The following is an 89,161-nucleotide window of genomic DNA, read 5'->3' as shown; positions in this document are numbered from 1 at the left end:
CTTTCCGGGAACGCCGTGAACCCGTCCCTGGGGGCTCCCGGTTTGACATCCTGTCAAACAGGGTCCCGGAAAGGGGGCCACGCCAAGACGCTCCGAGGTAAGCCGCGATCGCGGCTTGCTTGGGGGGGGATTGGGGTTAGAGCGTCAACAACCAGGCCATCACCAGGCCGCCCAGCACCACGCCCACGAGCAAACCATTGCGGAACGCCCGACCGGTGTCGCCGGCGCCCTCGCCGCGCACGCTCTCGCGCAGGCGCTGGCGCGCCCCGGGTTCCGGGTTGGGCGGCTGCTCCGCCTCGAAGTCCCGCACCACGGCACGGGCGCGGGCCTCGTCGTCGTCCGCCACCCAGACGCTGGCCAGACCGGCGGCGGGCAACTCGCCCACCGCGCCCTGCAGCATGTCGCCGCGCACCTGGGCCATGATGCCGGCCTGCTCCATGAGCCCCGCCACCATGTGCGCCTCCAGGCCGTCGCGCGCTTCGTAGACCCGTTTCATGCTTGTCTCCGCCGGCTTTCCGGCATCATTATCACGCCGGCCCGGCGCCGGGCAAAGCGACGCCGGCGCGCCCAGCGGTTACCATAGGAGCCCATGCTGCACATCGCCCTGTACCAACCCGAGATTCCGCCCAACACCGGCAACATCATGCGCCTGGCCGCCAACACCGGCGCCATGCTGCATCTGATCGAGCCACTGGGCTTCGAACTGGACGAGAAACGGCTGCGCCGGGCCGGGCTGGATTACAGCGAATACGCGCGCGTGGAAGTGCACCGGGACTACCCGGCGTTTTGTCAGGCGCTGGCGGGGGCCCGCCAGTTCGCGCTCACCACCAAGGGCGGGCCGGCGCCCAGCGACGTGGCCTTTCAGGATGGGGATGTGCTGCTGTTCGGCCCGGAGACCCGGGGGCTGCCGGCGGACCTGCTGGCGGCGATGCCGGCGGAGCGCCGGCTGCGCCTGCCCATGGGGCCCAACAGCCGCAGCCTCAATCTCAGCAACGCGGTGGCGATTACCTTCTACGAGGCCTGGCGGCAGCTGGGGTACCCGGGGGCGGTGCGGTAGCTACTGCACCGTGGCGCCGTCGGCGCCGGCCTGCTGCTGTTGGCGCTGCTGCTGGTAGAGCGCCTCGAAATTGAGCGGCTGCAGGATCATCTGCGGGAAGGAGCCCTTGGACACCAGGTCGGAGACCACTTCGCGCACATAGGGGAACAGCACATTGGGGCAGTAGGCGCCGAGCAGCTGATCGCGCTCCTCGCCGTCGATGCCCACCAGGGTGAAGATGCCGGCCTGCTTCACCTCCGCCAGATAGAACGTCTTCTGCTCGTCCTCGGACTTGGCGGTCACGGTGACGGTGACTTCCACCTCGTACTCGCTGCCCTCGCCGATGCGGCGGGCGGCGTTGTTGAGCTGCACGTTCATCTTCGGCTTCCAGTCCTGCAGGAAGATGTCCGGCGCCCCCGGGCACTCGAACGAAGCGTCCTTGAGGTAAACGCGCTGCAACTGGAAGGTTTTCTTCTCTTCTTCGGCCATGGTCCTTCTCCGTTATCCGGCGAGCAGTTCGTCCAGTTCCCCCGCCCGCTCCAATGCGAAAAGTTCATCGCAACCGCCCACATGGCGGTCGCCGATCCAGATTTGCGGCACCGTGCGGCGGCCGCTGCGCGTCATCATTTCCTGACGCGCGCCGGGCTCGCGGTCCACGTCGATCTCGTGCACCTCGGCCTCTTTCCGCGCCAGCAGCTGCTTGGCGCGGACACAGAACGGGCACCAACGGGTGCTGTACAGGGTCACCGTGGCCATGGGATCAGCCCTTGGCCACCGGCAGGTTGTCGTTGCGCCAGGCGGTCACGCCGCCCTGCATGCGGTACAGCTCGGCGAAGCCCTTGCCGCGCAGCTGGCGGCCCAGATGGGCGGCCTGGTTGCCCATCTTGCAGGTCAGGATCACCGGCTTGTCCTTGTGGCGCTCCAGCTCCCCCATGCGGTCGGTGGTCTGGCTGGCGGGGATGTTCAGGCTGCCGGGGATGTGGCCGGCGCGGTATTCGTCCGCCGGGCGCAGATCCACGATCACCGCTTCCTTCTGGTTGACCAGGTTGGTGGCCTGCTGGGGCGTGATCGCCTTGCCGCCGCGCCGCGACTCGATCACGAAAAACGCCGCCCACAGTACGAAGAAGGCGGAAAACAGAAGGTAATGATTGCTGGCGAATTCGATCAGGCGATCCATACTAGGCCCCGTTGACGCGTTGGCCGCCTTGTTGGCGGAAAATCGGCGCCAAGTATACACATCACCGGTCGGTTAAGGTAAAACCCGCAGCCATGAAGCCGCTTTTTCTCTTGATATTGCTCCTGCCGGCGCTGGCGGGGGCGGACCAGCCCAGCGAAGCCGACCTGGAAGAGCTCAAGGACCGCATCGAGGCGCTCTCCGAGCAGCAGCAGGAGGAGGCGTCCCAGCGCGATGACCTGCAGGCCCGCCTGCGCGAAACCGAAACCCGGGTGGGCGAGCTGACCCGCCAGGGCCGCGAGCTGGAACGCGAGGCGGGGGCCGCCCGCGACCGCCTGCTGCGGCTGGAGGCGCAGCAGGCGCGCCTGGCCGGCGAAAAGCGCACCCAGTTGCGCTGGCTGGCGCGCACCGTGCGCACCAGCTACCAGAGCGGCCGGGAAGCACGCATCAAGCTGCTGCTCAACCAGGAGCAGCCGGATCGCATCGCCCGCCTGCTGCGCTACCAGGAATACATGCAGCGCGCCCGCACCGACCGGCTGGCGGTGCTGGAGGACGAACTGCTGGACCTGCGCCGGGTCGCCAAGGAGGTGGACAGCGCCCGCGCCAACCTGCTCGACCGCCGCACCGAGCTGGCCAACAGCAAGCAGGAGCTGGAGGCCGCCGCCAAGGAGCGCGAGCAGGCCCTGGCGAAACTGAACCGCTCCCTGGAGCAACGGGGCGGCGACATCGAGCGCCTCAAGGCGGACCAGCAACGCCTGGAGAAACTGCTCGCCGAAATGCAGCGCAGCCTGCCGGCGGTGCCGCCGCCGGAGCGCGGCGAGCCGTTCGGCGAGCTGGCCGGGGAACTCCCCTGGCCGGTACCGGGTCAGGTGGTGGCGAGCTTCCATTCCGCCCGCGAGGGCGCGTTGCGCTGGGAGGGCGTGGTGCTGGCCGCCGACGAAGGCACGCCGGTGCGCGCCATCCACCCGGGCCGGGTGGTGTTCGCGGACTGGATGCGCGGCTACGGGCTGCTCACCATCGTCGACCACGGCGGCGGTTACCTGACGCTCTACGGCTACGCCCAGAGCCTGCTGCGCGACGTGGGCGAGTGGGTGGCCACCGGCGACACCCTGGCCCTGGCCGGGCGTTCCGGCGGCAACGCGCGCAATGGTTTGTACTTTGAAATCCGCCGCAAGGGGCAGGTGGTGAACCCGGCGCGCTGGTGCGACCGCCGTGTTACACTGCCGCCCATTGCCCGCAATGATTGAGATCCTGCCCCCGGATCGGGGGCGCCCAGCCTTGGGGATACACATGCTGCACACTTCCCGTGTACTGCTGCGCTCCGCGCTTCTTACTCTGGTGTTCATTGCCCCGGCCGCCCAGGCCAAGGACCCGCGAACCGATCAGCGCGCCGAGCAGGACGGCGTCCCGGTCACCGAACTGCGCGCCTTCGCCGAGGTGCTGGAACGGGTGCGCGGCGCCTACGTGAAGGAAGTGGACGAGAAGGAACTGATCCAGGCGGCGATCCGCGGCATGCTCATGGAGCTGGACCCGCACTCCGCCTACCTGACGCCGGATCAGTTCGAGGACCTGCAATCCACCACCAGCGGCGAATTCGGCGGCCTGGGCCTGGAAGTGACCATGGAGGACGGCTTCGTCAAGGTGGTGGCGCCGATCGACGACTCCCCGGCCAGCCGCGCCGGCATCCAGGCCGGCGATCTGATCCTCAAGATCGACGACACCTTCACCAAAGGCATCGGCCTGGCCGACGCGGTGGAACTGATGCGCGGCGAAGCCGGCACCAAGGTAACCCTGTCGGTGCTCAGCGAAGGGGACGAAAAACCCCGCCCGGTGACCCTGGAGCGCGACCGCATCCAGGTGGAAAGCGTGAAAAGCGAGACCCTGGAACCGGGCTACGGTTACCTGCGCGTCTCCCAGTTCCAGAGCCGCACCGGCCAGGACGCCAAGGCCGCCCTGGAACAGCTGATCGCCAAGGGCGACCTGAAAGGCCTGGTGCTGGACCTGCGCAACAACCCGGGCGGCGTGCTCGGCGGCGCCGTGGAAGTGGCCGACCTGTTCCTCGACGGGGGCCTGGTGGTCTACACCCAGGGCCGCGATCCGGCCAGCCGCAACGACTACGAAGCCAGCGCCGGCGACCTGCTCGACGGCCTGCCCCTGGTGGTGCTGGTCAACGGCGGCTCCGCCTCGGCCTCCGAGATCGTCGCCGGCGCCCTGCAGGACCAGGGCCGCGCCGTGGTGGTGGGCACCCGCACCTTCGGCAAGGGCTCGGTGCAGACGGTGCTGCCGATCAGCGGCGACAGCGCCCTGAAGCTCACCACCGCCCGCTACTACACGCCGGACGGCCGCTCCATCCAGGCCGATGGCATCCACCCGGACATCCCGATCCAGGTGGCCAGCGTGGAGCTGTACCAGGAGCGCGGCCCGCGCGAGTCCGACCTGCCCCACCACCTGATCAACCAGGACGGCGAGGACCCGGACGCCGAGGGCGGCGAGGAACCGCTGGCCAGCCGTGACTACCCGCTGTCCCAGGCCCTGTCCATCCTCAAGGGCATCAACCTGGCGGAGCGCCGCGGTCGGAATGACGGCGCCCGCCGGGCCAACACCGACACCGCCTCCCAGTGAGACACGGCGTCGCCCTGGTGGCGGCGCTGCTGACCGGGCTGCTGGCGGCGACGCCGGCCCCGGCGGCGCCGCGTATCGCCATCATCATCGACGATCTCGGCTACAGCCGACCCGCCGGCGAGGCGGTGATCGCCCTGCCCGCCCCGGTGACCTGCGCGGTGATTCCGGAAACGCCCCACGGCCGCCGGCTTGGCCGGCAGGCCGCCGAGGCCGGCAAGGAAGTGATGATCCACCTGCCCATGGCCACCCTGGACGCCCGCGCCCTGGACCCGGGCGCGCTCCACGAAGGCATGAGCGAGGCGCAGATCGGCGCCGTGCTGGACCGCGCCCAGACGCTGCTGCCCGAAGCGCGTGGGCTCAACAACCACATGGGCAGCGCCCTCACCGCCGAGGCGGCGCCCATGACCCGGCTGATGGATCAGTTGCGTCGGCGCCACCTGTTCTTCGTGGACAGTCGCACCAACGCCGCCACGCTGGCGGAGCGCAGCGCCCACCGCGCCGGGCTGCCGGCGGGGCGCCGGGACGTGTTCCTGGACAACCGGCGGGATCTGGCCCACATCAACGAGCAGTTCAACCAGTTGCTGCGGCTGGCGCGCCGGCGTGGCCACGCCATCGCCATCGGCCACCCCTATCCAGAAACCCTGGATTATCTGCGTCAGGTGCTGCCGCTCATGGAGCAGGCCGGCGTGGAGGTGGTGCCGGTGTCCCGGCTGCTGGCGCCGCCGGCGGCTTCGGTTGGCGCGGCACCGCGCCCGCCCGGTGCCGCGCTGACCTCGAATCCCTAGGAGCGACCGATGCCGGTAAGGCGGCTGTAGCCGAGCATCAGGAAGCCGAACAGGAACATCAGCACGCCGTACACCGCCGCCGGCACCGACATGGCGTCGGAGTGCAGCAGGGTGAGCGTGACCATCAGCCCCAGGGTGCCGTTCTTGATGCCCAGCTCGATGGCCACGGTGAACGCCTGGTCCCGGGGCAGCCCCATGAGCCGGCCGCCGGCCATGCCCAGCACCAGCCCGATGATATTGAGCAGTACCACCGCCATGCCGCCCTGGCGCAGCAGCACCAGGGCTTCCTCGCCCAGATCGATAAGCAGTAGGGCGATCACCGCCACCAGCACCAGCAGACCGAATATGCTGACCAGCTTCTCGCCCTTCTCCGCCCAGCTTTGCCGGAAATGGCGGATGGTCATGCCGATGCCCACCGGAATCAGAATGATCACCACCAGGGTAAGGATGGTGCGCAGCACCGGCAGCTCCAGCACCCGCTCGCTGTCCTGGAAGTGGCCCAGGGCCCAGCTGGTGAACATGGGCAGGGTGACGATGGTGATCAAGCTGGCGGCCACGGTGAGCACGATGGACAGGGCCACGTCGCCGCGCCCCAGGAAGGCGAACAAATTGGAGGTGGTGCCGCCCGGGCAGGCGGCGATGATCACCAACCCCACCGCCAGCGCCGGCGACAGATCCAGGCTCATGGCCAGGCCCATGCCCACCAGCGGCAGCAGGATGATCTGCGCCACCAGGCCGTAGACGGTGGCGCGCGGCGCCACCAGCACCTCGCGGAAATCCTTGGGCGTGAGGGTGAGCCCCATGCCCACCATGATCAGAAAGAGCGCGGCGGGGAGCCCCACGGACACCAGAGCGGCCTGATCCATACGATGATCCTTTTGTTGTTTTCGGGACGATCGTACCTTAGCGGGCCGCCCCCGGCCATCAGGGGGAGTGGTTGAGCATCAGGAATTCCCAGGTGTTGTTGCGCGTCATGGGAAAACCGATCCAGCCCGCTCGCGGTTCCCGGGCGTGGCGCGGCTCGCCGGCGCGCGGGCTTTCCCCGGGGCCGGCCAGGGCCACCAGCTCGGTGAACCAGGTGGCGGCGTTGTCGAGCAGGTCGGCGGCCTTCCGGTTCAGCAGGCTGGGGTAGCCGGATTCCACCCGCGCCTTGAGCACCACCCGGCCGGCCTCCGGCGCGTACCACAGCAACTCCCGGGTGAAGCCGTCCACCTGGCCGTCGCCGCCGTTCTCGATGCGATCCAGACCGCCGCCTTCACCGCTGGCCTGATCCTTGCGCCAGGCGATCTCGCGGCTGATGCGCAGCGCCTTGAAGGTGCCGGCGCCGACACGGATGGTTTCCACCGCGCTCACCTTGCTGGTGACCCGGGTGCGGTAGCGGTAGCGCCAGTGGGCGCCGTCCGCCGCCGGCACTTGCACCGTCTGCTCGGTGCGGTAGCGCCACACGTCCCCGGGATGCAGCGGGAACCGCAGCAGGGGGCCGTAACTTGCATCCACCGGCTGATAGCGATCCAGGTCTTCTTCCAGGGTGACCTGCCCCTCGCCCACCCGGTAGCGGGCCCGGTCGCCGTTCTTTTCGGTGAGGGTGAGCGCCACCGGTTTGGCGTCGTTGAAACGGTACAGCCAGGTGGTGCCCGCCTCGGGCAGGGTACGTTCCACTTCCCGCAGCGCCTCCGGCACCCCGGGTTTGCCATCCTCGTCGTGGACCACCAGATCGGCGCCGATTTGATAGCGGCCCTGGTATTCGCCCGCGTCATCGTAGCGGCTCACGGTGACCACGCCGGTGTCCTGGTCCACGTCGAACCAGCGCCCCACCGGCTGATCGTCCCGGTAAAAGTGCTGGGCCAGCCAGGTGTCGCCACGCCGGCGGCTGGACTCGCCCTGGCGCTTGCCGTCGCGGTAATGGGAGACCCGCCGCACGCCCTCGTCGTCAACGAAAATCTGTTTGCCATCCTGCTCGTACTCCGGCAGCAGATGCCGGTCCCGCTGAATCAGGTCGCCGTCCTCGTTGTACCGCTCGCGGAGCGACCATTGGCCGGCCTGATCGAAGGTCAGACGCTTCACCAGATGGCCGTTCTCCAGGGTCTCGCTGATCCGGCGTCGATCATCCTCGAACACCCGGGCGACCATGTTGCCCTCGGCGTCGTAGTTCAGGCGCACATCCTCCAGGCCGCCGTCCTCGGCGGGCCGGGTGTAGACGCGCGCCATCAAGGAGCCGTCTTCCCGGTATCGTCTTTCCCGGAAGGTGCGCTCGCCCTTGTCCGGCAGGCGCTCCATGGACAGGCTGCCACCCTCGTGGAACGCCTTGAGCAGATCGTACCCCTCGGGCTGGTAGTCACGGATTTCCCGGACATTGCCGTTCTTCCAGTAGTAGCGGGCCTTGCCGGTGATCAGGCCCCGGTCTCCGTAGCGGCCTTCCAGTTTCACCTCGCCATTGTCGTGGTAATAGGTGAAAGGGCCTCGCAGGTTGCGCTTGGCCAGCAGCGGCACCGCCTCCGGATCGACCAGCCGGCCCTCGAAGAACACGCTGCCGTCGGGCCGGTGCACCACCACGCGCCAACCGCCCTCCGTTTGCTCCAGGGGCCAGTGCAATTGATACGCCGGCTCTTTGTCGGTGGGAAACCAGTCCTCGTCCAAGGCGCGGGTATCGGCGCCGGCCAGGGAGCTCAGCAGCAGGGCCAGCAGGCCGGCCAGCATCGGGCGTCGGGGAAACATGGGCATTCTTCCTTCAGGGCCGGACCTTGCCGCGCAGGGCCTTGGTCTGGCCACGGCGGGTTTTCTTGTCCATGCGTTTGTTGCGGGCCGCCTTGGAGGGCTTGGTGGCCTTGCGTTTCTTGCGCTCCACGGTGGCGCTCTGGATCAGGGCGCGCAGCCGCTGCAGGGCGTCGTCCAGGTTCTTCTCCTGGGTGCGGAAGCGCTGCGCCTTGATCACCACCACGCCGTCGCTATTGATGCGGCGGTCGGACAGCGCCAGCAGACGCTCCTTGTAGAACTCGGGCAGGGAGGAGGCGGCGATATCGAAGCGCAGATGGATGGCCGAGGCCACCTTGTTGACGTTCTGGCCGCCGGCGCCCTGGGCACGGATCGCCTGCCAATCGATCTCCGCTTCCGGAATGGTCACGTTGTTGGAGATTTTCAGCATGATTCTTCCTTGCGTTGCCGGTATCGCGGCGTTCCGCTTCAGCCGCGATTGGCCCTGGCCAGAAACCGATCCAGCGCATTGGCGAAGGTCTGCACATCGGCCTTGCCCAGCGACGACGGCCCGCCGGTCTCGACCCCGGCGGAGCGCAGCTCCTCCATGAAATCCCGGCGGCCGAGGTGCTCGCGGATGCTCTCCGCGTCGTACAGGGTGCCGCGCGGATTGAGCGCGGTGCCGCCGGCTTCCACCACCCGGGCGGCCAGCGGGATGTCACCGGTGATCACCAGATCCCCGGCCCTCACCCGGTCGGCGATGTGATCGTCCGCCTTGTCGAAACCGGACGCCACCTGCACCGAGTGGATGTGCGGCGAACGGGGCGCCCGGATGTGGTGGTTGGCCACCAGGGTGGTGGTCACCGCCAGGCGGTTGGCGGCGCGGAACAGCACATCGCGGATCACCGCCGGGCAGGCGTCCGCGTCCACCCAGATCGTCAGCGCCACGATTACAGCCGCATCTCGATGCCGGCCCGGGCCATGTAGTCCTTGGCCTCGGCGATGCTGTACTCACCGAAGTGGAAGATCGAGGCCGCCAGCACCGCGTCGGCGCCGCCCTGGATCACGCCGTCCACCAGGTGCTGCAGATTGCCGACGCCGCCGGAGGCGATCACCGGCACCGGCACCGCATCGGAAATACGCCGGGTCAGGGCGATGTCGAAGCCGTTCTTGGTGCCGTCCCGGTCCATGCTGGTGAGCAGGATCTCGCCGGCGCCGTAATCGGTCATCCGTTTCGCCCACTCGATGGCGTCGATGCCGGTGGGCTTGCGACCGCCGTGGGTGAAGATCTCCCAGCGGTTGCCCTCGCTCTCGCCGCTCACCTTCTTGGCGTCGATGGCCACCACGATGCACTGCGAACCGAACCGCTGGGCCGCCTCGCGCACGAAATCCGGGTCCTTCACCGCCGCCGAATTGATGCTCACCTTGTCGGCGCCGGCGTTGAGCAGGTTGCGGATATCCTGAAGGGTGCGCACGCCGCCGCCCACGGTGAGCGGGATGAACACCTGGCTGGCCATGCGCTCCACGGTCTCCAGGGTGGTGTCCCGGTCCTGGTGGCTGGCGGTGATGTCCAGGAAGGTGATCTCGTCGGCGCCGGCCTCGTTGTAGCGGCGCGCCACCTCCACCGGATCACCGGCATCGCGGATGTCCACGAATTGAACACCCTTGACCACGCGGCCGGCGTCCACGTCGAGACACGGAATAATGCGTTTTGCTAGCGCCATGATTCGTTCTCCAGTCGGGCCGGCATGATACCGCGATGGCGGCGCCGGCTCACCCCATGATTAGCAGCGAGGCGGCGCAGGCCGCGAACAGCAGCACGAAAGAGAGGTACATGGCCAGCAGCGGCCAGAACCGGCGCCGCCACACCAGGCGCAGGCACTCCCGGGTGGACAGCTTGCGCGCGCCGCGCAGCGCCGGCGCCACCAGGCGCCGCATGCGCCAGCGCGGAAACAGGGGCATGGCGCGGGTGCCCACCGGCACGATCACCTCGCCGATCACCAGCATGGTCGGGTGGTAGGCGATCTCGGCGCGGTGGCCGGCCACCCGGCGGCCACGGGCATCCTGCAGCAGCAGCATGTCACCGTGCACGCCCACCGCGCAGCCGGCCACGTAGCGAAACATCAGAAAGGCGCTCAGGCCCACCAGGACTATCACCAGCCCCAGCGGCAGCATGCCAACCAGGGGCTTCGGATCCTCCATCCCGGCCGCCAGAACCCCCATGGACCACAGCACCAGCACCGGCAGAACCAGGTACAGCCAGCGCAGCCGCACCAGCCCCACCGGCGCCAGCCAGTGCTCGCCCCGGGCCGGCTTTTCGTGGCGCCAATCGTGCAAGTCATCGCCGCGAAAGCTCTCCGGCAAACGGTGGCGGTCGTGCCAGAAGGCAAAGGCGAGCCCGGCCAGCACCAGGGCCAGGCCGCCGTACAGCAGAATGTCGCTCCAGCGACGCCAGTATTGGAAGCGCTCCCGGGCGCCGGCCAGCCCCGGCAGGGCCACTTCTTCCAGCGGATCACCCTCGGCGTCCAGGCGCCACAGGCGGCGCTCGCCCCGGTCCGCCACCAGGGCACCTTTGCCCAGCGGCGCCAGGGACAGCAAATCGACCAGACCAGCGGCGCCGCGCCCCAGCAGGTTCCAGTCGCCGTCGTAGCGGTACAGGCGGCTCTCTTCCAGGTTGTCGCGCCCCACCAGCAACCAGTACTGATCGCCCACGCGAATCAGATCCGTGGGCCAGCGGTACAGCAGGGTGGGCTGAATGCGGGCCACCGTGCGCACGCCGTCGTCCGCCAGGTTCACCGCGGCGATCCGGTGGTGGTTGGTGTCGGCCACCAGCATCCGCTCCGGCTCGGCGAGCAGCCCGTTGGGAAAACGGAAGTCGCCCAGCCGGGGCGCCGGCTCGGCGCCGTTCTCCAGGCGCCGGATTTCATGGTGGCCACTGTCCACCACCCACAGCCGCTCCCGGTCGGGCCGCCAATACAGGCGGGCCACGCCGGCGAGGCCGGGAGCGTGGGCCAGGAACCGGCAATCCCCCGCCCGCCGGCAGCGGTACAGCCCCTCCCCCTCGGCGGGCGGCGAGGCCGGCGGCGCCAGACGCAGAAAGCGCAGCAGATTGCGTGAAAAGGACGGCCGCTCGCCGCCCAGGTAGACGATCACGCTGTCCGCGCCGGTGACGGCCAGGCCGCTGTACTCGGACAGGCCGGGAATCACGAAGGGCGCCCCCGTGGTGCCCTCCGCGTTGACCGGATAGAGGCGGTCACCGAACCGCACCAGCACGCCGCCATCGGGCAGGGGCGCCATCTGCGTGGGCATCGGAACGGAATGACGCCGGTCCAGGGCATACACCCAGGTCACCAGCCAGGAAATGAACAGTGCGATAACGAACGCGGCCACCGCGGGATGCACCGCGCCTTCCTTACGGGCCATGATTCCCCCCTTCCCTGGAATGGTCGTGATGGACGGGCGGCCTTCCCCCAGGCCGTCTTCGCGTCCCTCACCTTGTTGTACCGATCCGACGCGCGAATACAAGTGGACCGGTCACGAAACGCCTTCCCTGGCGCTCCGATTCGGCGGTTTCAGCCGCGCTTGGCCGAGAGTTCGTCGGCCAGGGCCTGGCCTTTCCCGAAGTCCAGGGAGCCCTCGTAGATGGCGCGGCCGGTGATGGCGCCGGTGATGCCGGTGGCGCGGCTCTCGCACAGGTTGCGCACGTCCTCCAGGTCGGTGATGCCGCCGGAGGCGATCACCGGGATGGAGATCGCCTCGGCCAGGCGTTCGGTGGCTTCCACGTTGACGCCCTGCAGCATGCCGTCGCGGCTGATGTCGGTGTAGACGATGGCGACCACGCCGTCGTGCTCGAACTGGCGGGCCAGGTCCACCACGTCGATGTCGGTGACCTCGGCCCAGCCGTCGGTGGCGACCTTGCCGTCCTTGGCGTCCAGGCCGACGATGATGTGGCCCGGGAACTGGCGGCACATGTCCTTGACGAATTGCGGCTCCTTCACCGCCTTGGTGCCGATGATCACCCACTGCACGCCGGCGTCCAGGTAAGCCTGGATGGTCTCGGGGGCGCGGATGCCGCCGCCGATCTGGATCGGCAGGCCAGGGTGGGCACGGGCGATGGCGTTGACGATCTCGCCGTTCACCGGCTCGCCGGCGAAGGCGCCGTTCAGGTCCACCAGGTGCAGGCGCCGGGCGCCTTTTTGCACCCAGTGGTCGGCCACCGCCACCGGGTCCTCGGAGAACACGGTGTCATCGTCCATGCGCCCTTGCTTGAGGCGCACGCATTTGCCGTCCTTCAGATCGATGGCGGGAATCAGTTGCATGGGGGTCTCTCTGTCACGAAATCCGTTTTGAATGGCGGGCGTGGAAAATCAAGGCTGCCAGCGCAGGAAGTTGGCCAGCAGGCGCAGGCCGGCGTCGGCGCTTTTCTCCGGGTGAAACTGCACCGCGAACACATTGTGCTTGGCCACGGCGGCGGCGAAGGTCAGCCCGTATTCGCAGCGGCCGGCCAGCTCCTCCTCCGGCAGCCCGGTGGCGCAGTAGCTGTGCACGAAGTAGAAGCGGCTGTTGTCGTCGATGCCGTCCCAAACCGGGTGGTCCACGGTCTGCTGCACCTGGTTCCAGCCCATGTGCGGCACTTTCAGGCGCTGGCCGGTCTCGCCGAACTGCTCGCCGAAGAACTGGACCCGGCCGGAGAACACGCCCAGGCAGTCGACGCCGTCGTTCTCCTCGCTGAAGTCCATCATCGCCTGCATGCCCACGCAGATGCCGAGCACCGGCTTGTAGGCATCGATGGCGTCGAGGATGGCCCGGTCCAGGCCGGTCTCGGTGATCACGCGGATGCAATCGCGGATCGCGCCGACGCCGGGGAACACCACCCGGTCGGCGCCGCGCACCACATCCGGATCCCCGGTGATAACGATGCGCTGGCCGTCGGCGGCCATTTTCTCCAGCGCCTTGCCGGCGGAATGGAGATTGCCCATGCCGTAATCGACCACGGCCACGGTTTCAGTCATGGGAAGCCCTCTATTCCGGCTGTTCGCTCAGGGTGCCCTTGGTGCTGGGCGTGACGCCGTCCATGCGCGGGTCCGGCTCCACCGCCATGCGCAGGGCGCGGCCGAATGCCTTGAACACGGTCTCGGCCTGGTGGTGGGCGTTCTTGCCGCGCAGGTTGTCGATGTGCACGGTGATCATGGCGTGGTTCACCAGGCCCTGGAAGAACTCGTAGAACAGATCCACGTCGAAGCCGCCGATCTGGCCTCGGGTGAATTCCGCGAACATCTCCAGGCCGGGCCGGCCGGACAGGTCGATCACCACCCGCGACAGGGCCTCATCCAGGGGCACGTAGCTGTGGCCGTAGCGGCGCACGCCCTTTTTGTCGCCCCAGGCCCGGGCCAGGGCCTGCCCCAGGGTGATGCCGATGTCTTCCACGGTGTGGTGGGCATCGATGTGCAAGTCACCCTCGGCGTGGACGTCCAGGTCGATCAGGCCATGGCGGGCCACCTGATCCAGCATGTGCTCCAGGAACGGCAGGCCGGTGTCCAGCTTGCTGTGTCCGGTGCCGTCCAGGTTGACGCTGACGCGGATCTTGGTTTCCAGGGTGTTGCGCTCTACGGTGGCGCGGCGTTCGCTCATCGGTACCTCCAGAATGCGGAACCCCGTATTATACGTACCCCCCGCGCCCCTCACCAGCGGGCGCCGACATCGCGATTGGAGGCAGTATGCCGATCACTGTGGAATTTCACCCGTCACGGCCGGAACTGGCGCAAACCTTCGCCCAGGTGCTGCGCGACGACCCGGACCACGCCGCCGAGCTGGAGCTCACCCTGCAGGAAGGCGCCGCCCACGGCAACGAGATCGTCGCCGCCCATTTCAACGGTCGCCCGGTGGGCGTGGCCGTGCTGCACGGCGACAACCTGGCCTGGATGGTGGTGCACCCGGCCACCCGTGGGCGCGGCGTGGGCCGGGACTTCCTGCGCGGCATCGAGGCGAAACTGGGCCACGGCGTCACCCTGCCCGACAAATGCCGTTAGCGGCCTTCGGCCGCGATGAAGGATTCAGGATGCAGGCGCGGTGACGGCCAAGCAGCCCTGCGACGCCGTACCCGCGCTTCAGCGGTTCCGCGCGGGGCCGGAGCGATCAGATCGCACCGAGCGATCCTCGCGCCTGAATCCTGAATCCTGAATCGTCCTTTCAACTCAGCGGCAGGCGGATCACCAGGATAAAGCCCTGGTCCGGACCGCCGCTTTCCGCCCAGATGCGCCCGCCGGCCTGCTCCACCATCACCCGCGCCATGGCCAGGGACAGGCCGTAGCCCTCCTCGTGGTGGCGCGAGCCCATCACGAAAAACGGCTCGAACAGGCTCTCCAACTGCCCCGGCCCGGCGCCCCGGCCGCCGTCGGCGATGCGGATCTCGGCCTCCTCGGACAGGGCCCGGCCGGTGATGCGGACCCGGCCTTCCGGGTGGCTGAAACGGATGGCGTTGTCCAGGGCGATGGCCAGCACCTCCTGGAGCTCCGCCTCGTTGGCGCGCACGCACAGGCCCGCCCCCACCCGGTTGTCCACGGTCAGCCGGCGCCCGCGCAGGGCCCCGGCGCGGCTGGCCAGCAGCGCCTCCAGCAGCAGTAACGGCTGGCAGCGCCCCAGCAGGGGCGGCTGGTGGCGGTCCGCCAGATCAAAATAGCGCAGCGAGGTGCTGACCATGCCCACCAGCCGCTGCTGCCCCTTGCGCACCAGGGCCCGGGCGTCGGCGGCCTGGTCGTCGTCGCCCAGCCCCTCGGCGGCGCCGATCCAGTTGATCGGCGTGTTCAGCTCGTGGCTTACGTACTGCAGGAAGGTGGATTTGTCCCGGTTCATCTGTTCGATCTCGCGCACATGGCGCTCCAGGCTCTCGCGGGCCTCCTGGAACAGCTGGTTACGCTCCTGCTCCAGAAAACGAATGCGATCGCCCAGGGCCAGGGACAGCATCACCACCACCCAGAGCGCGCCAATGTGCGGCAGCATGGTGATCACCGAGACGTAGGGCACCCAGTCCAGGTTGCCCAGCACGAAGATGAAGATCAGCCCCAGGAACACGAACCAGGCCGCCACGTACAGGCGCGCCGCCCGGTAACCCCGGGACCACACCGTCCAGCCCAGCCAGCTGAACAGCAGCACCGTGATCACCACCAGCAGGGTGGACAGGTAATAGGACCAGGGCGCCGGAATCAGCAGCTGCACCACCAGCAACACCGCGATGCCCAGCAAATAACCGCGTATCAGCCGGTCGTAGCGGGGGAAGCGCTCCTTGAGGCCGAGAAAATGCCGCGAGTACATGGCCAGCGCCGGCGTGCAGATATAGATGCCCAGCCAGTAGTACTCGTTGAGCTTGGGCACCTCCGGCCACAGGAACTGCAAGCCAAAGCCGTTGATGTTCAGGTTGAACACCGTGATGCCCACCAGAAACGCCACGAAATACAGGTACACCGGCTCTTTCAGGGACAGCGCCAGCAGGGCGTTATAGATCACCATGATCAGCAGGCAGCCGTAGAAAACGCCGTACACCAGAATGTCCCGGTAGGTGTACTCCACAAGGCCGGTGGCGCTGTACAGCATGGGCGAGAGGTTGATGGCGCCCTTGCCGCTGATGCGCACATAGTAGTCCCGGGACGCCGGCGCGCCGCTTTCCAGGGGGAAGATGAAGGCCCGGTGGTTCATCAGGCGATGGTGGAACGGCAGGGTGTCGCCCATGTCCACGCGCCGGTAACCGCCGTCGGCGGTGGGCGCGAACAGGGTGATGTTGTCCAGGATCGGGTAGCGCTCCACCAGGTACCAGTCCTCGCCGGCCACGGCGCCGGCGTCCAGGGCGAAGCGCAGCCAGATCACGCTGCCGGTGAAGCCGAAATTCAGTTCCGCGGAATCGTTGGCCCGGAAGCGCGACGCCAGGCGGCCGCGCACGGTCTGGAAGTCCCAATGCCCCTCCGGGTCCACCAGCACCTCCATGGAGCGCGCCACCTCCACCTGGTCGCGGTCCCCGGACAGGGTCACCGGCTCCGCCCCCCGGGCCAGAGCACACCCCAGTAACCCCAGCAGAACCAGGATATTACGGAACTTTAACAAAAGCGGCTCCCCAAAGCGTGATACTCATTCATACGTTATGATGTCCCGCAAACATAATCCCGGCCCCTGGTCCGAGGCGCAAGGAGAGGCTCGTTATGGCACGCGCGATTAAAATCGTGGTCATCGTCCTGGTGGCCATCGTGGTGTTGCTCGCCGCCACGGTGTTCGTGATCACCCAGGTGATCGACCCCAATGATTTCAAACCGCAGATCCGTGAGCAGGCGCTCACTCAGGCCAATCTGGAGCTGGAGATCCCCGGCGAAGTGGACTGGCAGTTCTGGCCCTCCCTGGGCGTCAGCCTGGGCCGCACCGAAGCGCGCCTGCCCGACGAGGAAGAGCTGTTCGCCGCCATCGACAGCGCCAGCGTCAGCGTGGCGGTCTGGCCGCTGCTGTTCGGCAACGTGGAAATGGACGGCGTCACCCTGGACGGCCTGGAAGTGAACCTGGTGGAAACCGCCGACGGCGCCAACTGGGAGAAAATCGGCCCGCAAGAGGACGCCGAGCAGCCCGCCGCCGAGGAGGAGCAGCCCGCCGAGGACAGCGAAGGCGGCACCCTGGACATCCCGCTGACCATCCCCAGCGTGGCCATCACCAACGGCCAGGTGAGCTACCGCAACACCACCGACGGCACCGACATCCGCGTGGAGCACTTCAACTTCGAGGCCCAGGACGTGAGCCTGGACGAGCCCTTCCCGATGCAGTTGTCCCTGCGCTACCAGGACCAGAGCGACGTGCGCGTGGACCTGAGCCTGGACACCACCCTGGCCGCCAACCTGGACAGCAACCACTTCGTGCTCGACCCCATGACCCTGGACGCCCAGATCGGCGGCCTCACCGTCAACCCGGTGGACGTGCACCTGGAGCAGAAGCTGGACGTGAACCTGGACGAAGACCGCGCCGCCCTCTCCGGCCTGGTGCTGGAAGCCGCCGGCACCCGCACCACCGGCGACGCCACCGTCACCGGCCTCACCGGCGACATGAAGGTGGCGGGCCAGATCAAGACCGCCCCCTTCGACGTCAACGCCGCGCTTAAGTCCATCGGTGAAACGCCCATCGAGACCCGCGACGACGCCGCCCTGAGCAAAGTAGCCCTGGACGCCACCCTGGCCGGCCCCGCCGGCAGCGTCATGGTGGACCCGCTCAAGGTCACCCTGGACAGCAGCACCCTGAGCGGCAAGGCCGGCCTGGATAGTCTGGACACCGGCAAGATCGTCTTCGACCTGGTGCTCGACAAGATCACCCTGGACGGCTATCTGCCGCCGGAAAGCGGCGACGATAAAGAGGAAACGCCCACCGGCGCCGGCGGCGGCGCCGGCAAGCAGGCCGGCACCGAGCAGCTCTCGGAAGCCGAACTGATCCCGGTGGAAAGCCTGCGCCCGCTGGTCATGGACGGCCGGCTCAAGGTCAACGAGCTGAATTTCGAAACCATCCAGGCCAAGGACCTGGCGTTCAAGGTCACCGCCAACAACGGCGTGCTGCGCCTGGCCCAGGCCTCAGGCCAGACCCTCAACGGCAGCTTCACCGGCAGCGGCAGCCTGGACGTGTCCGGCAACACGCCGCGCATCAACTACAAGCAGAACGTCACCAGCATGCAGCTGCAGCCGCTGGTGACCCTGGCCCTGGGCGAGGACCTGGCCAAGGGCCTGTTCTCCCTGGACATGAACTTCAGCGCCGCCGGCAACAGCGAAAAAGCCCTGGTGCAATCCGCCAAGGGCAACGCCACCGTCAACCTGGCGGACGGCACCGTGCGCGGCCTCAACCTCTACAACACCCTGGTGGGCGGCGTGAACGACATGCTCGGCCGCTTCCAGGGCCTCAGCGCCCTGATCCCCAACCAGGAATCCGGCAAACTGCCGAGCGCCCTGTCCGAGGACACCAAGATCATCGACCTGACCACCAAGGCCAGCCTCGACAAGCAGGTCGCCAACCTGGACAGCCTGGAAGCCAAACTGGAAAAAGGCACCCTCTCAGGCAACGGCTGGCTCAACATGCTGACCCAGGAGTTCGACCTCAGGATCGGCATGCAGTCCCCGGAACTGGGCGGCAGCAAATACCTGGAGGACGTCACCTGGCCACTGCGCTGCCAGGGCAGCCTGGCCGGCAGCCCCGCCAAGTGGTGCGGCGCGGACCGGGAGGGCTTCGCCAAGATCGCCCAGCAGGCCGCCACCAACGCCGCCAAGAGCAAGCTGAAGGACAAGCTCGGCATCGACGCGGAAGGCGACACCACCGAGGAAGTGCTCAAGAACGCCGCCAAGCAGAAAGCCGAGGAGAAAATCCAGGAAGAGCTGGGCGACAAGCTCAAGGGGCTGTTCAATCGCTAAGCGAAGGATGAGCGAACCCGCCTTCAGCGACGCCGTGCTGGCCTGGTACGACCAGCACGGCCGCGACGACCTGCCCTGGCAGCACCCGCGCACCCCCTACCGGGTGTGGGTCTCGGAGATCATGCTCCAGCAGACCCAGGTGACCACGGTGATCGGCTACTTCGAGCGCTTCATGGCCACCTTCCCGGACGTGCATGCCCTGGCCGCCGCCGACGTGGACCAGGTGCTGCACCTGTGGACCGGCCTGGGCTACTACGCCCGCGCCCGCAACCTGCACAAAGCCGCCCGCCAGCTGGTGGACGAGTACGGCGGCGACTTCCCGGCAACCGTGGAGGAAGTGGCCAGCCTACCCGGCATCGGCCGCTCCACCGCCGGCGCCATCCTGGCGCAAAGCCGCGGCGTGCGCGCCCCGATCCTGGACGGCAACGTCAAGCGGGTGCTCACCCGGCTGCATGCCGTGCCCGGCTGGCCCGGCAAGAAGCCGGTGGAAAACCGCCTCTGGGAACTGGCCGAGCACCACACCCCTCACGAACGCCTGGCGGACTACACCCAGGCGGTCATGGACCTGGGCGCCACTCTCTGCGTGCGCCGCCCGGACTGCCCGCGCTGCCCGGTCATCCACCTCTGCCAGGCCCACGCCGACGGCAACCCCCAGGACTACCCCGGCCGCAAACCGGCCAAGGCCAAACCGGTGCGCGCCGCCCGCATGCTGATCCTGCAAGCCGGCGACGGCCGCGTCTGGCTGGAACCGCGCCCGCCCAGCGGCATCTGGGGCGGCCTCTGGTGCTTCCCCCAGCTGGACGCGTCATCCGACAGCCCGGACGACGCCCAGCACGACGCCCTGGAACGCCGTGGCCTGGCCGCCCGGGACCAGGAAAGCCTGCCCGGCTTCCGCCACACCTTCAGCCACTTCCACCTGGACATCGAGCCCCGCCTGATCCGGGTGGACAGCCACGGCGAGGCCGTGCAGGATGCCGAGGGCCGCTGGGTGAGCCCCGCCGCCCCCGGCGAACTGGGCCTCGCGGCCCCGGTAAAGAAACTGCTCGACCAGCTCCACGGCCCCCGCCAACGGGGCCTGCTGTAAACCGAACCAGCGAGGAAGCCATGACCCGCACCGTCTTCTGCCGCAAGCACCAGCAGGAACTGGAAGGCCTGGACAAACCGCCCTTCCCCGGCCCCAAGGGCCAGGACATCTACGAAAACGTGTCCCGCGCCGCCTGGCAGGAATGGCTCCAGCACCAGACTCTGCTCATCAACGAGAAACACCTGAACGTCATGGACCCCAAGGCCAAGGCCTTCCTGGACGAACAGCGTGAGCGTTTTTTGAACAACGAAAGCGTAGAAAAAGCAGAGGGTTACGTTCCCCCCACCAAAGACGCCAATCAATAGCCCCGCGCCCTTGACGGGGCCAGGGCCAGCCGCTTTAATACGCCCCCACGCCCGGATAGCTCAGTCGGTAGAGCAGGGGATTGAAAATCCCCGTGTCGGTGGTTCGATTCCGCCTCCGGGCACCAGACATACAAAAAGGCCCCTGCTCTCACCAGAGCAGGGGCCTTTTTGTATGTCTGGCAATCCGGCGGTTGGATGATGAACCACCGCCTGGTTCGACCAAACGCACCGCGTTTGGCGACGAGCGCGCAGCGCGAAGCCCGAAGGGTCGGAACAGCCCAAAGGCTGTTCCGATCAATCCGCCTCCGGAATGGAAAGCCCGCTCGCAGAGCGGCGCCTTTTTGCACCCGACCCCCTGCGGCCTCCCGCACCGTCCAGCCACCAAACCGTCATTCCCCAATACCCTCCCCGTAGCCCCACCCACTCAACAACAACCACTTAGCGGCCCCCCTGGCCCGGTCGGATTCCCGCTGCCCTTCCCCGCACCCCCTGACAACGATCTGTCGTTTTCCGGAAGCGCAAAATTATTCGTAATGGAACCAAAGCGACATTCGCTCTCGATAGCGTGATTCATGCGGCACCCGCCGCGGGGATTACTCATAAATCGCACCCAATATCGAGGGAATGACTCATGAAGACCATCATCAAGAAGGCGGCCCTGGCCGCCGCCATCATCAGCGCACCGCTGGCCGCTTCCGCCACCGATCTGGTCGGCGGCGGCGCCTCTCTGCCGGCACTCGCCTACATCGGCGACGGCTTCACCACCACCAACCCGGAATCGCGTCTGTCCACCGACGCGGGTCTGTTCGCAGGCTTCGATCCGACGTTCACTCCGTACCAGCAAGTCGGCGTAACCCCTGACTCCATCTTCTCCGTTTTCCAGGGCGCCAACCCGTCCCACACCGCCAGCTACTGCCAGACCGGCAGCGGCACCGGCAAACGGGTTCTGGTGGGTGTCAGCGGCTTCAGCGCCGACGGCGACTGCCGTGACTACAGCGCCAGCCCGGTGGGCTTCAGCGCCCCGGCCGGCCAGAGCCGCCCGGACTTTATCGGCTCCGACGCTCCGCTGACCGCCGACAACGTGGATGACTTCGTCAACGGCCCCAACACCGCCGGCGACGGCATCTTCCAGATGCCGGCCCTGGGTGCTCTGATCGCGCTGCCCGTGAACCTGATCGGCAGCTCCCGCCCGGATCTGTCCAACCAGCAGGTGTGCGAGATCTTCTCCGGCATTTCCCAGACCTGGAACGACGTGGACAGCAGTCTGCCGACCCAGCCCATCCACGTGATCGTGCGTCAGGACACCAGCGGCACGGTGTTCGCCTTCACCCAGTACCTGGCGGCCACCTGTAACGGCAACTTCGGTGTGGCATCCGACTTCTTCAAAACCTCCGAGAGCTTCACCGCCGCCATTTCCCCGGCCAATCCCGCCAGCCTGTACGCCAACTACAGCGAAGAGTCCGGCAACGCCGGTGTGGTTTCCGGCGTCGGCGCCAATTCCTGGTCCATCGGCTTCGCCAACCTGGCCAACGTACTGGACGCCAGCCAGGACTACGCCGACGTGAACAGCACCGACCCGGCCACCGTCACTTCCGTGAACTACGGCATCGGTGACCTGCTGGCCGACACCGTTCTGGGCGATGTAGATGAGGACACTGGTCTTCCGCATACCCAGGCTGTCTCCGACATCCCGGTTAGCAACCCCAGCACCCCGGACGGCTGCGTGAACGTGATCGACCCGGCCGCCCAGCTGGATCAAGGCTACCCGATCGCCGCGGTCACCAACCTGCTCGGCTACACCGCGAACAACGCCGATCCGCAGGCCCTGCGCGCCCTGGTCCGTGAAGTGGTAAGTGGCTCCGGCTCCCTGCCCACCGGCTATGTCCGCCTGGGCACCGCCAACGCCATGGATCAACTGGCCGGTACCTGCATCAACTGATCGCAATATCAACGCACGCCAGTGCGGAGGGCGCCTACCCGGCGCCCTTTTTTTATGAGAATTGAACGCCACGGCCGTCCCTAGAAAGGACGTGAATCCCGACCCAAAGCCAGCCCCAGAACGGCGTATAACTGTCGGGAGAGCATCGCCTTGGTGACAGCGTGCTGGCGATTACGGGCGTGGAGTTTATGGCAGGCGCGATGAATATGACTGGAAACGGTGCGCTCGCTGATGCCCAGGGAAGCACCGATTTCGATGTTACTCAGACCTTCGCTGGCGCCACGCAGGCAGGCACGTTCACGGTCGCTAAGAGGTTCCGGTGGTGGTTCGTCGTCGTCGGCTTCAGCCAGGAAGCGCCCGACGCGATCCAGCACCACCCGGCCCAAAAGAGTGGCGCAGGGCAGGTAGCGGCGCACATGCGCCCAAGCATCATCGTCATCCTGGTCCAGGGCCAGATCCAGCCAGGCGAGAATGCCCGGCCCTTGCAACAGGGGGACGGTGCAACCGGCGCGTAATCCCAGCGCGGCGCGCTGGCGCATGGTCACCTGGTAGCCCCGGGCCTGGAAATCCGGCCGCGCCATTAGGCCACGCCAATCCAGCGGCAGACTCTCCGCCAGCGCGTACTGGGCCAACGGGTCGGTTTCCAACGGCCAGGCCGGGGCCGGTTGCTCGCAAGGCAGGTTGTGCAGCACCAGGGTGCGGGTGCGTTCCAGCTCGGCGCCCAGGCAGGTGAACATGTAGTAGCGGAAACCGTGGGCTTCCACCAGATAACTTAAGCCGGCCCGCAGCCTGCCCAGGGTCGTGACCCGGGCCAGGGACAGTATCTGGCCAGTGGCATCCTGTTCGTAGAACATCCGTGTCCCCCTTGCCTTTATTATCGTAAATACAAGCGCCACCCCAGTGCGGGGCGGCGCTGTTCAGGTTTACAACATGCTGCGGCGCTCCGCCTCGGTGAGTTCGGCGCTTTGCCGTTCGTCCAGGGCGCCGGCGCCCAGCACCCGCACCGCGCCATCGGGCCGGTAATCCGTGGCACCGGCGCTGCGGTCCCGTTCAGGCACCAGCCGCTCCTCGCCGTAGCCGAGGATCTCCACGGTGATCACCGAGGGCCGGTTGCCGCGGTTGCCACGGCTCACCTGCTCCGCCGCCTGCACCGCGCTGTTGGCGGCGTTGGTGGCGTTGGTGAGGGCCCCCACATTGACCCGCGCCACCGCCGGCAGGCCGCTGGACTCGCCCTGCACCTGGATATTTTCCGCATTGACCACTTGCAGGGCGGCGATGTTCACATTGCCGGATACCCGAATACCCGCCTCGCCGGCATCGATCACCCCCAGCGGCGCGATCAGGTCGATATCGCCGGGCGGCACTTCCGGGATGGGGGCCAGGGTGGCGATACCGGCACCGGTGGTCGGCGCCACCGGCGACAGGCTCACATTACCCAGGCCGTCGTAGACCCGGCGCGGCGGCGTGTACACCAGGGTGGTTTTGGCGCCACGGCCGGCGTTGATGTCGCCGGCGGCGGACCAGGCGAAGATGTCGCCGCCGTAGGTGGTGAAAATGCGCGATAGGCCCAGGGCGATATCGCCCTGGCTATATAGCTGGATATCGCCCCGGCCCTGGGTAAGGATGCCGTTGTCGCCGCCCTGCGGGCGCACGCCGTCCACGCCCACGATCAGATCGCCGCCGGGCACCAGCATTTGGATATCGCCACCGCCCTCGGTGCGCACCAGGCCGGAATATTCACCGGTGGAGAACATGGTGTAATCACCTTGGTAGCCGGAGGTGCCCGCCTCGCTGTCCACCTTGGGCAGGAATGTAGAGATAACACGACGACCGCGCAGGTAGCTGCCGGTGCGGTCACCATCAGCATCGTTGTATTCCCGACCGCCGGCGCGCAGTTCCGCATAGTAGAGCTCGCGCAGGAAGATGCGTTGTTGTTCCGGCGACAGCGCCTCGAAATACGCCAGCGCGGTAGTGCCGTCCAGGGCGGCATCGCCGTAGCGGTCTTCCAGCCAGGAACTCAGCTCCTGATCGTAAACCTTGACCACCTTGTCCGGCTGGTCCGCCAGGGGCCGGCCCGGATCGGCCAGGTTGGCCGGGTTCAGGTAGGCGTCGATCAGCGCCTGATAATCCGGGCCGTCCGCGCCCATGCCCACGTTGATGGCAATGCCCGCGCCGCTGCCGATGTCGCCGGAAAGGCCCGCCATGCTGCGCACCCAGCCCCTATCCGCCTGGTAGAAGTTACGGCCCGCGGTGACCTCCAGTGTGCCCGGCCCTACCGCGGCGGCGTCGATATAGATCAGGTCGCGGCCCGCCTCGATCAGGGACACGTCCGTCGAGGCGTTGTGACCGAAAGCCGCCGTCCGACGCTGGAAGGTACCGTCGAGGTTCACGCCCAAGCCCACAATATCGCGACCGGCACGAATCCAAGCCGGCCGGCCCAGCAGCCCCAAGCTTCCCGTGGACGGCAAGGTTCCATAGCCCAGGTTGTAGATATCGCCGTCCACCGCGTAGAAGCGGGTCGGCGCCAAACCAGAAACGTCGTGGGCATCTTCATGCGCCTCGACCCCCAAACCAAAGCGGTAAATGGAATCCGCGGCGAGCACCTCCACCCCCCCATCCAATGAAGGACGCACTTGAATGCTATCCCCCGAGTTACGCGTTCCGTAAATAGAGCCTTCGGACGCCACCAGACTGAGAGTGGAGGGGGCCTCGATACCCGTTGATAGGCTGCTCATCGTTATGTCCCCACCCGCCGCGAAAACGGAGGTTTTTGTCCCGTCGGTCCATAGCCCGGCGCCCGGCAGACCGGCGGTCGGGTTCAGGGTCCGGAATACCGCGTCCCCCACGCTCAACAGACGAGCCGCGCCATCACCCTGTGTCACTGAAAGAAGGCCGTAGGCATTAACACGGGCCCTGGTGATCAGATCGTCCGGCCGAGGATCAGAGTTGCCTGGCACCTGAAACGTCTGCCAGGTCTGCCCGATGGCGCCGGCCCGCACCCGGATATCACCACGCAGATTGGCCACGTTACTTCTCGTACCGTCCCGCAAAGGATTGATCGCCCCGGCGCTGACGCGAAGCTCGCCACCCCCGGTTTGCCGGACGGTACCGTCCGCGTCACGCCAACCGCTGGCGCCCACCACCAGGTTCAGGGCCCCCACCGGTGTGGCGTCGGCACCGATAAAGGCGTAGGTGCCAAGCTGCTCGCCGGCGGACACCGACAGATTGCCGCCCCCCAAGGCCCCGATGCCCTGGAACGTGGAGAATTTGGGCCTGGAGTAGGTATATTCTTTGCTATAGGTGCCCGGATGAATCCACCAGGCCTCCAAGGCGCCGTCGGCGGCGGCGCCCTGAGTCCAAAGCCAGTCCGACGCTGGCAGATCGCCACTCAAATCGCCGCTGGTATAGCCATGGAGGTTGCGACCGGCCTGTACCAGCACCTCGCCACCGCCGGTCAGGAAACCGGCCTGCACATCGGTGACCGCCTCGGAATCCTGGTACTCGGCATAGCTCGCTCCCAGCTCTCCCCCGTCCGGGCGGGCCACGTCGGGCACCTCCCCGGCGGGCAGCGCATTGCCGGCGGTGTAGACACCATAGGCGGAGTCATGCCGGTAATCCCTGGCGGCAAGCAGTTCCAGATCCCCCTGGCCGGTGCGGATCACACTGGTGACTGGCCGTTCGTCGTTGGTGATGCCCCGGAGTACCAGAGGTGCATCGGGATTATCCAATACCAGGTCTCCGGCCAGGGCCCCGGCACGCACCGCGCGCCGGCTGGCGGAGGCCAGATCGGCGCCCGCCACCATGCGGATATCCCAGGACTCCTGGCCCTGGTCCAGCACCGGTGCCAACGGTTGCAGGGGCACATTGATCGTTTCCGATCCGTTGAGACTGGAAATTCTGAACCCCTCGGGAAGAACCATGCCGGCTGTCAACTTGATCTCTCTGTTCGTCTCCGTGAGAGGCAAGCTAATACTTTGATACCTGGAAAGATCGGTTCCGGCGGGGATGGTATCCACCTGAATCTGCGGCGACAGGAAGAACACATAGCCGGCGGCGAATTCCGTCCCGGGCGGCGCGAGAAACGTAGCCGAGGTGCCCGCGGGGACAACCCCCGGACCATAAGTTACCCCCGTACGAAGATCCCTGACCGCAACGGGTAACACTACATCCGCCGCCAAAACACCACTCACGACGGTCTGTACGGCAATGACCGCGCTTTCCTCAATTGGAACCCCGGCAGGGAGGGCCACCTGAGAGGGATTGATCGCGAAGGGAAGGCTCCCGTCCACTTGAGAGATGTTCCATCCACCTGCCAGGATCAAATCCTGCGGCAAAATGTAGTCCGACTGGAAACGATTAGCGGTATCCAACAGACCCGGCTCCAACTCGAAGTCCACGAGAATTTCACTGTCCGGGCTGGTCAGCGGCACGCCGAAGCCGTCGCTGATATTGCCGTTCACGGTGAGATCGCCGCCGGCCCGCAGGTTGAACACGCCGGCGGTGCCGGAGCCCCTCACATTCGGGTCCACATCCGGACCGTAGCGGTAGTTCGCCAGGTCCAGATCCCCTTCCACGCGCAGGTTACCGTCCTCCGTGGCGGAGACAATCTCCACGCCGGGGCGCAACTGGAAGGTATCGGTGGCGTCGCGCAGGCCGGCCAACCGTGCCATCAGGTCGGCATTGGCCAGCGCGCCGTTGACGAAGATCTGGCTGTCCTGGTGAATGCCGTCCATATAGGCTTCGTCGACCACCTGAGTGGTGCCGTCCTCGGCGTCCACCGGGGCATCGTCGTAGGTCCAGAAGCCGTTCACCGCCAGTCGCTTGGCACCGCGCACGGTGAGCGGGCCGCCGGCGTCCACCGCCACGTCGTCGCCCTGGCTGCCGCCCAGACGGGGAGCATTCAGGTTGATCACGCCACGGGCCTCGCCGCCGGCACTCACGTCCAGGGTGGCGCCGTCCGCCAGCACCAGGCGGCCATCCCGGGCGGTGAGGTCCAGGGTGGCCCGGTTGCTGCCCTCAATGGCGCCGCCGTGGCTGTCGCGTTTGAGCGTGTCGCCGCTGGCGTCGAGCAGCGCGCCGCTCTCGATGGTCAGATCGTCGCGGGCGGCCAGCCGCAGGCTGCCGGCGTGGTCGCCGCCGGCGCGGACCGTGCCGGCCACGGTGAGGCTGCCGCCATCGGCGGTCACGGACAGATGACGCGCCCGCAGTTCATCGCCGATGACCAGGTCACCGCTACCCAGGGTAAAGTCCCGGCGGTAATCGAAGCCGCCGTCGCCAAGCCGCTGGTTGAGGCCGACGAAGTCGAGGATGGTCAGCCCCTCCACCTGAATCGAGCCGCCTTCGAAGCCGTTGTCCGGCTGATCCCCGGCGCGGGCGATCAGGTCACCTTCCAGCGCCACCTGCCCGTTGGCGGCGGTGGCCTTGACGGTGCCGGCGTCGCTGCCCCGGGCGGACACGTCCAGGGTCGCGCCGGCGGCCTGGCGCACATCGCCCTGGTGACTTTCCAGCACCACATCACCGCCGAAGCTGTGGCGGGTCACATCGAAGAAGGTCACTTCCCGGCCGGCCACGTCCAGGACGCTGCCCGCCGCCAGTTGCACATCTTCCTCGGCGCGGATTTCAATATGCCCGCTGGGCGCCGCCACGGTGCCGTCGATGCGCACCCGGTTGCCGTCCAGGGTGAGCCGCCCGCCCAGGTCCAGGCTGCTCCGGTCCACCGGTTCCGCGCCGTCCGGTCTGGCCACCGTCAAATCGCCGCCACTGCGGAAGGTCATGTCGGAACGGGCCCGACCGGTGAGCACCGGCGCGTTCAGCGTCAGGTTACCGCCCTGATAGTCGCCGTCGCCGATCGCCCGCTGGTATACCGAGAGCTGGCTGGCCCGTTCACTGCTGATGCGATCCGAGGCATTGAAGGTCACGTCCGCGAAGCCCAGCATCCATCGCTCAAGGGTCAGGTTGGTCGATTCATCGGTGAGCGGCCCGTTGAATCCGAACAGCACTTCATCGGCGTCCACCTGGAAGGCCCCCGTGCCGGTGCCGGCACCGCCGTCGATTACCGGGCCTGGCTGCGCCGCCACCGGATCGGCGCCTTCCATATAACCCAGCCCGCTCCAGGTGAACCGTTCGGTGCGAATGGTGGCGGTGTCCCCGTCTCCACCCAGGCCGTAGATGGCCGGTGTGATAAAGCGCAGATCCGCGCTGGATTCGCCAGTGCCCGGGTCGAAGGTATCCAGACTGACCGGCCCGATGAAGTTAATGGAATTGGAGGCCTGGAAGCTCAGGCTTTCGATGCCGGGCCCGTCGGCCGGGCGCAGCAGACCGTCGAGCACACTTTGAGTCAGCCGCCAGCCGGAGGACAGCACACCGTCGGAAGCAGCCTGCGCGAGCGCCGCGTCGGTGCCCACGTTGATGTCTTCCACACCCAGCAACAGGTCCCGGGCGCCCAGGGAAATATCACCGATTTCCGCGCCGCCGGATGCCAGCAGCGCCACCGAGCCTTCCCCGAACAGCGCCGCGCCGTCCTCGACCCGCAGGCGGCCGTCGCCGCTGGCGCCGCCGAAGGTCATCAGATCATTGCCGACCACCAGCAGAGCCTGATCCTCGGCCGGAGCCAGAACAATACCGTTGGCCGCGGTCCAGCCCGCCGCCTCGAAGCCCCGGGTGTCGATGGTGGCGCCGGATTCCACCACCACGTCATCGGCACCGTTGACCTGCCCGCCCAGCACCACGGTCCCCGCGCGCAGGGTGGCGCCGGAACGCACCACCGTGGACACCCGGTAGGAATCCAGTCTGCCGTCGAATGACGGCGCGCTCACCCCCAGACCGAGAATAGTGGCGCCCAGGGCGTTGATGTCGTCGTCCACCAGGGTGATTCGGTCCCCCGCGCCCTGCCCTTTCTCGGCCACCACCTCCAGCGGTTTGCCGGTAAACGCCACCATGCCGCCGGCGCCGCCCTCGACCTGACGGTTGCGTAGCTCCCCGTCGAAACGAAAGACCTGTTCCCCATCGTCCCGCGCGCCACCGAAATCGAAGGTCAGACTACGCATGTCCTCGGGAATCAGATACGGCGCCCGCGCGGCACCGAACTCCGCCTGACGGTTCAGCACCCATTGCGTCAGCGTGGTCTCATCAAAGTCGCCGTAGCGGCGTACCTGGGCGCCGGACATGATCGAGGCCCGGCGCGGCTGCCGGGCCAGCAGCCCGGTATGCGCCACCCCCAGATAAACGCTGGCATCGTACAGCCCGGGCGCGCTGCTTCGAACACCCCGGTCGAAACGCTCGGAAGCCCCGAGTTCCACCCGGTACCCACCGGGCATAAGGGCGTATTCGGCGGGCAACAGGGTATAGGTGCCCGCTGGCAGGCCAGGCACGCCGGCGCCGATGGTTATCCGCTCACCCACCCGGGCGGGCCCGGCCAGGGCCGGGTCGATCGGCGCCACATCGCCGTAGTGGCCCGGGACGATGGCATACACTTCGGCATCACCGTCGCCAGCGTGCCAGGGCGCCGCATTGGCCAGGGCGGTATCAAGAATATTCACCGAACCCCGCTGGCCGGACCGGAACCCGACGCCCTGGAGCACGCCGCCGGCGGAGGTGTCCACCACCGCGCCTTCCCGGGCGAGGAAAGTGGCGACATCGAAGACGATGCCACCGCCGGTACGCTGCCTCTGGGCGGCGTCGGAATTCGTGTCGTCAAACTCAACCTTTTCGCCGTCGTAGTAGTAGTTGATGCCGTCGGTGGTGTACCCGTAGGGCAGGATCAGACCATCGGCACTGATCGAGGTGATGCTGTTTGCCCCTAGCGCCACATCCACGTGCACATTACGGACGTCATAGGGCGGGTTGGCCCCGCTTCCGAAAGCGGTGTTCACGACGTCCGTCCCCACCGAGATCAACCCCAACGGCGCCATCACCGCGCCGTTCTGTTCGATGTTCGGTGCCAGTAAATACAGCGCACCGAATACCGAAGGTGGCAGATCCGCGGTCCCCTCCCCACGCCGCCGGATACTGAGCACGGCGTCGCCGGCGTTTTCGATGTCCGGATTGATATCACCGACTCGCAGGGCATTATTGGTGCTGTGGGTAACCGGATAGAGGCGCTCGGCGATCACCTCCAGCTCGTGCTGCGCGGTCAGCACGGCGTTGTCCATCCGGATATCGCCCCGGCTGTCCAGGGTCACCCGCGCGAAGCCCGGCAAATCCACCTCTGCTTCACCGCCGCCGAGCAGTCCCCGGGTACCATGCCCGCCGAAGGTCACCGCCCCCTGGCCCAGATCGATCAGGTCCGCGCTCACCGAAAAGCGGCTGCTCTCATGGGTGAAATTCGGTGAGATATGACCATTCTCGAACTCGAAGAACGGACCGGTGCCTTGCTGGTTGCTGCTGCCGGGGACCTTCGGCAGCTCGGTACGACCGGCCAGCCTGACGTAGGGCGCGGCCAGCGCCACCTGGATATCCCGGGTTTCCGGGGCGGCGCCGATCACGGCGGCGGACAATTCAATCTTGCCGCCCAGGTCGAGGCCGGTGTCGCCCTCGAACAGGATCGCGTCTTGGGCCCACAGCGACAGGCTATCAACGCCCCAGGCCTCGATGTCCTCGCTGTCGAACCGGGCCTGGCCGAAACGCAGGGCGGAATCGTCCTTGCCGGCGGTCAGGTCCGAGGGCAGACCGGACTCAATGCCCTCGCCAACCACGATGGTACGCAACTCGGTTTGGCGTTCGTCACCGATGTTCACCGGCAACGCGATGGTTTCCAGCATCACATCCAGGCGGCCACCGGCGGCGCCATCACCGCCGCTTTCGGCACGCAGCTCACCATCGAAATAGATGCCGGCATTGGAACGCATCGCCAGGCCGCCGGCGTCGCCGGATACCGTGGTGGGTCCTTCGAGGCCCAGATCCAGGTCCGCCTGCGCGCCGGACACGTCGATGACCGCGCCATCCCGGACAATGATGAACTGATTGTTGACCGGATAAAGGCCCTCCACCTTTTCCTCAGGCAGGTTGCTGCCCAGGGTCACCTGCCCGCCATTCAGTACCTCTCCATAGCGCCGGCCTCTCAGGTCGGTGCCGGTGTGAGCAACCCCGGAAACGTCCAGCAGCGCGTTCTCGCCGATCCAGATGGAACGAGCCGGTGTCGCCGCCTGCAGTTGAGCATCGCTGGACGGGTTGAGAATATCGATACGCCCGGCCCGGGCCCTCAGGGTACCGTCCACGGTGGTCTGGCCACCGCGAAGCACAATGGATTGCTCCGGGTCCACCTGGACGGTGGCACCTTCGCCCACGGTAATCGCGCCGGGCCGGCCCTGACTCTCGGACCGCAGGGTGAGGCTGGCCCCGCCCCGGCGGACCACGCGTCCATCCCGCTCCGGAAGGACCTGATAAAGAGGCGGCGTCCATTTCTCCAGAGCTCCCTCGCGCGTCGCCGCACCGCTGGCTCCCATCCGGAAACGGTATACCGGCATGGTCACGTCGATGCTCGCCCCTTCGGAAACGGCCACCCCTTTATGGCCGTTGACGTCATAATGAGAAAAGCCGCGCTGAAAATCCTCGGCGGCCAGTTGCAGCACCGGCTTCACCCGCACATCGCGACTCAGCACGCTGCCCGCGGCCAGGGTTTCACCGGCGGCGAAGACCACATCGTTGGGCAGCGGCATACCCGCCGGCAGCGTTTGCTGGCTGGGCTGCACCGGAATGCCGTTGGGGAAGGCATCGGCGGGCACGATGTAATCGGCAGGCAAGGTGCCGATGGAGGCGCCCACCACATTGGTGATCACCGATCCGGCCGGCACCGTCTGATTGGAACCATAAACCGTCCCGCCGACCAGCACCCGGAAGGTGCCGGTGGCTGACTCGGGTATGGTCCAGTCCGCCGCCAGGGTCAGCGTATTGGTGGGGCTGATGGTGATGGCGCTGTTACCGAGCGCCTCGCCGGGCACGGCGACGGTGCGTTCGTACTGATAGTCGAACGGCAGGGTCTGGCCGGCGGCGATGACCACTTCCTCCAGCAAGGTCAGGTCCACCGGTGCCTTTTCACCGGCGGCGAGCAGCCCTCTGGTTTCGAAGGCATCGCCGCCCACCACCACCGCTTCCCCGGTGCGTAGCGTGAGCGTGCCGCCGCCGTCCACGCCGAAACCAAGCAGATCTCCATCCAGGGTCAGCACACCGCTCCGCGGCGTGCCGCTGTTTTCATTGACGGTGGTGGCGGCGCTCAGGGTGATGTCGCCGCCACGGCCGCCCATCAGTTCGCCGTCGGCGTCCACGGCGCCGCCGGAGGAAACATCGATGCGGCTGCCCAACTCCAGGGTGACATCCTGGCTGGACAGGACCTGGACGCGACCGCCATCGCGGTGCGCCAGGGAAGCCCGGAATGGTTCACGGCGCTGATTGCTCCACAGGCCCCGGGCATCCAGGAAGCCTTCAGCGCCCAGGCGCATCCGGGTTTCGCCGTCCGCGCCTTCCAGGGCGGTACGCACCAGGGAACCGGTGTTGTTGTACGCCTCGAGAATATTGGTCAGCGTAATGTCACCGCCACGCGCGGTAACGGTGCCATCCACGTCCACCTGGCCGGAGGCCAGGCGGACGTAGCCGCCCGGGGTGACGGCCAGGTCGTTGTCCACACGGATGGCGCCGGCCGACACCAGGTCCACGCCGCCCAGACCCTGCTGGTTGAGGTGTTCGGCATCCAGCCAGACGGTGTTCAAGCGCTCGCCGAGTTCCGCGTCCCGGTCGAGCTGGTCGGCGATGGCGTCGAAGTCGCCGATGCGCACGTCGGATTCGAAGCCGCCGGCGAGTCCCTGCACGCCGTAGCGGCCGAGCAGCAGGCGGCCGCCGAGGGCGACGCTGTTCTGGGCTTGCTGGTAGCCGTCCAGGCCGGCGTCGCGGGCGCGGTCCTGGCGTTCGCCGTTGTAGACGCTGGCGTCGATATCGCCGTCAAGAACGGCGGTGGGCGCGCTGACGATGAGCTGGCCGGCGTCGCGGCCGGTGACGTAGCCGTTTTCCACCCGTTGTTCGCGGACCACCGCCGGGTTGTAGTAGCCGTCGGTCTGGCCCCAGCGTTCGCTGTGGCGCTGGTAGCCCCGGTAGACCCCGGTGTAGCGCATATAACCGGGGGCGTTGGCGGCGTTGTAGACGCGACCGTCGGCGCCCATCAGCCAGGTCTGGCGCACATAGCCGCCGGCCACGTTGAGGGTGCCGCCGGACAGGTTGACGCTGGAGCCGCTCTGGCTGATCACGGCGTCGCCGTGCAGGCGCACGGTGCCACCGGCGGCGGCCCATTCCCGGGCGGAGTGTTCGCGGGTGTCCAGGTAGCCGCTCACTTCCAGCAGGCCGCCGGCGGTGTACCAGCGGTCTTCTTCATAGCCACCGGTGCCGGCGGGCACCAGGATCAGTTCGCGGCGGTCGATCCAGATGTCCTCGTTCTTGAGGCCGTCGTCGTCCCGGTTGATGGGCGAGTCGCGCAGTTCGTTGCTTTGCACGTTCACCAGGACGTTGTTGGCTTCCATGGCCACGCGTACGCCCACGGCACCAGAGACATCCACTTCGGCACCGGTTTCCAGGCGCACCCGATCCTCGGCGGCCACGGCGATCTGGCCGCCGGTGGCCTGGGTGAGGGAGTCCTTCTCGAAGATCACGTCGCCGCCGGAGACGATCTCCACCCGGGACTGGTCACGACGGTCCGGCAGATCCGCCAGGTTGTCGAAATGGCCGTCGGTCATCTCGTCGCGGAGCAGGTCCTGGTCCGCGGATTCCTCGATAAGCTGCTGGCGGCGGCTGTCCGTGGCGGTGCCGCTGTCCTCGTCGATGAGCACGGCTGTGACGCTGTCCGCGCCCAGGGTGACGCTGCCTTCGGCGTCGCTGGCGGCATTGAGCAGGTGCACCGTGCCGCGGGCGTCCACGCTGGTGGTCGCCACGGCCACCCCTTGCTGGCGCACGTCGTGACCGGTGAGGGTGATGTCACCCTCCGGGGACAGGATCAGGCCTTCGTTGGTGACCTGGCCGGCGTCGCTGCCGACATCCAGGGAGGTGGCCACTTCGTTGCCCCGGGTGGTGGAGGCGGTGTTCTGTTCGGTGCCCTGCCCCTTGCGGATATAGAAGTCGTCACCGGCGGCCAGGGTAGTCTGGCCCCGGTCGGTGACGATCTCACCGCCGTTGTTGACGCTGCGCCCCAGGAACATGGCGTAACCGCCGCCCTGGGTGCTGGTGCCCGGCGCCCGCGTGGTGATGCGCGCGCCCGCCTGGATGTCGATGTCGCCGGCGGCATCGGTGAACACCGGCTGGGTGCCCTCCTCATCGAAGTAGATACCCCGTTCGCGGAATTGTTCGTCGCTGATGTCGGCGGCGGCGGCCACCAGGTTGCGCGCGTTGACCTGGCTGGTGCCGCTGAACACCACGCCGTTGCGGTTGGCGATCATCACCGTGCCTTCGCCCTGAATGCGCCCCTGGATCTGGCTGGGCCGGGCCTGGGGATCATTGACCCGGTTCAAGGCCGCCCAGTTGGACTGCTGCTGGAAGTCCACGGTGGTGTCGCGGCTGACGTTGAAGGTCTCCCAGTTGAGGATCGCCTTGTCGCCGGTCTGCTTCACGGTCACCGTGATGTGGCCGTCGCTGCTCACCTGGGTGGGCGCGTCCGCGTTGTGCCAGCCGGCGGTGCCTGGATTGGTGTCCACCTTGAGGCCGCCGTCGGCAAGGCCATCGGGAATCCCCGAGGCGGCCTGCCGGGCCGCTTCCCGGGCGGCCTCCTGGGCGGCCCGTTGCGCGGCCAGGGTATTGGCGGTGCGCCGCAGGTTGTCCAGGGAATGCTTGAGCTTCTGCGCCGCGCGTTGTTCCGCCAGGGTCCGCACCCCGCCGCTGTGTCGACCGCCGGCGGTGGCGGCGGCCTGCGCCGAGGCTCGCGCCGCCGCCTTGGCGGCCATCCAGTCGGAGCCCATCACCCGCGGGCCGGCTTCCGCCAGGGTGACGGAGCCCATCGCCAGCACCACGGCCACGGCACGGGCCAGGGGTTTAACGGCGAAGGGGGCGGCGCCGGAACGGTTCGCCGGCGACGTCGACGGGGCGGCATGCTTCAGCTTCATGGATTGACTCTCTCAACGCGGACGGGAAATGCACCGGCGTTGTTTCAATGGTCGCCGGGTTACTTGGCATAGACGTTCCGGGAAGCCGCCGATTGAACCGATTTCATGGAAAATTCATAAAACCGGCGTGGCCGCGCCGTGCCACCCCGCCGGCCCGGGCACTTTTTCTTTCGCCGTGAAATATTTCCGCCACAAAAGACGGCCATAATGCGAAATTGCGCATTCATATCAGTTGTGCTTCCCGATTAATGAAAAGACTTTTGGGCCGTGGCCAGAGCCGCCGATAAACGTTGTTGGGTTGCAGCCCGCCGTGTGGGCCGGCTGATGGCGGTGGGGTTTCTGTGTTTGGGGATGGCGGCGTTCGGCGACACCGGCGAGCAAGACTTCGACCTGCCGGCGCAGCCCTTGTCCCGCGCGCTTGAGCGATTCAGCGAACAAACGGGGGTGTCGATTTTGGTAACCAGTGATCTTACCCGCGACAAACAATCCGGCGCCGTGCGCGGCCACTTCACCGCCATGGCGGCGCTGAGCGGGCTGCTCGCCGGAACCGGCCTGCGGGCCCGGCGCATCGGCGAATCCGCCCTGACCCTGGTGCGCCAGGACAACGGCGGCGAGAACGGCGACGCCCCCCCTGCCCCGGCGCGGGTGGCACCCGCCTATGCCACCGCCCTGCGGCGGCACTTCAGCGAACGGCTGTGCGACCGGCTCGGCGACCAGCTTGGCCGGGTGCGGGTGGCGGTGCAGCTGTGGATTTCCCCCCGGGGCCGGGTGGAAAAAGTCCATGTGCTCGATTCCGAGGACGCGCCGCGCTGGGGCGACACCATCCGCGACGGCCTGCTGGGCAGCCAGTTGGCGCCGCCGCCCGCCGGCCAGCCCAACCCGGTGACGGTGCTGATCACGCCCTCCGACGAGGCCGCGCCCTGCGCCGGCCGGCGGGAGGGCTGACCGTGCCGGATACCCTGCATCAGCCGCTGCGGGATCTGTTCCTGCTGCGTTACGACGAACTGCGGCAACGCCTGCGCCAGCGTCTGGGCTCACCGCAACTGGCCGAGGACGCCCTGCACGAAACCTGGCTGCGCATCGAGACCCTGCGCGACGGCACCGTGGTGCGCCACCCGGCGGCCTATGTGTTCCGCATCGCCTTGAACGTGGCCGAGGAACAACGACGCAAACAGGCCCGGGTTATGAATCTGGACGAGGTGGAAGATCTCTACGCCATGGCCGACGAGATGGCCGATCCGGCCCGGGAAGCCCTGGGCGAACAGGAGATCGAGCTGTTCCGGCGCGCTCTGGCGGAGCTGCCCCGGCGGCGCCGCGCCATCGTTACCGCCGCGCGGCTGGAGGATACTCCCCACGCGGACATCGCCCGGCATCATGGCGTGTCCCTGCGGACCGTGGAAAAGGAATTGCGCGCCGGCCTGGAGTATTGTTGTCAGCGTCTGGACCGCGAGTACATTCAGCGGTTCGGCCCGAAACGGAAAGAGTCCCCGTGATCATGCATGATTCCTCCCGCGCCGGCGCCAGGGACCGCGACCGGATCCAGCGTGAAGCCCGGGAATGGCTGATTCTTCTCGAATCCGGTCGCGCCACCGCCGCCGACGGCGATGCCTTCCGGGAATGGTGCGCGCGCAGTGCGGAACACGCCCGCGCCTTCTCCCACTGCCGGCGGGTCTGGAGCGGCATGGGCGAGGCGGCGCGATCGCGGCCCGACAACGTCACGCGCCTGGAAGAGCGGCGCCGGCCGGGGCTCAGCCGGCGCGCCTTTCTCGGCGGCGCCGCCGCGGCCTGCGCCGGCTGGGTGGTGATGCGCTCGCCCCTGGACCTGTGGCCCGGCGCCGAGGTGCTCACCGCCGATCTTTGGACCGCCACCGGCGAGCAACGCGAGGTGGTGCTGCCGGACACCGCCACCGTGCAACTCAACACCCGCACCCGGGTGGATCTGCAGCGCCGGGACGGCGCCGTCACCGGCCTGGTGCTGCGCGGCGGCGAAACCGAGGTGACCACGCTGCCGGACACGCCGGCCCGCTTCACGGTAAGCGCCGGCAACGGCCACGTTGAAGCCCGCGGCGCGCGCTTCAATGTGCGCTACACCGACGACCGGGTGCGGGTAACCTGCCTGATGGGGGAAATCACCGTGGCCCATGGCCGCGACCGCTCGCGGCTGCGGCCGGCCCAGCAGGTGGTCTATAACGAAACCCGTCTGACCGGGGTCACGGCGGTGGACCCGCAAAGGGTGAGTGCCTGGCGCCAGCGCATTCTGGTGTTCGATGGCACACCGCTGGCGTCGGTGGTGGAGGAAGTGAATCGCTACCGGCCGGGCCGCATTCTGCTGATGGACGAGGCCCTGGGCCGCACTCCGGTGCAGGCCTATCTGTCCCTGGACCGGCTGGAGGACTTCGCGGCCCTGGTCCGCGAAGTCCGGGGCGCCACCGTGCGCGACCTGCCCGGCGGCGTGTTGATCATCAGCTAGCGGCGGGCTCTCCGGCCTCGGCGTCCTGTTCCGGGGCCCGGTAATTGCGCAGATACAGCAACAGCTCGCGCATCAGCCGGTCCCACAGTTCCACGCTGGTACGCAGGTGCCCGCGGCTAACGCCGCCGGCCACCAGCACGTCCATCTCCAGCACCAGAAAATCGCCCTGCTGACCGAGGCGGCCGAACCGCTTACTCCGGTTCCAGGTGGCCACCATGCCCTCCGGCAGTACGCCATCGATGCGCAGGGCGCAGCTGAGGGTAAAGTCCAGCAGCCGCTCCGCATCCTCCACCTGGGGGTTACCGGGGCGTACCGCGAAGCCCACGCCCTGGCTGGCGCTGAGCAACTGGCGCAGGCCGTTTTGCTCGCTTTCGTTGGTGCGGTAACCAGCTTCCCGGAGCAACTCGGCCAGGTCGCCGAGGGTCACGCTGTCGATTATCGGGGTTGCATCACTCATTGGAATCTCGCTCCTCGGATTGGGACGGGGTCGGCTGATCCTCCGGCGCCGTCGCCCCCACCTGGTTGTTGTAGAGGCGGTCGCCGAAGTCCTGGGCCCGGTTCTCGAACTCCACCCGCGCCGACGCCGCCAACGGCTGGCGCATGCGGAACAGGCTGCCGGCGCCCAGGCTTTCGTAGGCGTCCAGGATTTCCCGGCCGGCCTTGAACAGGGCGTCATTGCGGGCCACGCAGGTTTCCAGGGCGTCCGCCTGGGCCTGGGCGCGCTGGGCCAGTTGCCGCCGTTGCGCCTCCTTGTCACGGGCCATTTCCAGCAGTTCGTCGTAGGCGGCGCGCACCTTCTGGTTCTGCTGGCGGCTTTCGGCGAGACGGCCACGGCTGGCCCGTTGCTGGCTCTCCAGCCGGCCCTGGCTGGCCTCGAGGCGACCGCGCAGGGCCGCCAGTTGATCCAGCGCCGCCTGCCGTTCCGCTTCCGCCTGGCTCACCCGGTTCTCAAGTCGCGCCTGGTTGGAACGCAGCGTCTGCAACTCCTGGCGGGTGTTGCGCAGTTCCGCGCGCAGCCGCTGTTCCAGGCTCTGGTCGGTCTGCGCGATGGCCGGCAGGCTGAGCGCCAGCAACAGGCCCGCCAGCATCAGAGCGCCGCCACGGCGTGGCGCTTTCAACACTTTCGACGGCTCTTGTGTTTTGTTCATGACATTCCTCCCGCGCGCCGCTCAGAAGCGCGCGTTGAGTTCCAGTTGCAGGACATCGATGGCCAGCGGTTGCCCATACACCTCTTCCGCGCTCAGCCAGCGGCCACGGGCGGACAGGTCCGGGGTGAACGCATAGCTGCCGCCCAGGAAGTAGCCCTTGGCGTTGGTACCACCGAGATGGAAGGAAGAGTCATTGAAGGCATCCGGCAGGGCGTCCGGCTCGATGTACTTATAGCCGAAGAACACTTGCCAGTTGCCGGCCCGGGCCAGGTCCAGATCATCACCAAAGGCGGCGTGCACCATCCAGGCATCGGCGCCGCTTTCCAGTTCGCCGTTGGTGTCGAAGTTGTTGAGAATCAGGCCGTCCGAGCGCTCGAACATCTCGTCCTCGTCGTAGGCCAGGTTGTGGATGTAGTTACCCGCCAGGCTCAGCTCATAGTCATTGAACAGGGGCGTGCGCCAGCGCAGGTTGATGTCGAGGAGCTGGAACTCCGACGCCAGGCCCACCAGTTGCGGCATGGCGGTGTCCGCCTCGTTGCCGGGTTCGAGAACGATGTCGCGCAGCAGGAAAACGCTGTTGCCCTTCTGCATGAAGGCCGGCGCCGACCAGTCCGAGCGGCAGCTTTGATAGCCGGCGTAGAGGGGGCACGGGGACGAACGCTGGCCCTGAATATTGTCGAAATCGTAGTAGGCCAGGGCGGCCAGGAAACGCCGGTCCTCCTGGAAGCGCCAGTCGATGCCAAGCTGGGCACCGAACAGCCATTTGTCCTCGCTGGCTTTCTTGTTCTGTTCGTCGGACGGGAAGTCATCGGAGATGTAGCCCAGCGGGAAGGCGCCCAGGGTGCCGAAGAAGGCGCCGTGCTCCCCCACGGACACATCGTTCCAGCCCGCCGAGACGCCGTCGAAGCCCAGTTCCCCGGAGTAAAGAATGTCCGTGGAGACGAAGGGGTTCTTGGCGCGGCCGGCGGTGAAGGTCCAGATCCCCGGGTGCCAGCTGATCCAGGCCCGGTCCAGCCAGATGTCCTTCTTGCTCAGGCCGCCGCCCAGGGTCTGGGTGGTGGACACCGGACTGTCGCTACTGCCGGTGGCCAGGCGCAGGCCGGTGCGCCATTGCTTGCCCAGGTCCGCTTCCAGGCCGAAGCGCGCACGGACGCGCAGCAGGTTCTCCCGGTCCTGACGGGTATTCAACAAGGGTGGAAAGACGTTCGGGACGGAAATGTCGTACTCGGTGTCGTTCCATTCCTGGTAATCGGCCACCTGGTCGCTGTTGTCGTTGGCGCGGAAGCGGGACTCGTTGCGCACCCGCACGTCGCCGGACCATTCCACCCGGGAGACCCATTCCGGGAAGGTGTTGGGCGCCGCCCAGTTCTCCTCCTTGGCCTGGGTGATCACCTCTTCCTTGACCTCGGCGCGGATCCCGTCGCGCACGGTTTCCGGAATATAGGGCACGCGCACATCCCCTTCGCGCACGTCCGGTTCCCGGGCTTCCTGTTCGGCCCGGGCTTCCCGGCGCGCCTGCTCCATCAGAGCCCCGGCCTGCTCCTCGGTGATCACGCCCTGCTCCACCAGCAGGCGGATCAGATGCACGGTGGTGTTGCCGGACACGGCCGGCGACGCTTGCGCCTGGTCGCCGGTCTGCGCCTGGGCGGGTCCGGCCAGGGCGGCCGCGACCGCCAGGGCCAGCGCCCAGCGGTTGAATTGCCTGTTCATGCTAAAGGGCTCCTGAAAAAGATCGTGTTTGTGGCTGCCGTGTTGATGGCCGCGAGGTCGTTGTTCATCCCGGCCGCCGTCCCTGCAGTGACATGCGCACCGGCAAGGTCAGTGACCGCGGCGGTTTCTGATCCAGCGCGTCCATGTCGCGCAGGGCGTTCACAATCCGCCGGTCCACGTCCTGGTCGCCGCTGGAGGACAGCATCTCCACCCGCGTGACCCGGCCGTCCGGGTCCAGCCAGAGATTCACCTCCACCCGATAGCTGAGGTGGCGAATGTCCCGGTTTTCGCGCAGCTTCCGCTGGAAGGCGTAGGACAGGTACTGGCCGTAGGTGGCGTTGCCCGCCGCGCCGGCGCCGGAGCCGCCCATGCCACCGCCGCTGCCGGCGCCGATGTTGAAGGCGTCGTTGCCGGCCTGGGACTCGCCGTCAATCTGCATCGCCTCGGACAGGTCCTGGGACGGTGAAGGCGGTTCCTCCGGGGTGGGTTCCTCCACCGGCGTGGGCTCCTCGGGCACCGGCTCCGGTTCCACCTGCTCCTCCGGTTCGGGCTCCGGTTCCGGCTCCGGCTGTTCCTCCGGCGGCGGTGGCGGCGGCAACGGCACGACCATGTCCTGCTTGGGCACCTGACGGCGCACGCCGGCGGTCTGATTGGCCCAGTACCAGATCAACGCGCCCACCAGGGCCACCGCCAGCACCACGCCCAGGGTGGTGGCCACGGCGGCGATGCGGCGGTTGCGCGCGGCGTCCCGGCGGCTCGGTTTCGGTGCTTGCTGTGGCATCTCGTTCGGGTCCGTCCAATCAGTTCTTGGGTTTACCGGTGACCAGGCCCACCTGGGCCAGCTCCAGGCGGCGCAGGACGTCGAGCACCTCCACCACTTTCTGGTACTGCACCGCCGCGTCGCCGCGCACCACCACCGGGAAATCCGGGTTGGTGGCCTTTTCCGTGCGCAGCCGGTCTTCCAACTCGTCCAGCGTCACCGGGTAGGCGTCCAGGAAAATCTGGCCGTCGTTGTTCACCGACACCGCCTTGGTCTTGGGCTCGGACAAGGACACCGAGGCGCTGGCCTTGGGCAGGTCCACCTGAATGCCGGCCACTTGCGCGGTGGCGGTGAGGATGAACATCACCAGCACCACCATCAGCACATCCACCAAAGGCGTGATGTTGATGCCATCCACCGGGCCGTCCTGTTCGTCGTCGTCCATGGAAGCCTTAACGGAAGCCATGCGGTTCTCCTTATGCCAGGGCGTCCCGGCGGCCGACCGACAGGTCGGCCGCGACGGACGGCGAGTGAGGGGAGCCGGCGCCGCGCAGTTCCGCCAGACGGGTCACGAACTCGTCCAGGAACACGCGCATGTCGGAGCTGATTTCCCGGTTGCGGCCGTTCAGGCGGTTGTAGGCGAACAGCGCCGGGATGGCGACGAACAGACCCGCCGCCGTGGCCAGCAGGGCCGCGGCCATGCCCGGAGCCACCGCGTTGATGTTCACGTTGCCGGCCATGGCGGTGCCCAGGAACACCACCATGATGCCCAGCACGGTGCCCAGCAGGCCGATGTAGGGGCCGCCGGCGATGGCGTTGGAGAGCACGCCCAGGCGGTGGCCCAGGGCGCGGTTTTCATTGGTACGCACCGCGTCCATGGAGGCGCGGATGGCTTCCAGGGTTTCCGAGGAAATGCGGTCGGTGTCGGCGCCCTGCTCGCGGCGCACGCGCAGCTCGCGCACCGCCACCTGATAGAGCCGCCACAGGGACGAGTGCGCCAGGCGCTCGCCCAGGTCCCGGTCATCAGCCAGAACTTCCAGGCGGGTGCCAACGCCGGCGAAGGCGTCGCGGAACTCGGCGTTGGCCTCGTCGGTACGCCGGGCCTGGCGGAATTTCTGGAACATGACCACCCAGGTCTGCACCATCATCAGCGCCAGCACACCGATGATCACCCAGGCATCCACCGGCACCGAGGAGAGCAGGAAACCCAGGGCACCGAAGCCGAACCCGGATTGCTCCTCGTCCACGCCGAACACCAGCAGCCGCGACTCCGGCCCCTGGGACAGGGCGCTGGCGCGCAGCAAAGCGGGGGACCGTTCCACCCGGGACAGGCGCACCTCGTCCATGGCGCCGGTGAAGCCGGTGGCCGGCGCCAGGGCGGCCGGCGTTTCACCTTCCCCGGCATCCGCCAAGGCGGCGTCGGTGGCGCCTTCGCCGTTGCCTTCCCCGGCATTTTCCCCGGTACTGTCATTGGCGCCTTCAGCGCCACCGGCCACGCCCGCCCGGTAACCGGGCACGTCACCGCCCAGGGCGGCGACGCCGTTGAAGGCCGGCAGCGCCACCGCCATCTGGCCCGCCTGACGGCCATTGAGATAAAGCGTCACGCCCCGGGCGCCGGCGGTCACCGCCAGGTGCTGCCATTGATCGGCGGCCAGCGGCTGGCCCCGCTCGCTGCGCTGGCCGTTCACTTCCACGAAGGGCACGCCGTTGGCGATACCGATCAGCAGGGCATTGCCGCCCTGGCGGCGGGCGTAGAGAAGCTGCTCGCCGGCGGCCTGGGGCGCCTTGATCCAGGCACTGAAGCTGAAGGCGCCGCCGGCGGTTACCGCCAGGGACGGCGAGGCCGGCAGCATCAGCGGCTCACCACTGAATTGCGCGGCCTGGGCGATCACGCCGGTGGTGGTGCCGGGCACCGGGTTGGTGGAATCGTTGTTGTAGGCGGTGGCGTCATCGGCGCTGCCGCCCGGCGCGCCGTCGAAGTGATAAACGCCGGCGTAGTCGGCGTCGAATACCTGATTGCTGTCCGGCAAAGGCGCCTGCGGATTGCCGTAATACATCCAGATGTCCTGGCGGGCTCCGCCCTGGATCTCCGGCACGTCCACCCAGATGTAAGCCACCCCGAGCAGGGCATCGAAACTCTCTATGCGATGGTTGAGCACCGTTTCATCGTCACCGAGCACGAAACGCAGGTCGGCGCCGTTTTCCTTGACGCCGTCGAAGCTGAAGTTGCCCGTGTGCAGGCGGACCAGCACCGGCACCCGCCCCACCCGCTCGGTGATAGCGGCGCCTTCCTGGGTGGTATCCACGGTGATCTGCTTGCGGTAGCTCCAGTCTTCCTGCCACCAGGCCTGGGCCAGAGCCGGCGCCAGCGCCCCCAGGCAGGAGAGAATGAGTATGAGTAGACGTTGTCGCATGGTCAGGCACTCCGAAAAAAAGCAATTGGGTCCGTTGTCGTTAAGGTCTTCATGGCATGGCGTTCAAAAGCGCGCGGTAACGCTGAAGTGCACCCGGGGGTCGTACTTCTCGGTGTCGCCGGTTTCCGCCAGCGGGTAACCCAGATCCACGGAGCCGCTGACGTAATCCCACAGCTCGGCGCGGGCGCCAACGCCGACGCTGGCCAGGTCGAAGCGGGCTTCCTGTTCCGGCAGCGGATCACGCAACTGCAACTGGGCGCCTTCCCCGAACACATGGAAGCGCAGCAGGCGCCAGGGGTTGCCGAACCAGCCGTCCAGGGACGGGGTACGCAACTCCAGGCTGGCCAGGTAGCCGTCGTCGGCGGCCTGCTCGGCGGCCAGGTACCCGCGCACCGAGCCGGCGCCGCCCACGGCGAATTGCTCGTTGGAGATCAGCGGCCCGGAGGCCGCCTGGCCCCGTACCTTGCCGGCCAGCACCCAGTTCTTGAGCTGCCACTCCAGGTTGGCGTCCGCCTTGAGCACGGCGAAGTCCGGGCTCGCCTTGTAGCGCTTGTAATCGAATTCCCGCCAGCCGCTGCCACCGGAGGGAATCTCGTCGGAGGCGGTCACCAGACTGAGATTCAGGAAGCCCTGGTAGTCGTCGGTGAAGAAGTAACCGTCGTAGGAGAAGGTGAAGGGGGCGTATTCCAACGGCACCTGGTCCTCCTCGCCACCGAAACGCAGCGCCTCCTCGAAATCCTTGAAGTCGATGCCGGCGGTAAAGGAATGCCCCCAGGTCCCGTCGAAAGGCAGGCTGTACACCGCCGCGATGCCATAGGAGTGGCCCCGGCCCAGCACATTGGTGCCGCCCACCGTGGCCACGTCGCTGTCCGAGGTATAGCCGCTGAGCCGGGTGGACCAGCGGTCGCTCAACGGCGCTTCGTAGCTGAAGGACCAGACCTCGGCGTTGTCGGTATTTTCCGGCGCGGTGAAAAAGGTCAGGGAAGCACTGTGGCCACGTTGCCAAAGGTTGGAATGGGACAAGGTTGCGACCGTGCGCAGCTTCTCGGTGTCGGCGCTGTAATCGTTATTCAGGGTCAGGCTGGCGTTCCAGGGCCGCTGATCCTCCACCGACAGGTCCACATCCATGGTACCGGGTACTCGTCCTTCCTTGACCAGCGGCATGACCTGACGCTTGCCGGAGCGGTTGACCTTGGTGAGCTGTTCCTGGACCAGCTCGAAATCCGGCACCACGCCCCGGCTAAGCGCCGGCACCTCCTGGCGGATCGCCAGCGGCGAATGGTACTTGGCGCCCACCACCCGCACCCGTCCCACGGTGACCTCGGAAACCAGCAGATAGACCACCCCGCCGGACACCTTCTGCTCCGGGAGCTCCACGTACACCGATTGATAGCCCCGCTCCTGGTAGGCCTTCTGCAGGGCCGCGCGGGCGCTCTGAATGTCGCTCAGTGTCCTGTCCGGCCCAAGATACGGATACACCGCTTTCTCGATGGCGCGGTTATCCAACACGGTGTTACCGCGAACGATGTACTCCCGAATGGTAACGGTGGTGGTGGCCGCCTCCTGGGCGGCCAGCGGCGGGCTCAGCAACAGCAGAATAAAAAGCCATGCGCCCCCCTTGGTGATAAAACCTGACGTTCTTCCGTGCGCATCAAACATGGGCAAAGGACTCGGCACTAAAAAAGAGGCAGTGATTCAGTTAACAGTTTTAAGACGTGGCCCGCCCACCATGACCGAACTTTTGTCACCAAAAATTCATAACGCCGGTTAGAGGATTACAGCGGCGGACGCGAAAAAATCCGCCGCCCGGCGAAGGGCGGCGGTCACCTGATTGCCGACCGTGTTCCGTCTTTTTATAAATGGAATGCTCCGATCAACAGAGAACAAGACTGTTTCAGCGTGGCGAAACCGTATTCATTTCATAAAAAATTCATCCGGCTTGCGTGGCCCGACATTGTGGCGCCACCGGGATGGCGGCAAGGTAGGCCGGACCCGGAACAGGAAGGAATGAAGCAGGATGGCGGCACACCACGACCCCATGGGTCCGCGGTGCCTGGCGACGGCACTGGCGGGCATCGCCCTGCTGGCCACGCTGGCCGGGGCCGCCCCGAATGATGGCGGTGGAAACGACGACGCGCCGCCCTGCATCACCGTGGAAGTGAACGGCCAGCGCGCCCTGCCCTATGAGTGTTACCAGGAAAAAATGGCGCCGAGCCATGCAGGCGAGCAGGTCCGGAACCGACCACGGCTGAACGCCGAATCGGTGATTCACCAGTCGCCCAACCGCAGCGGACAATTCAGCCGTTCCACCCTGCGTAACCGGATGGGCAACACTCTCGGGCAGGGCGTCCGGCCGCAACGCCCACCCCGGCGCGAAGCCCCTCCGCCCTTGCTCCGCTAACCCCGACCAATCGGCACCCCTGAAACCTCCTGGTGCGCCCCGCTCCCTATGCGTGCAGCCCAACCCCAACCACCCCCTCCCTCCCAACCCCAAACCCTCCTTGCAAATCAACAAGCTACGCTCATTCTTTAGCCGCCCGATTTTTGGCACAAATGCTGCTTAGACATGTATAACCACGGACAGAACCGCGCCGGCGTGTCCCGCCCTCCGGTTCCGCCCGTCCCAGGCACCACGATGACGGGAGGCGTCATGCAGCTGAGCCATTTCAAAACCCTGTGGGGACATCCGGGCGACGTCGCCGACGCGGCGCGGCTGGCGGTGGACGCCGGCTTCCAGGGCCTGGAGGCGCCCCTGCCAACGGACAACGGCGAACGCGACGCCCTGGGCCGCGCCCTGGCCGCCTACGGCCTGCGCTGGATTCAGGAAATCTGCACCGCCGGCAGCTATGTGCCGCGCCGCCAGGCCTCGGTGGAAGAGCACCTGGCGGATTTCGAGGCACAACTGGCCGCCGGCCGTGAATTGGGCGCCGAGTTCGCCAACGTAATGGGTGGCTGCGATGCCTGGTCCATCGACGACAGCGTGCGCTTCTTCTCCGAGGCCCAGGACATCGCCACCGGCCTGGGCGTCACCGCCAGCTTCGAAACCCATCGCGGGCGCAGCTTTTTCTGCCCCTGGAACACGGTGGCGATTCTGGAGCGCGTGCCGGAGCTGGCGGTGACCTGCGACTTCAGCCACTGGGCGGTGGTGTGCGAGCGCCTGCCGGACACCGAGTGGGACAGCATCGAGCGGGTCGCCGAGCAGGCCCTGCATGTGCACAGCCGGGTGGGCTACGACCAGGGGCCCCAGGTGCCGCACCCCGGCGCGCCGGAATTCGCCGGCGCCCTGGCCGCCCACCAGCGCTGCTGGGAAGCGGTGTGGTCGTCCCAGCGCCGGCGCGGCCTGAGCACCACCACCATGACCCCGGAGTTCGGCCCGGACGGCTACCTGCACACCCTGCCGTTCACCGGCGCGCCGATCGCCGATCTGTGGGACCTGAACCGCTGGATCGCCGACTGCGAGCGCCGGCATTTCCAGCAGTGGTCCGTGCCCCATGACCTGAAACGCCAGGCGGTTTGAGGAGGTTTCCCATGGCAATGATCAAGTCCACCCTGCGCCACCCGGACGGCCTGGCGCCGAACGCGGCGGCGCTGGCCTACATCCTGGTCACCTATGTGGGCGGCTGGCTGCTGATGGCCCGGCCGGGCTGGCTGCTGCCCGCCCTGGGCGTGCTGGCCTGCGCCCACGGCATGGTGGTGGCCGCCTATCTGATTCACGACTGCGCCCACAACGCCCTGTTCAAGAACACCGCCTACAACACCCGCCTGGGCAAGGCGCTGAACTGGATCGCCGGCGGCTGCTACGGCACCTACGAGGATCTGCGCTACAAGCATCTGCGCCACCACGTGGACAACGCCGACACCATCGCCTTCGATTACCGCGCCTGGCTGAAAGCCCACCCGCGCACCGAGAAGCTGGTGTTCGCCCTGGAATGGGCCTATGTGCCGGCGGTGGATTATCTGATGCACGCGGTGCTGATGGTGGCGCCCTTTATCGGCTACGGCGACCCGGCGCAGCGCAAGCGCACCGCCGCCGTGCTGCTGGTGCGTCTGAGCCTGCTCGCCGCCCTCGCGGTGTGGAGCCTGAAAGCGGTGCTGCTGTATTTCGTGGCCTATGCGTTGCTGCTTACGGTGCTGCGTTTTTTCGATGCCTTTCAGCACAACTACGACATCATCGCCACGCTCAACGACAAGGAAGCACCGCTGCCGCACAAGGGCGACCGGGAGTACGAGGAAAGCAACACCTACACCAACCCGATCTCGCGGCGCTGGCCGGTGCTCAACCTGCTGGTGCTGAATTTCTGCTACCACAACGCGCACCACACCAAGCCCACCCTGCCCTGGTACAAGCTGCCGGCGGCGCACCGTGAACTGTACGGCGACGACTTCGCCCAGACGCTGCCGTTCAAGGATCAGCTGCGCAGCTACCACCGCCATCGTCTGGACGGCATCCACGCGGAGACCTACGGCCAGGTGGAAGCCACCCGGGCGATTCGCGAAGGCAGCGCCGTGCCGGTGTACGGCCTGAGTTTCCTGACCGCATTCTGAGGAGGCTGGCGATGACCGCGTCATTACGGGATTCCATCACCACCGGCGACGCCCCGGCCCGGCCGCCGGCGCCGGCCCTGAAGCGCCGCTGGCTGGATTTCGGCCAGCATCTGGACTGGCGCCGCCGTGTGCTGCTGGGGCTCACCGGCTGGCTGCTGTTCGTGTTCGGCTGGTACCTGGCCGCCCACGCCGGGCTCGCGTCCGAGCGGCTGTTTCCCGGCCCGGTGGCGGTGATGCGCGCGCTCACCGATCTGTTCGTGGAGCAGGGCTTTCTCGGCGACGTGCTGTCCAGCATCCGCCGCATCCTGATCAGCTTTTCCCTGGCGGTGGCCATCGCCCTGCCCCTGGGTTTGCTAATGGGCGCCTTCGCCCGCATCGACGGCCTGCTCAATCCGCTACTGGGCGCCTTCCGTTACCTGCCGGCGCCGGCGTTCATTCCACTTCTGCTGATGTGGCTGGGCACCGGCGACAGCCAGAAGATCGCCCTGCTGCTGATCGGCGTGGTGTTCTTCCTGGCGATCATGCTCGCCGACGTCACCCGCCAGGTGCCGGCGGCCTTCATCGAAACCGCCAAGACCCTGGGCGGCGGCCGCCGGGTGGTGCTGTGGACCGTGGTATTCCGCCATTCCCTGCCCGGTTACCTGGACACCTGCCGGCAAATGCTGGCGGTGAGCTGGACCTATCTGGTGATCGCCGAGATCGTCGCCGCCACCGACGGCATCGGCGCCATGATGATGCGCGCCAAGCGCTTCGTGCACGTGGACGACATCATGGCGGGCATCGTCACCATCGGTTTGCTGGGCCTCGCCTTCGACGCCCTGTTCCGTCTCGTTTATCGCTGGCGCTTCCCGTACCTGCGCGGGGAGCACCAGCGCTGATCCGCTTTCCCTTGCCAAGAGGCTTTTCATCATGCGACTGATCAAGCTGCTGTTACTGACCACTTCGCTGTGCCTGGTTTCCCTGGGCGCCCGCGCCGCCGAGCCGGTGCGCCTGTCCCTGTTCTCCTGGCCCGGTTACGGGTTCTGGTTCATCGCCCAGGAGAAGAACCTGGCGCCGGACCTGGATCTGGAAATCAGCGTCATCGAGGACCCCTACGAAAGTTTTTCCCTGATGACCTCCGGTGGCCTGGACGTCACCTCCAGCACCGCCGAGTACGGCCCCATCGCGGCGGACAAGGAGGTGCCCATCAAGATGGTCACCTACACCAACCCTTCCTACGGCACCGACAAGATCGTGCTGGCCCCGGGCATCGAAAGCGCGCGGGACCTGAAAGGGGAATCCGTGGCGGTGCTGGTGGGCGGCCTGACGCAGATCTTCATGGGCATCTGGCTGGAGCAGAACGGCGTCGGCTTCGATGAGGTGGAGTACACCAACCTGATCATGGACGACGCCGTGGGCGCCCTGGTGGGCGGCAACGTGGCCGCCGCGGAATTCTGGGAACCCTTTGGCTCCCACGCCCTGGACGCACTGCCGGACGCCACCGTCGCCGCCACCTCCTCGGAAGGGGACTGGATCGAAACCGCCCTGCTCGGCGACGCCATGTACATGAGCGACGCCTTCCTGAAGGAACGCCCGGAGGTGGCCGCCAAGACCCTGGACGCCTACTTCAAGGCGGTGGCCTGGTGGAAGGAACACCCCGCCGAGGGCAACCAGATCATCGCCAAGCATCTGGGCTTTCCCCTGGCCGACGTGGAAAAAGTGATCGGCAAGGACGGCAAGATCCACAAGGGCGGCATCTGGGTGTTCGACGCCGCCGAGGCCGGCCGCTTCATGGGCGTGGCGCCCGGCGAGCTACCCCTGGGCCTGAGCAACGGCCAGATCGGCCAGCACTGGGAAACCACCACCGACTGGTGGCTCAAGTTCGGCCTGGTGGACGAGCGCCATCCCATGGAAGCCGGCGTTAACCTGGCGCCGCTGAAAGCCATCACCACCGACTGACATGTCGACCAACGGAGGACCCGCCATGCACAACGGTTCCGGTTTGATCATCGAAAACGCCGGCAAGACCTTCCGCGCCGGCGGCCGCGATCCCCGGGTGGCCCTGGAGGGCGTGTCCCTGCACCTGCCGCCGGGCCGCGTGGGCGTGCTGCTGGGCCCGTCCGGCTGCGGCAAGTCCACCCTGCTGCGCATGGTGGCGGGGCTGGAGGAGCCCACCACCGGCGCCCTGTCGCTGAACGGCCGGCCGGTCACCGGCCCCGGCCGGGACCGCGGCATGGTGTTCCAGAGCTACACGTCCTTTCCGTGGCTGACGGTACGTCAGAACGTGGCCTACGGGCTGAAGATCACCGGCGACAGCTCCAGCCTGCGTGAAGGCGCGGTGGAGCATTTCATCCAGGCGGTGCGCCTGGAGGACGTGGCCGACGCCTACCCCCATGAACTGTCCGGCGGCATGCGCCAGCGGGTGGCCATCGCCCGTACCCTGGCCAACCATCCGGAGCTGCTGCTCATGGACGAGCCGTTTGGCGCCCTGGACCCGGAGACCCGCTGGCAGATGCAGGAACTGCTGCTGGGTATCGTGCGCAAGGAGCGCACCACGGTGCTGCTGGTCTCCCACGACATCGAGGAAGCGCTCTACCTGGGCGACGTGGTGTTCTTCCTGTCCAGCCATCCGGGCCGGTTGCGGGAAGTGATCCGGCCGGATTTCAAGAAGGAGGTGCCCGCCGGGGACCGCGAAGCCTTGCTCGACCATCCGCAATACCGGCGGCTGGACATGCACATCCGGCGGCTGATGAGCGAGGAAGGCACTACCCGGGCGAGCCCGGTGGCGGAAGCGGCGGATCGCGGCTAAAGCTTCAACAACTCAATCAACCGCTCGGTGAAGAATGGAATCTCTTCTTCCAGGCTGAACAAACGCGGCGAGAACAACCAGGTCTGCGTCACCCCCATCAGGTGGGTGTAGCACAGCAGCCCCAGCTCCTGGGCACCGTGGCGGCGGGGAATATCGCCGTCCTGCTGGGCCCGTTCCACCTGCCCGGCGAGCACCGACACCAGGTCCCGGGTCAGTTTGCGCTCGCGGCGCAGGGTGTGATCCAGGTTGTTGGTAAGCTCGGTTTTATTGAGAAAAATCTCGAAGGACTGGCGGTAGCGGGTGTCCTCCACCAGCAGACGCAGCCAGCGGTCGGCGAAGGCGCGCAGCACTTCCAGCGGCGGGCCCTCGGCGTGGCGGGTTTCCTTGGTGAGCGCCAGCAAGGGCCCCTGGGACAGCAGCAACACCGCTTCGAACAGTTCGTCCTTGTTCTTGAAATGCCAGTAGATCGGCCCCCGGCTGAAGCCCGCCTGGGTGGCGATGTTGGCCAGGGTGGTGTTGGTGTAGCCGTTACGGCTGAACAACACCAACGCGGCATCGAGAATCTTGAGCCGGGTTTGTTCGGCTTCTTCCTTGGTGCGTCTCATTCGGGCAATCAGGCTCCGTACCGGCGGTGGGGATTCAACAAGAAAGGGTAAAGCGCCCGGCGATTACCGCCAAGCGCTCACCGGGCGAGGCGTGGTTCAGAACATCTTCAGGTAACGGCGCACTTCCCACTCGGAAACCTGGTTGTGGTACTGCTCCCATTCATCCCGTTTGAAATCCACGAAGGTGTCGAACATCAAATCGCCAAATACTTCCCGGGCCAGCGGGTCCGCCTCGAAGGCGTCCACCGCTTCACCCAGGGTGCGCGGCAACATCTCGATGCCCATTCCGCGAATTTCCGCGCGGCTGTAGTCGTTCATGTTCTCCCGGTGTGGAGTGCCGGGTTCCAGCTTCTCGCGAATACCTTCCAGGCCGGCGGCGAGCATCAGGGCCGCGCCCAGGTAGGGGTTGCCGCCGATGTCCGGGGCGCGGCATTCCACGCGGCCGCCCTGGGAGGGAATGCGCAGCATGTTGGTGCGGTTGTTGTTCCCGTAGCAGCAGTACACTGGTGCCCAGGTGGAGCCGGACATGGCGCCGCGCTGTACCAGCCGCTTGTAGCTGTTCACCGTGGGCGCGATCACCGCGCAGATGGCGCGGGCGTGTTTCAGCACCCCGGCAATGAAATGGTAAGCCAGGGGCGAGACGCCACAGCCGTGGGGGTCGTCGCCGTCCGCCTCGAACAGGTTGCGGCCGGTCTCCAGATCCGCCAGGGACATATTGAAGTGCGCGCCGCTGCCGGTGCGGTCGGCGAACGGCTTGGCCATGAAGCTGGCGAAGGCGCCGTGCTTGCGGGCGATCTCGTTGGCCATCATGCGGAAGAACACCAGCCGGTCCGCCATGTTCAGCGCATCGGTGTACATGAAGTCGGTTTCGAACTGGCCGTTGGCGTCCTCGTGATCGAAGGAATACACGTCCCAGCCCTGGGCGTTCATGGCTTCCACGATTTCACCGACGATGGGCAGGTTGTCCATCAGCGGGCGCGGGTCATAGCAGGGTTTGTCCAGATCGTCCCGGTCGCTGACCGGCGCGAAGCCGCCGTCTTCGGTATCGCGGAACAGGAAGAATTCGGTTTCGATGCCCAGATTGAAGCCCAGCCCCAGTTCCGCCGCCGCTTCGAGCTGGCGCTTGAGAATGCCGCGCGAGCAGGCCTGGAACGGCTGGCCGTTAAGGTGCAGGTCGCTGGCGAACCACACCAGCTCCGGATTCCAGGTGCACGGCGTGGCGGTGGCCGGGTCCGGCATGGCCGCCACTTCGTCGTCGTTGATGTCCTGGGGCACGCCGTCCAGGGCCGCGCCGGTGTACAGCTCGGAACCGGTCAACATGCGATCCAGGTGGGCAAGGGGCACGAACTTGCCCTTCACCACGCCGTGGATGTCCACGTAGCTGGCCATGGCGTACTTGGCGCCCTTGTCGAGCAGATCCCGGGCCAGATCGTCGGCGTTCGGGGCGGAGGCCGCGGAGGGGCCGTTGGCTTTGGCGTTCATCATGTCTCTCCAGACGTTACCGCGCGGAAAATAGGTACAGGCCTTGCATTCAATATACATGCCAGCTTGTATATATAATCCGGAGACCCACCCGTGACAGTGATCGAACGGCACATCCAACTGGGCGACTGGCCCCTGAAAAGCGGCGGCGTGCTGCGCGACGCCCGCCTCACCGCTCTGCAGGCCGGCACCCTCAATGCCCGGCGCGACAATCTGGTGCTGATTCCCTGCTACTACGGGGGCACCGCCCGGGGCAGCCTGCCCCTTATTGGTGCGGGCAGCCCCCTGGCCGACGGCGATTACTGCGTGGTGCTGTTCGACCTGTTCGGCAACGGCGTCGCCACTTCACCCAGCAACGCCCATCCTTCCCAGCGCGGCCACCGCTTCCCGTTGGTGGCCCTGGAGGACAACGTGGCCTCCCAGGCCGCCGCCCTGGAAGCCTGGTTCGGCCCGGCGGAGATCGCCCTGGCCACCGGCTGGTCCATGGGCGGCATGCAGTCCTATCAATGGGCGATTCATCACCCCGAGCGGGTCCGGCGCCTGCTGCCGGTGTGCGCCACCGCCCGCTGCTGGCCGCACAACCGGGTGTTCCTGGACGGCGTGCGCGCCGCCCTGCAAGCGGACGCCACCTTTAATGGCGGCGACTACCAACAACCACCGGAGGCTGGCCTGCGCGCCTTCGCCCGGGTCTACGCCGGCTGGGCCTACAGCCAAGCGTTCTTCCGGCGCGGCCTGTACCGGCGGTTGGGCTTCGACAGCATCGAGGCACTGCTGCGTTTCTGGGAGGAGGACCATCTGGCCCAGGACGCCAACGACCTGCTGGCGGTACTCGCCGCCTGGGAAGCGGCGGACCCGGGCGATGGCGACCTGGCCACCGCCCTGGGCGCGATCCGCGCCCGGGCCCTGATCCTGCCGTCGCGCACCGACCTCTATTTCACCGTGGACGACGCCCGCCACGAAGCCGGGCTGATCCCCGGCGCCACCCTGGAAGTCCTGGACTCGGACCTGGGCCACGCCGCCGGCGCCCCGGGCCGCGACCCCGCCAGCACCGCCGCCTGGTTCCAGGCCATGGCGCGCCTGCTGGCCTAGGGCCTGTTCACACTACTTGCATCGCGCCTGCTGGGTGTCATTTTGGACCTCCAGCCAGGCGGAGGGAGCGCGCGACCGACAACGACGCTGGAGGCCAAAAGGGCGCCAGCCCTTCGGATTGCGGCTATAAATCCACCCCTCCGCGTTACTCGTCGTTCATTTGGAGCCACCAAACTTCTCTCCTCGTGCCTTGATGGGTGGATTTATAGCCGCAACAGGTGCGAGGCAAGTAGTGTGAGCAGGCCCGAACCGCAAGCACCACCGGTGTTCCGGATACTCCGCTCATAGTACGATTCAGGATCACCTTCGGCGGAAGCCGGGTATGGAGCAGGGAGAACCAATCAGGTGGCCCGTGGACCGAGTTCAGATAAAAGAAGTCATAAAGCCCGCCGACCAGGGATTCAGTCGCCCTTTCCTGTGCCGCGGCGTCGATAATGACTTTTATTATGTGAAGGGACGGAATACCACGCCGGACAGCATGTACAAGGAATGGATATGCGCGCACCTGGCAACCGCCCTGGCGCTGCCCATTCCTGAATTTCGCATCGTCGAATTGGATCCGGAACTGGTCGAGGCGCTGTCCCCCGATCTTGCCCCAATCGGCAGTGGGCCGGCCTTCGGCTCCAGGAAAGTACCACGCGCCCTTTGGCTCGAACCGGCATCAGTCAACCAAGTCCCCGCTGCTCTTCAACGACGAGTGGTGGCTTTTGACTGGTGGATTCGAAACTCGGACCGCACCCTTCACAATCCCAATCTGTTATTCGATCAGGAGTCACTGGTGGTATTCGACCACAATAATGCCTTCGACACCGATTTTGATCCGGAGGACTTCCTGGCGAACCACATTTTTAAGGATGAAGCCCGCAACCTGTTCTCCGACTACATTGAAAGAGAGTTTTTTCGGGAGTGTTTTGAGCGGCACCTGCCAATCTTTGACGAGGCGTTCGATACGGCGCCGCCAGAATGGAAATGGTACGATAGCGACGCTACGGTACCGGGCAATTTCGCTCCGCGACCCTGCAAAGAGGCATTAGAAAATTGCCTGAATAGAAGTTTTTGGAATATACCATGAAGCGCTTCGCCTGCAAGTACAGCGTTATTCAGTTTCAGCCCTACCCGGAAACCGGCGAGTTCGCCAACGTCGGCATGCTGCTCGTTTGCGAAAAGACCGGGTTGCTCGATTTTCGTCTGGAAACCAGGAGAACGTCCAGGTACACCGCTTTCTTCCAGAACCTGGATGTGAAGCTTTACCGTTTCGCCACCGCCAATCTGGCCCGGGAATTGGAGCGCGTCCGGGATCTGGTCACCGGCGGCGGCCAACGCGACCTGATGGCGGCTTTCGAAGGGCTGATCCATCCGCGAGAAACGATTCTGCGCTTTGGTGCTCCAAGGGTCGTGCTCACCGAAGACCCCAAAGCGGAACTGGACGCGCTGTTCGAACATTACGTTCGCCACGGTTTTGCAAAAGATGCCAATTACGAGGCACGGCTGGAGAAAAAGGTCAGAGAAAGCCTTAAGGGCCTGAATCTCCCGGCACCGTTCAAGACAAGAAAGTTGGGCACCGACGTATACAGCGTTCAGTTTCCGCTCGTTCAGATGATCAATGACAGAGCGGCCAAGGCCATCAAGCCTCTTTATCTCGGCCTGAAAACACCGAACGCTATCTATGACCATGCCGACCGGTGGAGCGTTAAACTAAAGCGCCTCGAACACTTTGGTCTGAAGCCCGAAAAAGTGCTCTTCGCTATCCAGGGGCCCCGCCCCGGCGATAGCACGGATGCCAAGAAGCGGCACTTCGCTTTCCAGGAAGTTCAGGAAGACCTTGCCCAATACGCCGAGATTGTTCTCGATCAGGACCATGACAGTCGCCAGGCAATCCGCGACTTCGCCATTCAATAAACATTATCTCAAGACAAGCGGCAGCCGACGCCATCGAACCGCCCCCGCCGTAGGAGCGGCCGAGCGGCGCTCCGCTTTAGCCGCGATCAGCCTGGGAGCCATCGCGGCTAAAGCCGCTCCTACAAAAGCCCTTCTACCTTTAAACGCCACCCAACGCGGGGTTATTGCTCCGGGTCGCGGTGGGCCACTTCGGTGCCGTCGTTGGCGTCGGCGGGGAAGTCGAAGTAGGCGGCATATTGATTGCGGAACCGGGTCAGCTCGTCGCTGGCCAGTTGCCCCTTGGTGGGCAGCGGTACCTTCATGGCGTTCACCGGCCGGCCGTTCATGCGCAGTTCATAGTGCAGGTGCGGCCCGGTGCTGCGGCCGGTGTTACCGCTCAGGGCGATCACCTGGCCCTGGCGGACGGTGTCGCCGGGGTGTACGCGCACCTTGCTCAGGTGCATATAGCGGGTGCGGTAGCCGTTGCCGTGGTCCAGCACCACATAGTTGCCGGCCAGCAGCCCATGGGTGACGCGGCGTACCACGCCGTCCGCCGGGGCCGCCACCGGCGAGCCGGTGGGCATGGCGAAGTCGGTGCCGTAATGGGGGCTGATGCGACCGGTGATCGGGTGGTGGCGATGCAGGTTGAACGGTGAACTGATGCGGTAGTGGTGCGATTCGGCGAACGGATGACGCCAGAAGCTGGGCAGCAGGCTGGTGCCATCGGGCCGGTAGAAGCGGTCGTCGTCGAAGCGGGCGGCACTGGCTTGCAGACGGGCGCCTTGGTAATCGAAGCCCATCAGCTTGGCGGAGTAGGCGCGCTCGCCGCCGTCCAGCCGTTCCACGTCCACCAGCAGGGAGAAACGGTCGCCACGGCGGGCCTGGCGGGACAACGGCAGCAGCTCGGCGAGCTGGGCGCTCACCGAACCGGCGGCGCCGGCGAGGGCCGGCTGGCCGGCCAGGGCGGCGGCCAGGGACGTCCGAACGATGCCGGCCACGCGCACCCGGTGGCTGGCCCGCTCTTTTTCCAGCACCTGGCCGTGGATGGCGTCGCCGTCCAGATCCCATTGGTAACCCTCGGCATCGCTCTCCCAGAGCCGCAGAGCCAACAGGCGGCCGTCACTGTCGGCGCGCCATTCCAGGTGCTGGCCCGGGCGCAGACGGTTGAGCCGCTGGCCCTGATCGGCGTCCTCGATAAGCCGGTAGAGAGTGGCCGTGGGCAGTTGCCATTGTTCCTTCCACAGATGGGTCAGCAGATCGCCCTGCTGAATGGTGTAGTGCTCCCAGGGCAGCGGCGCCGGCGTCGGGTCCAGGTTGTGGAAGTCGGTGTCGGCGGCCAGCCGCAGCAGCGCCTGGTCGGTCATCGGCGGCGGTTCCGGGCGCGGGTGATAGCGCCACCAGAACGCCACGGACAGGGCGATCAACAGCGGCGGCAACAGGACGGACGGCCAGGACAGCGGCGAACGGGACATGGCGTTCCCCCAAGGGCGGGTGACGGACGACGAAGACGCCGATGTTATAGTATTACAGCGCTGATTTGAACGCGCCGCCGCCGGATCAGAGCGTGCTCAGGTCCACGCTCACATGGGCGGCCACCACCTTCCAGCCATCCTCGAACCGCACCCAGGTCTGCATCTGCCGCCCCACCCGCTCGGTGACACCGTCACGGAATTGGGTACTGACCGTGGCGTAGTCATCGCCGAAGGTGGTGATCACGGTGTTGAACAGCTTGCGGCCCGGGCCGACCGGCTGGCACTGGCGCCGGTAGCGGGCGATCTCCTCGCCGCCGTGCAGGTTTTCCGCCACGCCGTAGCGCACCGTGGCGGCGTGGTCCCAGAAGTAGCCGTCCAGCACCGCCAGATTGTTGTCCAGCAGCGCCCGCTCGTAGTCCTCGAAGGCGGTGCGTACTTCCGCCACCGCCCGGGGCCGGTTGATTTCCGGTGAAGCCGTCATATCAGGATTCCTCTTTCGTGGCCTGTGTCAGGGCCGCGTCCAGGGCGGCCAGGCCGGCCACCTGGCCGACGATGCCGCCCTGGGCCACGACCATTTCCAGGGTGGCCCGTTTGAATTCAGGGAAATAACTTTCCGTGGCGTCCTCGATCAGCAGGCCGCGATAACCCCGGTCACAGGCCTCGCGCATGCTGGTCTGCACGCACACTTCGGTGGTGACGCCGGCGAACAGCAGGGTCTCGATGCCGGCCTCGCGCAGCCGCCGGTCCAGGCCGGTGGCGTAGAACATGCCCTTGCCCGGCTTGTCGATCACCCATTCGCCGTCCAGGGGCGCCAGCTCCGGCACGATCTGATTGCCGGGTTCACCGCGAATCAGAATCCGGCCCATGGGCCCCGGGTCGCCGATGCGCAGGCCGGGCTTGCCCTGCTGGTGTTTGGCCGGCGGGCAATCGGACAGGTCCGGGGCGTGGGATTCGCGGGTGTGAATCACGGTGAGGCCATGACGGCGCGCCAGCGCCAGCAGCTCCGCCACCGCCGGAATGATGGCGCGCAGGGGCGTGACGTCGTTGCCCAGGGCGGCGCCAAAGCCGCCGGGGTCGAGAAAATCCCGCTGCATGTCGATCACCACCAGGGCGGTGGTGGCCGGGTCGAACCGGTAAACGCCGGGGCGCGCCGCCACTTCGATCATGACGCCTCCCGCTCGCCGCCGCCGGCCATGTGCGCGCCCAGCTCGGCGCGGTCGGCCCGGCCCGCCGGGGTCTCGAACACCAGCTCGCCGTCGTGGATCACCAGGATGCGGTCCGCCAGTTCCAGCAGTTCGTCCAGGTCCTCGCTGAGCAGCAGCACGGCGGCGCCCCGGTTGCGGGCGTCCATCAGCCGCTGGTGGATCATCGCCACGGAGGCGAAGTCGAGACCGAACACCGGGTTGGACACGATCAGCACGCGCACCTCCTCGGTGAGCTCCCGGGCCAGCACCGCGCGCTGCACGTTGCCGCCGGAGAGGGTGCCGATGGGCCGGTCCGGGTCCGGCGGCGTGACCTGGAAACGCTCGATCAGGCCACGCGCCTGCTCGCGGATCACCCGGCGGCTGACCCGCCAGCCCTGGCGGCGGATCGGCGCCTGGTCGAAGCTGCGCAGGGCCAGGTTCTCCGCCACCGACATGCTCGCCACGCTGGCGTTGCGCAGCGGCTCCTCGGGCAGGCTGTGCACGCCCCGGTCAAGCATTTCCCGGCGGCTGGCATGGTAGGGCTCGCCGTGCACGCGCACCGCGCCGGCTTCCCGTTTGCGCTGGCCCAGCAGGGCCTCGGTGAGTTCCCGCTGGCCGTTGCCGGAGATGCCGGCCACGCCCAGGATCTCGCCGGGCCGCACCACGAAGGAGGCACCGTGCACCGCGCGCACGCCCTTGTCGTTGTTCACTTTCAGGCCGGCCACTTCCAGGGCCGGCGCGCGCTCCGGGTCCACCGGCGGCCGTTCGCCGGCCACGGTGCGGTCATCGCTGCGCCCCATCATCCATTCCGCCAGCGCCTCGGGGGTGGTGTCCGCCACCTTGCAGCTGCCCACCAGGGCGCCCTTGCGCAGCACGGTGACATCGTCGGCGAAGGCGGTCACTTCGCGGAATTTATGGGTGATCATCAGCACCGACACCTGGCCGTCGTGGGCCAGATCGCGCATCAGCCCCAGCACTTCATCCGCCTCCTGGGGGGTGAGCACCGAGGTGGGTTCGTCGAGAATGATCAGGCGCCGGTCCAGATACAGCTGCTTGAGGATCTCCAGCTTCTGTTTTTCGCCGGCGGCCAGGGCCGTCACCGGCCGGTCCGGGTCCAGCTTGAACGGCATCCTGTCCATGAAGGCGCGCAGTCGCTCACGCTCCGCCTTCCAGTGAATGCGCGCCGGCAGATCGCCGCGCGCCAGCACCAGGTTCTCGGCCACGGTGAGGCCGGGGGCCACGGTGAAATGCTGATAGACCATGCCGATGCCCAGGCCATGGGCGTCCCGGGGCAAACGCACGGCGTACTCCCGGTCGTCCACCAGGATGTTGCCCTCGTCCAGGGGCGAGTAGCCCACCAGCCCCTTCACCAGGGTGCTCTTGCCGGCGCCGTTCTCGCCCAGCAGGGCGTGCACGGTGCCGGCGCGCACCGTCAGGGACACCTTGTCCAGGGCCCGGAACGTGCCGAAGGTCTTGCTGGCGCCGATGGTTTCCAGCTTCAGGGCACGCATGGTCACAGTGCTCCCAGGCCGTCCAGCAGGGCCTTGGAATCGGCCACGCTGCCGAACACGCCGCCCTGCATTTTCACCATCTTGATGGCGGCGTCATGGTTGCCTTGATCGGTGGCGCCGCAGCAGTCCTCCAGCAGCAGGCATTCGAAGCCCCGGTCGTTGGCTTCGCGCATGGTGGTGTGCACGCACACGTCCGTGGTGATGCCGGTGAGAATAATGTTGTCGATGCCACGGGTGTTCAGAATCAGCTCCAGGTCGGTGGCGCAGAACGAGCCCTTGCCGGGCTTGTCGATGATCACCTCGCCGTCCAGGGGCGCCAGCTCCGGAATGATGTCCCAGCCCGGTTCGCCGCGCACCAGGATGCGGCCACAGGGGCCGGCGTCGCCGATGCCGGCGCCGATCCGTTGCGAGCGCCAGCGTTTATTGGCGGGCAGGTCGGCCAGATCCGGGCGGTGCCCCTCGCGGGTATGGATGATCATGAAGCCCCGTTCGCGCAGGGCCGCCAGCACGCTTTTGATCGGTTCGATGGGCGCCCGGGTCAGGGACAGGTCGTAGCCCATGCTGTCCACGTACCCGCCCTTGCCGCAGAAGTCGGTCTGCATGTCGATGACGATCAGCGCCGTGTTGTCCGGGCGCAGATCGCCGTTGTACGGCCAGGGGTAGGGATCGGCGGTGATGAAGTGCTCGCTCATATCAGTGGCCTCCCGGCTTGTAGGTCCGTTCCGGCGGCTCGAAACCAAAGGCGCGGCCGTCGGTGTGTTTCACCTTGTCTTCCCAGGGCAGCCGGTAACGGCCCGCCGCCAGGTCCTGCATATAGGTGTAGGGGCAATCGCCGGCGCCGCCTTTCACCGCCACGTAGCCGCGGTGGCCGAACTGGTAGATGTTGTTCTCCACGCCCCAGTGCTCGCGGGCTTCGCGCACCAGGTCCGGGCGCAGCTCGCAGCAGACGATTTCGTCGGCGCGGCCGCCGCCTTCCACCAGGGGCACCCCGTCGAAATCGACGAACATGGCCTCGCCCATGGAATCGAAGGTGCCGTCGGAGCCGCACATGCAGACGCTGGCGGTTTGCATCAGGTTGGTGAAGGCGTTGGCCTGGTTGGTGATCTTCCAGGAGTGGCGGATCGGCGCCGTATAGCCGGCGGTGCGGATCATGATCTCGGCGCCCTTGTAGGCACACTCCCGGGCCATCTCCGGGAACATGCCGTCGTGGCAGATGATCAGCGCCAGGGTCGAGCCGTTGGGCCCTTCGCACACCGGAATGCCCTGGTCGCCGGGCTCCCAGGGTTCCACCGGCACCCAGGGGTGCATCTTGCGGTAGTAGAGTTTCAGCGCGCCGGTGTCGTCGATGATCAGACCGGAATTGAACGGGTTGCCGTTGGGGTTGGCCTCCATGATCGAGAAGCAGCCCCAGATTTTATGATCGACGCAGGCCTGCTTGAGCGCCGCCACTTCCGGGCCGTCCAGGTCGCACATGATGTCCGGCGAGGTGTCCATGGACAGGCCGTGCAGGGAATATTCCGGAAACACGATCAGGTCCATCTCCGGCATGGAACGCCGGGCCTTGCCGATCATCTCGATGACGCGTTGCGTCTGTTGCCAGAGTTCATCGCGGGTGCGCGGATCGGGCAGCGCCAGTTGCGCCAGCCCCATCACCACGCCGTTGGGGGTTTTGTTCAAACCGGAGAGTCCGCTGGACATGGGAATACCTTCTCTCGTCGGGTTATCGGTTCAGGCTGAGTTCGCCGGGCGCGCCGCTCAGGGTTCGGTCCGGCCGGCAGGTGATCACCATCACCGCCAGGGTCAGCACATAGGGAATGGCGTTGAACAGGTAGTAGCCCCAGCCAATGCCGATGGCCTGCAGGGCCGGGCCCACGGCGCCGGCGGCGCCGAACAGCAACGCCGCCCACAGGCAGTTGATCGGTTGCCAGCGGGCGAAGATCACCAGCGCCACCGCCATCAGGCCCTGGCCGCTGGACAGGCCCTCGTTCCAGCTGCCCGGGTAGTACAGCGACAAATAGGCACCACCCACGCCGGCCAGGAAGCCGCCCACGCCGGTGGCCACGATGCGCACCCCGGCGGCCCGGTAGCCGAGCGCCTGGGCGGAATCCTCGTGGTCGCCCACCAGCCGCAGCACCAGCCCCCAGCGGGTGCCGCGCAGGCCCCAATGCAGCACGAACGCCAGCGCCACGCCGATAAAGAACAGCACATTGACGTTGAGCGCCGAGCGCACCCGGGTGTCGTCGCTCCAGCCACCCAGAGGAATGGACGGCAGCATGGGCGCGCTGGGTTGAATGAAATCCTTGCCCAGGAAAAACGCCAGGCCGGTGCCGAACAGAATCAGGGCAATACCGAAGGCGATGTCGTTGACCCGGGGCAGCGAGCAGATCACGCCGTGCACCAGCCCCAGGCACAGGCCGGCGCCACCGGCGGCGAGCACGCCCAGCCAGGGCGAACCGGACAGGTAGGACACCGCGTAGCCGGTCATGGCGCCGGTGACCAGGATGCCTTCCAGGCCCAGGTTGATGCGCCCGCCTTTTTCGGTGAGGCATTCCCCCAGGCTGACGAACAGAAAGGGCGTGCCCACGCGGATGGCACCGGCCAGCAGCGCCAGCAGGAAGATCGACAGGTCGGACTCAACCATGGCTGGTTTCTCCTTTTTCCTCGAGCCCGGCGCGCGGCGCCGCGATCCAGTGCCCGCGCAGCCACAGGCGCCAGTCGCCGGTGCGGCGGGTCAGGGTTTCCCAGGCCAGCAGGTTGATGAACAGCATGCCCTGCAGAATCAGGGTGGTGGCGTCGGGCAATCCCAGGCGCCGTTGCAGCAGGCCGCCACTGGCTTCCAGACCACCCAGCAGGATCGCGCAGGCGATGATGGCGAGCGGATTGTGGCGGGCGGCGAAAGCCACCAGGATGCCGGCGGTGCCGTAGCCGGAGATCAGCGCGGTGTTGGCGCTGCCCTGCACCGCGCTCACCTCGAACATGCCCGCCAGGCCGGCGGCGCCGCCGCCCAGAACGCAGGTAAGCAGCACCAGCCGGTCCACCGGCAGCCCCAGCATGCGCGGCGTGCGCGGGTTGCCACCCACCACCCGCAGGGCGAAGCCGATCACGCTGTAGCGCACCAGTACCCAGGCCAGCACGCAGGCGACGATGCCCGCCACCAGGCCCCAGTGCACATAGAAGCTGTCGCTGATCACGCCGATCTGATAGCTGCTATCCAGTGGCGGCGTGGACGGTTTGTTGAGGCTGTTGGGATCACGCAACGGCCCTTCCACCAGATGCCGGAAAATCGCCAGACCAATGTAGGAAAGCAGCAGGCTGCCGATGGTCTCGTTGACGCCGCGCTTCTGGCGCAGCCAGCCGCTCAGACCGATCCATAGCCCGCCGGCCAGCATCGAGGCCACGCCCATGGCGATCAGCATCGGCCAGGCCGGCAGCGCCGGCAGCCACAGCGGCGTCACCGCCGCCGCCAGGCCACCCAGCACCAGCGCGCCCTCGCCGCCAATGATGATCAGCCCGGCGCGGGCCGGCAGCGCCACGCACAGCGCCGTGAGCATCAGCGGCGCGGCCCGCATCAGGGTGTTTTCCCAGGCGAACAGCGAACCGAAGGCGCCTTCGAACACCAGCGGCCCGGCCTGCCAGGCGGGCCGGCCCTGGATCAGCAGGAAGGCGATGAACAGCACCGCCGTGGTGACCAGGGCGCACAGCGTGGGCAGGGCCGGCAGCAGCAGCACGCCGGCCCGCCCCAGCCAGGGTTTCAGCATGACGGGCTCCCGCTAACGCGCGCTCGCTCAGATCTGGCCACGCACGCCCTCCACCAGGTAGTCCATGCGCTCCAGTTCCACGGCGGTTTGTTTGTAGTCGGTGCCGTCCGGGATCACGATCTCGCCGCCGTTGTTCTTCAGCGGGCCGCCGAAGATCACGAAGTCGCCGCTCATCATTTCCGCCTTCACCGCGTCGGCGTTCTTCTTCGCCTCGGCGCTGACCTTGGGTCCGTAGGGAGAGGTTTTCACGAAGCCTTCTTTCAGGCCGCCGCGCAGGAAGTTGATCATCGGCTCGCCGGCCTGGGCCGCCTGCACGTGTTTCTTGTACGGCGTGACCCAATTCCATTCAGCGCCGGTGAGATAGCCTTCCGGAGCCAGCGCCGCCTGGCTGGCGTGGTAGCCGCAGGTCATCACGCCGCGCTTCTCGGCGGTTTCCACCAGCACCTTGGGGCCGTCCACGTGGCAGGTGAGCACGTCGCAGCCGCTGTCGATCAGGCTGTTGGCGGCTTCCGCTTCCTTCACCGGCAATGACCAGTCACCGGTGAAGATCACCGAGGTGGTGATGTCCGGGTTCACCGAGCGCGCACCCAGGGTGAAGGCGTTCAGGTTGCGCAGCACCTGGGGAATGGGCTTGGCGGCGATGAAACCGAGCTTGGCGGACTTGCTCATGTGGCCGGCCACCACGCCGTTCAGGTACTGGGCTTCATCGATGTAACCGAAGAAGCTGCCCACGTTCATCGGGTGCTTGCCCTCTTCCCAGAGGCCGCCGCAGTGGGCAAAGCGCACATCGGAAAAGCGCCGCGCCACCTTCAGCACGTGCGGGTCGAAGTAACCGAACGAGGTGGGGAAGATCAGGCTGGCGCCGTCCTGGCGGATCATCGCTTCCATGGCCCGTTGCACGGCCACGGTTTCCGGTACGTTCTCCTGCTCCACCACCTTGATGCCGGGCATTTGCTTGATCACCGCGGCGGCTTCCGCGTGGGACTGGTTGTAGCCGAAGTCATCCCGCGCGCCCACGTACAGAAAGCCCACGGTGAGGTCGCCGCCACCGGCGGCGCGCAGCAGGTTCACGGGCAAGGCGGCGGAGGCACCGAGGAGGCCGGCGGCCTTGAGGAAATCACGACGCTTGAGTTGAGACATTGAGCTGTCCTTTAACGCTGGGCGCGCCGGTACACGGCGCGGGGAGGGTTGGAGTGCATCCTGGAATGCATGTTGGTATACAAGTAGCAGTGTTCATGCCAAATCATGAAAACCCTGTTTTCACAGGGCTTTCAGACGCCCCCCTCCCACTCAGCCCGGCACTGCCGGCACCGCTTGTGTGCAAGAAAGCGGTTTCCGCACCACCGGCGGGCACGGCAATCAGCCGCGCACCGCCCAGAAGGTAAGCCGCCGCTCCAGCCATTCGAACGCCTGGTACAGCACGATGCCCATGGCGCCCACCACCACCAGGCCGGCGAACACCAGCGGCACCTCGAAGCGGCTGCCGGCCACCATCATCATGTAGCCGACGCCGGCGTTGGCGGCCACGGTCTCGGAAATCACCGAGCCCACGAAGGCCAGAGTCACCGCTACCTTCAGGGCAGCGAAGAAGTACGGCAGGGTGCGCGGCAGCCCCACCTTGCGCAGCACCGTGAGTCGGTTGGCGCCCAGGGAGCGCATCAGGTCGTTGAGTTCCGGTTCCACCGTGGCCAGGCCGGTGGCGATGTTGACCACGATGGGAAAGAACGAAATCAGAAAGGCGGTGAGGATCGCCGGCACCGTGCCGATGCCGAACCAGATCACCAGGATCGGCACCAGGGCCACCTTGGGAATGCTGTTGAACGCCACCATCAGCGGGTACAGACCGGCGTAGATTTTTTCGCTGGCGCCTACCGCCAGCCCCAGCAGTACGCCGAAACCGATGGCCAGCGCCAGCCCCACCAGGGTGGTCATCAGGGTTTGCAGGGAGTGCTGCAGAATCGGCTCCCACTGCGCCACCAGGGTGGTGGCCACCAGGGACGGCGCCGGCAGAATGAACGTCTTGATCTGGAAAGTGCGCACCACGCCCTCCCACATCAGGAAGGCGCCCAGGGTCACCAGCCAGGGCAGCACCCGGCGGTTGAGCATCCAGTCAGCCATGGGCGGGCTCCTCGGTGTTTCGCGTTTCCACGGTTTCGCGCACTTCCACGATGTGCCCGCGCAGGCGCTGCACATACTCCACGAAGTCGGCGTCGAAGGTGCCCTCCACGGTGCGCGGCCGGGGCAGCGCGATGTCCTCGCGGTGCACGATGCGCCCCGGGCCCTTGGAAAACACATAGACGGTATCGGCCAGGTAGACCGCCTCGCGCAGATCATGGGTGACCAGCACGGTAGTGGGGCGGCGCTCCCGCCAGATGGACTGCACCAGGCCCCAGAGGTCTTCCCGGGTAAAGGCGTCCAGGGCGGCGAAGGGTTCGTCCAGCAGCAACAGGTCCGGTTCGTGGATCAGGGCGCGGCACAGGGAGGCGCGCTGCTGCATGCCGCCGGACATTTCCCAGGGGTAACGGTGGGCGTATTCGCCCAGGCCGAGGCGTTCCAGTAACGCCAGGGCGCGCTGGCGGTATTCGGCGCGGCGGGCGCGAAACCCGGTGGGCCCGCTCACCACCTCCAGGGGCAGCAGCACATTGTCGAGCACCGTGCGCCAATCGAGCATGGTGCTTTTCTGGAAGGCCACGCCGACGGCGCCCCGGGATGCCCCCGGCGCCGCGCCGCCCACGGTGACGCGGCCGCCGGTGGCGGTTTCCAGGCCGGCGATCAGCCGCAGCACCGAGCTCTTGCCGCAACCGCTGGGGCCCACCAGGGCGACGCTGCCGCCGCTGGGCACGGTCAGGGAAATGTCCACCACCGCCGGCGTTTCGCTGCGCGCGTAACACAGGGTGGCGTTGTCCAGTTCGATAAAGCCTTCGCTCATTGCGGTTTCTCCACGATCACCGCCAGCGGGCCGCCGCCGTCCGGCCCCTGATGTTCGGCGCCGCCGGACACGAACAGGGCCAGGTCGCCGGTGCGCCCACCCAGCACGCCGCCCACCAGGGCGCGGGCATGGCGGGTGGCGTTGATGTCGCTGTCGTCCCACATGGTGTGGCGGCGGCCACGGATCTCGCCGCTGCGCGACGGTTCCGCCTTGGCCAGCAAGGCGCGCAGCTCGCCGCCGCCCAGGGGCGCCAGGGCGCGATCGAGAGCCTCGCCGTCTAGAGCGTCGGCCATCACGTCGTGACCAATGCGCAGGGCCGGGTCCCAGCCCGGGGCGTTGCCCAGCACCAGGATCTCGTTGCGCATCAGCTCGATGCCGGCGGAGGTGCTGGCGCGGCCGGACCAGAGTGCGAAGTCATGGCAGATGGCGGCGTCGCTGAGCGCGTGCTCGTCCACCTCGCCCAGGGCCAGGGCCACGCCCAGGGCCGAGGCGCCCCGGGAATAGCCCATGGATTCGTAGGTATCGGTGGTGGCCACGGTGGCGCCGCGCTGGCGCGCCTGCTCGCAGCGGGCGGCGGTGAGCAGCGGGCATTTGATCTGCACGTAGTGCACGTCCCCGGCCCGCTCGATGCCGGCGCTGGCCATGGCCCGGCGCACCGCCTCGGCGGTGGCGCGTACCTGGTCCAGGCGGCCGATCTGTTCCGGCGCGAACGTTTCGGTGAAGGCGATGCCCGCCGCCAGACCCGGCTGCTCCGGCACCGGCGAAGCGGCGTCGTCCACCTCGAACACCAGCCAGTGCGGCGACAGGCCGCCCTCGGTACCCCCGGACATGACGAAGGCGATGCGCTCGGCCACGGTGTCCTCGGGCAGAGCCAGGCGCTCGGCGAAGAAGCGCTTGAGCACGGTGGTGGCGAAGGCCCGGGTGAAGTCGTTGACGCAGCCGTTGCCCTCGGTCTTGCCGAGCACCGCCACCACCCGTTCCGGGTGCAGGCGGCCATCGGCCAGGGCGTCGCGCAGCGGCGTCAGGTCATCCGGGCCGGCGCAGGGAAAACGCAGAACACGGGTTCTCATTGCGCCACGCTCCGGTCCTTCAGGGCGTCCAGGAATTCACCGTCGAACACCTGTTCCGGCGCCGGCGGGTTGTCCAACTCCAGGGCTTCCGCCACCACGTCGATGGACGCGGCAAGCCGCTCCGGGTCCACCGCGCCCAGGCCGTTTTCCTTCACTTCCTCCGTGATCAGCTGGTTGTCGATCAAAAAGCGCATGCGGCGCTCTTCCAGATCCACGTTGATCAGGCTGTCCTTCTTGCGCAGCGCCTGGGCGGCGGCCAGCGGGTCATCAATGCTCGCCTTGAGGCCGCGATGGCTGGCGCGCACCAGGCCCTGGACCACCTCCGGCTCCTCCTCGATCATGCGCTCGGTGACGATCAGGCCGTTGCTGTACAGCGGCACGCCGTAGTCGGAGTAATAGAAGATGCGGATGTCGTCCTCGTCGATGCCGAGCTTGAGCAGGTTCGGCAGGGCGCTGGGCGGGAAGCCGGCGATGGCGTCCACCTTGCCCTGCACCAGCATGGCTTCACGCAGATTGGGGGCCACGTTCTCGAAGCGGATGGCGTCGCTGTCCAGGTCGGCGGCTTCGGCGAACAGCGGGAACATGCGGTAGGCGGAATCGTTGGCCGGCGCACCGATCGCCTTGCCTTCCAACTGTTTCGGCGTCTCGATGCCGGATTCCTTGAGGGTGATGATCGCCAGCGGCGGCCGGTTGTAGATCATGTACACCATGCGCTGGCGGTTGTCCGGATGGCGGGCGTTGAATTCGATCAGGGTGTTGATGTCGCCGAAGCCGGCCTCGTAGCTGCCACCGGCGATGCGCGTGATCACCGCCGAGGAGCCCTCGCCGGCGTCCACGGTGACGTCCAGGCCCTCTTCCTCGAAGTAGCCGCGCTGGGCGGCCAGAACGAAGGGCGCGTTGGAGGCTTCGAAGGCCCAGTTGGCGGTGAAGCGCACCTCGCGCTCGGCGTGGGCGGCGGACGCCAGCGACAGGCTCAGCGCCGCCAGCAGCCCCAGGAAGAAAAAGACGGGCCGGGGCCGGCCCGCGGACGGTAACAAAGCGGTTCTCGGTTGCATGGAAATCTCTCTCCTCGCGCCCGGCCCCATGCCTGGGCGTTCAATGCGAGGCAAGATAGAATTCCCGGAGCGAGGCCGACCAGCGTTATTTTTACCGCATAGCGCTGCCTTTTCGGCATCACCACCTCGGACAACGCCGGACCATGCCCCATGCAGAACATCCGCTTTCTTCGCTACATCGACGCGGTCGCCCGCAGCGGCTCCATCCGCAAGGCCGCCGAACAATTGAACGTGGTGTCCTCGGCGGTGAACCGCCGCATCCTGGACATCGAGGAGCAGATCGGCACGCCCCTGTTCGAGCGCCGCGCCCGGGGCGTGCGCCTTACCGCCGCCGGCGAGCTGTTCGTGGCCTACGCCCGCAAGCAGATGGCGGAGCTGGAACGCACCCTCTCGGAAATCGAGGACCTGCGCAGCCTGCGCCGGGGCGAGGTGCGCATCGCCGCCATCGAGGGCATGGCGGCGGAAATGCTGCCCCGGGCCATCCATACCTTCCAGAAGACGCACCCGAAGATCCGCTTCACCACCTTTATTTGCGGGCGCGAGGAGGTTTATCAGTACCTGAAGGAATTCCGCGCCGACATCGGCCTGGTGTTCAACCCGCCGCCGGACCCGGAGATACGCACCCTGATGGACGTGGAGCAGCGGCTGTGCGCCTTCGTGTCGCCGGACCATCCGCTCACTGATCGGGACAAGGTGCGGCTGTCCGATTGCGTGGCCTATCCGCTGGCGTTGCCGGACCGCACCCTGGGCGGGCGCGCCTTGCTGGATGAATTCCTGGCGCGGCGTTCGCTGCGTCTGGAGGCGGCGCTGGAGTCCAACTCCTTTGAGATGATGCGCAACTTCGCGGTGAAGAGCGGCGGCGTGTGTTTTCAGATTCAGATCGGCATGCCGCCTTCGCATCTGCCCGGCGGCATGCGCGCTCTGCCGCTGGCGGATCGGGGATTGAGCCGGGGGCGGCTGGTGTTGGGCATGGAGCATTCGCGGGCGCTGCCGGTGGCCACCGCCCGGTTCGTGGAGCACCTCAAGAACGAGCTGGCCGACGCCGTCGGCTGAATGTTGGGGTGGCGCGCGTCCCGGTGTGACGTCCCGGTGTGACGTCTCGGTGCGGGCCCTCCAGCGGGGCCGCGTCTCGGTGTGGGCCCCTTTCCGGGAACGTCGTGAATCCGTCCCTGGAGACTCCCGGTCAAACATCCTGTTTGACAGGGTCCCGGAAAGGGGCCCACACCGAGACGCTTCGAGGTAGCGTCCCGCGCGGCTCCGTAGGATGCCGTCGCCAGTTGGATATGGTTGTAGGAGCGACTTTAGTCGCGATTCACGCCCGTGCCATCTTCATCGCGACTAAAGCGGAACGCCGCCCGGTCGCTTCTACAACTACCACGCCCAAAGAAGCCGTCGCGTTGAGGATCACCGGTCAGGCCGCCGCTCCACGGCCGCACAAAAACGGTGCCGGGCGCCCCGTGATGAAGCAGGAAGCGGGGAGCGGGTCCGCGCGGGCGGGTCGGGCTTGCCGCCGCCAGCGCCCGTGAACGCTGGCCCCGGGACGTTCGCCGGCAAGCTGGCACCGGCCTTGCACCGTTCAGCATACCTACTGGTATACAACGAGGTATGCGAACGTGCTTGGCTGGACCATCGATCAATGGCGCTCCGCCTACCGGCGTAAAAAGCTGACGCCGGTTGCCGCCATGAAGGCGCTGTCCGCGCAACTGCAGGACAGCGAACGGGCTCTCTGGATTCACCTGCTCGACGAATCCAGTCTGCTCGCCCAGGCGGAGCGCCTCAGCGATCCGTCCCTGCCTCTGTACGGCGTGCCCTTCGCGGTGAAGGACAATATCGACGTGGGCAGCCTGCCCACCACCGCCGCCTGCCCGGCCTACGCCTACACCGCCAAGGAAACCGCGCCGGCGGTGCAGGCGCTGCTGGACGCCGGCGCCATTCTGGTGGGTAAGACCAACCTGGATCAGCTCGCCACCGGCCTGGTGGGGGTGCGCTCGCCCTACGGCGAGGTGCCCAACCCGTTCAACGGCGACTATGTCACCGGCGGTTCCAGTTCCGGTTCCGCCGCCGTGGTCAGCCTGGGGCTGGTGCCCTTCGCGCTGGGCACCGACACCGCCGGTTCCGGCCGGGTGCCGGCGGCGCTCACCAACATCGTCGGCCTGAAGCCCACCAAGGGCAGCATGAGCACCCGGGGCGTGGTGCCGGCATGCCGTACCCTGGATTGCATCAGCGTGTTCGCGGTGAGCGTGGACGACGCGGAAACCGTGTTCGATATCTATAAGGGCTACGACGAACGGGACGGCTACGCCCGCCACGCGCCGTCCGGCGTGCCCACCGCCTTGCCGGAAAAACCGCGCCTGGGCGTGCCCAAGGAGACACCCTGGTTCGGCGATGACCAGGCCGCCGCCGCCTGGCAACGGCAACTGGAGGAACTGGACGCCATCGCCGAGCTGGTGCCCATGGATCTGGAGGTGCTCCACGAGGCCGCCCGCCTGCTCTACCAGGGCCCCTGGGTGGCGGAGCGCTATACCGTGGCGGAGCCGTTGCTGGATCAGCCCGACGCCCTGCTGCCGGTGATCCGCGACATTATTCTGCCGGCCCGGGACATGAGCGCCGCCGACGGTTTCCGCGCCCAGTACAAACTGGCCGACCTGCGCCGCCAGGCGGACCAGCTGATGGCGGACATCGACGCCCTGGCGGTGCCCAGCACGCCGGGCATCTACACCCGGGCGGCGGTGAACGCCGACCCGGTCACGCTCAACAGTCAGCTCGGCACCTGGACCAACTTCGTCAATCTGCTCGACATGTGCGCCCTGTCGCTGCCCGGCGGGCTGCGCGATGAGGACCGCCTGCCCACCGGCATCACCCTGATCGGCCCGGCCTGGTACGACGCCGCCCTGGCGGAGTTCGGCCGCCGCTGGCAGCGCCACCGTCCGTGGCGGGCCGGCGTCACCGACCAGCAGCCGCCGCTGCCGCAGGCGGAAGACGACAAGGAACGGGACGACGGCACCGTCACCGTGGCGGTGGTGGGCGCGCACCTGTCCGGCATGCCGCTGAATTACCAACTCACCGAACGCAACGGCGTGTTGCTGGAAACCACCCGCACCGCGCCCTGCTATCGCCTGTACGCCCTGGCCAACACCACGCCGCCCAAGCCCGGCCTGATCCGCGCCGACGACGGCGCCGCCATCGAGATCGAGCTGTGGAAGCTGCCGGTCACCGAGTTCGGAAGTTTCGTGGCGCTGATCCCCGGCCCGCTCGGCATGGGCACCCTGGAAACCGAGGACGGCCGCCAGGTGAAAGGCTTCATCTGCGAAGGCTGGGCGATTCCCGACGCCAAGGACATCACCGCCCAGGGGGGCTGGAGAAACTACATAAAGGGGTTATGAAATGGCTTTGAAGAAGGTCCTGATCGCCAACCGCGGCGAGATCGCGGTGCGCATCTGCCGCACGCTCAAGAGCATGGGCATCGCCTCGGTGGCGGTGTACTCCGACGCCGACCGCAACAGCCAGCACGTGGCCGCCGCCGACGAGGCGGTGGCGCTGGGCGGCCAGACCGCGGCGGAAAGCTACCTGCGTACCGACCTGATTCTGCAAGCGGTGAAGGACACCGGCGCCGACGCGGTGATCCCCGGCTACGGCTTTCTCTCCGAGAACGCCGACTTCGCCGAGGCCTGCGCCGCCCAGGGCGTGGTGTTCGTGGGGCCGACGCCGGACCAGCTGCGCCGCTTCGGCCTCAAGCACGAGGCCCGCGCCCTGGCGGAAGCCGCCGGCGTGCCGCTGGCGCCGGGCACCGACCTTCTGCAAAGCCTGGATGACGCCAAACAGGCCGCCCACCACATCGGCTACCCGGTGATGCTGAAAAGCACCGCCGGTGGCGGCGGCATCGGCTTGAGCCGCTGCAACGACGAGGCGGGACTGGTGGCCGCGTTCGAATCCGTGAAGCGCCTGGGTGAAAGTTTCTTCTCCGACTCCGGCGTCTTTATCGAACGGTTCGTGGCCCGCGCCCGCCATATCGAAGTACAGATCTTCGGCGACGGCCAGGGCAAGGTGCTGGCCCTGGGCGAACGGGAATGTTCCCTGCAACGGCGCAATCAGAAAGTGGTGGAGGAAACCCCGGCCCCCAACCTGCCCCAGGCCACCCGGGAAAAACTGCACGACAGCGCGGTGCGCCTGGGCGAATCGGTGAACTACCAATCCGCCGGCACGGTGGAATACATCTACGACGACGAGCGCGACGAATTCTATTTCCTGGAGGTGAACACCCGCCTGCAGGTCGAGCACGGCGTCACCGAAGCCGTGTTCGGCGTGGACCTGGTGGCCTGGATGCTGAAGCTGGCCGGTGGCGAAAGCGTGCCCCTGGACCAGGACTACCGGCCCGATGGCCACGCCATGGAAGTGCGCATCTACGCCGAGGACGCGCTCAAGGATTTCCAGCCCAGTCCGGGCGAGCTCACCGAAGTATCGTTTCCTGAAAATATCCGCCTGGACGGCTGGGTGGATACCGGCACCGAGGTGAGCCCGCACTACGACCCGATGCTGGCCAAGGTGATCGTGCACGGCGCCGACCGCGCCGCCGCCCTCGACAACATGCGCGACGCCCTGGCCGCCACCCGCCTGTCCGGCATCGCCACCAACCTGGATTACCTGCGCCAGATTCTGCGCGACCCGGCGGTGGCGGAGGGCAAGGTTTCCACCCGCTATCTGGAAAGCTTCCAGTACACGCCCACCGCCTTCGAGATCGTCGACCCGGGCACCTACACCACGGTGCAGGACTACCCGGGCCGCGCCGGCTACTGGGACATCGGCGTGCCGCCGTCCGGCCCCATGGACGACTACGCGTTCCGGATCGGTAACCGCATCGTCGGCAACCACGCCAGCGCCGCCGGCCTGGAAGCCACCCTGGTTGGCCCCTCCCTGCGCTTCCACAGCGACACCGTGATCGCAATCACCGGCGCCGGCTGCGACGCCACCCTGGACGGCGAACCGGTGGCGCTCTGGCAACCGGTGGCGGTGAAGGCCGGCCAGACCCTGGTTACCGGCAAGGTGACCAGCGGCTGCCGCACCTATATCGCCGTGCGCAACGGCATCGACGTGCCCGACTACCTGGGCAGCAAGTCCACCTTCGTGCTCGGCCGGTTCGGCGGCCACGGCGGACGTACCCTGCGCAAGGGCGACGTGCTCTCGATCTGCCAGCCGCGACTGGCGGGCTGCCCCACCCCCGCCCCGGAGCATGAACCGGCGGCGCCGGATGCCGCGCTGATTCCGGATTACCCGCAACAGTGGGAAATAAAGGTGCTGTACGGCCCCCACGGCGCGCCGGACTTTTTCACCGAGGAGGCCATCGAGGAATTCTTCAGCGCCGACTGGCAGGTGCACTACAACTCCAACCGCCTGGGCATCCGCCTGGTGGGCCCGAAGCCGAGCTGGTCCCGCACCGACGGCGGCGAGGCCGGCCTGCACCCGTCCAACATTCACGACTGCGAATACGCCGTGGGCAGCGTCAACTTCACCGGCGACTTCCCGGTGATCCTCACCAAGGACGGCCCCAGCCTGGGCGGCTTCGTGTGCCCGGTGACCATCGCCAAAGCGGAACTGTGGAAGGTGGGGCAATTGAAACCCGGCGACAGCATTCGGTTCGTGCCGATGGCGTTCGATGAGGCGCTGGCATTGGAGAAAGCGCGGGATCGGGCGATTGAGACCCTGGAGCCGGAAGGCGCCTGGGAAGAGCCGGTTACCTTGGGAGGATCGCGACTGAAGTCGCTCCTACAGCAAGACTCCACGTCGGCGACGATGTTGGCCGAGCTGGACGCCACCGACCAGGCACCGCGCATCACCTACCGCCAGGCCGGCGACAAATACATTCTGATCGAGTACGGCGACAACGTGCTGGATCTGGACCTGCGCTTCCGCGTCCACGCCCTGATGGAAAACCTCAAGGGCGACCGGGTGGAGGGCATTCTGGAACTGTCCCCGGGCGTACGCAGCCTGCAAGTGCACTACGATTTCCGGGTGATCCACCAGACCGACCTGGTGAAAACCCTGCTGGCCCGGGAAGCCGCCATCGGCTCCGTGGCCGACATGGTGGTCACCTCCCGGGTGCTGCACCTGCCCCTGGCGTTCGAGGATAGCGCCACCCTGGACGCGGTGAAACGCTACCAGGAAACCATTCGCAGCGACGCCCCCTGGCTGCCCAATAACGCGGAGTTCATCCGCCGCATCAACGGGCTGGATTCCATCGAGCGGGTCAAGGAGATCGTCTACCAGGCCAGCTACATGGTGCTGGGCCTGGGCGACGTTTACCTGGGCGCCCCCTGCGCCGTGCCGGTGGACCCGCGCCACCGGCTGATGACCTCCAAGTACAACCCGGCGCGCACCTACACCGCCGAGGGCACCGTGGGCATCGGCGGCGTCTATATGTGCATCTACGGCATGGATTCCCCCGGCGGTTACCAACTGGTGGGCCGCACCCTGCCGATCTGGAACAAGCACCTCAAAAACCGCCAGTTCAAAACCGGTGAGCCCTGGCTGCTGCGCTTCTTCGACCAGGTGCGCTACTACCCGGTCAGCGAAGACGAGCTGGCGGGCATGCGCGACGCCTTCCGCGAAGGCCGCCTGGAAGTGGAGGTTACCGAGGAACAATTTTCCCTGGCGGATTACCACCGCTTCCTGGACGACATCGAACCGGAGATGGTCGCCTTCCGCGAAAACCAGCAGGCCGCCTACCAGAAGGAAGTGGCCCGCTGGCAGGACGAGGACGCGCAAATCGAGTCCGCCATCCTGGGCGGCGGCGGCGCCGACATCGGCGAGGTGGACGGCCACCTGGTGAGCGCCGAAATCAGCGGCAACGTCTGGAAGCTGCTGGTTGAGGAAGGCGCCACCGTGGCGGAAGGTCAGACCCTGGTGATCGTGGAAGCCATGAAGATGGAATTCGAGATCACCGCCAGCGCCGCCGGCACCGTCACCGGCCTGCACTGCCAACCGGGCGCGATCATCAACGCCGGCGATCCGGTGGCGGTGATCGACACGGACGTGGCCTGAAGGAGCGCCCCATGAAGATGGTCCTCAAACCGAACCCGCGCGAGAACCTGGCCGAGCGCATCTACCGCCAGCTCAAGCAGGACATCTTCGATTTCCGCCTGCTGCCCGCCGACCGCTTCAGCGAGAACGAGATCGCCGAGCGCATGGGCGCGTCCCGCACGCCGGTGCGCGAAGCCCTGTTCCGCCTGGAACGGGAAGGCTACGTGGAAGTGCTGGCGCGCAGCGGCTGGCAGGTCAAACCCTTCGACTTCAAATACTTCGAGGAACTCTACGACGTGCGCACGGTGCTGGAATGCGCCGCCGTGCGTCGCCTCTGCGAACAGGAAGGTCCGTCGCCGCAGCTCGAGGAGCTGACCCGGCTGTGGACCACGCCCCCGGACCAGCGACCGACCCAGGTGGGGCCAGTGTCGGCGCTGGACGAACGATTCCACGAGGTTCTGGTGGAAGCCGCCGGCAATCAGGAAATGGCGCGCATCCATCATGACCTCACGGAACGGCTACGCATCATCCGCCGGCTGGATTTCACCAAGCCGCCCCGCATCGACGCCACCTACCAGGAACACGCCGCGATTCTCGAGGCGATCGCCCACCGGCGGGTGGAACAGGCGCAGATGATGCTCAAGGCCCACATCGAGGCCAGCCGCAATGAAGTAAGAAAAATCACCCTGCATATGCTCCACGAAGCGCGCGCCCAAGGCGACGCCCGGGAGTTCGGTACGGATCGGTAACTTCAACAAGGGGAACATCATGAGCATGAAACGGAACCTGAAACGCATCGCCCAGGTGGGGATCGCCGCCGGCGCCATCTCCTACAGTGGCCTGGTGAGCGCCGCCAACACCATCAAGGTGGGCGTGCTGCATTCACTCTCCGGCACCATGGCGATCAGCGAATCCACGCTCAAGGACACCGTCCTGATGATGATCGAGCAGCAGAACGAAAAAGGCGGCGTGATGGGCAAAAAGCTCGAACCCGTGGTGGTGGACCCGGCCTCGGACTGGCCGCTGTTCGCCGAGAAAGCCCGCCAGCTTCTCACCCAGGACAAGGTGGACGTGATCTTCGGCTGCTGGACCTCGGTGTCGCGCAAGTCCGTGCTGCCGGTGGTGGAAGAGCTCAACGGCCTGCTGTTCTACCCGGTGCAATATGAAGGCGAGGAATCCTCCAAGAACGTCTTCTACACCGGCGCCGCGCCCAACCAGCAGGCGATTCCGGCGGTCGACTACCTGCTCAATGACCTGGGCGTGGAGCGCTTCGTGCTGGCCGGCACCGACTATGTGTACCCGCGCACCACCAACAAGATCCTCGAGGCCTACCTGAAATCCAAGGGCATCGGCGATGAGGACATCATGATCAACTACACGCCGTTCGGCCATTCCGACTGGCAGTCCATTGTCTCCCGCATCAAGGAATTCGGCAGCGAAGGCAAGAAGACCGCCGTGGTTTCCACCATTAACGGCGACGCCAACGTGCCGTTCTATAAAGAGCTGGGCAACCAGGGCATCGACGCCGCCGACATCCCGGTGGTGGCCTTCTCCGTGGGCGAACAGGAACTGTCCGGCATCGACACCGGCCCGCTGGTCGGCCACCTGGCCGCCTGGAACTACTTCGAGAGCGTTTACACGCCGGAGAACAATAAGTTCATCGACCAGTGGCACGACTACATCGGCGACGACAGCCGCGTCACCAACGATCCCATGGAAGCCACCTACATCGGCTTCAACATGTGGGTGAAAGCGGTGGAGAAAGCCAAGTCCACCGACACCGATAACGTGGCCAAGGCGATGATCGGCATCGAAACCCCCAACCTCACCGGCGGCACCGCGGTGATGAACAAAAACCACCACCTCTCCAAGCCGGTGCTGATCGGCGAGATCCAGGACAACGGCCAGTTCGCCGTGGTCTGGGAAACCGACGGCCTGGTGGCCGGCGACGCCTGGTCCGACTACCTGCCGGACTCCAAGAACCTGATCGCCGACTGGACCGCCCCGATCAACTGCGGCAACTACAACACCAAGACCAAAACCTGCGGCGGCCAGACCGCCCAATAAGCGAACGCCAACGATTCGCGACCCGCGGGCCGGCGCAGGCCGGCCCGCCTTTTAACGGACGGATTTCGAGGAACCACGATGCAAAGGGTTCTGCTGATTGTATTGCTGTGGCTCGGCGCCACCGGCGTGGCGGGCGCGCAGGCGCCCACCGACGATCCGGCGGCGGCGGACCCGCCCTCGGTGAGCGACGCGCTCGCCGACCTGAAAAGCCGCGACTTCGACATCAAGGGCGCGGCCATTGAAACCATCGCGCGCTCCGGCCACGAGCGGGCCGAGGCCCTGCTGCAGGCACTGCTGGATCGCGGGCTGGTCCACGACCGCGCCCACGACCGCATCGCCCTGGGCGAGCAGGCCGACGGCGGCTGGGCCCTCACCGACCCGCTCACCGGTGACTCCCTGGGCCAGGTGGACGCCCGCGCCGCCCGCCCGGTGATCATCAACAACCGGCTGCGCGAACAGATCCGCAACCTGCAGGCGGTAGCCGCCCTCTCCAATCCGGACAGCGGCCGCCGCCGCCAGGCGGTGCAACGGCTGATCGGCAGCGCCGACCCGACGGTGATCCAGGCGCTCCGCGAACGCCAGGCCAAGGAAGACAACACCGCCGTGGCCGACGCCATCGACACCGCCCTGAGCATCGCCGTGCTGCGCGACCCGGACAGCGACCTGCACGCCCGGCTGGCCGCCATCGACGCGGTGGCCGGCAGCCTGGAGCCGGCGGTGAAAAACGTGCTGCGCGACCGCGCCACGCAAACCGACGCCGCCGCCGAACGCAACGCGGCGGAGAAAGCGCTCAAGGCCATCGACGCGCGCACCGCCCGCTACGAAACCGCCGATACCATTTTCTTCGGCCTTAGCCTGGGCTCGGTGCTGCTGCTGGCGGCCATCGGCCTGGCCATCACCTTCGGCGTCATGGGCGTGATCAACATGGCCCACGGCGAGCTGATCATGCTGGGCGCCTACACCACCTATGTGGTCCAGCAGATTTTTCCCCAGGGCCATGAATGGTCCCTGCTGATAGCGATCCCCGCCGCCTTTCTTGTCTCCGCCCTGGTCGGCATCGTCATCGAACGCTGCGTGATCCGCTTTCTCTACGGCCGCCCCCTGGAAACCCTGCTCGCCACCTTCGGCGTCAGCCTGATCCTGCAGCAGGCGGTGCGGCTGATCTTCTCGCCGCTGAACCGCAGCGTGGTGACCCCGGACTGGATGAGCGGTGCCCTGCAAATCAACCCGGTGTTCTCGCTCACCTACAACCGGCTCTACATCATCTTCTTCGCCCTGGCGGTGTTTCTCACCCTGCTTACCGTGCTCAAGAAAACCCGCCTCGGCCTGCAGGTGCGGGCCGTGAGCCAGAACCGCATCACCGCCCGGGCCATGGGCATCCGCAGCGAACGGGTCAACGCCCTCACCTTCGGGCTCGGTTCCGGCATCGCCGGCATCGCCGGCGTGGCCCTGGCCCAGCTCACCAACGTGGGCCCCAACCTGGGCCAGGCCTACATCATCGACTCCTTCATGGTGGTGGTGTTCGGCGGCGTAGGGAACCTGTGGGGCACGCTCACCGCCGCCTTCGGCCTGGGCATCGCCAACAAGTTCATCGAACCGCTGGCCGGCGCCGTGCTCGCCAAGATCATGGTGCTGGTGTTCATCATCCTGTTCATTCAGCGCAAACCGCGCGGGCTGTTCCCGCAGCGCGGTCGGGCCGCGGAGGATTCATGAGACATTCCGACTTCAAGACCGCGCTCACCGACCACGCCGCCAAGCTGTTCCTGGGCGTGCTGTTCGGCGCGGTGATCATCGTCGCGCTGCTCAACCTGCTGGTGCCGGCGGACTCCGCCCTGCACGTGAGCAGCTACACCGTCACCCTGCTGGGCAAGTACCTGTGCTACGCCCTGCTCGCCCTGGCCCTGGATCTGGTATGGGGCTACTGCGGCATTCTCAGCCTGGGCCACGGTGCCTTCTTCGCCCTGGGCGGCTACGCCATGGGCATGTACCTGATGCGCCAGATCGGCGACCGGGGCGTCTACGGCAACCCGGAGCTCCCGGACTTCATGGTATTTCTGAACTGGGATCAATTGCCCTGGTACTGGCACGGTTTCGACCATTTCGGCTTCGCCCTGCTGATGGTGGGTCTGGTACCCGGCGTGCTGGCTTTCGTGTTTGGCTGGCTGGCGTTCCGCTCCCGAGTCACCGGCGTCTATCTGTCGATCATCACCCAGGCGCTCACCTACGCGCTGATGTTGGCGTTCTTCCGTAACGAGCTGGGGTTCGGCGGCAACAACGGCCTCACCGACTTCAAGGACATCCTCGGCTTTTCGCTGCAGGCGGACGGCACCCGGGTGGCCCTGCTGCTCGCCTCGGCACTCGCCCTGGGCGGTGCCTTCGTGCTGTGCCGCTGGATCACCGGCACCCGCCTGGGCCGCACCGTCATGGCGGTACGCGACGCGGAATCCCGCGCCCGCTTCCTGGGCTACCGCACCGAACACTACAAACTGTGGGTATTCACCTTGAGCGCGGTGCTGGCCGGCATCGCCGGGGCCCTTTATGTGCCCCAGGTGGGCATCATCAACCCGGGCGAGTTCTCCCCGCTCAACTCCATCGAGCTGGTGGTGTGGGTGGCCGTGGGCGGCCGCGCCACTCTGTACGGCGCGGTGATCGGCGCCATCCTGGTGAACTACGGCAAGACCGTGTTCACCGGCGTGATGCCGGAAGCCTGGCTGTTCGCCCTGGGCGGCCTGTTCGTGGCGGTCACCGTGTTCCTGCCCCAGGGTCTGGTGGGCCTGGCGAAAAATCTGGCCCGCAAGAAGAAAACCGAAAAGGACGAGGAGGCCCACCATGAGCCGGCCTGATTCCTTCGCCGCCAACCTCCGCGAGACCTTCCGCCGCGACCAGGTGTTCGGCCCGCTGCGCCCGGGCACCCGCCCGGTGTCCCCGGGGCACCTGGACACCGGCGGCAAGCACATCCTCTACATGGAGGACGTCACCGTCAGCTTCGACGGCTTCAAGGCCCTCAACGACCTGACGCTGTACATCGAGCCGGGCGAACTGCGCTGCATCATCGGCCCCAACGGCGCCGGCAAGTCCACCATGATGGACGTGATCACCGGCAAGACCCGCCCGGACACCGGCGTCTGCTACTTCGGCCAGACCCTGGACCTGACCGCCATGAGCGAAACCGACATCGCCACCGCCGGCATCGGCCGCAAGTTCCAGAAACCCACCGTGTTCCCGGAACACACCGCCCTGGAAAACCTGGAGCTGGCCATGGCCGGGCCCAAGGGCACCTGGCACGCCCTGCTCAAGCCGGTCACCGGCGAACAGCGCGACTGGATGGCGAGCACCCTGGATACCGTGGGCCTGCTGGGTGAGCGCGACCGGCTCGCCGGCGCCCTCTCCCACGGCCAGAAACAATGGCTGGAAATCGCCATGGTGCTGATGCAGAAGCCGGAACTGCTGCTGGTGGACGAACCCATCGCCGGCATGACCCGCCAGGAAGTGGAACGCACCGCCGAACTCCTGCAAGGCCTGGCCGGCGAACACTCGGTGATGGTGGTGGAGCACGACATGGAGTTCATCCGCTCCATCGCCAACACCGTCACCGTGCTGCACCAGGGCAGCGTCCTCGCCGAGGGCAGCATGCAGCAGGTGCAAAACGATCCCAAGGTGATCGAGGTCTACCTCGGCGAATCGAGCAGTTGAATATTGCAAGTTAAAAGTTGAAGAACGCGGTCGGGGCACACGAATCACCCGACCGTTACCGAACTTCAACTTGCAACTTGTAACTTTCAACTCTCCTCTACGGAGAAAGGAACATGCTGAAACTACAAGGCCTCAACCAATACTACGGCGAATCCCACACCCTCTGGGATCTGGACCTCACCGTCGCCGAAGGTGAATGCCTGTGCGTCATGGGCCGCAACGGTGTCGGCAAGACCACCCTGCTCAAGGCCATCATGGGGCTGCTCCCCGTGGCCTCCGGCAGCATTGAATTCCAAGGCCGCGACCTGGCCAGAAAACCCGCCGAGGAACGGGCGCGCGCCGGCATCGGCTATGTTCCCCAGGGCCGCGAAATCTTCCCCCTCCTCACCGTGGAAGAAAACCTGGAAACCGGCCTCCAGGCCCGCGCCGACCGCAGCCGCAAAATCCCCGAGCGCATCCACGAGCTGTTCCCGGTGCTCCACGACATGCGCCACCGCCGCGGCGGCGACCTCTCCGGCGGCCAGCAACAGCAGCTCGCCATCGGACGCGCCCTGGCCCTGGACCCCAAACTGCTGATCCTGGACGAACCCACCGAAGGCATTCAGCCCAACATCGTCGACATGATCGCCCGGGTGATCAAAACCCTGAACCGGGAAGAAGGCCTCACCATTTTGCTGGTGGAACAGAAGCTGCCCTTCACCCGCGCCGTGGCGGACCACTTCGCGATTCTGGACCGGGGCAGCAAGGTGGCGGAAGGCGGCGTGAACGAGCTTGACAATGAGCTGGTGAAGAAGTATCTGACCGTTTGAAGCGTCGCCTGCCCCCGGGTCAGGCGCGCTCTTCTTCTCGCAGTGTCAGCACCTCGAAGCCATCCGAGGTAACCGCGATGGTGTGCTCCCACTGGGCGGAAAGGCGCTTGTCGCGGGTGACCACGGTCCAGCCGTCCGGCTTGGTGCGCACCGCCGCCTTACCCTGATTGATCATCGGCTCGATGGTGAAGGTCATGCCCTCGCGCAGCACGGTACCGGCGCCGGGCTGGCCGTAGTGCAACACCTGCGGGGCTTCGTGCATCTCGCGCCCGATGCCGTGGCCGCAGTATTCGCGTACCACGGAGTACCCCTGCCGCTCGGCGTAGCGCTGAATCGCGGCGCCGACATCACCCAGCGTAGCGCCCGGTTTGACCGCGCGGATGCCTTCCCACATTGCCTCGTAGGTCTTCTCCACCAACCGCCGCGCATGGGGAGCCACCTTGCCGATCATGTACATCTTGCTGGAATCGGCGATAAAGCCGCCTTTCTCCAGAGTGATGTCCACATTGATGATATCGCCGGACTTCAGGATCTTCTTCGCCGACGGCACGCCATGGCACACCACCTGGTTCACCGAGGTATTGAGCACATACTCGAAGCCATACTGGCCCTTGCTGGCCGGACGCGAGCCCAGCTCATCGACGATGTAGCGCTCCACCCGATCGTTGATCTCCAGGGTGGAAAGACCGGCCGCCACCCAACCATCCAGGTACGCGAACACCGACGCCAGCAGCCGCCCGGACTCGCGCATCAGCGCCAGCTCCGCCTCCGTCTTCAAGACCGCCTCAGCCACCGGCCACCCGCCGTATATCCACCTCGGCCAGCTTCAGCTGCTCGCGCACGATCTCGGAAAAGGACAGCTCAGGATTGGCCTCCGCCAACATACCGATTTTGATCCAGAACTCGGCCTGGGCGTTGATGGAACGCACCATTACCGAACTGGCTTTGCGGATCTCCTCGTGGAGATCGTCGTTGATCTTTACGATGCCCATGGCCCGACCTATATATGAAACGTATACGAATCATATATACCGAGCCCTCAGCTCGCAACAGGGCATGCCACCAGCAGATGGTAGGTGGTGAAACGCCGGCCCAGCAGCTGGCTCTGGTGCACCTCGCGCGCCATTCTGGCCAGCGACCGGTATTCCGGTCGGCTGCCGAGAAGATGGAAGACGACTTCCGTGTGACCGAACTCGCTGGCCCAGCTCATCAGGATTCTGAATACGGCGATGCCAAGCCCCCAGGCCCTTTGGGACAACACGATCGCCAGTTCGAAGCCATGATCGTCCGGCTGAATCCCGCACCAGCCCGCCAGCTTCCCATCCACGAGAATCCCGCGAACCCGGCAGCCGGGCAGCGCGTCCAGTCGACGCTTCTCCCTTACCCACTCCTGGACGCTGTCCCCGTCGAAGCAGGCGTGATCCACCAGATGCTTTCTCAGCGGCGCCTCGTTCAACACCGCCAGAAGGTCCTTCGAATCCACCCGGGTAAGATCAACCAGTTCCAGGTTGCTCATACCGGACTATCCGCCCGCCGCTTCGGCGTACTGCTGAAGCAAGACGGGGAATTGCTCTTCAGGCGGGAATTCTTCAAAGCCGTGGGTGGCGCCGGTACTGACCCAATCCAGCTTCTCCTTGGTGAAAGTCTCGATGAACGGGCGGTAATCGGCGGCGTTGTCGAACATCGTGCAGCGCACATTCACGAAATCCGCCTCACCCTCCGGCCGGGTGAACAGCCAGCTCATGCAGTAATCGCAGAAGAAATGCCGTGTGGCGCCATGCAAACCGCCGATCACCGGCTCCCCCCGCGTGACGCTAAACGCCTCACCGGGGAACAAGGCACTCAGACTGAACGCACTGGACGACATACGCTGACAACCGGTGCAATGACAGGCCATGGTGACCATGGGCCTGGCGTGAACCTCGAATTCAACCCGCCCGCAGCGGCAGCGCCCCGTGGCGCTCAAGGAAACGTCCGACATAACAAAGGACCTCTTCATGGAAATATCAGGCGCCGCTTCCGGAGCCCTCCTCACGGATCTTCAAACCATGGTGGTCCGCCATGGCCACCAGCGCCGACTCATCACCCCGGATCTCCCACTCGAACCAGTTGGTCCACTCCATCACCAGTTCCTGGCCGTCTTTGCGAAGAGTGTAGCTGTCGAAATCGATGCCCTTGTCAAAGGCCAGGGGCGAATACTCCCTCACCTTCTTCCAGCCGCTGCGTCTCAGCGCTTCGAGAAGCTGGTTTCCCTTTTCCGTATCAAGCTCGATCAACTTCATTCCGCAAGACACCTCATGCTCCGACGTCTGAACGCCGAACCGCCCCAGCATCCGCCGCACATAGCGGGTGTCCGACCACAGGCGCTCGTCCTCCGCCTGTATGCCCATGCCGTTGGCGATGGCCTTCATCTCCCCGTAGCTTTTGCCGAGAATGTTGGCCACGGAGGCAATGCCGCAACCGGAGACTTCTTCCTGTACAACGCAGCCAATCACTTCTATTACTCTAATCCCGCCGTTGCCATAATGAAGGCAACCCGCTCCTCAATGCCGACGCGAGGCACTTCCACGGTTTCGTAGCCCCACCGCTCATACCACCGCTTCATCCCTTCGAATACCTCCACGGACTCCTCGAAGGTCTGGTCTCGCTCCGAGTCCGTGCCGTAGATTTCCTGCCACGGCGGCAGCAGAAACACGGGATTGTGGTACGGGAACCGCTGAACCAGACCGGCCGCTTCGTCTTCCGTGATCGCGGACGCCAGGTCCAGCATGTACAGCGCGTCCAGCACACCCCGGTCGAAGAAGGTTACGCCGTGGTGAGCGGCCGCGATCCGATACTGTTCGATGTCCGCATCCAGGATCTCCCTGGCGAAGGCGGAAGCCTCCGGTCGCGGCGGCAGCCCGGCCGTCAGCCTTGTCTTTATGATCCGCCGCGCGGCCTCGGGCGCCACGCGATGGCCTCGCGCCGCGAGAGCATCCAGCAGGGTGGTTTTGCCGCCACCAGGACCACCGGTGGCCACGAACCGTTTACTCATAGGAACGACAAGCTCCCTTCCGCCGGGAAACAAAGGTACTCCGCCTATTTGCTTTCCGGCATTGTTTGATTCAAGGCAGCCACAAGGGCCGGAATGTCGAAACCACTTTCGCTGATTGATTTCGGCACCACATAGTAGAGTCTTGGCATGGAAAAAATGATTACGTAGCGATCATTCTGGCGCCACTTATGGATCGCATCCCAGCGCAGCAGCCCCTCGCCGTCCCGGGAGGAGAAGGAAACGCCCTCCTCTCTCAACTCAACGGTGAACTCCTGGTGCATCGCCTTATATTTATCGTAGTGCCGCCCAAGTAAATACGGCGATACGAAAAGCTGGACCGCCAGGAAAAAGACAATCCAACCGATCAAACCACCGACGATGGCCGCGCTGATGGCGGGCGGCGCATAAACCGCCACGACCAGAAGGACAGCGAACACCATTACCGAGACAATCACGACTTTCACCGTGGGCCGGGCGTACAGCCTGCCCGACGCCACATAGTCCTTTTTCGAAATGTGGTATTTCGCCTTCATCGTCACCTTGTCAGCACCTCACATGGGCCAGGATATGTTTCTTCACGTGTTCGAAATCCTCCCGTTTCGGCAATACGCTGGATACGATAGTGAGCTTCCCTTTGCGGTGAGAAATCTTGAAGAAGACCGTCCCTTTGACTTCCTGGACCGAGACTTTTTCCACATCGTTAAAAGGCACCGTGATGATCTTTTTGCTAATGCCGCTCTTTGGTGCCCGAACATACTGATTGGTGATGACGAGCTCTCCCTTTGATGTCAGGCTCTTGAAGATCAGCAGCAAGCCCAACACCGAGAAAGCCGCGAGAACAAGCGTGATCACCCAGTAAAAGATCGTGGCGCCGGTCCGTGAGAAATGGATGCTGCCGTTCAGCACCAACCCCCGATCGTTATCCAAGGAAAAGAAGCCCATGAAGCCGGCAAGCACGCCGAAAAAGACAACGGTGACGACCGCCGCGAGCAGCTTTGGCTTATAGGGGTATCGCTCTTCCATCATTCCAGTTCTCTTTCATTGCATTTATCCCGCCAGGGTGCCTGACCGGACCGGCCATCAACCAAGGCAAGCGACCGATTTATCGCTTCAGCGCGTAAAGTCCTCGACCTCATCGTAAACGGTGACGGAAAGCCGCTCTCCGATCTCACGCATCCCCACCATCTGCGACGGATTCTCCGTGCCCCAGAACGCCTTCCAGTTCTCAATGGCGTCCCACTTGGCGACCGTCAGCACCTCGGTCTTGTCCTCGGGGCCGCGGAGCATGAAGCTGCCGAGCGCCCCCGGCACGGTTTCATGAATTCTGTTCGTGGTGTGCGCCCACGCTTCCTTAAAGCGCGGGAAGTCCTCTTCCGCCACCCGCCACCGGTATACCACCCGAATCACATCCGTCTCCCTATCACAATGATGAGCCGCCGCTCTTGCACAAAGGCAATGGCGGCATTGCGTGCGCGACAACCGCTTTGAATCAGCAGGACCTAAAATGCCCGATCCGCCGCTTTCCGTCGAGCGATCAGCGGGGGCGGATGCGCGAAGCTTGATGCAGCTCTCGGGTAATGCGTAGGCATTGGGGAATTAAGCCATTCGGGCGGGAACTTCTGTACAGCCTGCTCACCGGCCCCCACCGGGGCATCGTCCGGCAGCTGGTCGGCAACGACAACCGCATCGCCCGGGTACGCCGGGCCATCAACTGGATCCGCAACCACCACACAGAACGCCTCACCGTGCAGGCCCTGGCGGAATACGCCGGCATGAGCCAGGCCTCCCTGCACCGGCACTTCAAATCCGCCACCGGCATCACGCCACTGCAATACCAGAAACGCCTGCGCCTGCAGGAAGCGCGCATCAAGCTGCTCTCCGGCGCCGACGTCAGCGACACCGCCTATGCCGTGGGCTACGAGAGCCCGTCGCAATTCAGCCGGGAATACAGCCGCCTGTTCGGCCAAGCCCCCTCCGCCGACGCCCGCCGCCTGCGTGACCAGGCCGCCAGCCCGGCGCAGATCAGTACCGCGCCCTATTGAGCACCGGGTGTGCTACCCGCTCCGCCGGAGTTTCTTTCAACCTTCACTGCGCGCTCTTTCTCAAAGGCCGCGCGGACCACACTGTCCATATTGACAGTACGCAAAATCCAAGTAGACTTTTTGTCTTGAGCCTAGAAACTCCAACAGGCGGGCGAAGCCGCACCCCGGAACGATTGCGGCTTTTTTGTACCCGAAATCCGGGACGTAATGGTCGGGAGGTCCGGCGAATACAACACCTGCTTGCAGGAAATAGTCGGAGCAGTCCCTGTTGCTGTTTCTAGCCTCCCGACCGCCTTATTTACGCAACCTAGAAATTGCACAACAGGAGCACCACCATGAATAAGCGCACCCTCAAGGTCCGCCGAGGCCACTGGGACTATATCCTAAAAAGCACTCCATCCGGCGGAAATCGCGTCACCCCGTTCATTCTTCTAAAAGGCATCTGGCTGGAGCTAGCCGGCTTTGCCGTGGATACGCCGGTATCCATCAGCGTTGAGGATGGACGACTTTCCATCGTTCGAGATTGCAGCCGCTAAGGACCTACAAGAAGAGGCCCCGAAATATCTCGGGGCCTCTTAACGCTCAAACTCAGCCGGCGTTTTGCCGTAGCGAAGCGAAGGCAAAACGGTCGGCTGGAGTGCCTTGTTGGGCTTCACTAACCAGGCAGCTTGGCCGCTAGAACGTCAACCTTCTCGATGGACGGCGGTGTAGAAAAAAGGTCGTCTGCCTGGGCCATGAGGGCCGCGGCAACCTTGCCGGCAAGATGAGCCTGACGGCCTGCCTCATCGGGAAAGGCGTCAAAAATGCCGAACGTGGATGGCCCCAAACGAATGCCAAACCATGCAGTAGTGGCAGGCTCCGCTTGGACTAGCGGAAGCCCGCCCAGCAGAAACTGCTCTACTTCTTTCTCTTTTCCGGGCTTTGCTTCCAAGCGAACGAACAGTGCGACTTTGACCATGGCACGTCTCCTCTGGTTGAGAGTCACCCACTATACCACTGCTGTCCCACAGTTGAAGGGACATAAAGAAAAAGCCTGAACCACCCGGGTACAATGTTTTTGTCGAGAAAACCTTGTATTCCGGGAGGTCCAGGCTTTGTCACATCATAACACCGCGTTTCACCAACTGCTCAAGCCCCTGTCCAGACATGACTTTGAGAGGCTGGCGCGGGAGCACCATCACGGCCAGAAGCTGCGCTCGGCGTCGCGCTGGGATCAGTTCGTCGGCATGGCCATGTCGCAGCTCTCCGGTCGGCAAAGCCTGCGGGATATCCAGTCGAACCTGGAAAGCCAGCGCCACAAGCTTTACCACCTGGGCGCCAAGCCGATCCCGCGTTCGACCCTGGCCCGGATCAATGAGAAGCAGCCGGCGGCGTTGTATCAGGCCCTTTTCGGGCGATTGCTGCAGCACTGCAAGAGCCTGCCGGGGCGGCACAAGTTCCGCTTCAAGAACCCGCTTTACTCACTGGATGCCAGCGCCATCGATCTGTCGCTGAAGCTGTTCCCGTGGGC

The 89,161-nt window shown here is 66.3% G+C and carries 81 protein-coding genes and 1 tRNA gene; 34 read left to right on the top strand and 48 right to left on the bottom strand.

What is annotated here, in order from left to right:
* Positions 1 to 136: 136 nt before the first annotated feature.
* Positions 137 to 496 (bottom strand): putative signal transducing protein, encoded by a 360-nt coding sequence (locus HMJ39_RS08320; RefSeq protein ID WP_194296943.1) that lies wholly within the window; start codon positions 494 to 496, stop codon positions 137 to 139.
* 93 nt (positions 497 to 589) lie between these two features.
* Between HMJ39_RS08320 and trmL the strand changes: the two genes are divergently transcribed.
* Positions 590 to 1,057, top strand: coding sequence for a tRNA (uridine(34)/cytosine(34)/5-carboxymethylaminomethyluridine(34)-2'-O)-methyltransferase TrmL (gene trmL, locus HMJ39_RS08315; RefSeq protein ID WP_161384292.1), 468 nt, complete (start codon positions 590 to 592; stop codon positions 1,055 to 1,057).
* Here trmL and secB read toward each other — a convergent pair whose 3' ends face one another.
* Genes secB through HMJ39_RS08300 form a run of 3 tightly spaced genes read right to left on the bottom strand, consistent with a single transcriptional unit; the run spans position 1,058 to position 2,213 of the window.
* Positions 1,058 to 1,525 (bottom strand): protein-export chaperone SecB, encoded by a 468-nt coding sequence (gene secB / locus HMJ39_RS08310; protein WP_161384293.1) that lies wholly within the window; start codon positions 1,523 to 1,525, stop codon positions 1,058 to 1,060.
* 12 nt (positions 1,526 to 1,537) lie between these two features.
* Positions 1,538 to 1,792, bottom strand: coding sequence for a glutaredoxin 3 (gene grxC / locus HMJ39_RS08305; protein ID WP_194296942.1), 255 nt, complete (start codon positions 1,790 to 1,792; stop codon positions 1,538 to 1,540).
* Positions 1,793 to 1,796: 4 nt separating this feature from the next.
* Entirely contained in the window at positions 1,797 to 2,213 is a 417-nt protein-coding gene (locus tag HMJ39_RS08300; protein ID WP_161384295.1) for a rhodanese-like domain-containing protein, read from the bottom strand.
* Between the two features lie 92 nt (positions 2,214 to 2,305).
* Here HMJ39_RS08300 and HMJ39_RS08295 point away from each other — a divergent pair, with 92 nt between their 5' ends.
* Genes HMJ39_RS08295 through HMJ39_RS08285 form a run of 3 tightly spaced genes read left to right on the top strand, consistent with a single transcriptional unit; the run spans position 2,306 to position 5,617 of the window.
* The gene (locus HMJ39_RS08295; protein WP_194296941.1) at positions 2,306 to 3,457 is read left to right on the top strand and encodes a murein hydrolase activator EnvC family protein; all 1,152 of its coding nucleotides are present in this window, start codon (positions 2,306 to 2,308) and stop codon (positions 3,455 to 3,457) included.
* Positions 3,458 to 3,500: 43 nt separating this feature from the next.
* Positions 3,501 to 4,832: a S41 family peptidase gene (locus HMJ39_RS08290; protein WP_194296940.1), complete on the top strand. Its 1,332-nt coding sequence runs from the start codon at positions 3,501 to 3,503 to the stop codon at positions 4,830 to 4,832.
* Positions 4,829 to 5,617 (top strand): divergent polysaccharide deacetylase family protein, encoded by a 789-nt coding sequence (locus tag HMJ39_RS08285; protein ID WP_321206054.1) that lies wholly within the window; start codon positions 4,829 to 4,831, stop codon positions 5,615 to 5,617. Before HMJ39_RS08290 ends, HMJ39_RS08285 begins: the two co-directional genes overlap by 4 nt.
* Here HMJ39_RS08285 and HMJ39_RS08280 read toward each other — a convergent pair.
* The 9 genes from HMJ39_RS08280 to hisB form a co-directional block, all read right to left on the bottom strand.
* Positions 5,614 to 6,483: a bile acid:sodium symporter family protein gene (locus HMJ39_RS08280; RefSeq protein ID WP_194296939.1), complete on the bottom strand. Its 870-nt coding sequence runs from the start codon at positions 6,481 to 6,483 to the stop codon at positions 5,614 to 5,616. The genes HMJ39_RS08285 and HMJ39_RS08280 overlap by 4 nt on opposite strands.
* Positions 6,484 to 6,541: 58 nt before the next feature.
* Entirely contained in the window at positions 6,542 to 8,332 is a 1,791-nt protein-coding gene (locus tag HMJ39_RS08275; RefSeq protein ID WP_194296938.1) for a toxin-antitoxin system YwqK family antitoxin, read from the bottom strand.
* Positions 8,333 to 8,345: 13 nt separating this feature from the next.
* Positions 8,346 to 8,759, bottom strand: coding sequence for an alternative ribosome rescue aminoacyl-tRNA hydrolase ArfB (gene arfB, locus HMJ39_RS08270; RefSeq protein ID WP_161384300.1), 414 nt, complete (start codon positions 8,757 to 8,759; stop codon positions 8,346 to 8,348).
* Positions 8,760 to 8,797: 38 nt separating this feature from the next.
* Positions 8,798 to 9,256, bottom strand: coding sequence for a YaiI/YqxD family protein (locus HMJ39_RS08265; protein WP_456061962.1), 459 nt, complete (start codon positions 9,254 to 9,256; stop codon positions 8,798 to 8,800).
* A gap of 2 nt (positions 9,257 to 9,258) precedes the next feature.
* Positions 9,259 to 10,032: an imidazole glycerol phosphate synthase subunit HisF gene (hisF, locus tag HMJ39_RS08260; RefSeq protein ID WP_194296937.1), complete on the bottom strand. Its 774-nt coding sequence runs from the start codon at positions 10,030 to 10,032 to the stop codon at positions 9,259 to 9,261.
* A gap of 49 nt (positions 10,033 to 10,081) precedes the next feature.
* Entirely contained in the window at positions 10,082 to 11,731 is a 1,650-nt protein-coding gene (locus tag HMJ39_RS08255; RefSeq protein WP_194296936.1) for a hypothetical protein, read from the bottom strand.
* A gap of 149 nt (positions 11,732 to 11,880) precedes the next feature.
* Complete coding sequence (gene hisA / locus HMJ39_RS08250; RefSeq protein WP_194296935.1) at positions 11,881 to 12,627, bottom strand: 1-(5-phosphoribosyl)-5-[(5-phosphoribosylamino)methylideneamino]imidazole-4-carboxamide isomerase; 747 nt, start codon at positions 12,625 to 12,627, stop codon at positions 11,881 to 11,883.
* A 48-nt stretch (positions 12,628 to 12,675) separates the two neighbouring features.
* Positions 12,676 to 13,320, bottom strand: a complete 645-nt coding sequence (gene hisH, locus HMJ39_RS08245; protein WP_194296934.1) for an imidazole glycerol phosphate synthase subunit HisH — start codon at positions 13,318 to 13,320, stop codon at positions 12,676 to 12,678.
* A gap of 10 nt (positions 13,321 to 13,330) precedes the next feature.
* Positions 13,331 to 13,939 carry an imidazoleglycerol-phosphate dehydratase HisB gene (gene hisB, locus HMJ39_RS08240; RefSeq protein ID WP_194296933.1) on the bottom strand — a complete coding sequence of 203 codons (609 nt, stop codon included), beginning with the start codon at positions 13,937 to 13,939 and terminating at the stop codon, positions 13,331 to 13,333.
* A gap of 86 nt (positions 13,940 to 14,025) precedes the next feature.
* Between hisB and HMJ39_RS08235 the strand changes: the two genes are divergently transcribed.
* Entirely contained in the window at positions 14,026 to 14,337 is a 312-nt protein-coding gene (locus HMJ39_RS08235) for a GNAT family N-acetyltransferase (RefSeq protein ID WP_194296932.1), read from the top strand.
* 160 nt (positions 14,338 to 14,497) lie between these two features.
* Here the strand turns inward: HMJ39_RS08235 and HMJ39_RS08230 are convergent, their stop codons facing one another.
* The gene (locus tag HMJ39_RS08230; protein WP_194296931.1) at positions 14,498 to 16,402 is read right to left on the bottom strand and encodes a sensor histidine kinase; all 1,905 of its coding nucleotides are present in this window, start codon (positions 16,400 to 16,402) and stop codon (positions 14,498 to 14,500) included.
* 95 nt (positions 16,403 to 16,497) lie between these two features.
* On the opposite strand from HMJ39_RS08230, the gene HMJ39_RS08225 reads away from it, so the two are divergent.
* From HMJ39_RS08225 to HMJ39_RS08205, 5 genes are all read left to right on the top strand, one after another.
* Entirely contained in the window at positions 16,498 to 18,723 is a 2,226-nt protein-coding gene (locus tag HMJ39_RS08225) for an AsmA family protein (RefSeq protein WP_194296930.1), read from the top strand.
* A gap of 7 nt (positions 18,724 to 18,730) precedes the next feature.
* Positions 18,731 to 19,807 carry an A/G-specific adenine glycosylase gene (gene mutY / locus HMJ39_RS08220; RefSeq protein ID WP_194296929.1) on the top strand — a complete coding sequence of 359 codons (1,077 nt, stop codon included), beginning with the start codon at positions 18,731 to 18,733 and terminating at the stop codon, positions 19,805 to 19,807.
* Positions 19,808 to 19,827: 20 nt separating this feature from the next.
* Positions 19,828 to 20,112 carry an oxidative damage protection protein gene (locus HMJ39_RS08215; protein ID WP_161384309.1) on the top strand — a complete coding sequence of 95 codons (285 nt, stop codon included), beginning with the start codon at positions 19,828 to 19,830 and terminating at the stop codon, positions 20,110 to 20,112.
* Positions 20,113 to 20,161: 49 nt separating this feature from the next.
* Positions 20,162 to 20,237: transfer RNA gene (locus HMJ39_RS08210), tRNA-Phe, on the top strand.
* A gap of 506 nt (positions 20,238 to 20,743) precedes the next feature.
* A complete protein-coding gene (locus HMJ39_RS08205; protein WP_194296928.1) occupies positions 20,744 to 22,051 on the top strand; it encodes a PstS family phosphate ABC transporter substrate-binding protein in 1,308 nt (435 codons plus the stop codon).
* Between the two features lie 80 nt (positions 22,052 to 22,131).
* Here HMJ39_RS08205 and HMJ39_RS08200 read toward each other — a convergent pair whose 3' ends face one another.
* Both HMJ39_RS08200 and HMJ39_RS08195 read right to left on the bottom strand, forming a co-directional pair.
* On the bottom strand, positions 22,132 to 22,905 hold the full coding sequence (locus HMJ39_RS08200) for a helix-turn-helix transcriptional regulator (protein WP_194296927.1): 774 nt from the start codon (positions 22,903 to 22,905) through the stop codon (positions 22,132 to 22,134).
* Between the two features lie 69 nt (positions 22,906 to 22,974).
* Positions 22,975 to 35,124 (bottom strand): filamentous haemagglutinin family protein, encoded by a 12,150-nt coding sequence (locus tag HMJ39_RS08195; RefSeq protein ID WP_194296926.1) that lies wholly within the window; start codon positions 35,122 to 35,124, stop codon positions 22,975 to 22,977.
* A gap of 324 nt (positions 35,125 to 35,448) precedes the next feature.
* Between HMJ39_RS08195 and HMJ39_RS08190 the strand changes: the two genes are divergently transcribed.
* Genes HMJ39_RS08190 through HMJ39_RS08180 form a run of 3 tightly spaced genes read left to right on the top strand, consistent with a single transcriptional unit; the run spans position 35,449 to position 37,594 of the window.
* Positions 35,449 to 36,069, top strand: coding sequence for an STN domain-containing protein (locus HMJ39_RS08190; protein ID WP_194296925.1), 621 nt, complete (start codon positions 35,449 to 35,451; stop codon positions 36,067 to 36,069).
* 2 nt (positions 36,070 to 36,071) lie between these two features.
* On the top strand, positions 36,072 to 36,617 hold the full coding sequence (locus HMJ39_RS08185; RefSeq protein WP_323370864.1) for an RNA polymerase sigma factor: 546 nt from the start codon (positions 36,072 to 36,074) through the stop codon (positions 36,615 to 36,617).
* Between the two features lie 2 nt (positions 36,618 to 36,619).
* Positions 36,620 to 37,594, top strand: a complete 975-nt coding sequence (locus tag HMJ39_RS08180; RefSeq protein WP_194296924.1) for a FecR family protein — start codon at positions 36,620 to 36,622, stop codon at positions 37,592 to 37,594.
* On the opposite strand, the gene HMJ39_RS08175 is transcribed toward HMJ39_RS08180, so the two are convergent.
* The 7 genes from HMJ39_RS08175 to HMJ39_RS08145 all read right to left on the bottom strand — a co-directional run bounded on the left by HMJ39_RS08175 (position 37,587) and on the right by HMJ39_RS08145 (position 45,216).
* Entirely contained in the window at positions 37,587 to 38,051 is a 465-nt protein-coding gene (locus HMJ39_RS08175) for a YbjN domain-containing protein (protein ID WP_194296923.1), read from the bottom strand. The two genes, HMJ39_RS08180 and HMJ39_RS08175, sit on opposite strands and share 8 nt — an antisense overlap.
* Complete coding sequence (locus HMJ39_RS08170) at positions 38,044 to 38,742, bottom strand: DNA repair protein (protein WP_194296922.1); 699 nt, start codon at positions 38,740 to 38,742, stop codon at positions 38,044 to 38,046. Before HMJ39_RS08170 ends, HMJ39_RS08175 begins: the two co-directional genes overlap by 8 nt.
* A 21-nt stretch (positions 38,743 to 38,763) precedes the next feature.
* On the bottom strand, positions 38,764 to 40,452 hold the full coding sequence (locus tag HMJ39_RS08165) for a putative porin (protein WP_194296921.1): 1,689 nt from the start codon (positions 40,450 to 40,452) through the stop codon (positions 38,764 to 38,766).
* A 64-nt stretch (positions 40,453 to 40,516) separates the two neighbouring features.
* Complete coding sequence (locus HMJ39_RS08160) at positions 40,517 to 41,233, bottom strand: energy transducer TonB family protein (protein WP_194296920.1); 717 nt, start codon at positions 41,231 to 41,233, stop codon at positions 40,517 to 40,519.
* A 19-nt stretch (positions 41,234 to 41,252) separates the two neighbouring features.
* Positions 41,253 to 41,678 (bottom strand): ExbD/TolR family protein, encoded by a 426-nt coding sequence (locus HMJ39_RS08155; RefSeq protein ID WP_161385425.1) that lies wholly within the window; start codon positions 41,676 to 41,678, stop codon positions 41,253 to 41,255.
* Positions 41,679 to 41,688: 10 nt separating this feature from the next.
* On the bottom strand, positions 41,689 to 43,626 hold the full coding sequence (locus HMJ39_RS08150) for a DUF2341 domain-containing protein (protein ID WP_161385426.1): 1,938 nt from the start codon (positions 43,624 to 43,626) through the stop codon (positions 41,689 to 41,691).
* A gap of 63 nt (positions 43,627 to 43,689) precedes the next feature.
* Positions 43,690 to 45,216 carry a ShlB/FhaC/HecB family hemolysin secretion/activation protein gene (locus tag HMJ39_RS08145; protein WP_228462233.1) on the bottom strand — a complete coding sequence of 509 codons (1,527 nt, stop codon included), beginning with the start codon at positions 45,214 to 45,216 and terminating at the stop codon, positions 43,690 to 43,692.
* A gap of 427 nt (positions 45,217 to 45,643) precedes the next feature.
* On the opposite strand from HMJ39_RS08145, the gene HMJ39_RS08140 reads away from it, so the two are divergent.
* The 6 genes from HMJ39_RS08140 to HMJ39_RS08115 all read left to right on the top strand — a co-directional run bounded on the left by HMJ39_RS08140 (position 45,644) and on the right by HMJ39_RS08115 (position 50,959).
* A complete protein-coding gene (locus HMJ39_RS08140) occupies positions 45,644 to 46,027 on the top strand; it encodes a hypothetical protein (protein ID WP_228462232.1) in 384 nt (127 codons plus the stop codon).
* A 249-nt stretch (positions 46,028 to 46,276) separates the two neighbouring features.
* On the top strand, positions 46,277 to 47,143 hold the full coding sequence (locus tag HMJ39_RS08135) for a sugar phosphate isomerase/epimerase family protein (protein WP_194296917.1): 867 nt from the start codon (positions 46,277 to 46,279) through the stop codon (positions 47,141 to 47,143).
* A gap of 11 nt (positions 47,144 to 47,154) precedes the next feature.
* Positions 47,155 to 48,171 carry a fatty acid desaturase family protein gene (locus HMJ39_RS08130; RefSeq protein WP_228462231.1) on the top strand — a complete coding sequence of 339 codons (1,017 nt, stop codon included), beginning with the start codon at positions 47,155 to 47,157 and terminating at the stop codon, positions 48,169 to 48,171.
* A gap of 11 nt (positions 48,172 to 48,182) precedes the next feature.
* The gene (locus HMJ39_RS08125) at positions 48,183 to 49,049 is read left to right on the top strand and encodes an ABC transporter permease (protein WP_194296916.1); all 867 of its coding nucleotides are present in this window, start codon (positions 48,183 to 48,185) and stop codon (positions 49,047 to 49,049) included.
* A 31-nt stretch (positions 49,050 to 49,080) separates the two neighbouring features.
* Positions 49,081 to 50,109 carry an ABC transporter substrate-binding protein gene (locus HMJ39_RS08120; protein ID WP_194296915.1) on the top strand — a complete coding sequence of 343 codons (1,029 nt, stop codon included), beginning with the start codon at positions 49,081 to 49,083 and terminating at the stop codon, positions 50,107 to 50,109.
* A gap of 25 nt (positions 50,110 to 50,134) precedes the next feature.
* A complete protein-coding gene (locus HMJ39_RS08115) occupies positions 50,135 to 50,959 on the top strand; it encodes an ABC transporter ATP-binding protein (RefSeq protein WP_161385433.1) in 825 nt (274 codons plus the stop codon).
* Here the strand turns inward: HMJ39_RS08115 and HMJ39_RS08110 are convergent.
* Both HMJ39_RS08110 and glnT read right to left on the bottom strand, forming a co-directional pair.
* On the bottom strand, positions 50,956 to 51,564 hold the full coding sequence (locus tag HMJ39_RS08110; protein ID WP_161385434.1) for a TetR family transcriptional regulator: 609 nt from the start codon (positions 51,562 to 51,564) through the stop codon (positions 50,956 to 50,958). The genes HMJ39_RS08115 and HMJ39_RS08110 overlap by 4 nt on opposite strands.
* Before the next feature lie 96 nt (positions 51,565 to 51,660).
* A complete protein-coding gene (glnT, locus tag HMJ39_RS08105; protein WP_228462230.1) occupies positions 51,661 to 53,049 on the bottom strand; it encodes a type III glutamate--ammonia ligase in 1,389 nt (462 codons plus the stop codon).
* Positions 53,050 to 53,139: 90 nt separating this feature from the next.
* On the opposite strand from glnT, the gene HMJ39_RS08100 reads away from it, so the two are divergent.
* From HMJ39_RS08100 to HMJ39_RS08090, 3 genes are all read left to right on the top strand, one after another.
* The gene (locus tag HMJ39_RS08100; RefSeq protein ID WP_194296914.1) at positions 53,140 to 54,135 is read left to right on the top strand and encodes an alpha/beta fold hydrolase; all 996 of its coding nucleotides are present in this window, start codon (positions 53,140 to 53,142) and stop codon (positions 54,133 to 54,135) included.
* 352 nt (positions 54,136 to 54,487) lie between these two features.
* Complete coding sequence (locus HMJ39_RS08095; RefSeq protein ID WP_161385436.1) at positions 54,488 to 55,207, top strand: HipA family kinase; 720 nt, start codon at positions 54,488 to 54,490, stop codon at positions 55,205 to 55,207.
* Positions 55,204 to 56,034: a DUF3037 domain-containing protein gene (locus HMJ39_RS08090; protein ID WP_194296913.1), complete on the top strand. Its 831-nt coding sequence runs from the start codon at positions 55,204 to 55,206 to the stop codon at positions 56,032 to 56,034. The genes HMJ39_RS08095 and HMJ39_RS08090 overlap by 4 nt, the downstream gene beginning before the upstream one ends.
* A gap of 161 nt (positions 56,035 to 56,195) precedes the next feature.
* Here the strand turns inward: HMJ39_RS08090 and HMJ39_RS08085 are convergent, their stop codons facing one another.
* The 13 genes from HMJ39_RS08085 to HMJ39_RS08025 all read right to left on the bottom strand — a co-directional run bounded on the left by HMJ39_RS08085 (position 56,196) and on the right by HMJ39_RS08025 (position 68,992).
* A complete protein-coding gene (locus tag HMJ39_RS08085; RefSeq protein ID WP_161385438.1) occupies positions 56,196 to 57,485 on the bottom strand; it encodes a peptidoglycan DD-metalloendopeptidase family protein in 1,290 nt (429 codons plus the stop codon).
* Between the two features lie 85 nt (positions 57,486 to 57,570).
* Positions 57,571 to 57,966, bottom strand: coding sequence for an oxalurate catabolism protein HpxZ (gene hpxZ, locus HMJ39_RS08080; RefSeq protein WP_161385439.1), 396 nt, complete (start codon positions 57,964 to 57,966; stop codon positions 57,571 to 57,573).
* A gap of 1 nt (position 57,967) precedes the next feature.
* Positions 57,968 to 58,651, bottom strand: coding sequence for a cysteine hydrolase family protein (locus HMJ39_RS08075; protein ID WP_194296912.1), 684 nt, complete (start codon positions 58,649 to 58,651; stop codon positions 57,968 to 57,970).
* On the bottom strand, positions 58,648 to 60,180 hold the full coding sequence (locus HMJ39_RS08070; RefSeq protein WP_194296911.1) for an ABC transporter ATP-binding protein: 1,533 nt from the start codon (positions 60,178 to 60,180) through the stop codon (positions 58,648 to 58,650). The genes HMJ39_RS08075 and HMJ39_RS08070 overlap by 4 nt, the downstream gene beginning before the upstream one ends.
* A gap of 2 nt (positions 60,181 to 60,182) precedes the next feature.
* Entirely contained in the window at positions 60,183 to 60,872 is a 690-nt protein-coding gene (gene biuH, locus HMJ39_RS08065) for a biuret amidohydrolase (RefSeq protein WP_161385442.1), read from the bottom strand.
* A 1-nt stretch (position 60,873) separates the two neighbouring features.
* Positions 60,874 to 61,878, bottom strand: a complete 1,005-nt coding sequence (locus HMJ39_RS08060; RefSeq protein WP_194296910.1) for a formamidase — start codon at positions 61,876 to 61,878, stop codon at positions 60,874 to 60,876.
* A 22-nt stretch (positions 61,879 to 61,900) separates the two neighbouring features.
* Positions 61,901 to 62,821: an ABC transporter permease gene (locus HMJ39_RS08055; protein WP_161385444.1), complete on the bottom strand. Its 921-nt coding sequence runs from the start codon at positions 62,819 to 62,821 to the stop codon at positions 61,901 to 61,903.
* Positions 62,814 to 63,938 carry an ABC transporter permease gene (locus HMJ39_RS08050; RefSeq protein WP_194296909.1) on the bottom strand — a complete coding sequence of 375 codons (1,125 nt, stop codon included), beginning with the start codon at positions 63,936 to 63,938 and terminating at the stop codon, positions 62,814 to 62,816. The genes HMJ39_RS08055 and HMJ39_RS08050 overlap by 8 nt, the downstream gene beginning before the upstream one ends.
* Before the next feature lie 27 nt (positions 63,939 to 63,965).
* Complete coding sequence (locus tag HMJ39_RS08045) at positions 63,966 to 65,078, bottom strand: BMP family ABC transporter substrate-binding protein (RefSeq protein ID WP_161385446.1); 1,113 nt, start codon at positions 65,076 to 65,078, stop codon at positions 63,966 to 63,968.
* 219 nt (positions 65,079 to 65,297) lie between these two features.
* A complete protein-coding gene (locus HMJ39_RS08040) occupies positions 65,298 to 66,056 on the bottom strand; it encodes an ABC transporter permease (RefSeq protein WP_228462229.1) in 759 nt (252 codons plus the stop codon).
* Entirely contained in the window at positions 66,049 to 66,867 is an 819-nt protein-coding gene (locus HMJ39_RS08035; RefSeq protein WP_194296908.1) for an ABC transporter ATP-binding protein, read from the bottom strand. The genes HMJ39_RS08040 and HMJ39_RS08035 overlap by 8 nt, the downstream gene beginning before the upstream one ends.
* Positions 66,864 to 67,937, bottom strand: a complete 1,074-nt coding sequence (gene atzD / locus HMJ39_RS08030; RefSeq protein WP_194296907.1) for a cyanuric acid amidohydrolase — start codon at positions 67,935 to 67,937, stop codon at positions 66,864 to 66,866. The genes HMJ39_RS08035 and atzD overlap by 4 nt, the downstream gene beginning before the upstream one ends.
* Positions 67,934 to 68,992 (bottom strand): ABC transporter substrate-binding protein, encoded by a 1,059-nt coding sequence (locus HMJ39_RS08025; RefSeq protein WP_194296906.1) that lies wholly within the window; start codon positions 68,990 to 68,992, stop codon positions 67,934 to 67,936. Before HMJ39_RS08025 ends, atzD begins: the two co-directional genes overlap by 4 nt.
* Positions 68,993 to 69,142: 150 nt before the next feature.
* On the opposite strand from HMJ39_RS08025, the gene HMJ39_RS08020 reads away from it, so the two are divergent.
* The 9 genes from HMJ39_RS08020 to urtE all read left to right on the top strand — a co-directional run bounded on the left by HMJ39_RS08020 (position 69,143) and on the right by urtE (position 82,575).
* Positions 69,143 to 70,045 (top strand): LysR family transcriptional regulator, encoded by a 903-nt coding sequence (locus HMJ39_RS08020; protein ID WP_194296905.1) that lies wholly within the window; start codon positions 69,143 to 69,145, stop codon positions 70,043 to 70,045.
* A gap of 560 nt (positions 70,046 to 70,605) precedes the next feature.
* The gene (gene atzF / locus HMJ39_RS08015) at positions 70,606 to 72,375 is read left to right on the top strand and encodes an allophanate hydrolase (RefSeq protein ID WP_194296904.1); all 1,770 of its coding nucleotides are present in this window, start codon (positions 70,606 to 70,608) and stop codon (positions 72,373 to 72,375) included.
* 1 nt (position 72,376) lies between these two features.
* Complete coding sequence (gene uca, locus HMJ39_RS08010) at positions 72,377 to 76,027, top strand: urea carboxylase (RefSeq protein WP_194296903.1); 3,651 nt, start codon at positions 72,377 to 72,379, stop codon at positions 76,025 to 76,027.
* 17 nt (positions 76,028 to 76,044) lie between these two features.
* Complete coding sequence (locus tag HMJ39_RS08005; protein WP_194296945.1) at positions 76,045 to 76,755, top strand: GntR family transcriptional regulator; 711 nt, start codon at positions 76,045 to 76,047, stop codon at positions 76,753 to 76,755.
* A gap of 19 nt (positions 76,756 to 76,774) precedes the next feature.
* Entirely contained in the window at positions 76,775 to 78,073 is a 1,299-nt protein-coding gene (gene urtA, locus HMJ39_RS08000) for an urea ABC transporter substrate-binding protein (protein ID WP_194296902.1), read from the top strand.
* A 78-nt stretch (positions 78,074 to 78,151) separates the two neighbouring features.
* Positions 78,152 to 79,786 carry an urea ABC transporter permease subunit UrtB gene (gene urtB, locus HMJ39_RS07995; RefSeq protein WP_194296901.1) on the top strand — a complete coding sequence of 545 codons (1,635 nt, stop codon included), beginning with the start codon at positions 78,152 to 78,154 and terminating at the stop codon, positions 79,784 to 79,786.
* Positions 79,783 to 80,916, top strand: a complete 1,134-nt coding sequence (gene urtC / locus HMJ39_RS07990; protein ID WP_194296900.1) for an urea ABC transporter permease subunit UrtC — start codon at positions 79,783 to 79,785, stop codon at positions 80,914 to 80,916. Before urtB ends, urtC begins: the two co-directional genes overlap by 4 nt.
* Entirely contained in the window at positions 80,903 to 81,766 is an 864-nt protein-coding gene (gene urtD, locus HMJ39_RS07985) for an urea ABC transporter ATP-binding protein UrtD (RefSeq protein WP_194296899.1), read from the top strand. The genes urtC and urtD overlap by 14 nt, the downstream gene beginning before the upstream one ends.
* A 113-nt stretch (positions 81,767 to 81,879) precedes the next feature.
* A complete protein-coding gene (gene urtE / locus HMJ39_RS07980) occupies positions 81,880 to 82,575 on the top strand; it encodes an urea ABC transporter ATP-binding subunit UrtE (RefSeq protein ID WP_194296898.1) in 696 nt (231 codons plus the stop codon).
* A 19-nt stretch (positions 82,576 to 82,594) separates the two neighbouring features.
* Here urtE and map read toward each other — a convergent pair whose 3' ends face one another.
* The 9 genes from map to HMJ39_RS07930 form a co-directional block, all read right to left on the bottom strand.
* Complete coding sequence (map, locus tag HMJ39_RS07975; protein ID WP_194296897.1) at positions 82,595 to 83,368, bottom strand: type I methionyl aminopeptidase; 774 nt, start codon at positions 83,366 to 83,368, stop codon at positions 82,595 to 82,597.
* Positions 83,361 to 83,567, bottom strand: coding sequence for a ParD-like family protein (locus HMJ39_RS07970; RefSeq protein WP_194296896.1), 207 nt, complete (start codon positions 83,565 to 83,567; stop codon positions 83,361 to 83,363). The genes map and HMJ39_RS07970 overlap by 8 nt, the downstream gene beginning before the upstream one ends.
* Positions 83,568 to 83,614: 47 nt before the next feature.
* On the bottom strand, positions 83,615 to 84,091 hold the full coding sequence (locus HMJ39_RS07965; protein WP_194296895.1) for a GNAT family N-acetyltransferase: 477 nt from the start codon (positions 84,089 to 84,091) through the stop codon (positions 83,615 to 83,617).
* Between the two features lie 6 nt (positions 84,092 to 84,097).
* A complete protein-coding gene (locus HMJ39_RS07960; protein ID WP_194296894.1) occupies positions 84,098 to 84,556 on the bottom strand; it encodes a GFA family protein in 459 nt (152 codons plus the stop codon).
* 25 nt (positions 84,557 to 84,581) lie between these two features.
* Complete coding sequence (locus HMJ39_RS07955) at positions 84,582 to 85,019, bottom strand: hypothetical protein (protein WP_256245858.1); 438 nt, start codon at positions 85,017 to 85,019, stop codon at positions 84,582 to 84,584.
* A gap of 56 nt (positions 85,020 to 85,075) precedes the next feature.
* Positions 85,076 to 85,609, bottom strand: coding sequence for an AAA family ATPase (locus HMJ39_RS07945; RefSeq protein WP_194296893.1), 534 nt, complete (start codon positions 85,607 to 85,609; stop codon positions 85,076 to 85,078).
* A 44-nt stretch (positions 85,610 to 85,653) separates the two neighbouring features.
* Positions 85,654 to 86,142, bottom strand: a complete 489-nt coding sequence (locus HMJ39_RS07940) for a YcxB family protein (RefSeq protein WP_228462234.1) — start codon at positions 86,140 to 86,142, stop codon at positions 85,654 to 85,656.
* Between the two features lie 10 nt (positions 86,143 to 86,152).
* Positions 86,153 to 86,635: a hypothetical protein gene (locus HMJ39_RS07935; protein ID WP_194296891.1), complete on the bottom strand. Its 483-nt coding sequence runs from the start codon at positions 86,633 to 86,635 to the stop codon at positions 86,153 to 86,155.
* 84 nt (positions 86,636 to 86,719) lie between these two features.
* Complete coding sequence (locus HMJ39_RS07930; protein WP_194296890.1) at positions 86,720 to 87,016, bottom strand: antibiotic biosynthesis monooxygenase family protein; 297 nt, start codon at positions 87,014 to 87,016, stop codon at positions 86,720 to 86,722.
* Between the two features lie 170 nt (positions 87,017 to 87,186).
* On the opposite strand from HMJ39_RS07930, the gene HMJ39_RS07925 reads away from it, so the two are divergent.
* A complete protein-coding gene (locus HMJ39_RS07925) occupies positions 87,187 to 87,651 on the top strand; it encodes a helix-turn-helix domain-containing protein (RefSeq protein WP_194296889.1) in 465 nt (154 codons plus the stop codon).
* A 335-nt stretch (positions 87,652 to 87,986) separates the two neighbouring features.
* Complete coding sequence (locus tag HMJ39_RS07920; RefSeq protein WP_194296888.1) at positions 87,987 to 88,187, top strand: SymE family type I addiction module toxin; 201 nt, start codon at positions 87,987 to 87,989, stop codon at positions 88,185 to 88,187.
* 119 nt (positions 88,188 to 88,306) lie between these two features.
* Here the strand turns inward: HMJ39_RS07920 and HMJ39_RS07915 are convergent, their stop codons facing one another.
* Positions 88,307 to 88,609: a putative quinol monooxygenase gene (locus HMJ39_RS07915; RefSeq protein WP_194296887.1), complete on the bottom strand. Its 303-nt coding sequence runs from the start codon at positions 88,607 to 88,609 to the stop codon at positions 88,307 to 88,309.
* Positions 88,610 to 88,745: 136 nt separating this feature from the next.
* Between HMJ39_RS07915 and HMJ39_RS07910 the strand changes: the two genes are divergently transcribed.
* On the top strand, positions 88,746 to 89,161 hold a 416-nt coding region (locus HMJ39_RS07910; protein ID WP_194296886.1), incomplete at its 3' end, for a DUF4372 domain-containing protein.

The organism is Alloalcanivorax profundimaris, from assembly GCF_015265435.1.
Taxonomy (GTDB): Bacteria; Pseudomonadota; Gammaproteobacteria; order Pseudomonadales; family Alcanivoracaceae; genus Alloalcanivorax; species Alloalcanivorax profundimaris.
Note: the sequence above shows the minus strand (reverse complement) of the source record. Positions and strands in the feature narration are given on the sequence as shown.

Coding starts and splice junctions, on each gene's coding strand:
- HMJ39_RS08275 (WP_194296938.1), bottom strand. CDS start 8,332: ATGTTTCCCCGACGCCCGATGCTGGCCGGCCTGCTGGCCCTGCTGCTG.
- HMJ39_RS08035 (WP_194296908.1), bottom strand. CDS start 66,867: ATGAGCGAAGGCTTTATCGAACTGGACAACGCCACCCTGTGTTACGCG.
- HMJ39_RS08005 (WP_194296945.1), top strand. CDS start 76,045: ATGGTCCTCAAACCGAACCCGCGCGAGAACCTGGCCGAGCGCATCTAC.
- HMJ39_RS08060 (WP_194296910.1), bottom strand. CDS start 61,878: ATGTCCAGCGGACTCTCCGGTTTGAACAAAACCCCCAACGGCGTGGTG.
- HMJ39_RS07915 (WP_194296887.1), bottom strand. CDS start 88,609: ATGGTCAAAGTCGCACTGTTCGTTCGCTTGGAAGCAAAGCCCGGAAAA.
- HMJ39_RS08175 (WP_194296923.1), bottom strand. CDS start 38,051: ATGAGTGATGCAACCCCGATAATCGACAGCGTGACCCTCGGCGACCTG.
- hisH (WP_194296934.1), bottom strand. CDS start 13,320: ATGACTGAAACCGTGGCCGTGGTCGATTACGGCATGGGCAATCTCCAT.
- HMJ39_RS08140 (WP_228462232.1), top strand. CDS start 45,644: ATGGCGGCACACCACGACCCCATGGGTCCGCGGTGCCTGGCGACGGCA.
- HMJ39_RS07960 (WP_194296894.1), bottom strand. CDS start 84,556: ATGTCGGACGTTTCCTTGAGCGCCACGGGGCGCTGCCGCTGCGGGCGG.
- HMJ39_RS08295 (WP_194296941.1), top strand. CDS start 2,306: ATGAAGCCGCTTTTTCTCTTGATATTGCTCCTGCCGGCGCTGGCGGGG.
- HMJ39_RS08120 (WP_194296915.1), top strand. CDS start 49,081: ATGCGACTGATCAAGCTGCTGTTACTGACCACTTCGCTGTGCCTGGTT.
- HMJ39_RS08205 (WP_194296928.1), top strand. CDS start 20,744: ATGAAGACCATCATCAAGAAGGCGGCCCTGGCCGCCGCCATCATCAGC.
- secB (WP_161384293.1), bottom strand. CDS start 1,525: ATGGCCGAAGAAGAGAAGAAAACCTTCCAGTTGCAGCGCGTTTACCTC.
- HMJ39_RS08125 (WP_194296916.1), top strand. CDS start 48,183: ATGACCGCGTCATTACGGGATTCCATCACCACCGGCGACGCCCCGGCC.
- HMJ39_RS08300 (WP_161384295.1), bottom strand. CDS start 2,213: ATGGATCGCCTGATCGAATTCGCCAGCAATCATTACCTTCTGTTTTCC.
- HMJ39_RS07965 (WP_194296895.1), bottom strand. CDS start 84,091: ATGAGCAACCTGGAACTGGTTGATCTTACCCGGGTGGATTCGAAGGAC.
- HMJ39_RS08190 (WP_194296925.1), top strand. CDS start 35,449: ATGGCGGTGGGGTTTCTGTGTTTGGGGATGGCGGCGTTCGGCGACACC.
- urtE (WP_194296898.1), top strand. CDS start 81,880: ATGCTGAAACTACAAGGCCTCAACCAATACTACGGCGAATCCCACACC.
- HMJ39_RS08320 (WP_194296943.1), bottom strand. CDS start 496: ATGAAACGGGTCTACGAAGCGCGCGACGGCCTGGAGGCGCACATGGTG.
- HMJ39_RS08165 (WP_194296921.1), bottom strand. CDS start 40,452: ATGAACAGGCAATTCAACCGCTGGGCGCTGGCCCTGGCGGTCGCGGCC.
- urtC (WP_194296900.1), top strand. CDS start 79,783: ATGAGACATTCCGACTTCAAGACCGCGCTCACCGACCACGCCGCCAAG.
- HMJ39_RS08180 (WP_194296924.1), top strand. CDS start 36,620: ATGCATGATTCCTCCCGCGCCGGCGCCAGGGACCGCGACCGGATCCAG.
- biuH (WP_161385442.1), bottom strand. CDS start 60,872: ATGAGCGAGCACTTCATCACCGCCGATCCCTACCCCTGGCCGTACAAC.
- HMJ39_RS08045 (WP_161385446.1), bottom strand. CDS start 65,078: ATGTCTCAACTCAAGCGTCGTGATTTCCTCAAGGCCGCCGGCCTCCTC.
- HMJ39_RS08070 (WP_194296911.1), bottom strand. CDS start 60,180: ATGCGTGCCCTGAAGCTGGAAACCATCGGCGCCAGCAAGACCTTCGGC.
- HMJ39_RS08075 (WP_194296912.1), bottom strand. CDS start 58,651: ATGATCGAAGTGGCGGCGCGCCCCGGCGTTTACCGGTTCGACCCGGCC.
- HMJ39_RS08225 (WP_194296930.1), top strand. CDS start 16,498: ATGGCACGCGCGATTAAAATCGTGGTCATCGTCCTGGTGGCCATCGTG.
- HMJ39_RS08235 (WP_194296932.1), top strand. CDS start 14,026: ATGCCGATCACTGTGGAATTTCACCCGTCACGGCCGGAACTGGCGCAA.
- HMJ39_RS08280 (WP_194296939.1), bottom strand. CDS start 6,483: ATGGATCAGGCCGCTCTGGTGTCCGTGGGGCTCCCCGCCGCGCTCTTT.
- HMJ39_RS08025 (WP_194296906.1), bottom strand. CDS start 68,992: ATGCAACCGAGAACCGCTTTGTTACCGTCCGCGGGCCGGCCCCGGCCC.
- atzD (WP_194296907.1), bottom strand. CDS start 67,937: ATGAGAACCCGTGTTCTGCGTTTTCCCTGCGCCGGCCCGGATGACCTG.
- hpxZ (WP_161385439.1), bottom strand. CDS start 57,966: ATGACGGCTTCACCGGAAATCAACCGGCCCCGGGCGGTGGCGGAAGTA.
- HMJ39_RS08135 (WP_194296917.1), top strand. CDS start 46,277: ATGCAGCTGAGCCATTTCAAAACCCTGTGGGGACATCCGGGCGACGTC.
- HMJ39_RS08020 (WP_194296905.1), top strand. CDS start 69,143: ATGCAGAACATCCGCTTTCTTCGCTACATCGACGCGGTCGCCCGCAGC.
- HMJ39_RS08150 (WP_161385426.1), bottom strand. CDS start 43,626: ATGCGACAACGTCTACTCATACTCATTCTCTCCTGCCTGGGGGCGCTG.
- HMJ39_RS07940 (WP_228462234.1), bottom strand. CDS start 86,142: ATGAAGGCGAAATACCACATTTCGAAAAAGGACTATGTGGCGTCGGGC.
- HMJ39_RS08085 (WP_161385438.1), bottom strand. CDS start 57,485: ATGTCCCGTTCGCCGCTGTCCTGGCCGTCCGTCCTGTTGCCGCCGCTG.
- trmL (WP_161384292.1), top strand. CDS start 590: ATGCTGCACATCGCCCTGTACCAACCCGAGATTCCGCCCAACACCGGC.
- HMJ39_RS08090 (WP_194296913.1), top strand. CDS start 55,204: ATGAAGCGCTTCGCCTGCAAGTACAGCGTTATTCAGTTTCAGCCCTAC.
- mutY (WP_194296929.1), top strand. CDS start 18,731: ATGAGCGAACCCGCCTTCAGCGACGCCGTGCTGGCCTGGTACGACCAG.
- hisA (WP_194296935.1), bottom strand. CDS start 12,627: ATGCAACTGATTCCCGCCATCGATCTGAAGGACGGCAAATGCGTGCGC.
- HMJ39_RS07920 (WP_194296888.1), top strand. CDS start 87,987: ATGAATAAGCGCACCCTCAAGGTCCGCCGAGGCCACTGGGACTATATC.
- HMJ39_RS08160 (WP_194296920.1), bottom strand. CDS start 41,233: ATGCCACAGCAAGCACCGAAACCGAGCCGCCGGGACGCCGCGCGCAAC.
- HMJ39_RS08050 (WP_194296909.1), bottom strand. CDS start 63,938: ATGCTGAAACCCTGGCTGGGGCGGGCCGGCGTGCTGCTGCTGCCGGCC.
- grxC (WP_194296942.1), bottom strand. CDS start 1,792: ATGGCCACGGTGACCCTGTACAGCACCCGTTGGTGCCCGTTCTGTGTC.
- HMJ39_RS08215 (WP_161384309.1), top strand. CDS start 19,828: ATGACCCGCACCGTCTTCTGCCGCAAGCACCAGCAGGAACTGGAAGGC.
- HMJ39_RS07935 (WP_194296891.1), bottom strand. CDS start 86,635: ATGATGGAAGAGCGATACCCCTATAAGCCAAAGCTGCTCGCGGCGGTC.
- arfB (WP_161384300.1), bottom strand. CDS start 8,759: ATGCTGAAAATCTCCAACAACGTGACCATTCCGGAAGCGGAGATCGAT.
- uca (WP_194296903.1), top strand. CDS start 72,377: ATGGCTTTGAAGAAGGTCCTGATCGCCAACCGCGGCGAGATCGCGGTG.
- urtA (WP_194296902.1), top strand. CDS start 76,775: ATGAGCATGAAACGGAACCTGAAACGCATCGCCCAGGTGGGGATCGCC.
- hisF (WP_194296937.1), bottom strand. CDS start 10,032: ATGGCGCTAGCAAAACGCATTATTCCGTGTCTCGACGTGGACGCCGGC.
- HMJ39_RS08110 (WP_161385434.1), bottom strand. CDS start 51,564: ATGAGACGCACCAAGGAAGAAGCCGAACAAACCCGGCTCAAGATTCTC.
- urtD (WP_194296899.1), top strand. CDS start 80,903: ATGAGCCGGCCTGATTCCTTCGCCGCCAACCTCCGCGAGACCTTCCGC.
- glnT (WP_228462230.1), bottom strand. CDS start 53,049: ATGATGAACGCCAAAGCCAACGGCCCCTCCGCGGCCTCCGCCCCGAAC.
- HMJ39_RS08200 (WP_194296927.1), bottom strand. CDS start 22,905: ATGTTCTACGAACAGGATGCCACTGGCCAGATACTGTCCCTGGCCCGG.
- HMJ39_RS07945 (WP_194296893.1), bottom strand. CDS start 85,609: ATGAGTAAACGGTTCGTGGCCACCGGTGGTCCTGGTGGCGGCAAAACC.
- HMJ39_RS08290 (WP_194296940.1), top strand. CDS start 3,501: ATGCTGCACACTTCCCGTGTACTGCTGCGCTCCGCGCTTCTTACTCTG.
- HMJ39_RS08195 (WP_194296926.1), bottom strand. CDS start 35,124: ATGAAGCTGAAGCATGCCGCCCCGTCGACGTCGCCGGCGAACCGTTCC.
- HMJ39_RS08115 (WP_161385433.1), top strand. CDS start 50,135: ATGCACAACGGTTCCGGTTTGATCATCGAAAACGCCGGCAAGACCTTC.
- HMJ39_RS08255 (WP_194296936.1), bottom strand. CDS start 11,731: ATGGCCCGTAAGGAAGGCGCGGTGCATCCCGCGGTGGCCGCGTTCGTT.
- urtB (WP_194296901.1), top strand. CDS start 78,152: ATGCAAAGGGTTCTGCTGATTGTATTGCTGTGGCTCGGCGCCACCGGC.
- HMJ39_RS08130 (WP_228462231.1), top strand. CDS start 47,155: ATGGCAATGATCAAGTCCACCCTGCGCCACCCGGACGGCCTGGCGCCG.
- HMJ39_RS07925 (WP_194296889.1), top strand. CDS start 87,187: ATGCGTAGGCATTGGGGAATTAAGCCATTCGGGCGGGAACTTCTGTAC.
- HMJ39_RS08055 (WP_161385444.1), bottom strand. CDS start 62,821: ATGGTTGAGTCCGACCTGTCGATCTTCCTGCTGGCGCTGCTGGCCGGT.
- HMJ39_RS08155 (WP_161385425.1), bottom strand. CDS start 41,678: ATGGCTTCCGTTAAGGCTTCCATGGACGACGACGAACAGGACGGCCCG.
- hisB (WP_194296933.1), bottom strand. CDS start 13,939: ATGAGCGAACGCCGCGCCACCGTAGAGCGCAACACCCTGGAAACCAAG.
- HMJ39_RS08040 (WP_228462229.1), bottom strand. CDS start 66,056: ATGGCTGACTGGATGCTCAACCGCCGGGTGCTGCCCTGGCTGGTGACC.
- HMJ39_RS08170 (WP_194296922.1), bottom strand. CDS start 38,742: ATGAACAAAACACAAGAGCCGTCGAAAGTGTTGAAAGCGCCACGCCGT.
- HMJ39_RS07970 (WP_194296896.1), bottom strand. CDS start 83,567: ATGGGCATCGTAAAGATCAACGACGATCTCCACGAGGAGATCCGCAAA.